Here is an 89,544-nt window from a genome sequence, read left to right as displayed (position 1 = left end):
GGCGCGCGTGGCTTCGGATGGGACGGTGCTCGACCCCACGGGCATTGCCGTCTCCACGGCGGCCAGCGAGCAGTACAACCCTTCGGTGGCTTCGAACGGGACGGATTATTTCGTCGCGTGGGAGGACCACCGAAGCGGCACAGGATTCTCGGACATCTACGGGGCGCGCGTGGCCTCGGATGGTACGGTGCTCGATGCAGCGGGCATCCTCATCCAACAAAGTCCTTATAACAATGATTATCCCGCCGTCGCCTATTCGTCCTGCGGAAAATATCTCGTGGCCTACGAACGTTTCCACGACGACCCGAACTTTCAATCCCAGCGCGTTATGGCACGCATGTTCTATGACGAAATTAGCGTGGCTTACGACAGCAGTACGTTTACCGACTGCGGAAACGCCGACGGCGCTGTGGACCCAGGTGAGACGATCGACCTCAACGTCACGGTGCAAAATACCGGCGGCGCGGACGCTTTTAACGTAAGCGGAGTGCTTTCCACCACGACGCCGGGTATCACGATACCTATAAATAGCGCTTCCTTCCCCGACATTCCCACAGGGCTGACCGGAGTGTCGCTCACGCCGCTCCAATTCGTCGTCGGCGCCGGCGTGCCGTGTGGAACGCTTATTGATTTCACGCTCGATCTCTCGTACGAAGACAGTTTCGGGGGTTGTTTCTTTGGTTCCACGTCGTCATTTCAGGTGCTGGTGAGCGGTATGGGAACACCCTCTACACTGCTTTCAGAGAACTTCAACTTGGGACTCCCGGGAACGTGGACGGTGGTGGACGGCCCTGTACCCCCCGACGGAAATACCTGGAACGATGCGGATCCGTGCGCACGAGGGCTTTTCCCGGACACGTACATGATCGTGGACAGCGACTGCGCGGGCTCGGTTGCCATGGACGAGGAGCTCATCACACCGCTCATTGACGCCTCGGCAGAGGCCACCGTTACCCTCACCTTTGAACACGATTTCCTAGGCTATGATTTTGATGGCGCAAACGACGATTTTGCCACCGTCTGGGCGAAAAGCGTCAAGACGAGCGGCGCATGGACCTCCTTGATTCAATGGAATGAAACGCAGTCGAACGCGGGAATGATTGTGCTTGACGCGACGGCAAAGTGCGCGGGAGCTGCGGACTGCCAGTTTAAATGGCGTTACGAGGGCTTTTACGACTGGTACTGGGGCGTGGACAACGTGGTGGTGGAGGCGATCTCGCTCGTGTGCAACCCGGCGGTGTGCATCGGCGCACCCTCTGAACCTTCCTCCCCAAGCGCGCTCGATCCTTTAATCATCCCGACCACCGCCGCCGACCAAATCATCGTCGAGGACGTGGAAAACGAGACGGGCTACGTCGTCTACGAGAACGCCATCGGCACGTGGTACGGGACGCCTTCGCAGGGGTGCTTGTGGGGAGCGGACGTCGTGGACTTGGGCGCGACGGTGCAGCTTAACTATCTCCTCGGTGCGGGCGACCGGTGGGTGGTGGTTTCGGCGGCGAATGCGGCGGGAGAGTCGAGCTGCGGCATGGACAGCGCCGGAGCGGAGCGCAACGCCCAACCCGGCTGGCCGCCTTCCGTGACGTGCCCCTAAGAAGGGGCCAGGAATCAGGGACCAGTCAATCTTTCACGTAGTGGTTTGTAGGCGGGCAAGCCCGACGCACGCATACGCACCACCGCGCGTCATCCCGACTCCTTCGGCAAGCTCAGGATAAACTCCGCTAGGGATCGTTTTTTTGCAGCGTGAGAAGACGATTCCTCGACAGGGCTCGGAATGACACGAGAGAGGCGGGATCGGGCAATCCCGACGGTAGTCGGGATAAAAAGCGGCAAATCCCGACTAAAGTCGGGACAAGTTTTACCCCGATGGCGGAGCGTCGGGGCCGGCAACCCAGACTAAGAGTCTGGGCAAGCTCCGGCAAAAGCGGCAAAAGCGGCAAAATGCTTGACAAATCGCGAAAGCGGCATACATGGAGAAGTATGAATAATGCCCAATGTCTAATGTCTAATGACAAATGCAGAATGCGCCGGAGCCATGGTTTATTTGGAAGGACGTAGGACGCTCGCCTTTGCGAAGCCCGTCCTCCGAAGTTCTACGGAGGGTGGACGCTTCGGCGGAGCGAGGCAGACCGCGCCCTACAAGCGCCGAAACCGTGGAGAGAAACACCAGGAAAGGGACACCCCCCACCCCCCTCAATTTACAAAACGAACCTACGAAGTGCGCGAAAACAAAGGATTTTTTAATTTGAGCCTAGGAACGAACCTAAGAATCGGGGCAAGCCCCGACATCGTCGGGACGGAAAAGTTTCGCCCTGCCGGATCGACGTGCGCCGGGGGCGAGGGCAGGGGAGTGGAAGCAAAGAGTCCGGCTAGATTTTCACAGCTTCCCTTGCGCCGCCGAAGGCTGGTCCGTAATTTGACAAATGGAAAATTTCCGTATATGCTATAAACTTATGGCACGCCTGAGGAAGCTCGGCGTCGGCATTCTGCTCGTAGCGGGAGGATGCTGGGGATGGTACCTGAGTGCGGAGACACCCGGGACGGAGGGCATTTTTCAGCCCCTTCCGGCGGAGGAGAATTGCCCTATTTCGGTCGGCGAGGTGCGGGCCTTTCTGGCCCCCTATGTCGCCGCGGCGCAGCAGGGAGGGCTTCCTTCTCCCGGGTGGAGCGGCCAGAGCGGCTTCTTCGAGCTCGCCTTGAGCCGTTTTGCGGGGGAGCTTCCGGGAGAAACGCTGAATGCCCTGCTTTATGCCGCGCAGGCGCACTGGCCGCTTCTTTCCACGGAGGAGAAGGCGCTTCTCCACCCGCTTTTCCATCCGCCGCTTCCCGACGCGCACTACGCGGCGGAGCATTACGAAATGTTCTTTCCGCAGGGGATGGGCGCCGACGTTGCGGAATTTTCACTCGCCCTCGACCGGGGGCTCGAGGCGGTCGAGGCATGGCTTCCCCCGGAGGACGCGCCGGGGGCTCGCCTGGCGTCGGCCAAGGTTCGCATTATTTTTACGTCCTTCCCGCCTGATGCCGCCCGTGTCCTCACGGGCTACACCATTCCCGCGGCGGGCGGGCCCGCCGTGGTCGTGGTGGACACCGAGCTTCCCCGCTGGCTCCTGGTGAGCGAGCTTTTGTACCAGACGCTCTACGCGCGCTTCGAGGCCCGGGCGCCGGAAGCCGGCCCCTGGTTCTACGAGGCCGCGGCGCTTTGGCTTCTCCATAAGGCGGGCCACGAGGATTACGTGGAGCGCCTGGTGCCGCCGACGGTGGAGACGTTTTCCCGGGGCCTGGCTTCCTATTCGCTCTTCCACCCTTCGGACGCCTCGTTTTTGTTCTACCTCGACGAAGGCATGAGGCGCCCCGACCTTGTCGAGGCGGTATTGTGGCTCGTTGCCGAAGGCGAGGCGGTTCTTGAGGTCGTCGAGTATGCTCTCGCGGAGCACGCCGGCCTCACTCTCGATGAAGTGCTTCCGCGCTTCAGCCTCTGGACGCTTCACCGGGGGGGGCGCAGCACGGAGGAAACCTTTCCGGAAGGGTTTCGCTGGCCGGACGTCGCCTTCGCGGAGGAGGAAAAAACTCCTCTTCCCGTCCTGATGACGGAAGGCGGGCGCGACCTCGCGCCGCTGGGCATGCATTTCCTGCGCCTCGACGCGGGCGCCCTGACCCGCGGGGGAATCGAGGCCGCGTTCGAGGCGAGCCGGACCGGCCGGTGGGCGGTGCAGGCTCTTGTTAATGGCGGCGGTCGTCCCGACGAATGGCTCTCGCTCGGCGTCGCGGAGGGAGAGGGGCGCCTGCTCGTTCCCATGCGCGGAGGGCAGGAGGTCCTGTTCGCCGTGGTGCTTCTCGATGCGCCGGAGGGAGGGGTTTTCCCGGCCTACAGCCTTTCCATCGAGCGCCGCCCTCATTACCCCGTGGAGATGGAGGAGGCTACGGTCGTTCACCAAAACCGGTCCGGCGTGGAGGTGGCCTGGAGCACGGCAAGCGAGGAGAACATGTTCGGCTGGCACCTGTGGCTGAGGACCCCTTCGGGGGAGCGCAGGCGCGTCACTTCCTTCATCATACCGAGTCCCGGCACCACGGAGGAGGGGATGCATTACCGCTACGTGAGCCGCCTGCCCCGTAAATGGGGGACGTACGTGTACACGCTCGAAGCCGTTACCCGGAACGGACTGTCCCAGGAATTTCTCGCGGGCTCCGTCAGCGTTTACCCGTCGACGGCTCCTCCGCGGAGGCGCTCTCACCGCTGACGCCGCATAGAAGGAAGATTCCATCCTCCCCCACGAGCAGATCGAGCAGGCGTTTTGCCAGGGCTTCGCTCGGCTTGGCCAGGAGACACTGCCCGCGGGGAACGCGCACCTCGAGGGCGGCTTCTTTCCCCTGAACGTCGCCGTCGTACGTTCCCGTGCCGTAGTGCAGGCGCGGCACGAGGCGCACGCGCGGCCCTTCCGCGCCCGCTGTGATGCTCACCTCGAACGAGGTCGCCAATTGCGCGAACACGGCCGTGGGTTGGATGTAGGCGTGCTCGAGCGCGTAGGCGTGATACCAGTTGCGGCCGCGCACCCGGCGCTCGACGACCACCTGCGCCGGCTCGTCCGCTTGGGCCGGCTCGATTGGAATGAGGCGCCGGTTCCCGGACGGCGTTTCTTCCTCGCCTCCGCTCGGGACGAGTCCCGCGGGAGCGGGCGCCACGCTCCAGCCGTTTTTGGCATCTTGCCAGGAGAGTTTTTCCTCGATGTCTGTGATGTCACTGCTCGCCAGGGCGTAAAGGGACACGGGCTGGCTCTCCTGTGGAAAAATTCGGCCCGGCAAGATGAGGCCGAGCAGTGCCGCGATCGCGCACCATACGGCGCCCCGCCCGAGGGCCCGGAGCAGCCGAAGCAGTGGCCTCGCTGCGCGGCGCTTCGTCACGGCATGCGTTGTTGACATCGTGTTCCCCGTGGGATTCAAGAATACGCTTCTTATGATACCACCCGGCATTCACTTTCGCAAAGAATTTCCGCATCCGGCGGCAATGTGCCGTTTGCGCTTTTCCCCCCACTTGTGTTACGCTGTAGAAAATCCTTGAAAGGAGCGATGCAATGAAAATCACGCCCATTGACATCCGTAAGCATTCTTTCAAAAAGCGTCTGCGCGGTTGCGACCCGAAGGCCGTCGAGTCTTTTCTTTTCCTCGTGGCCGAGGAATTCGAGCGGCTCGTGAACGAGCGCGAGAACCTGAGAGAAAAATGCACGCACCTCGAGTCGCAATTGAGCGGCTTCGACGAGCGCGAGAAAATTCTCAAGCGCACGCTCTACACGGCCCAGAAGGCCTCGGACGACCAGAAGGAGAACGCCCGCAAGGAGGCCGAGCTCATACGCAAGGAGGCGGAGCTTCGCGCCGAGCAGATTGTGGAGGCCGCGCATGCGCGCGCCCTAGAAGTGCAGAAAGACATCCAGGAGCTACAGATGGCGCGCCAGCGGGCCCTCGCGGCCATCGAGGCGACGCTCGAAGAGCACCGCCGGCTGCTCGACGCAAAGCGCGTCAAGGCCAAGCAGGACGGCAAAGTCAAAACGTTCGTAAAATAGGGCGTGCCTTGGAAGCCGCGTTGCCCGTGGCCAGCCTTGACTGAGGCGGTGTGTGGAATCGGCTGCAGAGAGCTTGCTGGCCAGGAAGCAACGCTTTCCGGAAAGCTTAAAAACCCCTTCTTTGCACTACTTAGCTTCCGCTTTGCAGAATCTCCTTTAATATAACAGGTAAGCCCCGGCGTATCGGGGAAAATTTTACAGGAACTCGTTGGGAGTATACTAAATCCCCATGCGGATTCGCTTTGCCTGGGTCGGGCATACGCGCAACAAGCATCTGCGCGCTTTGCAGGAGGAATACCTGCGCCGCCTGCGTCGCTTCGTGCGCGTCGAGGTGAATGAGGTACGTTCCGCGTCGGGCCGCCGGAGCGCCGCCGAGACGCGGCGCAAGGAGGGCAAGGAATTGCTTGCAACGCTCGGGCAAAAAGAGTATGGTGTTGTGCTCGATTCGAAAGGACGTGCGATGACAACCCAAGATTTGACACGGTGGTTTCGCAAACGCCGCGACGGCGGCGTGGATGCGGTGTGCTTCCTCGTGGGCGGAGAAGAGGGCCTTGCGGACGAGGTTCTGGGGCGCGCTTCCCTGCGGCTGTCGCTTGGCCCGATGACGCTCCCGCACGAGCTCGCGCGCGTGGTCTTGGTTGAGCAGGTGTACCGTGCCTTCACGCTCCTCGCAGGGCATCCCTATTCGCGGTAAGGCGGAATCGTTATGAAGAAGAAGGTAAAAGCCAAGAAGAAGAAAACGGCGCCCAAGGCGGGTGCCGGGAAGAAGACCCAGGCAAGGACGAAAACCAAGAACAAGAAGAAAACCCCGGCCAAGGCCGCGAAGTCTCGCCCCAAGCGCTTGTCGAAGCCGAAACCTCTCCGCAGCTCGAGCAGGAGGACCTCGGCGGCGGGGAGGAAAAAACCGCTCGTTGCGGCGACCTCGCCCCGCCGACGCGCTCCGAAAAGGCGAGAGCATGCCGCAGCCGGACAGGTGCCCGAGAAGCTAGATCGAAAGATGCGCAAGGACCTGCGGAACGTTCTTGAGGCGAAGCGCCGGGAGATTGTGGAAGCCTACCAGCACGCCAAGCAGTCGTCATTTGAGGAGGACGAAATCTACGGCACTCATGACATCGGCGACATGGCCGCAAGCTCCTATGCGCGCGAATTTTTTCTAACGCTCAGCGGCTCGGAGCGCGCGCTGCTGCTTCAGATTGAAGCGGCTATTCAGCGCATGGACAAGCACAAGTACGGCGTGTGTGAAATCTGTAGAAAACGCATCGACCCTGCGCGCCTCCTGGCCATTCCCTGGGCCACCCATTGTGTGCCATGCCAGGTGGAGGCCGAGGGGAATTGAGAGAGCCTATCGCCCGCTTCGATACATCAGCCGCTTGAGGCGCCGAAAAAGAAGCAGAAGCCCAACGTCAGGAATCCCCGAAAGGCCTCGCACGGCGAAGTTGAGCACTCGCCGGATCGTCCACCTGCGCAACCGTTTCACCATAGCGGCAATCTTCTAAATGCGTTCCGGCTAGGCCTCGCCCTGGAGCATCGCGTCGAGCTTCCCCTCGCGATCGAGCGCATGTAGCTCGTCGCTTCCGCCGACGAAGGTGTCGCCGATGAAAACCAAGGGAGCCGTGAGACAGCCTGTCTTCTCGACCATCTCTTGGCGTAGCTCGGCGTCCTCGCTCAGGTCCACCTCACGGAACGCGGCGTCCTTCGACTCAAGCAGCCGCTTCGCCCGCAGACAATGCGGGCAAGACGGTGTGGTGTATACGGTGACTTCAGGCGGGGGCATGTTTAATGCCGGATGACAGATGTCATTTTTTTGGAATTTCTTCCGGATGCTCCGCCTCTTCTCCGAGCTCCGCCTCGTAGCGTGACGGGCACTTGGCAAGAAGGACATCGCCTTGAAAGGCGTCGCCGTGCTGGGTGCCTTCGACCGCGACCTCGCTTCCTTCCTTGAACGTGTCGGGGATGGCGCCGCGGTAGGACACCGGGATGCCCGCGGGAAACTCTTCGGATGGACCGATGGCGAAGCGCACCGAAAGGCCGTCCGCCGAGCGCTCAATGCTGCCGGCGGTGACGTAGCCCGTAAGACGGATGCGGTGTGTGGGCTTTCCGGCTTCGGTGAATTCCGGCACCGTCATGTAGGGGACCACGCTTTTGCCGAGACCTACGGTAATCAGGTAGCCGAGCGAGAGCGCTATGGCGCCGAAGGCGATGACGAATTTCCAGAGACGTCTTCTTGAGCGGGGAACGCCTGGCTCGACCGCGGCGGATGGTTCATGGTTCTGTGGCATGGGTTTCGTCCTCGTTCAGAATTAAACGCTTGAGTCGGTAAATCGGGATAGGTTTTTCGACGCCGGCGAACGTTTTTTTGCCTTCTTCCTTGGCTTCCACGCGACCGCGAACGGCCTCGTAGGTGGCCGGGCCTGCCCAGATGACGTTGGGGGGAGACTTCGCCTGGATGCGGGCGGCAAGGTTCACGGTATTTCCAAGAACCGTGTATTCCATGCGCTTCGGGGAGCCGATGTCACCCGCCACCACGGGGCCCGAGTTGAGGCCGATGTGGAACGCAAGCTGCGCGTCCTTGGGCCGCTTCTTGTTGAGCTCCCGGATGGCAGTGAGCATGTCGAAGGCGGCTTTGGCTGCCTGCAGGGCGTGGTCTTCCTGATCCATCGGCGCACCGAAGACGGCCATGACGGCGTCACCGAGGTACTTGTCCAGCGTGCCCTGGTGGCGAAAGATGGCGTCCGTGAAGCGGGCGAAAACTTCGTTGAGCATCAGGGCGATTTCCGTGGGCGAGAGCTTCGCGCTGAGCGGCGTGAAGCCTACCAGGTCGGCGAAGAGCACGGTGACGTTTTTCTCCGCGGCTTGCATCGTGAAGCCGCTCGTGTCGTCGCGCGCCGCCATGATGCGCTCCGCGACCTGCGGCGAATGGTAGCGCTGGAGGCGGCTTTTCAGCTCCCGCTCGTGTTCGAGGTGCTCGTTGAGGCGTGCCCGCTCGATGGCCACGGCCGCGTAGTTTCCGAGCGCCGTGAGCAAATCCAGGTCTCGCTCGACGTAGACGGTCTCCTTGAGCGGCGAGTCGACCTGAATGAGGCCGATGACGTTCTCCTTGTTCCAAAGCGGCACGCACATGGCCGACTGGATTCCCATGATGCGAATCGAGTCGCCGTCTCGGAAGCGCGGGTCGGCCTGCACGTCGCTCGAGAGGATGGCGACTTTCTCTTCGAGCACCCGCTGCGCGATGGTGCGACTCATGCGAATCTCGCTCGGCTCGTCCGCGCCTGTTTCTTCCCCGCCGTTTCCGCTGTCGACGCGGACCACGGTGGGAACGAGCTCGTCCTCGTCGCCCTCCCGGAGCATCAGGAAGGCGCGCGAGGCTTTGATGTGCTTGAGCACCAGGTCCATGACCTTGTTCAGGGTGTCCTTGAGGGGTTCGACGGCGATAAGGGCTCGCGCGACCTGCGTGAGCACCATGAGGATGCGGTTCTCGGATTCCAAAAGCGCCGCTTCTGAAGCCGGTGCTTTCTCGCCCGCAAGGAATTTTTCCATCTCCTCGACCGAGCGCACGATAGTGCCCTCACCCTCCCACTTGCTGTTGTCAAGGATGACGCGGCTCTGCGTAGCGCTCTTCTCCTCGGCTTCGTCGGTAGGCTCGGGTTGCAAGTCGACAATCTCGACGCCGAGGGGAACCTGCCCGACGGCCAGTTCGTCGCCGTGGCGTAAGGCGGCGTGCTCGACGGGCGTCCCGTTCAGGCGGATGCCGTTCTTGCTGTCGAGATCCTGGACGGCAAAGAGATTGCGCTCGCGCAAAATCTGTGCGTGTCGGCGCGATACCGTTGTATCGGCGATGACCAGGTCGCACGAGGGGTCGCGCCCCATAACGAAGATATCCTGGGAAACGTCCACCGAGACCGGCCCTCCGGCGGTATGGTAACGGAGACGTAAAACGGTTGTGCTCATGCGTCGCGTCGAAAGAGCTGGAACAAGGAGGAGCGGGGCCGCGACTCTTCCGGAGAGGCCTCGTCCACGTCGAGAGGGGGCACCTCGATGGCCTCGCCAGAGAGGACGGCGGCGGGATTTCGCCGGTAAAGGTCTTCGAAGAGTTTCTCTTCGACTTCGTCGCGCAGCACCTCGAACGCCTCGCGAAGGAGCGGCTTGCGCTGCTCGGCGTTGTGCGCGTCGGAGGCCAGGAAGTGCACGGCGTGTCGGCGAATCCACCGAAGCGAGAGCTCGCGCGTTTCCCGGTCCTTGCGGTCCACGAGCCCCATGGCCGTGACCTGCGCGAGCGCACCGTGCTGAACCAGAAGGGGCAACATGTCGGGCGCTTTGCGAAGCATGAAGTTTCGCTCGGGATGGGCCACAATGGGAGTAATGCCTTTGAGCGTCACGCGAAAAATCATCTCCTTGAGAGCGTTGAGCGAAATTTCCTGGTTTGGAAGCTCAAGCAGAAGGTAGCTACCCGCGTCACCGTACGTCGCCGCCTCCCCCGATTCGACAAACGTGTCCATGCGCGGGTGCGCTTGAATTTCGTTTCCGGGAAAAATTTCTAACGACAGATTTTCCTTCACTAGGCGCACCCGAAGTTCTTCGACGAGCCGGATGACCTCGTCGCGGGACGCCCGCATAGCGGGGTTGCTTTCCTGGAAGTGGGGCGTGGCCACGATGGTGCGGATGCCGTCCTCGTGGGCTATGCGGCACATGGCAAGGGTCTCATCCCATGTGCGGGCGCCGTCGTCCACCCCGGGCAGCAAGTGGTTGTGGAGGTCGATCATGAGAACACGTTTCTTGAAAGCACGTTACGGAATCCGCAAGCCTTCTTCCTTCGGCTCGCGCGCAAGCAACGTCTCGAGCGCATCCTGCGCGGTCACCCCTTCGTAGAGAACCCGAAAGACTTCCTTCGTAATGGGCATTTCGATTCCGTGCTGCTCGGCCAATTGGTGGGCGGCTTTTGCCGTTTGGACGCCCTCGGCCACCATGCGCATGGAGGCGAGGATTTCCTTGAGGGATTCGCCACGTCCCAGGCGCTCGCCCACTTGGCGGTTGCGGCTCAAGGGGCCGGTGCACGTCAGAAAAAGATCTCCCATACCCGCTGCTCCCATCAGGGTTTCCATGCGCGCGCCCCGCGCCACGGCCAGCCGCGTGATTTCCACGAGGCCCCGCGTGACAAGCGCCGCCTGTGTATTATAGCCCAGCCCCAGACCTTGGACAATGCCCGTAGCGAGTGCGATGACGTTTTTGAGCGCGCCTCCCAGCTCCACACCGACTATGTCCGTCGTTGAGTAGATGCGAAAGGTGCGCGAGGACAGAGCCGTTCGAAGCCCGGAGGCGAGCGCTTCGTTCTCCGAGGCCACGGCGACCACCGTGGGCTCGTTGCTTGCCACTTCGGCCGCAAAGCTCGGCCCCGAAAGTGTTGCGAAGCGGCTGCGAATCTCCTCGCCCAGCACCTCGTACGCCACCTCGCTCATGCGCAGGAGGGTGTCCGACTCGATGCCCTTCGCGGCGTTCAAAAGTGTGCAGGCGTCGTCCAGGTGAGGTTTCACGTCGCGGAGAATCCCGCGCATGACGTGCGAAGGGGCGGCGAGAATGAGTATCTTGGGCCCGGAAACCGCATCCGCCAGAACGGAGGTAAACCGCACATCTTCGGGCAGGGTAAAGCCGGGCAGATAATTTTGGTTTTCGCGCGTCCGCTTTAGCGCCTCGCACAGATCCGCCTCCCACATCCAGACCTGTACGTCGAACCCGAGGCGCGCCGTGTGGAGTGCAAGGGCCGTGCCCCAGCCTCCGGCTCCGATAATGCCGAGCTTTCTCCTCTGGACGTCCATTCGATTCACGGCGCGCGTCCCACCGTGATTTTCGTTTCGCCGCCCTGGAAGAGGCGGCGAATGTTCTCGTGGTGGCGCATAAAGATCAAGACGCAGGCGAAAAGGGCGACGTGGAGCACCGAGGGAGAGGAGGCCGGCCTCCAGATATACGTGGCCGCCACAAGCGCGCAGGCAGCGCTCAGAGAACCTACGGAGACGTAGCGCGTGAGCGCTACGGCCAGTGCGAACACGGCTAGGGCCACGGCAAGGGCGGCGGGATGAAGCAGCGCAAACGCCCCGGCACCCGTGGCGACGCTTTTTCCACCCCGGAAACCCAGGAACACGGGGTAGGCGTGCCCCAGCATGGCCGCCGCTGCAGCAAGCGCGGGCCAGGGAGAATCCCCCATGAGGCGCTGCGCCAGGTAGACGGCCGCTGCACCCTTGCCTCCGTCGACGACGAAGGTCAGGATGCCCAGCGCCTTGCCTTGGGTGCGGAGGACGTTCGTTGCGCCGATGTTGCCGCTTCCCTCCATTCGGACATCGCCGCCTTTACTAAGGCGCACGAAGAGGTAGCCGAAGGGGATGGCTCCCAAAAGATAGGCCGCCGCCAGAATCAAGACTCCCATAGGGTCGTCAAGGGTCGATAGTCGACGGTCGATAATCCTGCCAATGGGCGGGATAGTCTATTGTGACCATTGATCGTTGATCATTGACCGTCGGCTGTTGACTCTTCTATCTGTATTTCCAGTGCAGCACCGCGGCGGCCACGAGGCCGAGCATGGAGAAAATCGTCAGTCGAAACGTCACTCCGACCGTCAGAGAGAAGACTCTCAGATCGAGCGTCGCCGGGGAGGTGCCGATGGAAAAGCCGCGCGTGAGCAGATCCTTGAGCGTTCCGTCAGGCAGGAAAAGAGAAAGAATCTCGCCCACGAGGCCGCCGAGAAGCGCCGCCAGGAGTAGCACCAGGACAAGGCCAAGGATTTTTTTCATTGCGAGCGATTCCTATGGACGCCGTTTCGCCCTTAGAATCCTACCTTCTTCTGCAGCTCCTCGCCCGCCTTGATTTCGCCGTGCTGCTTTTCGTACTGGGCAACGACATTTTTAAGAACCTCCAGGAGGCGTTTCGTGTGTGCGGGCGATGTGATGATGCGCGAGGCGACGCGCGCGGCCGCCTTTCCGGGCATAAGGCGGCCGAAATCGATGACGAATTCCGCCGGGCTGAAGACGATGTTTGCCCAGTTGGCGTATTCGCCGTCTGCAATCTTGTCGTCAATCTGCACCTGAATCTGCTGCGGTTTCTTCTGTGGCTCGGCCATAGTGGTGTGGCTCCTTTCTTTGGAAGAGTGTAGCATGAAATCCCGTCCTGCGAAAGCGCGCGAGTTGGCGTCCTTCCAGAGAACCCCTTGAGCATGTCATGGAGTCGCCCGTGGCACAACGGCGATTTCTTGCGTGCAAAGCACCCGGGTTTCAGGAAGGCCGGCCGTATTGGAGGAATAGTTGCGTCGAGAATCACGTTATGTCATTATGGAAGCGCAACTTTTACCACAAAAGGGTTCTGTCTTTTAATGAAACGCGCACTTTTCATCGCAGCTCTGGTTGTCCTGGTGGTGTCGTTCGCCGCGCTGTTCTATCTTCAGAAGGATTTCCCCGCTCGAAACCGCGAGGGGCAGGCCCTGGCCGCGCTGGAGGTGATTTTGAGCATCGAGGGGAATGATCCCGAACTTCTTCGACGCCTTGACGCGTTCGTGGAAGAATACGGGGACCTTGATGAGTCGGTTGCCGCGGGCGCGCACTACTATCGTTTTTCTACGTACGCGGAGATGGACTCGCCCGATGAGGCGCGTCTTCTGCGCTACGCCGAGGCACTCGACCGCGCCTCGGCGGAACACGAGTGGCGGGCACACTTTCTTAACATGGTCGCGTTCGATCTGGCCGACGCCGGCGTGCACCTTGACCGCGCCGAGGCGTGGGCCCGCGAAGCCCTCGAGCTGGCCCGCGGGGAAGAGGAGAACGAGGCGGAAATCGCAGACACCAAAGACACGCTCGGCTGGGTGCTCTACCTGGCGGGGCGGCCCGAGGATGCGATGCCGCTTTTCGAGGAAGCCGTCGAGGCTATGCCCGATGACTCGGATGTGCTCCGGCGCGCCGGTCTCTGCGCCGAGAGCCTTGAGCGAGGCGAGGACGCCGTCGAGTACTACATCCGCTCGCTCGCCGTTTTTGGAAACGAGGACGACTCGCTCTACGAAGAGCATTTGCGGCCTCTCTACGTTTCTCTTTATGGGAGCGAGAGGGGCTTGGCGGCGCGGTTGGAGTCCGCCCGTGAGGCGGCGCGCCGTCGCGCCATTTTTGAAACCCCCCGCGTTGATGGCGCGCCGCAGGCGCCCGACTGGACGCTTCCGGGCTTCGAGGGCGAAGGCGCCTTGGCCGCGTTCGCCGGCAAGGCCGTGGTGCTCAAAATCTGGGGCTACTGGTGCGTGGCATGCCGTGAGGAGTTTCCTCACATTCAGCGCGTGTACGAGAAATTCATGGAGGACGGCATGAACGCGGCCGTGTTGAGCGTTAATTGGGAGCAGGGAAAGACGCTCGGGGAATCCCGCGAGATCGTGCGCCGGTTCTTCGACGAAAAGGGCATTTCCGTGCCGACGTTCTTTGACGTCGAGGGCGAGGTCGTCGAGGCCTACGGGATTCACGGCTTTCCCACGACGCTGGTCCTTGACGGGGAGGGCGTCATCCGCTACCGCAACGAGGGCTTTCACCCCCGCATCGAGGAGATTCTGGAGGCCCAGGTGGAGGACCTGCTTTCGCAGGCATAACCCCATGCGCGCCACGGTCGAGCAGATGGAACTTGTGGCATCCGAGGTCGTCGAGCGCCTGCTCGCGGCCGGGTGTCTCTCGAAGGCGCATGCCGAGGAGGCGTATACGCTCGTGCGCAGGGTGCTTGAGAGCGAGAAGGCCCTCGACGACGCCCTCGACCAGGAGGCGCGCGACCTCATGAGGCAGCATTCCGCGGGAGTGTGGCAGGACGGCATGGACTCGCAGGCGCTTCACAGGAAGATTAAACGAAAGCTCGCCGAGGAGAAGGGAGTGGTCGTGTGAAGGGGTATGCCGGAGCGCGGGCCATGGTTGAGAAGGTGCGGCAAGTGCGGAAGGCGCCGCGTCACAGGGGGGCCCTGAAGAGGGAGGCGAACTCGGGGCGCTTCAGGGCGTAGGCGAGGTTGGCCCGCAGGTAGCCCACGGGGTTGCCCGTGTCGTAGCGCCTGCCCTGGAAGAGGTAGCCGAAAACCTTCTCCTCCTTGAGAAGCTCGCGGAGGGCGTCGGTGAGCTGGATCTCGCCCAAGGCGCCGCGCTTCGAGCTGCTGAGCTTCTGGAAAATCCTTCGCGAGAGGATGTAGCGTCCGACGATGGCGTAGCGGGAGGGCGCCGCGTCCTCGTCGGGCTTTTCGACCAGGTCGTCCAGCTGGAGCACTCTGTCCCCCACGCGCCGCCCCGAGACGATGCCGTAGCGGGAGACCTCCGACTCGGGCACCTCGATGAGCGCGACCAGGGAGGCGCGGAGGCTGCGGTGGAGCGCGAGCATCTGCTTGAGGCACGGCGTGGGCGAGTCTATTAAATCATCGGGAAGGACCACGGCGAAGAACGGGTCGCGTCCCACCTGGCGCCGGGCGCAGGCCACGGCGTGGCCCAGGCCCAGCGCCTCCTTCTGGACGGTGGTGCGGACCTGCATCTTTCCCGCGAGGCGGTAGGTGGCGTCGAGGAGGTAGCTCCGCTTGGCCCGGCGCAGGAAGGCGTCAAGGGAGCGGTCGCGCCGGAAATAATCCGCGAGCGCCGTCTTCCTGGGCGCGCAGACGAGTATCATCTCGCGGAGGCCCGACTGGACGCACTCGTCGGCGACGTAGTGGATGAGGGGGCGGTCGACGATGGGAAGGAGCTCCTTCGGCACGCCTTTCGAGGCGGGGAGCATCCGCGTGCCCACGCCCGCCACGGGCACCACGACCTTACGCACCCTACTTGTGGAAGCTCTCACGGCCGAAGCCTTTTTCCGCGCCCTCCTTGCGGAAGCTCTCGCGGCCGGGGCCTTTTTCCGCGCCCTCCTTGCGGAAGCTCTCACGGCCGGGGCCTTTTTCCGCGCCCTTCTTGCGGAGGCTCTCGCGGCCGGGGCCTTTTTCCGCGCCCTCCTTGCGGAAGCTCTCGCGGCCGGGGCCTTTTTCCGCGCCCTCCTTGCGGCGGCGCTCACGGCCGGAGCCTTACCCCGGCGAGCGGCGTGAACTCGCCCGCCGGCCATAGCTCCAGGCCCTCGACCCGGTGCGACGCCACCGCGACGTTCGTGGAGTACCAGAGCGGGACGTAGGGCAGTTCGGCGGCGACGATTTTCTGCACCTCCTCATAATAAGTTTTTCGTATTCTATTGTCAAGTGCCGAGCGCGCCGCGTCGAGAAGCTCGTCCACGCGGGCGTTCCGGTAGCGGCCGCGGTTCGCGCCGCGGGGGGGCACGCTGGAGCCGTGGAAGATGTAGTGCAGGAGGTCGGGGTCGTTCATCCCGACCCAGGTGAGGGAATAGAGCTGGAAGTTGCCCCGCCGGATGTCCTCGTAGAACGTCGCGAACTCATAGCTCCGGATGTCGAGGGCGATCCCGACGGCGCGCAGGAACTCCTGGAGAAGGACCGCCTTCCTCCGGGCGAGGCTTTCCGTCGAGGTCTTGTAGAGGAGCCGGAAGCGCACCCCGTCCGCGCCGGGCCGAAAGCCCGCCTCGTCGAGGAGGGCCTTTGCACGCTCCGGGTCGTAGGGGTGGCGGGGCACGTCGTCGGCGTGTGCCCAGAGGTGGGGCGGGAGGACGCTGTCGGCCTCGCGGCCCAGGCCCTCGAGAAGCCCCTCAATCATCCGCTCGCGGTCGACGGCGTGCGCTATGGCCCGCCGCACCTCGGGCCGCGAGAGTTGCGGGTCCTCGAGGTTGAAGCCGAGGTAGGTAAAGTTTCCGCCCGGGGCCCTGACGACGCGGAGCGACGGGTCGCTCTCGAGGCGCTCAAGCGCCGTGGGCAGTATGTTGTTCACCGCGAGGTGCGCCGAGCCCTTCTGGAGCGCCATCTCCCGCGCCGTGGCGTCGGGGACGACCCGGAGCTCGATTTCCCGCACCGAGGGGGGCGCGGGGTGCGCCGCGTGGGCGCGGAGCAGAAGGTGGGAGTCCCTGACCGCCTCGGCCAGGGCGAACGGCCCTGTTCCTACCGGGCGCTCCGCCGTGTGCGCCCCGTCCGAGGGCACGACGCCGAGCGCCGCCGCGTTCAGAAAAGACGCGAAGGGTTTCCTCAACCGGAAGCGCACGGTGTGCGCGTCGAGCGCTTCCACCGCCTCGATCGCCTCGTAAGGCTCCTTCTTGGCGGAGATAAAATCCTCCTTCAGAAATTGCTCGTACGTGAACGCGATGTCCTCCGAGCTGAAAGTCTTGCCGTGGTGGAACGCGGCGTCACGCCGCAGGTGGAACGTGTACGTCGTGCCCGACTCGTCCACCTCCCAGCGCTCGGCGAGGAGGGGCAAAATTTCTCCCTTGGGGCCCACGCGGGTGAGCCCCTCGAAGGCGAGGTGGAAGAACCGCGCCGACGCCTGGTCGGTTCCTATGCGGGGGTCGAGGTTTGCGGGGTAGGACTCGACGAGGACCACGAGGCGGTCAGGGGGAATTTTTTCCTCAACACACGCGCCCGCGGCCATCATGAGGCCGAGGGAAGCGGCCGCCAGGGCCGCGCGGCGGATGAAAAATGACCATATGACCGAATGACCGAATGACCACATATGTTCTATCGTCCTACGTCCTTATATGACATACTACATACTCTATACTCGATACTCCATACTCAATAATTCCTTTATCCACGCGACTTAGTGGCTTCGTTCCTAGCACCTCAAAAAACCCTTTATTCATACCACTTAGCGGCTTTTTCGAGCTTTAAAAAAATCCTTTGTTTACGCGACTTAGTGGCTTTGTTTCTAGAGCCAATTTAAAAACCCTTTATTTACACCACCTATAGGCTTCGTTTCGTAGAATCGCCCTTTTTCCGGAAACGCTTGCTCTCCCCGTGTCATTCTGATGACTCCCCATAACGGGCTCCCCGCGAAGAATCTGGCCCCTGGCTACTGGCTACTTGTTTCCGGTCTCATCTTCTGAACACTATGCCGTTTCCGCGATTTGTCAAGCATTTTGCCGCTTTTGCCGGATTTGCCGACCTCACTCCCAACCCCCGGCCCCTCCCCCTCTCCCTCAAGGGAGAGGGGGCTGGGGGGTGAGGTTCTGGCCCCCGGCCGCCGCTTCCTGAACTCCCACGGCGGCGTGGGCCACAGCCCCCGCCCCGCCTCCCGCGCCTCCCTTTCCAGCCTCTCGTAGGAGGAGTTGTCCGGCGCGCACTTTCTGTACCACCACGCGAGCCCCGTCTTGAGGAGCTCCTCGTTGAGAATCTTTCCGCCGGGCACGGTTACCTCGCCGAGGACTCTCCCGTAGCGATCCGTCCCTTTCACGGCGACCGTCACCTTCTTCCCAAGGGAAAATTCTTCCGTGAATTCCTTCGCCCGCTCCCCGAAGGCTTGCGCCTTCTCGCCTGCACGAGCAAGCTCCGGGCAGTCGATCCCGGCGAGGCGAATTTTTTCTTTTTTCCCGTCTTCTCTGAGCACCGTGAGGGTGTCGCCGTCCGTTACGGACACGACCTTGCCCGAAAAATTCCGTGCTTCGTCCGCGAGAGGGGAGAGGGCGAGCAGAAGGGCGAGGAACGGCCCTATCGCGTAGTGGTTTGGTGTGTAGTGGCTTGCTGCGTAGTGGTTTGAAACGTAGTGGTTTTGTGTGTAGTGGTTTGACATGTTTTTTCCTTTCCCATCCCATAAAGAAGGGCTGGCCGCCTCAAACCACTACGTAAAAGACGAACCAGCCCCGCGACCGCCGAAGCAACCGCAAGACGTGTAGTGGTTTGAGATGAAGGCGCTTCCGGCTACGGTAAAGTCTACGCCGTGACGAGTCCGCGCCGTAAGGGAGATTATAGCACGGGAAAAGGGGGGGGTTGGTTCCTGGCTGGCAGCTTCTTCGAGGAAGCCTGGAAAACTCAATCGGCGATTACGAAAATAAAATATATACCAGTAGAAGCAGCCCTATGGCTACAACATAAAGCAACCACCTAAAGAGAGCCCTGGCCCAGGCGGAAGCCCATTGAAGGTTCGACCGCCCGCGACGCCGGGCCAGCTCGGTCAGGTCGAACAGCCCGAAATCAGCCTCAACCACACCCCTTTTGCATTCGTGCAATCGGAATCTTTTGTATTCTTCCTTGCAATTCTTACAGATTGGCATCTTTCGAGGAAGCCTGGATACCTCAACCGGAGAACACGGCGAGCACCGAACGCAGAGCCGCGGCCGCCGCGCCGGACGCCAGGCCTAACGCCATGGGTATGGCGATAAGCAGCACCCATAGAAGGGCCCTGGCCCAGTCGGAAGCCCATTGAGCGTTCGACCGCCCGCGGCGCTGGAACAGCTCAATAAAGTCGAACAGCCCGGCCTCGACCAGAACCCCTTTGCACTGGTGCAGACTGAAACTTTTGTATTCTTCCTTGCAATATCTGCAGATTGGCATCGGTTTTTCTGGATTATAGCACGGGAAGGGGGGGTGGCAGATTAGCCGTTAGGGGTTAGCGAAGGGAATTCTTTCTAATCCCTAAACCCTTGGCCCCTAATCTCTGCCAACTGGCTACTGCGCGGAGCTCTCCATCTCCGCGCCAACCGTCCGCTCTCGCCTTCGCTAGCAGCTACGGCGGAGCAAGTCCTCAGGCGGGAGGCAGCGCCCCTAAAAATACAGCGAAAATGCTGGGAAATTAACTTGACTTGTGCGTTTTAGCGTGATATTATTTGTATCTTAGGTATATCCACCCCAGGGAATACAGCACAGATGCCGCCCGATGGATCCAAGAGGGAGTGATGCGCGAGCAATGCGCCTGCCGAAGGCCGGGTTGCAAGGGCGGATTTCTTCCCGCTTCTTGGCTCGTCGGTCGAAGGAAGTACTGCTCGGAAGCCTGCAGGAGGGCCGCAAAAAGGTTCCAGGACAAGAGCGCGAGGGCCCGCTACCTCAAAACGGAAAAAGGCAGGCGCGCCAAGAGGCGGGAGAACAGGAGATACAGGAAGAGGGTCGGCTGGAACGAGTACATGCGGGCGTATCGCCTGAGGAAAAAATCGCCGGCATAAATTCGCCGAAAAAATGACGCCGCTATCGAGGTAAAGGGGCAGAAAATGCTGTAAAGTGGTAGAAAAGTTAGCGTAAAGGGTCAGAAAAATATTGACTCTCGCGCGCGCACTTGCCAAACTGAGACCTTCTCTTTAGGAGTCGGGGCCCGTGCCCCGGTGCCTTCCGAGGGAAGCTCGGGTGATCAGAGTGGTGACGGGTTGCCCGAGTGACGTGGGAACAACAATAAAGAGAAAGGAGAACGAAGACAATGAAGACTAACAAAGCCATAGGGTTGGCAAGCACGCTGTGCCTGTGCCTGGCCCTAATCAGTCCGACCGTAGCCGCCCAGGATCTCTACGGCATCGACCGCGGTGGGGATCAACTCCTCAAGATCGATCCCGTTACCGGGAACGTCGTGGAGGTCGGCTATCTGGGGTTTAACGTCGGCGAATCGGGTGCGGCTTTTTCCGGTGACGGAACGCTCTATGTGTTTTCCGTGCACGAAAGTCTGCCGGACACGAGCTACCTGTATACCGTGGATCTGGACACGGCAAAACCGAGGTGGATTCAATCCTTCAGAAGGGTGGTTGGAGTCGGCCTCTCATTCGGTCCCGACGGGGAAACCCTCTTCTTGCGCGAGGGAGACATGCTGTATACCTTGGATGTCAAAAAGGGCCGGCTCAAGAGGTTCGCCTCATTGCCGGATGGAGCCTTCAATCTGGCGCTATCGACTGACTGCGAGTCCTTCTATTCGCGTAGCATAAAGCCTGGGCAGCGTGGGCAATACCTGACTCGAATCGAGGCTAATCGGAAAGCTACGGTTACGGAGATAGGGTTTATCGCAGGCAGGGTGGTCGGAATAAGCAATTTGGCGTCGGCTCCAGACGGAACGTTGTACTCAATCTTCGGTATAGGGCCGGGACATCCGTGGCTCTGGGAGATAGACCCGGATACGGGTGCCGGTACCCCGATCGCACCCACGGATGGATATAGACCCAATGCGTTGGTGTTCGGACCCGATGAGGTGGTGAGCTGTCCTCCTGTCCCACCGCAGCCAGGTCCGTGTCCGGATACGGTGGTCATTGACGGGTGTGATACGGGCGTCTTTGCCCTGCTCGCGGACGGGACGTGTCTCCAGCACGTGGTGGACTATTGCGCCGCAGGCGCTAAGAATCACGGCGATTACGTGTCCTGTGTCGCACGGGCAACGGCGGAGCTCATGCAGGAAGGGCTGCTTACGGGCCGGGAGAAGGGCTTAATCGATTCCTGTGCCGGGCAGTCAAGCATCGGGAAGCCGTAAGACGACGCTCTGAATCGGAACATCGGAAAAACGAAGGGAAGCCTTGCTCTTGGAGCAAGGCTTCCTTATTTAACCCCGGCGACGCCTACGGTAGGCGCGGTTCACACTTCGCCGCCCCGGACCGCGCGTCCCCCCCCTCCCAAAAAACCAATCCTGACTTCGTCAGGACAAGCCCGCCTAGGCCGGACAATCCCGACTAGAATCGGGACAAGCCCCTGCCCTCACGATATCCAGCGCATCACGTCCTTCGTTACGACCCAGTGGCAGTCCTCTTTCACGACGTGGTAGGTGTTCCCCGAGGAGCTCAGGTCCCCCTCGTAGTAGCCGCCTTCGACCTCGACCTCCGTGTCGGTGATCCACCGGAGCTCGCCCACGCCGAAGAGGAGCCCCCTCTCGCCGGCCTTTTTGTCCCCGGCTCCCGCGACGGCGTCCTCCATGCACCGGGATGCTTTCTTCACGGGCGGCCAATTGTCCTCGAACCTTTTCATGAAAGCGTCCGCGGGGTCCTTGCCGTCTATGCTCAGGCAGTAGACGTCGGCTGTTTGCTGGATGCCGGACGCGTTGTGCTCGAACTGGTAGCCGAATACCGCCTCGCGTATGTCGTCCTCCACCCTGGCGCGGAGTCCCTCGTCTTTGGAACCCGCGTAAAGTTCTTTCCCTTCCTCGCAGTCGCTGGACGGCACTCTTCTCTCGTACGAGGGAAGCGGCCCCCGGTAGAGCTTGAGCATGTCCTTATGCACGCGAACGAGTTGCCAGCCTCCGTCGCGGTAGTGGTAGACGGCCTCGAGCCCGGGCTCTATCGTTATCGGTTCATCTATTTGAGTTTCTATAACCTTTCCGCCTTTCTGGATGCACTCCTGGAAATCGAGGCCCTTGCACGGTCCTTTCACCCGGAGCTCCCGCCAGCGGGCGCTTACGGGCACGATGAGGGTCGCCTCGTACCCGACGCCGGGGATCTCGGACGGCTTCACCTCGTGGCGGAAAGTCGTCGGCTCCCCGTAGAAGCCAACGTCGTACCAATGTTTCCGCCCGGCGCCCGGAGGGTAGCTCAGGGTGGCCTTGTTGTCCTCGCCGAAGAGAAGGTGCTTCTTGAATTCGAGGAAATACGCCTCCGCATTTTCGGCAAAGATTTTTTCGGGGGATTCAGAAATTTTTGGGGTTGTTTCCTGGGATAGGAAGAAGGGGACCGCTAATGCAAGCAAAATTCCCAGGACGAGAATTCGCCTCTTCCACCGCGCTCCGCAGACAGGCTCAATCACCATCAGGTCATCCGGTCATCTGGTCATTCGGTCATCTTTTATCTGCCATCCGCTATCTCAAGCGTCGCGCTCACCGTCCGCTCCTCCGGCGGGAGGCAGCGGCTGTCGTCGCAGGCCTGGAAGCGCACCTTCGCGGTGAGCGTGCGCGGGCCGGGTTGGGCGTCCTTTGCGACCGTGAGCGGAACAGAAATTTCCGTCCGCCCGTCGTAGACCGCGAGCGGGGCGTCGCTGAAGCCGAGCTTTACGAGCTTCTCCTTCGGATAATCTACCTCTCCGGCTTTGAGGCCTTCCGGAAGGTTCTCGACGCGCACCTCAGTGGGGATGAGATACTCCTCCCTCGGCTTGCGGGCGTTGACGTGCCATTTCTCCGCTATGTCGAGGCGGACGACGAGTTCCACCTTCTGCCCCGGCCGGGCCTCGCCCGGCGAGACGGAAGCGCTCGCCTCGACCGGTGATTCTTCCTCCGCGGGCTCGGCCTTTGCGGGGAGTTTCCCTTCCGGCAGAAGCGGCAAGGCCATCACGAGCGTCGTGAGCGCCTGGGGCATTTGCGAGAGGGTGCCGGCGAACGCCGCCAGCGTGCCTCGGCCGTGCTCGAGGTAGCGCGCGTCGTTCGTGGCGCGGTGGAGTCTAAGGAACGCCTGCGCCGCGACGCCGTTCGGGCTCGGCACGGCGCTGTCGTAAGGGTCCTTCAGGCGGACAAGGAGAGATTCCTGGTCGTCAGCCGTGAAGAAGAAGCCCCCCGACTTTTCGTCGAGGAAATGCTGGACCATCTGGTCGGCGAGCGCTTTGGCCTCCCCGAGCCACGCGTCCTTGCCCGTGGCCTCGTGCAGCGTAACGAAGGCGTCCGCCAGGTAGGCGTAGTCCTCGAGGAAGGCCGGAATTTTTCCTTCGCCCTCGCGGAAGCTGTGGAGGAGGCGCCCCTCCTTCGTCCGCATGCGCTTGAGGACGAACCGCGCGGCGCGCTCGGCGCGCTCGACGTAGCCCGGCTCGTCGAAGGTCTTCCCGGCGTGGGCGAGCGCGCCTATCATGAGGGCGTTCCACGAGGCGAGCACCTTGTCGTCCAGGGCGGGCCTCACCCGCGTCGCGCGGCGCTCAAGTAGTTTCTCTCTCGCCTCCGCCAGGCGCGCCTCGAGCTCTTTCGGCTCCGTCCCGAGGCGGGCCGCTGCCTCGTCCGGCCCCTCGGTCAGGTGCAGGATGTTCCTGCCGGTGTCTTCTCCCGCGGCCTCCTCGCGGAAGTTGCCCGCGGGCTCGGCGTTGTAGATTTTCGCAAAAAATTTCCCCTCCTCCTCGCCGAGAATTTTCAAGATTTCGTCGTAGTCCCAGACGTAGTACTTGCCCTCCTCGCCCTCGCTGTCCGCGTCGAGCGTCGAGTAGAAGCCTCCCTCCTCGTGCGTCATCTCGCGGTCGAGCCACGCCACGATGCCCCGCGCCGCGCCGCGGTAGCGCCCGTTCTTCGTGACGCTCCAGCCCTCGGCGTAGGCGCGCAGGAGCTGCGCGTTGTCGTAAAGCATTTTTTCGAAGTGCGGAACGAGCCAGTGCGAGTCGGTGGAGTAGCGGTGGAAGCCGCCGCCCAGGTGGTCGTGGATGCCGCCCAGGGCCATGGCGTCGAGCGTGAGCGTGGCCATTTCGAGCGTTTCCTTCTCGCGCGTGCGGCGGTATTCCGAAAAGAGCACCGGGAAGAAGTTGTGCGGGGGGAACTTGGGGCGGGAGCCGAAGCCGCCGTTCCGGGGGTCGAACCGCCGCGCGAGGCCGTCCACGATGTCCCCGACGAGCGTCGAGTCCAGGACGGCCTCGCCGCGCATCTCGCCGCCTTCATCAGCGCCCGACTCGTCGGGGGTGAGCCGCTGCTTGAGCGCCGCCGCCGTGCGCTCGGCGACCGCCGCCACCTCGTCGCGGTTGTTCCGCCAGGCCTCGGCGAGCTCGAGCATGATGGACTTGAAGCCCCGGCGGCCCGCGCGGTCGTCGGGCGGGAAATATGTGCCCCCGAAGAACGGCTTTCCGTCGGGCGTCATGACGACCGTCATCGGCCATCCGCCCGAGCGCGTCATCATCTGGACGGCCGCCATGTAGAGGTTGTCCACGTCGGGGCGCTCCTCGCGGTCCACCTTGACCGAGACGAAATGCTCGTTCAGAATTTTCGCGACCTCCTCGTTCTCGAACGACTCGCGCTCCATCACGTGGCACCAGTGGCACGCGGAGTAGCCGACGGAGAGGAAGACGGGCTTGTCCTCCTTCCGTGCCTTCTCGAAGGCCTCCTCTCCCCACGGGTGCCAGTCCACGGGGTTGTAGGCGTGCTGCAGGAGGTAGGGGCTTTTCTCGTGGATGAGGTGGTTCGGTTTTCGGCCTTTCATCTCGGCCTCTTTCAGGGGCGCGGAATTCGTGCCCGAGCCGCAGCTGAGGAAAACGGCTAGGGCGATAAGGGAAAGAATCCGGGAAGGGGAAGCGGCCGCCCCGCGCCGCGTCGTCGCTTTCATCCCGTAGTATATCGGCGGACGGCGGGGGGCGCAACCTTTCGCCCGATTATGAAATTTTCGGAGTCTCTGATAAAGTAGGAAGCGATGACTGCCCGCTTTTCGAGCGCCAGCCACCGTGTCGAGATTATCTCCATGCGCGGAAGCGCGCGGGGGTGCCGCATGGTTTTCGCGGGCCGGGGAGGGCGGCCTTGAGCGGGCCCAAGCAGGCCAAGCTCGCGCTCGAGGACGGGCGCGTTTTTCCGGGCCTCTCCGCTGGCGCGGAGGGCGAGCGCGCGGGCGAGGTCGTCTTCAACACGGCCATCACCGGCTACCAGGAGGTCTTCACCGACCCCTCCTACAAGGGGCAGATCGTCGCGATGACGTACCCGCACATCGGAAACACCGGCCTGAACGACGACGACTGTGAGTCGCAGGCGTTCCACCTCGAGGGCATCGTGGTGCGGGAGATGGAAAAGGTGCCGAGCAACTGGCGCTCGAAGAGAACGCTCCCCGAGCTGCTGCGCGGGCGCGGCCTGGTGGCCGCCGAGGGCGTGGACACGCGGGCGCTCACGCGCCACATCCGCTCGAAGGGCGCGATGCGCGCCGTCCTCTCCACCGAGGACCTCGACGACGCCTCGCTCGTCGCAAAAGCCAGGGCCGCCCCCGGCCTCTCGGAGCAGAACCTGGTGGAGCGGGTCTCGTGCGAGAAGCCCTACGCATGGGAGAAGGGCTACGACGCGCCCTGGCGCGAGGGCGGGGAGGTTTCTCCCCGGTTCCGCGTCACGGTCTACGACTTCGGCGTGAAGCTGAACATCCTGCGCTCGCTCCGCGAGGTCGGGGCCGAGGTTACGGTCGTCCCCTACGACGCGCCCGCCGCCGACGTTCTCAGGAAAAAGCCCGACGGCGTGCTTTTCTCGAACGGCCCGGGCGACCCCGAGAACGTCGAGCCCGGCATCCGCGCCGCGAAGAAGCTCATCGGAAAACTTCCGGTCTTCGGCATCTGCCTGGGGCACCAGGTGCTGGGGCTCGCCCTCGGCGGCAGGACCTACAAGCTGCCGTTCGGCCACCACGGGGCGAACCATCCCATCAAGGACCTCCGCACCGGCAAGGTGGACATCACGTCGCAGAACCACGGCTTCTCCGTCGACGCCGACTCGCTCGGCCAGGACGTGGAGGCGACGCACATCAACCTCAACGACCAGACGCTCGAGGGCTTCCGCCACCGCTCGCTTCCCGTGATGGCCGTCCAGTACCACCCCGAGGCCGCGCCCGGCCCCCACGACGCGCAGTGGCTCTTCGGGGAATTCTTGAAGATGATGGGGGAGCGGCGGTAGGGTGGCCATCGTGCAGTTATTACGGGGAGCATAAATAAAATAGTTGACTTCATCGGAGGCTTCGGAGTGCTGCAGGTGCCGCAGGTGCAGACCGCACATTCCGCACTTCCCGCACCTTCAGTACGTTCGTCGAATACAGCAGCCTCAAAACGATTTTGTGCTCCGATATAGGAACACTGGAAACGCATGTGCGCCCGCTTTACACTCGTCACGCCGGCCGGGGAGCTGGCCGAGGCGTTCGACCTCGAAGAGATCCCCTCGCTCGAGCCGCGCTACAACATAGCGCCGACGCAGCCGGTCGCCGCTGTGCGGCGGAGGGAGAGCGGCTCGAAGCGGGAGCTCGCGCTCCTGCGCTGGGGTCTCGTTCCCCCATGGGTAAAGAGCCTGAGAATCGGGGCGCGTATGATCAACGCCCGCGCCGAGACCCTTTCCCAGAGACCCGCCTTCCGCGAGGCCTTCAAACATCGGCGCTGCCTCATCCCCGCGGACGGCTTCTACGAGTGGCGGCGCGAGGGGAAGAGAAAGCAGCCGTTCTATTTCCGCCTGCGCGGCGGGGGGCTCTTCGCCTTCGCCGGGCTCTGGGAGCGCTGGGAAGGGCAGGGCGACGCCGTCGAGTCGTGCACGCTCCTCACCACGGACGCAAACGAGCTGCTGCGCTCCTTCCACGAGCGCATGCCGGTGATTCTCGACCCGAAGGATTACGAGGCGTGGCTCGACCCCGGGATGCAAGGGGAAGAGAAACTCCGGCCTCTCCTGATGAAAGCCTATCCGCAGGATGAGATCGCCTCCCACGCCGTCGGCCTGCGTGTGAACAGCCCCAGGAACGACGACCCCTCCTGCATCGAGCCGTTTGCACCGCCTCCCATGCTGTAATAGAATTGCATAGGGATATCCAAAGATTACCAATGATATAAGAGGCCACCATGAACCAGCCAAACAAACTGCTGTTTTGGATGAGCCTTTTCCTCGTATCGGTCGCATGCGGACGGGGCCCGGAGGATGCTCGTAAGGAACTGGAGCAGATGGATATCCCCTACAGCCAGAAAGGCTTTTTTGAGCGTGTCGTGAACAACGACACAACAGCCGTTAATTTATTCTTGGAGGCGGGCATGGACGTGAACGCCAAGGACAAAAGCGGCGTGACCGCTCTGATGCTTTCGGCGCGCTACGGCCACACCGAGACGGCGAAGGCCCTAGTTGCCGCCGGTGCGGACGTGGACGCGAGGAACAGTTACGGCGACACCGCCCTGATGGTTGCGGCGCGCTTTGGCTACACCGAGGCGGTAACGGCCCTGATTGACGCGGGCGCGGACGTGGACGCGAAGTTCACGGAGGACGGCGCGACCGCCCTGATGGCCGCGGCGCAGGGAGGCCACGGCGGGACTGTGGAGATTTTGCTCGGCAACGGCGCGGACGCGAACGCGGAGACCGATAGCGGCGCGACCGCCCTGATGATGGCGGCGCAGAATGGCAGTCCCGAGGCGGTGAATGCCCTCCTTAGCGCGGGCGCGGACGTGAACGCGCAGGAAGAAGGCGGCTATACCGCCTTGACGCTGGCGGCAAGGAAAGGCCACACCGAGGTTGCGGAGATTCTCAAACAGGCCGGGGCGGAGGAGTGATAAAAAATGAGGCCTACCTTTAAGGCGATCCTGCTCTTGCTCCCGCTGCTTTTCGTGCAGGCGGTCTACCCAGCCGGGCGCGGCGGGGATATCAATTCAGACTTGCTCAAAGCGGCAGCGGCAGGTGATACCGCCGAAATGAAACAATTGCTCAAGCAAGGCGCGGACGTGGACGCGAGGGGCGAAAACGGTTTGACCGTCCTGATGATTGCGGCGAGGGAGGGTAGCATCGAGGCGGTGAAGGCCGTGGTTGACGCGGGCGCGGGCGTGAACGCGAAGGACGAATTCAGCCGGACCGCCCTGATGTGGGCGGCATTCTATGGCCATACCGAGACAATTAAGGCTTTGATTGACGCGGGCGCGGACGTGAACGCGAAGGACGGATTCAGCCGGACCGCTCTGATGACGGCGGCGCGGGAGAGCCGTACGGAGACGGTGAAAGCCCTGATTGAAGCGGGCGCGGATTTAAACGCGAGGGACAGAAGCAGCGCGACTGTCTTTATGAGGGCGGCCGATACGGGCCACGCCGAGACGGTGAAGATTCTGATTGACGCGGGCGTGGACGTAAACGCGATGAAAGAAGATGGTACGACCGCCCTGATGGTTGCGGTGCGCTCCAATCGTATGGAGGCGGTGAAGGTCCTGATTGATGCGGACGTGGACGTAAACGCGAAAACCAATGACGGCGTGACCGCTCTCATACGGGCGGCAGGGGATGGCCGCACCGAGATGGTGAAGACCCTGATTGAGGCGGGTGCCGATGTGTACGCAAAGAGCATTTTCGGAACGACCTCCCTGATGTTGGCGGCACGGAACGGCCACGCCGAGACGGTGAAGGCCCTGATTGACGTGGGCTCGGACGTGAACGCCATGACGGGAATAGGCACGACCGCCCTGATGGGGGCGGCGATTTCGGGCAACGCCGAGATTGCGAAGATGCTGATGGATGTGAACGCGGACGTGAACGTGAAGGACATAGAAGACCGGACGGCCTTGATGCATGCGGCAAAGAGGGGCCAAACCGAAGTCGTGAAGATTCTGATTGATGCGAACGCGGATGTGAACGTGAAGGACATGGAAGACCAGACTGCCATGATGTATGCGGAGGGGAAGGGCCACACCGAGATCGTGGAGCTTCTCAAGCAGGCCGGGGCGGAAGAGTGACGGAAACGGTCGATAGTCGGCGGTCGGTTGTCAATAGTCTTTTTTGACCATTGACCATTGATCATCGACAAAATGTGGTAGCCGCGCCCTACAAGTTGTCCTAGCCCCTACAACACATCCTCCACCTTCATCTTCCTCATTCCCTTGCCGCCGACGAGGGAGAGGGCGAAGCGCTCCTTGGCGAAGAGCGTCCGGGCGGCGCGGAGGACGTCGCTCCGCCTGACGCGCTCTATGCGGTCGAGCGTCTTGTTCAGCGTTTCCTGGCGGCGTCCGAGAATCTCCGTAATGGCGATGCGCGTCATCCGCTGCGCCGAGCTCTCGCTTGCGAGCATGAAGCCCCCCTTGAGCTGCTCCTTGGCGCGCCGGAGCTCCTCCTTCGTGAGGCCGTCCCTGGCCATGCCGCGGATCTCCCGCACGGCCATGGCGAGCGCGCGCTTGAGGTTCCGCGGCGCCACGCCCGCGTAGACGGCGAAGAATCCCGTGTCCGCGTAGCTCTGCAGAAAGGAGTACACGGAATAGGCGAGGCCGGCCTCCTCGCGGATTTTCTGGAAGAGGCGGCTGCTCATGCCGTCCCCGAGGACGGTGTTCATGATGCTCAGGGGATAGCGCAGGGGGCTGCGGGCGTTCACGCCCTCGACGCCGAGGAGGAAATGTGCCTGCTCCAGGGCGGGCTTGCGACGGATGCGCGTCGCGGGCCGGAAGCGCGGCGTCTGGCGGGGCGTGGGCTTTTGCCGAGTGCTCTTGAGGCCTCGGAAAAGTTTTTCGAGCGCGTCCACGGTGCGGCGGTGCCGCACCCTTCCTGCGAGGGCCACCACCATGTTGCGCGGCACGTAAGAGTCCTTGAAGAAATTTCCCAGGATGTGCGGCGTGATGCGGTGGAGCGTCTCGCGCGTGCCGGCGATGGGGCGGCCGAGCGGGTGGCGCGGAAAAACGGCCTTTGCGAAAAGCTCGTGCACGATGTCGGTCGGGTCGTCCTCCGACATCCGGATCTCTTCCTCGATCACCTGCCGCTCCTTCTGCATGTCCTCGAGCTTGAAGAGGGGATTGAGGACGATGTCGGCCACCAGGTCGAGCGCGAGCGTAAGGTGCTCGTCGAGGACGCGGAAATAGAACGCCGTGTGCTCCTTCGCAGTGAAGGCGTCGAAGGAGCCGCCGATGGAATCGATGGCCACGGCGATGTCCCTGGCCGAGCGGTTCTTCGTGCCCTTGAAGACCATGTGCTCGACGAAGTGGGAAATGCCGGCGTGGCGGGAAAGCTCGTGGCGCGAGCCTTTCCGGAGCCAGACGGCCACGGAGACCGAGCGAAGGTGGGGCATGGGCTCGGTGAGGACCGAGATGCCGTTCGAGAGCCTGCTCTTGCGAATCACGCGTCTTCCGCGCCCCGCAGGCGCTCCACCTCCTGCTCGAGCTCGCGCAGCTTCTTTTCAAGCCGGCGCGTCTTGCGTTCCGCGCCGACGCGCTCGAGGACCTGCGCCACGAGCGCGTACACGAGCCCCAGCACCAACGGCACGAGCACCACGACCCGCAAGGGCACGTCCCACTCGCTCCAAAAGTAGGTGAGCGGGACGCGGTGCGTGTTCTGCGCAATGAATATGCCGAGAGCGAAGAAGAGGACCAGGATAAAAAGCGTGCTGATAATCCGCATGGTTAATTTCCTTTCGTGGCTTCGGGGTCGGCGCGCAGGTATCGTCCCAGGATGCGCTCCCAGCGTCCCTGCGCCTTGAAAATTTCTTCGAGAAGCTCCCGCACGGCGCCGCCTCCCCCCGGAAAGCGGCTCACGAAGTGGCAGCGCGATTTTACCTCTTCGTGTGCGTCCGCGGGGCAGGCGGCGAGCCCCGCCCGCGTGAGGATGGGCAAGTCTAGGATGTCGTCACCCATGTAGGCGATGCGCCCGGGCTCTTCCTTCGTTTCCGAAAGAACGCGCTCGAAGCCGGCCGCCTTGTCCACGACGCCTTGCCAGAGCAGGGAAATGTCCAGGTCCTCGGCGCGGCACTCCACGACGCGCGAGGTGCGGCCGGTGATTAGCCCTATTTTGAGGCCCTCGCGCAGCGCCCAGCGCATGGCCGAGCCGTCGCGCACGGAGAACATCTTCAGCTCCAGTCCCTCGGCGGCGCCGTCGGCGTTCGACTCGGCGTAGACGATGTCGCCGCGCGTCAGCACCCCGTCCACGTCGAGGAGGACGAGGGAGATGTTTCGGGCGCGCGAGGAAATATCTTGGCTAGGCGGCATGACGCTCTCCGATCATGGGTCGTGAACGGAATTTGTTTCTCTCGCACATTGTAACGACTACCACGGCAATAAGATATACGATTGAGGAACCTACGACCACCAGGGCCGCATGTTCGGGAAGGAAAGGCGAGCTCTCCAGATTTCCGGCTGATTTGTTGACCAGCGCTTCTTCCGCGATTTCTACGGCACGCGGGAAGCTCCACACGTTATTGGCGGTATATAAGGCTTGGTAGATCAATAGGGAAATCCCTCCCCATATTTTCAGCCGGAGCACGCTATACACGATGAAGCAAGCAAGAAACAGATGAAAAAACAGCAATCCCACTCCCATGGTACCAGTATAAACCTCATTGGCAAGAATGTATCGGGGAGTCTCGTTGCGGATTAGAGAAACGACAATTCGACTGGCGTCCCAGCTTTCTATTGTTCCCAGTATGATTAGAGGGACGCTTCTTTTCATGATGAATTGCGGCTCCACGAGTTTTGTGCGCTTCGGCCCTCTTGGGGTCTCGATAATTTCCGTTTGTATGCCCAATAAACGCTCGCCCGGCGTGAGGCGACCGAAGTGCGCCAGAGCGGCATATTCGATCAGCGTGAAAGCTATCGCGACAGGCCACGTTCCGAATTGTACTTTCAAAAGCCAAAACGCTATTAGGATGGCGCATTGGGCGATCAGAAGGTCTATGTAAAAAGCGGCGGCACGACGCCAAAGGGAAGGTTTCCTATTGATGGCGTCTTCCGATGAGTTTTGAAGTGCTTCTGCCACTGGTTCTCAAAAGCCGTCGTCGCGATCCATCTTATTAGAACAACTGCGTTCTCCACAGGTCATGGAGATGAAGAAGTCCTTCGAGCTTCCCGTGCTCGTCCACGACGGGGAGCGCCGTGATCTTTTTCTCCTCCATGAGCTTCAGGGCTTCGCCGGCGTGGTCCGAGGGCCGCACCGTCGTCGGGTTTCGTACCATGGCGCGCGACATGGGGGCGTCGGTGCCGCCCTTCCGCTGAAGGAAGCGCCGCAGGTCGCCGTCCGTGAAAATTCCCGCGAGCTTTTTCCCCGCCTTGTCGGTCACGAGGAGCGCGCCGAAACCCTTCTCGCTCATGACCGGCAGGCTTTCCTTCAGCGTGTCGTCGGGGCGCGCGACGGGAAGCACCTCGCCGGTGTGCATCAGGTCGGCCACTTTCATGAGGCGCTTTCCGATCTGGCCGCCCGGGTGGTATTTTGCGAACTTGTCCTCGTCGAGGCCGCGCCGCTCGAAGACCGCCACGGAGAGGGCGTCGCCCATGGCCATCGCCGCGGCGGTGGAGGCCATCGGCACGAGTGAGAGCGACGAGGCCTCCCGCTCGACGCCGGCGTCGAGCGCCGCGTCGCTTGCGCGGGCGAGCGAAGTGTCGGGCTTCGTGATGGATACGAGCTTTACGCCCAGGCGCTTCAGGACGCCGAGAAGCTCCAGAATCTCGCGCGTCTCGCCGCTCGCCGAGAGCGCCACGACGACGTCGCCCTCGGCCACCATGCCGGCGTCGCCGTGGAGCGCCTCCGCGGGATGGAGGTAGAGCGCGGGCGTTCCGGTCGAGGAGAGCGTCGCGGCGACCTTGCGCGCCACGAGGCCGCTCTTTCCCATGCCCGTCAGCACGACGCGGCCGCGGCAGGCGAGAATAATCTCGACGGCCTCGTCGAAGCGCGCGTCGAGCCGGGAGGCGAGCGCCTTGACGGCGCGCGCCTCGGCCTCGAGGACGGAGCGTGCGGTCTTCTGACTCAAGACTCCGCCTCCGCCGCAACGCGCGCGATGTGGGCGACCGCCTTCAGGAGGGCGGGAAGCTCGTCGAGAGCTATGGAGTTGGGGCCGTCCGAGAGCGCCTCCGCGGGGTTGTCGTGCACCTCCATGAAGAGGCCGTCCACGCCCACTGCGGCGCCCGCGCGCACGAGGTGCTTCGCGTACTGCACCATGCCGCCCGAGCAGCTCCCCGCGCCGCCCGGAAGCTGCAGGCTGTGCGTGACGTCGAACACGACGGGCACCTCCGCCTCCTCGCGTATGACTGGAAACGAGCGGAAGTCCACGACGAGGTTGTTGTAGCCGAAGGACGTGCCGCGCTCGGTAACCATAATCTTTTCGCTCCCCGCGGCGCGCGCCTTCGCCACGGCCTCCTTCACGTCCCAGGGGGAGAGGAATTGCCCCTTCTTGATGTTCACGGCTTTCCCGGTCTTGGCGGCCGCCACGATCATGTCCGTCTGGCGTGAAAGGAACGCGGGGATTTGCAGAACGTCGGCGACCTTCGCCACCGGCTCGGCCTCCTGCGGCGTGTGGAAGTCCGTAAGAATGCCGACGTCCACGACCTCTTTCACCTCGCCCAGGATTTCGACGCCGCCCTTGAGGCCGGGGCCCCGGAACGACGTGATGGACGTGCGGTTGGCCTTGTCGTAGGAGGACTTGAAGACGTAGGGGAGATTCAGGTCCTGGGCGATGCTCTGGATGGCGCGGGCCATCTTGAGCGCGTGCTCGCGGCGCTCGATCACACAGGGGCCCGCAAAGAGCACGGGGCGGGAGAGGTCGCTTCCGATGCGAACGGTGTCGGTGATGGAGAAGGAGTTTTTCATCGTCATGGCCGGGCGTGCCGTGGACACTCAGTATAGCACGCGCCGAGGGGGCGGCCAAGCGGGGTCGGGGCGTCACCGAATACGATTTCGGAAGAGTAGCCCTACCGCGCCTTCCTGTTCAGCGGCGTCCGAAGCCGCGCTCGATTTCCGCGAGCGGGTACCGGAGCAGCGTGGGGCGGCCGTGGGGGCAGGTGGCGGGGTTCTTGGTCTGATAGAGCCCGGCCAGGATCTCGCGCATCTTCGGCATGGAAAGCGTCATGTTCTTGGTCACGGCGGCGCGGCAGGCCATGGTGGCGATAAGGCGGTCGGTGTTCGGCTCCTTTCCGCCCTCTGAAGCGGAGCTGCTGCGGAGGGCGGGGTCGTCGGCGAGCGCGAAGACGACGTCGCGCACCAGGGCGTCGGCGTTGGCCTCGCCGAGAAGCGAGGGGACGGCGCGGATGCGGACCGTCGCCGCCCCGAAGGCCTCGGCCTCGAAGCCGAGCGCGGCGAGCGTCGCGAGCGCGCTGTCTTCGAGGGAAGCGGCCTGTTCAGCGGAGAGCTCGAGCACCAGCGGGAAAAGAAGCGCCTGACGCTCCATGCGCCGCGCCTCGAAGGAGGCGTGCAGGCTTTCGTAGAGCACGCGCTCGTGCGCCGCGTGCTGGTCGAAGAGGAGAAGTCCCTCGTCGTCCTGCGCCACGATGTAGGTGCCCGCGTACTGCGCGAGCGGCTCTGGAAATTCCGTCCCGCCGACGAGGCGGGGCGGCGCTTCCGCCAAGAATTTTTCGGGCGCGGCGGCCAGCTCGACCGGGTCCTGGGGGCGGGAGGTCATGGAATCGGGCGCGGCGCGCTCGCGGATGGAGGAGCTCGCGGGCCGCTGCACCGGGCTCGCCGTGGAGGCGGTGCGATCCGGCGCCTGTACCGGCGCGTGCGTCGGGCTCTTTCTGGAAAACACGGCCCGCGGGCCGAGCGCTTCGCCTACGGCGAGCTCGATCAGGCGGAAGACGGCGCTTGAGTCGCGGAAGCGCACCTCGGCCTTCGTCGGGTGGACGTTTACGTCCACGGCCTCGGTCGGGGCTTCGAGGAAGAGGACCGCGCCCGGGTAGCTTCGCGCGGGGAGATTGGGGTAGGCGCGGAGAAGGGCGCCCGTGAGCAGCCGGTCCTGGACGGGGCGGCGGTTGACGAAGAAGTGGAGCGTGTCGCGGTTCGGCAGCGGCGACTGGGGCGGGGTGGCGAACCCTTCGACCGCGAGGAGTCCCTCCCGCGCCTTGAGGGGCACGAGGCCGGCGGCGAGGTCGCGCCCGAGCACCTGCACCATGCGCTCCTTGAGCGTTTCGACGGGAGGGCAGTCGAGCATGGTTTTGCGCTCGCTCCGGAGCGTCACGTGCACCCCGGGGTGCGCGAGGGCGAGGCGCGAGACCGCGGCCGCGATGCGGCGCGCCTCGGTCTGGGGCGTGCGAAGGAATTTCTTGCGGGCGGGGGTGTTGAAGAAGAGGTCGCGCACCTCGACCTCGGTGCCCGGCCGCGCCGCCGCCGGGCGGACGGCCGGCGCGGTGCCTCCTTCGAGGACGGCCTCGACGCCCTCGCTCTCTCCCCGGGGCGTCGAGAGGAGCCGCACGCGCGCGACCGAGGCTATGGAGGGAAGCGCCTCGCCGCGGAAGCCGAGCGAGCGGATCTTTTGCAAATCCTCCGGCGAGGAAATCTTGCTAGTCGCGTGGCGCTCGAAGGCGAGCGCGGCGTCCTCGCTTCCTATGCCGCAGCCGTCGTCGCGAACCGAGACGAGCCGCGCGCCGCCCCCCTCGATGCGCACGTCGATGCGCCGCGCCCCGGCGTCGAGGGCGTTTTCGATAAGCTCCTTGACGACCGAGGCCGGCCGCTCCACGACCTCGCCCGCGGCAATCTGCCGCACGAGCGCCTCGGGAAGTTTTTGGATGCGCGGCAACGGCTGCTTGTCCGGTATAAAAACGTTATCCCGAAAGAAGCGTCGGTGTAATCGCGTCCCGGAAACCGATGAGGCCCGGGAACATCAGGCCCGAGTATAGCGCGTACGGAGAGATTGCGTCAAACGCCCGTCCGCGCCTTTTCGGGTTTGATGAGGTTCCCCTGCGGGCGAGTCCCTACGAGGGGGCGGCCGCTCCGTCTTCGAAAAGTTTTTGCGCCTTCCGGAATTTCTCGACGTTGCGGCTCAGCGAGCCGCGCATCAGGGCTGAGATCACCGCGGCGCTGTCCGCCCCCGCTTCCCAGATCTCGGAAACGTTTCGAGGCGTTATGCCGCTGATGGCCACGAGGGGCAAGTCGATGCGCCGCTTGATGTGGCGAATCACGTCCGGCCCCAGGAGGCGCCGGCTGCTCGGCTTGGTTTTAGTCTCGAAGATGGGGCCGATGGCTATGTAATCCATCCCGCCGCTCCGCACGGCCTGCAGGGCTTCCTTGAGCGAGTGAGTCGAATACCCGATGATGGATTTTTTCCCCAGGATTCTTCGCGCCTCCTTCGGTGGGATGTCGCTGTCGCCCAGGTGAACGCCGTCGGCGCCCACCGCGAGCGCGACGTCCACGCGGTCGTTTATCAAAAGCGTGACGCCGAGCCGCCGCGCCGCGGACGCCGCGCCCAGGGCCTGCTCGTAGAAGCCGCGCCCCGCGAGCGCGTGGTCGCGCATCTGGACGAGCGGGAATCCCTCGCGCGCGAGCGCCCGCACGAGTGCGGCGTGGCTTCGGGCGCGCGCCAGCTTGAGGTCGGTGATGGGATAGAGACGCGGCAGCCTGAGCCGCCGCCCCATGGACCGGGCCTTGCGGGAAAAGCTGCGGCACATCGTCGCTCAGGCTCTCGGGCCTGTCCCGGGGGGCGTGCCCGGGGCTTGCCCCGGCGCCGCCCGTGCGAGCAGGGAGAGCGCGAACTTTTCCAGGGCGACGCGGTTGGGCAGGGCGCTCGTCTTGAGCGCGCGGTCGGTTTGAAAACATGCCTCGAGCGCCCGGTTCAGCTCGGAAGAGGAGAAAGTCTTCACCTGCCGCAGGAATTTGTCCCCGTAGAATCGGACGCCCAGGTCCTGCAAGATCGCGCGCTCGTCATGCCCCTGGTCAAGAAGCACGCGTCCCTTGAGAAGCTTCCGCACGTGGCTCGCCATGAGGACGACGAGGCCGACTGGGCTCTCACCCCGCTCGAGCAGCCGCTTGAGGACGCGCAGCGCGGCGTCGCCGTCGCGCGCGCCCAGGGCGTCCGTGAGGTCGTACCATGCGAAGTCCCGCGACGCGACGGCGACCCGTCGGAGCGTTTCGGCGGCAAGCGTCTTTTCCTCCGGGGCGTAGAGCAGCGCTTTCTCGACCTCCTCCACCAAAAGCGCCGTCTTCGTGCCGACCGTGTCGAGGAGCATGTCGAGCGCTCCGGGGGCGAAGCGCGCGCCGCGCTTGCGGGCGTAGCTCTCGAGCCACGTGCGGAGCGCCGGCTCGCGCAGCGGCTCGCACTTGACCCACGCCACGGGGCCGGCGGCCTTCCGGGCGTGTTTTTTGCAAACAAGCGCGAACTTGAGGCGCTCGTCGGGCGCCTTCCACTCCAGGACCAGCAGCGAGGAAGGAGAGGGAGAGGCGAGGTACGCTTCGACCGGTTCGGCGTCGGAGCGGGCCAGCCTCTTGTCCATGTCCATCACGAGCATCTGGGCGGGAGTCCACATCGGAGCCGCCCGCGCCTCCGCGCAGAGCGCTGCCAAATTCTTGATCTCGCTTCGGTCGAGGAAGCGCACATCCGCGTCGCCGTGCGCTTCGCGCAGGCGCTCGGCGAGCGTCCGGCGCACCTGGCGCCGAAAGTAGTCGTCTTCGCCCGCGAGCACGTAGACGGAGGCGAACGCTTCCTTTGCCGCGCGCGCACCACGGGCTCCTCCCAGGAAATCCAGGCATGAAAGCGTCGGCATGCTCAGAAACCCTGCGTGATGGTGGCGACGAGGGTCTCGGCGAAGTTCGCGGCGATATCCTCGATGGCGTCAATCTCCTGGTTGTAGTAGTCGGTGATGCTTTCCGGGGACTCGTACTCGCTCCGGAAAGTGAAGCTCTGGCTTTCCCACAGCGCATTGTGCGTTTTGTTGTCCAGCAGCGAGGCCCGCATCTGGATCGTTACCTGATAGCGGTTGGCCTGGGTCTGGTCGTTGAAGCCGACGGGAATGACCGTGAAACCGATAATGGTGCCTTCAAGCACCGCGTCGGCCTCGCTCCAGGAATTTTCGATCTCTAGCTTGGCCCGGACGGTGAACTCGCGCTGGACGTGCTCCGTGAGGCGCTGCTCGAGCTCGAAGCGCGGGGTCTCGTTCTCGAAGTAGGGAATGTGAACCGTTTTCACATGCGGGGGAAGAAGCGAGCCCGTGCCGGCAAGCCGGTAGCCGCAGCCGGGGGCGAGAAGGAGCGCCAGGGCCGCAAGCGCGGCCGCGGGGGAGCGCAGGCGCCTCATCGCCCGGCCCTACGCTTGATGTAAAGCTTGCGCGCCCGGTCGCGCAGGGGGCGGGGCACCTGGAAATTCGAGGCGAGCTCCCGCAGCTCTTTCTGGGGCATCGATGCGAGAAGCCGAAGTGCCGTGGGTTGCGGCGTGCGGGGGTGGCGGATGAGCCCGTAGCACACGGCCGGGCGGGGTCGCCACTTGGGGGAACGGGCGACGGCGTCGAGCACCTGGCCCGAAAGGTTCGGGTAGTGCAGGATGAAGAGCACGTCTTCCTCGACCAGCGCGGGGTTGCGCAGGAGCGCCTTCAGCACATCGACCGAGTCCATCCTTCGTACGGCCTTGACGATGCCGCGCTGGGGAATTTTGGCGAGGGCGATTTTTTCGCCGAGCGACATGTCGCCGAACTTTTCCTCCAGGAGATTCTCTGCGGCGTGGCGCACCGCCGGCTCCACGCGAAGGTTCGACATCACGCCCACCAGCTCCCGCCAGTAGAGATGGTAGACGTACTTTTGCGCCACCATCTTCGGCGTGGCCGGGTTGTTGACGACGCCGACCTGCACCTTGTGGAGCGAAATCCACGGGTGGTGGTCGACGATGGAGGTGACAATTTCTTCTGTCAGGTCCTGGCGGCGCAGCAGGCGCACCACGTCGTCGGGCGAAAGGTCGTGCCGCTGCACCCAGGCGTGGACTTCTCCGCACGGTGCGGAGGCGATGTCAGGGGCGGCTTCGTTCCTCGCGGCTTCCGGCATTCCTTAAAAATCTAGATTTTTGAGAATGTCCAGGATCACGATGACGCCCATGAGGCTTATCAAGAACACAAAGCCCACCTGCGTGAGGCGCTCCTTGAGCGCGAGGCTGAGGTCGCGCCGCCTGAGGCCCTCGATGAGCAGGAAGAAAAGGTGGCCGCCGTCGAGCAGGGGAATGGGCAGGAGATTGATAATCCCGAGGTTGAGGCTCAGGAAGGCGAGGAAATAGATATAGTGCGCGGACGACGCGCGGGCGGCGGCGCCGGAGAATTTCGCAATGTCCACGGGGCCCGACATGGTGCGGAGCGACAGGCGGCCCGTCACGAGTTTTCGGACGGCCTCAAAGAAAAAAACCGTCGTCTCGCCCATCCACCGCCCGCCCGCCGCAAGCGCGGCGGGAAAAGCGTAGCGCCGAAGCGTCGTGGGCGGGTTTTCGAGGACAACGCCGAGGTAGCCCTTCCCCTCGCGTTCGGAGAGCGCCACGTCCACCTCGAAGCGCTTCCCCTGCCGCTCGATGGTAAGGGCGACCGGCTCGCCCGGTGCGTGCGCCGAGATGAGTTCTTTTCCGCGCTCGTAGTGGAACACGGGGGTTCCGTCCACGGCGGAAAGAAGGTCGCCCGGTTGAAGGCCCGCGTCTTGGGCGGCGTATCCTTCCTGCGTTTCGAGAACGCGGAAGGGAAGAGCCGGCTCCAGGCCGACCTCGCCGATGCGGTAGCGGTCGGTCTCGTCGATGTGGATCGTCTCTTCGTATCGCGCCCCCTCCCGCTCCCACACAATGGGAAATGCCCGCCCCGGATTGAGCAGTATCTTTTTCTTGAGCGCATCCCAGTCGGCGACGGCTTCGCCGTCCAGGGAAAGAACGAGGTCGCCTTCCTGGAGGCCGGCCTCAAGCGCCGGAGAGTATTCGTGGAGGTAGCCGACGACCGGCGGCTCTTGAAGGTAGGCGGGCTCCTCGACGCCGAGCGTGTAGACGACCACGATTAAGACGTAGGCGAGGAGGAGGTTGGTGCCGGGGCCGGCCAAGTAAATCTTCGCGCGCTCCCATCGCGTGCGCGAGCCGAACTCGCGCGGCGAGCCGCGAAGCTCCTCATCCGGCTCCTCGCCGAGAAGCTTCACGTAGCCGCCGAGGGGAATGAGGCTTACGCGGTAATCGGTCTCGCCGATGCGCTTTCCAAAAAGGCGCGGACCGAATCCGAAAGAGAACGTCTCGACGCCCACGCCCGTGCGCCTCGCCACGAGGAAGTGGCCCGCCTCGTGGAGAAAGATCAAGACGCCGAGCGCCACCGCGGCCCAGAAGATGTTCCAGAGGATGTTTATTACTTGGGGGTTGAGCATTACCATGTATTTTCCCGCATCCTCTCCCCGCATGCAACCGCGTCTGGACCCGCGGCCGGGGCAGGATTTTTTCAGGAATCTCCCTTTATGATAAAATAACACTCACTGCTCTTTTTAACAATGTTATCCCATGGACCGCAACTGCCGGGAAATTTCCTCTGAGGAGCGCCCGTTTTATGCCGAACCGTGACGACCGTCGCCGCACGATCTGGGTGAAGGAAGGGGATTCGCGCGTCGTCCAGGTCATCGACCAGCGAAAGCTTCCGCACGCCTACGAGGTCCTGGACCTGACGACGGCGGACCAGGCGGCGGCCGCCATCAAGGAAATGGCCGTCCGGGGCGCGGGGCTCATCGGGGTCACGGCGGGCTACGGCATGTACCTGGCCGCGCTGGAGGCCCCACGCGACGGCTCGTTCGACGAGTACTTCCTCCAGGCCGGAGAGCGGCTCAAGGCGACCCGGCCGACCGCCGTCAACCTTGCGCGGGCCGTGGAGCGCCAGATCGAGGCCGTCCGAGCCGCCCGCTCCGCCGAGGAGAAGGTGAGCGCGACCTTCGAGACGGCCCAGGAAATTGTGCGGGAGGACGTGGACTGCTGCCGCCGGATCGGCGAGCATGGATTGGAAATCGTCGAGAAGATGAGCCGCGAGAAGAAAGGCGAGCCCGTTAACATATTGACGCACTGCAACGCGGGCTGGCTGGCCTTCGTGGACCGCGGCACGGCCACGGCCCCGGTCTACGCCGCCGTGGAAAAAGGAATCAAGGTTCACGTGTGGGTGGAGGAGACGAGGCCCCGCAACCAGGGCGCCGGCTTGACCGCCTGGGAGTTGAAAGAATTCGGCGTGCCCCACGACATCATCGTGGACAACGCCGGCGGCCACGTCATGCAGCTTGGCCTGGTGGACCTGGTCATCACCGGCACCGACCGCACCACCGTCACGGGCGACGTCTGCAACAAGATCGGAACCTACAAGACGGCGCTGGCCGCCCGCGACAACGGCGTTCCGTTTTACGTCGCGCTCCCTTCCTCGAGCATCGACTGGCGGGCGAGGAACGGAATCAAGGAAATTCCCATCGAGGAGCGCGACCCGGACGAGGTCACCCACGTCGAGGGGACTCTCGACGGAAAGATAGTAAAAATTCGCACGGCGCCGGAGGGCAGTCCGGCGAGGAATTACGCCTTCGACGTGACTCCGGCGAGACTGGTCACGGGCCTGATTACGGAAAGAGGCGTCTGCCCGGCGAGCGAGGACGGCATCTTGAGCCTGTTCCCCGAGCACCGGCAACGCCCTAATTGAAAGGAGAAAATTAGTATGGCCGACGTGGACGCGAGAAAGGAAGCCAAGAACTTTTACACGGACGTTCCAATGAAGAGCGAGCCCTTCTTCCTTCGGGGGTCCAATTCCCTCGACTGGGGGATGAAGAACCGGCTCTCCCGGATCTTCCGCCCGGATACCGGAAGGACCGTTATGCTGGCCGTCGACCACGGCTATTTCCAGGGCCCCACGACGGGCCTTGAGCGCGTCGACGTCACGATCGTCCCACTGCTTCGCTACGCCGACACGCTCATGCTGACCCGCGGCATCCTGCGCTCCGTGATCCCCCCGACGTTCACCAAGGGGATCGTCCTGAGGGCGAGCGGCGGCCCGAGCATCCTGAAGGAGCTCTCGAACGAGCGGCTCGCCCTGGACATCGAGGACGCCGTCCGGCTCAACGCCGCCGCGCTCGCGGTCCAGGTGTTCGTCGGGGGCGAGTACGAGACCCAGTCGATTCGCAACATGACGCGCCTCGTGGACATGGGGAACCGCAACGGGATTCCCGTTCTGGCGGTCACGGCCGTCGGCAAGGACATGACGCGGGACGCGAAGTACCTGCGCCTGGCGTGCCGGATGTGCGCCGAGCTGGGGGCCTCCTACGTCAAGACGTACTACGTGTACGAGGGGTTCGAGACCGTCGCGGCGTCCTGTCCCGTTCCCATCGTCGTCGCGGGCGGAAAGAAGGTGCCGGAGCTCGACGCCCTGAAGTTCGCCTCCGCCGCGGTGCAGGAAGGGGCGCTGGGTGTGGACATGGGCCGGAACATTTTCCAGTCCGAGGCCCCCGCCGCCATGATCCAGGCGGTGCGGAAGGTCGTCCACAAAGGGGAAAAACCCGACAAGGCACACGATTTCTACCTTACCGTGAAGCGGAAGACGGCGGGGAAGAAGAAGGGGCGGTAAACCCGAAGGGACAGATGGAAAACAAGTGGTCGGAACGCGAGGCGTCCGAATTCACCGAGCGCTACGGCGCCCGGTGGGGGACGGACCTCGCGCTGAGAACTTACTCCAGCCGCCTGCTCGGCGGTGAGGAAGGCCTCGTGCTCCACGGCGGGGGAAACACCTCGGTCAAAAGCACGCACACCGACCTCCTGGGCGAGAGCGTTCCCGCCGTCTTCGTCAAGGCTTCCGGTTGCGACATGTCGCGGGCCGAGCCCGAGGATCATCCGGGAATGGCTCTCGAGCCGCTTCGGAAGCTGCGCGCCCTGCCGGAGCTGTCGGACGACGCCATGCTCGGCGAGCTCCGCTCCCGCCTTCTCCATTTCCAGTCCCCCACGCCGTCCATCGAGGCGCTGGTGCATGCCTTCCTGCCTCCCAAGTACATCGACCACGCCCACCCCGACGCGATTCTTGCTCTGACGAATCAGTCCGGCGGCGAGAAAATTCTCCGGGACGCGCTGGGGAAAGAGGTGATCGTGCTGGGCTACGTCCGGGCCGGCTTCGAGCTCGCCAAAAAGGCCGCGGCCGCCTTCGAGAAAAACCCGAAGGCCGCGGGCATGGTCTGGATGCACCACGGCATCGTGACCTGGGGGGAGACGGCGCGGGAGTCTTACGACAAGATGATTTCCCTTGTGACTCGGGCCGAGAAATATCTTGCGAAGCACGCCGCGCCTTCTTTCAAGACTTCTACGTCCCTCGAAGCGGCGCAGGAGCGGCTGGGCGAGACGGCCCCCGTCCTTCGGGGACTTCTGGCCCGGCCGTTGAAGAATCCCGACAGGCCCTACCGCCGCGTTATCCTCCGGCCGCTCCTCGACCGCGAGGTTCTGAGCCTCGTGGACTCGGAGCGCGGCAAGGAGATCGTGCTCTCTCCGCCGCTCACGCCCGACCACCTGATTTTCACGAAGGCCTTTCCCCTTTGGATCGACGCGCCCGCCTACGGCGATCCCGGGGCGCTTAAGAAACAACTCTCCGAGGCGGTCGCCGGCTACGCGAAAGAATACGACGCGTACGTTGCCCGGAACGCCAAGCGGACGAAGAAGGAAATTTCTCGCTCCGATTCCATGCCCCGCGTGGTACTGCTTCCGGGACTCGGGGCGCTGTGCGCGGGCGGGGATTCTTCCGAAGCCGCCATCGCTTCGGACATCACGGCCCGCACCCTCGCGGCCAAAAGCCGCATCGCGGCGATGGGTTCTTACCGGGGACTGCCGGAAGAGCATCTTTTCGACATGGAGTACAACCTGTTCCAGCGCGCGAAGCTCGCTTCCCGGGAGAAAGAGCTTCCCCTTAGCGGCCACGTCGCACTCGTCACCGGTGCGGCTGGGGCCATCGGCTCCGGCATATGCCGCGGGCTTCTCAAGGAGGGGTGCCACGTGGCCGCAACTGACTTGCCCGGCTCCGCCCTCGACGGCCTGGTGGACGAGCTGAGGGCGGGGTTCGCAGACCGCGTTATCGGCGTTCCCCTCGACGTGACGGACCCGGCCTCGGTTTCCCGGGGCGTGGAGGCCGTCGTCCGGACGTGGGGCGGCGTGGACATCGCCGTGGTGAACGCCGGGGCAGCCGCGGTGGCTTCCCTCGCGGAGATGGACGTGGAAAAGTTTCGCAAGCTGGAGCGGGTTAACGTGGAAGGAGCACTTCTAGTGCTCCGCGAGGTGGCGCGCCATTTCGAGCTTCAGGGTACCGGCGGGGACGTTATTTTGGTTTCCACGAAGAACGTGTTTGCGCCCGGCGCGAAATTCGGGGCCTACAGCGCGACCAAGGCCGCCGCCCACCAGCTGGGCCGCATCGCGAGCCTCGAGCTGGCTCCCATAGGGGTGCGCGTGAACATGGTGGCCCCGGACGCGGTCTTCGCGGACGGCGACCGCAAGTCCGGCCTGTGGCAGGAGGTGGGGCCCGACCGCATGCGCGCGAGAGGCCTCGACGAAAAGGACCTTGAGGAGCACTACCGCAACCGCAATCTTCTCAAGGCGCGAATCACGGCCGACCACGTTGCGAACGCCGTGCTGTTCTTTGCGACGCGGCAGACCCCTACGACCGGCGCCACGCTTCCCGTGGACGGCGGGCTTCCCGACGCCACGCCCCGCTGAGCCTCGATTCATGCAGACCGGCGACACCATTGCGGCGCTCTCGACGCCCCGCGGCGTGGGCGCGCTGGCCGTCCTGCGGGTGAGCGGCGCGGAGGCGCGCTCCCTAGTCGAGCGGCTCATGGCTCCGGGCGGGACGGCCGATTTCCCCGTTCAGAGACCTTTCCTCGCCGAGCTTCGGTGGAAGGGAAAATCTCTCGACCGGGCGCTGGTCACGTACTTCCGGGCACCGCGCTCGTTCACGGGCGAGGACGTCGTGGAAATCTCGTGCCACGGAAGCCCTTACGTTGCGGAGCGGATTCTCGAGGCCCTCTACGAGGCCGGCGGCCGCCCCGCCGAGCCGGGGGAATTCTCTTTTCGCGCGTTCCTCCACGGCAAGCTGGACCTCGCGCAGGCGGAGGCTCTGAACGATTTGATCCGCGCCCGCACCGAGTTTGCCGCGCAGGCGGCGCGCGCGCAGATGGAGGGAAAACTTTCCGGAGAGATCGGCGCGGTGCGGAACCTTCTTGTCAGCGTTTTCGGGCGCCTGAGCGCCGCCGTGGACTTCGTGGAGGAGGACGTGGACTTCGGCTCGGTGGAGGAGGAGATGGAAGAGCTCGCCGGGCGCCTCGCGCGCCTTCACGCGAGCTACGAGCGGGGCCGCCTTCTGCGCGAGGGGGCCTGCGTCGCGCTGGTGGGCGCTCCGAACGTCGGAAAGTCCACGCTTTTCAACCGCCTCGTGGGGCGCGACCGCGCCATCGTCACGGACGTGCCGGGAACGACGCGCGACGCGGTGAGCGAGACGGTGGACGTGGGCGGACTCGCCGTGACGTTTTTCGACACGGCCGGCATGCGAAAGGCGCGCGGCCGCGTGGAGCGGGAGGGCGTCCGCCGGAGCGAGCAGGCCGTTCGGGAGACCGACCTGCTCCTGGTCCTCCTCGATTCCTCGCGCGGGCTCACGGCGCGGGACACGGCTGTTTTGGAAGAGACCCGAAACCGCTCCCATGTAACCGTCTGGAACAAGTGCGACTTGAAGCCCGCCTCCCCGTCCAAGTCGAAAAAAGGCGCCGCGTTCGAGGAGTTCCGGCTCGCGGACGCGCCGCGGATATCCGCGAAAACCGGCGAGGGCCTCGATGCCCTCGAACGGCTGCTCGAGGAGAAACTTGTGGGAGAGCCGCCGCGCGGCGACGAGCTCCTGCTGACCAACGCCCGCCACCGCGATCTTGTGGGGCGGGCCCGGGAGGCCGTCGAGCGGGCGGGCGCCTCGCTCAAAGCCCGCATGTCCGAAGAGCTCGTCGCCTCCGACGTGCGCCTCGCCATCCAGTCGCTGGGAGAGCTCACGGGCGTCATCACGACCGAGGACGTGCTCGACTACGTGTTCGGAAACTTCTGCATCGGGAAGTAAGAGGGAGCGCCCGCCGGAAGGAGGGGGCAGGGCGTTTTTCTTTTAATGCTAAGACCGCTCGATGCGGATGAGGCGCTCGCGGGCGATGTTTTTGAGCGAGCGCGCGTCGCCGAGAACGCGGCCCACCACGTTCACCTCGCTCGCCGGAACGGGATCGTCGCCCGTGCTCGCGGGCGTGGGACCGAAGAAAATGGCCAGCGCCTCGCCCGGCGGCCAGTAACCGATGTCGCCGACCTTGACCTCGAGCGTCGCCGTGTCGTCGGCGGACTGGCGGACGGGGACGCTAAAATAGAATTCATCGCCCCACGTGCTGATTGAGGCTTCGATGGGAAGCGCCTCGGCGACGGCCCTGGCGCATGGGGTGTCGGAAAGCTCGGCGTCCAACGTTACCGATCCCACGACGACGCGGATTGGTGTCGGCATTGTTTTTTTCAGTGCTTTCTACTTGTTGGTAGGCGCGGCGGCGCTTGGCGTGGAGGCGGGCTTGGCGGCGCCGGACCCGCCTTCACCCTCGCTCTGCTCGAAAACGGAATCGCGCATTCCCTCCTTGATGTCACCCGCGCGATAGGCTTTCACCAGGGCCTCCACCACTTTGGGATCATACTTCGAGCCGCGCAGCTCGTAAATTTTGGCCGTCGCGTAATCGAGCGTAAACGCTTTCTGGTAGGGGCGCTCCGTCGTCATGGCGTCGAACGTGTCGGCCACGGCGATGATGCGGGCGATGAGGGGAATGTTATCGCCGCTTACCCCAGTGGGATAGCCGCCTCCGCTGTAGCGCTCATGGTGGTAGCGGATGGCGCCCACAACGTCCCGGAGGGGCTCGATTTGCGCCATGATGCGCGCCCCTTTTTCCGGGTGCTGCTTCATGATTTCGAACTCTTCGTCGTCGAGCTGGGAAGTCTTTCCCAGAATGGCGTCCTCGATGCCGATTTTTCCCACGTCATGAAGAAGGGCCCCGATGCGCACGCGCTTCAGTTGCTCGGCATCGAAGCCCAGGTGCTTAGCGATGGCCATGGAGTAGCGGGTGACGCGCTCGGAGTGGCCGCTCGTATAGGGGTCCTTTGCGTCGATGGCCGCCGTGAGCACGCGGATGGTTCCCATGAACATCTTTTGGTTTTCTTCGGACATGCGTGTTAAGCGCTCGATGGAAGCCTCCATGTCCGACGCCATTTTATTGAAGGTGTCGGCCAGGACGCCGATTTCGTTTCGGGCGCGCACGGAGACGCGCGTGGAGAAATCCCCCGACGCAATCCGCCGCGCGCTTTCCGTGAGGCTTCGAAGCGGGTTCGTCAGATAGCGCGCCAAAAGCGCCGAGGCCACGACGGCAATCCCGAGCACGGCGAGGCTGATGTGGAGGGCGGCTCGGCGCATGTCGCGAATGGCGGCGTAGGCTCTTGCCTGCTCGATTTCGACCAGAATGCCCCAGCCCAGCGCCGGAATCGTGGTGAACGTGCCGACCATCGGCTCCTTGGAGATGTCGGGTTGATCCGGACCCTCGCGGCGAACCGCGCGCTCAAAGGGGATCGTGGTCGATGCGCGTGTATTGGGGGAGCGCCGCATGGCTTCAAGGAACGACTCCAGCAGGGGATGGCCGGGCGGCAACTCGGACGCGCCGCTCCGCAGCGCGGTGGTCACGAGGGCGCGCCCCTCGTGATCCACGATGTGGAGGGTGAAGCCCGACGTCAGCGCGCGCTGTTTGGCGGCTTGGACGATGCTTTCGAGGCTTACCACGGTGGCGAGCGCTCCGACCTTTCGCTCACGGATATGAAGCGGGAAGCCCATAATGAGAATGGGCGTCAGGTCTTGTTCCAGGAAAAACGGCTTACTCACGAAGGTGCGGTCCTGTTGCGCCTCCCGGCTGGCTTGAAGGATCTCCTTCTCAAGAGGCGGGCTGAGCGTTTCAAAGAGCGTGGCGTCCCAGGACCTTTCCTCAAGATTGGAGAGACGAATGTAAAGCATATCGCGTCCCAGATACCTCTGGAGGAACTTGGTCTGGGCCGCTTTGTCGAACATGCTGCGTGCGCCGACCACCTCGCCGCCCCACTCAAAGGCCGTGTTGATTTGCTCCACCTGGGCCTCTATGCGGTCGAAAAAAAGCTCGATCTCGCTTGACAGGGAGGACGCCGCAAGCATCTGGTACTCCTTCAAGTTGAGTTGCAGGGAATCTTTATTGATCGTGACCAGTCGCCATGTCGCGTACGCCAGCGGCACCATGGCCACCAGCACCATCATGCCGAGCAGCGAATAGACGAGTTTGCTCCAGCGAGAAACTTTTATCGGCTCTTCCTGTAACACGCCACTTTCCTTGCTTTATGTTATTTTTTTATGGTAGTCATAAAGGGCGAAAAAAGCAACTCCGACCCGGTGCGCGGAGCCGCTTTTCGGGGGAGACGGGACCGCTCGCATTTACTTTTTCGATGCAAAGGATTATCATGGGTTCGCCATGGTTGAAGATACCCGACTGCTGAAGCAGATGAATCTCTTTAAGGATTTTTCCGCACTGGAAATGGTGCAGATCTCGCGCGTCGTGACGTACCAGAAAGTCAAGCGCGGGGATGAGGTCGTGGTGGAGGACACGCAGGCCGGCGCGCTCTACATCATCAAGTCGGGAACCTTTGCGGTGACGAAGGAGATCAACGGCGACCGGAAGCTTTTGGGCACCCTCGGCCGCGGCGATCACTTCGGAGAGGTTTCTCTTATCGACCACAAGCCCCGCTCCGCCACCGTCACGGCCACCGAGGACGGTGGTCTTCTTAAGATCAGCAAAAAGGATTTTGAGGAACTTCTCAAGCAGGACGCCAAATTGGAGAAAAAGCTCTACGGCGCGTTCCTCCTGGACCTTTGCCAGAAGCTGCGCCGTACGAACGACTACTACATTCTGGCGCTTTAATCGGGCGCGGCATCTTTTGACGAGGAATGCTGTTCTGCTGACTTGTCCCGCAGAGCGAGGATCCTTGACCCCGCCATGGCGGGATGGGGATTTGCGCAGGCAAGTAACGGCGGAGCCGTTCCTTTCTCGCCTTCTATCATGAACTTCCGCCTCCATGCGCCCTATGGTCCCTGCGGGGACCAGCCGCAGGCCATTCAGGACCTTGCGGAAGGCATCCGTGAAGGGCGGCGCGACCAGGTTCTCCTCGGCGTCACCGGCTCCGGAAAAACCTACACCATAGCCAAGATTGTGGAGGCGGTGAACCGCTCCACCCTCGTGATCGCCCACAACAAGACGCTCGCGGCGCAGCTCTTTCAGGAATTCAAGGAATTCTTTCCCGAAAACGCCGTCGAGTATTTCGTCTCCTACTACGACTACTACCAGCCTGAGGCCTATCTTCCCGTGACGGACACCTACATCGAGAAAGACGCGCGCATCAACGAGGACATCGACCGCCTTCGCCACTCGGCTACCCGCTCGGTGTACGAGCGCCGCGACGTGCTCATCGTCGCGAGCGTTTCCTGCATCTACGGACTGGGCTCTCCGGAGTCTTACTACGCCCAGCGCCACCTCGTGCAGGTCGGACAGAAGATGGGGCGCGAGGAGTTTTTGAATCTTCTCGTCTCGCTCCAGTACAGCCGCCAGGACGCCTTCCTCGAGCGCGGCTCCTTCCGGGCGCGCGGGGATACGGTGGAGGTGCTTCCCTCCTACGGAGACGCGGCGTATCGGCTTGAGTTTTTCGGGAGCGAGCTGGACGCCATTGCCCGCGTGGATCCCCTGAGCGGTCGGCGCATGGAAAACGTGGAAAGAATTTCCATTTATCCGAAAACGCATTACGTCACGGGGCCCCATGGGCTGGACGACGCCCTGGCTTCCATCCGCCTCGAGCTCGGCCTGCGCCTCGAGGAGCTGCGCCGTCAGGAGAAAGCGCTCGAAGCGGAGCGCCTCGAACGGCGCACCCTCTACGACCTCGAAATGCTGCAGGAGCTCCAATACTGCCACGGCATCGAGAACTATTCGAGGCATTTCGACGGACGTGCGCCCGGAGAGCCGCCGTATACGCTTCTCGATTATCTCCCCGAAGACTTTCTTCTCATCGTGGACGAGAGCCACCAGAGCCTGCCCCAGCTGCGGGGCATGTTCGAGGGCGACCGCTCCCGCAAAAGCGTCCTGGTCGAGCACGGGTTCCGCCTGCCTTCGGCGCTTGACAACCGCCCCCTTCGCTTCAAGGAGTTCGAGCGCAAGCGCGGCCAGACCGTCTTCGTCTCCGCCACGCCCGGGCCATACGAATTGAAGCTGACGAAGGGTGAATTTGCCGAGCAGGTCATACGCCCGACGGGCCTGATGGATCCCGAGATCGAGGTGCGCCCCGTCGAGCGCCAGGTGGACGACCTTCTCCACGAGGTGCGCGAGCGCGTGAGACGGAAAGAGCGCGTTCTCGTCACCACGCTCACGAAGAGGATGGCCGAGGAGCTCAAGCGCTACTACGAGAACGTGGGGGTCAGGGTGAAATACCTGCATTCGGAAGTGGACACGCTGGAGAGGGTGGAGATTCTGCGGGGCCTGCGAAAGGGGGACTTTGACGTGCTCGTCGGCGTGAATCTTCTTCGCGAGGGACTGGATCTGCCCGAGGTTTCCCTCGTGGCCGTCTTCGACGCCGACAAGGAGGGTTTTCTCCGCTCCACGACGGCGCTCATCCAGACGGCGGGGCGCGCGGCGCGCAACGTGCGCGGCAAGGTTCTTCTGTACGCCTCGACCGTGACGCGCTCCATGCGGGACGCGATGGAGGAAACCACGCGCCGCCGCCGCAAGCAGCTGGCGTACAACCGGGAGCACGGCATCACGCCGCGCTCGATCGAGAAGCCCGTCTCGGAGGTGCTGGGGAGCGCCGCCGCCACGGATTATTACAAGCTCCCGCCGCCCCTGGAACGCCCGGCGCGGAAACGGAGGGGGCGCGCCGCCGCGTCCGTTCGGGAAAAGCCTGCCCCGAGCCCTGAAGAGGGGGCGGCCGCCTACGGGGACACGCAGGGCGCCGAGAAAGAGCTCGGCCGCCTGGAGCGCGAGATGCGCGCCTGCGCGGAGCGCCTGGAGTTCGAAAAGGCCGCCGCCATCCGCGACCAGATCAAGGCTCTGAAGGCGCAGGTCATGTTTGCCTAGCGCCGCGCCGGCGGTTGACCCCCGTTCGACCGCGGCGTTATGATGACGCGATGCCGCCCAGGGTTCCCGTACTTCACCGTGCCGTCGGCTGGTTGAGTCGCTGCCTTCCCGAGGCGTGGCGGCTCGGCGTTTATCGCGTCCCGTGGCTGGCGGGTGCTTTGCGTGTCTTGCTCACGCGCTTCGCACCCGCCGGGGAAGTGCTCGTGACCGTCCAGGGAGGAACTCTGAAGGGGTGCACACTTTGGGTGGATCTTCGCCGCGAGAAACACTATTGGCTGGGAACGTATGAGGCCCCGATGCAAAACGTCCTTTGCGAATATGTGAGATCGGGAATGGTGGCTTACGATGTCGGCGCCCACGTGGGCTTTTTCTCCCTTCTGCTCGGAAGATTGACTGGACCCGGGGGCAAGGTGTTTTCCTTTGAGCCCCTTGCGGAAAATTACGACCGCCTGTGCAAGCAACTGCAGGCCAATCCCTCGATGAGCCACGTGACGGCCGTGCCTTGCGCCGTGTCCGACTCCGAGGGCGATGCGGCCTTCGCGCGCCATGCGAGCACGGCCATGGGGCGGCTGGGCGACAAGGACGAGCGTTTCCTCGATGCGGTGACGGTGTCAACCATCACGCTGGACCGGTTCGTCTACGAGCAGGGGCATCCCGCTCCGGACTTCCTCAAGATGGATATCGAGGGAGGGGAAGGCAAGGCGCTTAAAGGAATGAAGCGTCTGCTGAAAAAGTCCTCGCCCACGATGGTCATCGAGATCCATGGCCCGGCTGCGGGACAAGAGGTTTGGCCCGTCTTGAGATCGGAAAACTATCGAGTCTTTCGCCTCGGGGACGTTCGAACGGAGATAGATTCCGCCGCGGATTTTTCGTCGGGTCATTACATGGTGCAACGGAGCCCCCGAACATGAGATTCTCTAACGGAGCCATGTACCTTCAAGAAGCAATGTTTCTCCAGGCGGGGGCGGCGGAGATTTTCTGAGATGCTCGTTCTAGATAACGTCAGCAAGCGCTACGGCAACCTCGAGGCCGTCTCCAATCTTTCGCTTCACATCAAGGAAGGAGAGTTTTTCGGCTTCCTGGGCCCCAACGGGGCGGGCAAGACGACGACGGTGCGCATGCTCGCGGGCCTGGCGCGGCCCACGGCGGGGCGGGTTCTCGTGTGCGGCCACGACATGGCGCGCGAGACCATCGAGGCCAAGCGCCTCATCGGGCTCGTTCCCGACCGGCCGTTTCTTTACACGCGCCTTCGCGGCGAGGAATTTCTGAACTTCGCCGCCGACCTCTACGGCGTGGACGGCGCCGAGCGCAGGGAGCGCATCGAGCATTTTCTGAAATTATTCCGCCTCAGGGACTGGCGGCACGAGCTCATTGAAGCCTATTCACACGGGATGCGGCAGAAGCTGGTCTTCGCCGCGGCGCTTCTTCACCGGCCGAGGGCGCTCGTGGTGGACGAGCCGCTCGTGGGGCTCGACCCGGAGGGCATCACCATCGTGAAGCGACTCATGGGCGAGCACTGCGAGCGGGGCGGCACGGTCTTCATGAGCACGCATTCCCTCGAGGTCGTCGAGGCGCTCTGCTCCCGCATCGGCATCATCCATCACGGAAAACTCATCGCCGAAGGCACCGTCGCCGAGGTGAAGGCCCTCGCTAAAGCGCCCTCGCCCGCACTCGAAAGCGCGTTCCTGACGCTCACGCGGGAAGAGGCCGATTAGTCGAGCTTAATCCCCAGCTTCTCCCACATCGCGTCCACCTTCTTCTTGACCTCGTCGCTCATCTTGATGAGCGGCGGCCAGGGGCGGTCGAAGCCCTCTGAAGAAAGCTTCGTCGTGCAGTCGAGGCCCATCTTGCCGCCGTAGTTGGGCAGAACGGACGCATGGTCGAGGACGTCCACGGGGCCCTCGACGAGCACCAGGTCGCGCTTGGGGTCGAAGGAGCTCGTCGCGCGCCACGTCACCTCCGTCCAGTCCTCGACGTTCACGTCCTCGTCCACGACGACGACGATCTTTTGGAACATCATCTGCCCCAGGCCCCAGAGCGCGTGCATCACCTTCTTCGCGTGCCCCGGGTACTGCTTCCTGATGCTGACGACGGCCAGGTTGTGGAAGGCGCCCTCGCAGGGAAGAGCCATGTCCACGATCTCGGGCAGGAGCATGCGGATGGCCGGAAGTAGAAGCCGCACCGAGGCGTAGCCCATCCACTTGTCCTCCATCGGCGGCGCGCCCACGATGGTCGATGGGTAGATGGGGTCGCGGCGGTGCGTGATGCAGGTGACGTGGAAGGCCGGGTAGTCGTCCTCGAGCGAGTAGAAGCCCCGGTGGTCGCCGAAGGGGCCTTCCTTCACGAGCGGCTCGTTCGGGTCGATGACGCCCTCGACGACGAAGTCCGAGTCGGCGGGCACCTCGACGTCTATGGTTTTGCACTTGACCATCTCGACGGCGCGTTTTCTGAGGAAGCCGGCGAAGATCATCTCGTCGAACGGGTCCGGGAGCGGCGCCGACGCCGAAAACATCTCCGCCGGGTCGCCGCCCATGGCGACGGCCGCCTCGATGCGCTCGCCGCGCTCCTTCGCCCGCCGCCAGTGCCGCGCGCCGCCCTTGTGGAGCTGCCAGTGCATAGCGCACGTCTTCTTGTCGAGCACCTGCACGCGGTACATCCCGACGTTCCGCATGCCAGTGTCCGGGTCCTTGGAGAAGACTTCGGTCATCGCGAGGTAGCGCCCGCCGTCGAGCGGCCAGCACTGGGGGACTGGCATCACGAAGAGGTCCGGCTCGTCGTGGACCACGTCCTGCGAGGCGCCGCGCTTGACGAGCTTCGGCGGGTACGAGCCGAGCTCCGAGAGGAGGGGAAGCATTTTTAATTTTTCCAAGAATCCTTCGGGCGGCTGGAGTTTCATCAGGCCCTCGATGCGTTTCGCCGCCTCCTCGATGTCCTCCACTCCGAGCGCCCACGACATGCGTTTCCTCGAGCCGAACGTGTTGATGAGGAGCGGGAAGGAGGAGCCTTCGACGTTCTCGAAGAGGAGCGCCGGGCCTTCGCGCTTCATCACGCGGTCGGCGATCTCGGTGATTTCGAGGACGGGGCTGACGCGCTCGCGGACGCGGACGAGCTCGCCTTTGGATTCAAGGAATTCGACGAAGGCGCGAAGGCTCTCGTAGGGCATAGAGAACTATCATAGCGGAGAAGGGTGGGGGAGGCAAAGCTCTTTCATTTTCAGCCGCGTCCGCCGCCGTGCCGGGTTTTTGAAGGGGGGGGTTGACATTATTTTGCAATTTGGTAAAATATACAGATATGGGCAACTCGAGAAAGCGTAAGATCACTTCCCGCTACGAAGCGCGCGTCAAGGTGGCGAAGGCCCTTGCCCACCCCTCGCGTCTTCTGATACTGGATACGCTCTCCCGGAGGGAGCGCTGCGTGTACGAGCTGCGTGACCTTGTGGGCGACGATATTTCTACCGTGTCGCGTCACCTTTCGGTTCTCCGGGAAGCCGGCATCGTCGAGAACGAGAAGCGCGGCCTCCAGGTGTACTACAGCCTGCTGACGCCCTGTGTTCTTGACATTTTCCGGTGCATTGACGCGACCCTTCGTGCGAAGAAATAACGCAGGGTAGATGGAGAGCATGAACAGAGAGCTGAAAATCCTGGGCGCTTTCCTCGGCGTGTTTCTCGCCGCTTACTTCATGCCCCTTTCAACCCCGAAGGTCACGGGCGCCATCATCGAGGCGTTCAAGCTCCTTCAGTGGTATGTGCGCAATCACACGCTTACTTGCGTCGTGCCGGCACTCTTCATCGCGGGAGCGGTTGTCACGTTCCTGTCGAAAGAGTCGGTGATGCGTTATTTGGGGCCGACATCGAACAAGGTGCTCGCCTATTCCGTTGCATCGGTTTCCGGGGCGGTTTTGGCGGTCTGTTCGTGCAGCGTTTTGCCGGTTTTTGCGGGGATTTATCGCCTGGGAGCGGGACTCGGTCCGGCATGCGCCTTCCTTTACTCGGGCCCCGCCATAAACGTCTTGGCCATCTTTCTTACCGCGCGCATTTTGGGATTCTCAATCGGGCTGGGAAGGGCGGTAGGCGCCGTCGCCTTCGCTTTCCTCATCGGACTGTTCATGGCCGCGGTGTTCCGCAGGGAGGAACGCCTTCCCTCACAGATCCTAGCGGCGCCGCCCGAAGCTCCTAAGCGCCGCGCTCTCTGGAAAACCGCCCTTTTCTTTTCCGCCATGACGGCTTTTTTGGTCTTTAGCGACTGGTACAACCCGGGCAACGTTATCGTGCACAAGAGCGACGGCGCACGGTTCCGCGCCGTTGTCCTGCAGGAGATGCGCGACGAAATCGTGTTTCAGCTGGAGGAGCCCTTTGGAGGATACGAGGCGGGAGCTCACATCACCGTTCCGAAGCAAGCTCTCGCCGAGGTGGAGGAAGTAGAGGCGTGGGTGATCAGGATATTTCATCTTAAGTGGTACTTGGCGGCGCTTATGGGCCTTGCGGTGCTCGGCATGGCTCACCGGTGGTTTGCCCGGGACGAGGTTAGAGACTGGATGCAAAACACATGGGAGTTTACAAAAATCCTGGTTCCTCTTTTGTTTGGCGGCGTGTTCGTCGTCGGTTTCGTGACGCCGTTCCTCCCGCCCGCTTACGTCGCCGGTTTTGTGGGAGACAACGGCTGGGGCGCCAACCTCGCGGCCTCCGTCATCGGAGCCTTTTGGTATTTTGCGACGCTGACGGAAATTCCCATCACACAGGCGCTCATGAAACTGGGCATGCACTCGGGGCCGGTCATTGCGTTGCTTTTGGCGGGTCCGGCGCTCTCGCTTCCCAACCTGCTGGTCATTACGAAAGTGATGGGATGGAAAAAGACGGCGGTTTTTTGCGCGGCGATCGTCATCGTCGCCGCCGTAAGCGGAAAGCTCTTCGGCGCTTTCCTCGGATAACACCATGGCACGGCCTTGTAAAAACATTTAACAGGAAAGGAGACGCCCCATGAAGAAACTGACGATTTTGGGCCCGGGCTGCCCAAACTGCAAAAAGTTGGCTCAGAACACGGAAGAGGCCGCCAAAGCGCTCGGCATCGAGTATGAAATTGTCAAAGTCAGCGACATCATTGCCATACTCAAATTCGGCGTCATGACAACGCCGGCCCTTGTGGTGGACGGCGAGGTCAAGGTCGTGGGAAGAGTCCCATCACCGGATGAGATTAAGACCATGCTCGGTTGACCGATTGGCGGCCGAATACGGAATTGAAAGCCGTACAACACACTGGAGATCGCATGACATGAACCCGAAAACCATCGCCACTGCCGTCCTTTTACTTTTCGTAGGGGCAAGCGTGGCATACCTTGCAGTCACAGAAATTCGCCAGCGCGCGGTCACCGCTCCGGTCTCACAGCCCGCCGTCCCCCAGGAGGATGCAGCGACGGAGGCGGGCAGTGGTCAAGAGACAGAAGCCCCCCAGCGCACGGCCACCGCTCCAGCCACTCAGCCCGCCGTTCCTGAGGAGGATGCAGCGGCGGAGGCGGGCAGCGGGCAAGAGCCGGAAGCTCCCCGGCGCACGGCCACCGCTCCGGTTTCTCAGTCCGCCGTTTCCCAGGAGGGTGCGGCGACGGAGGCGGACAGCGGCCAAGAGCCGGAAGCTCCCCAGAGCGCAATCACTGCTCCGGCCTCTCAGTCCGCCGTTCCCCTGGAGGGTGCGGCGAAGGAGGCGGGCAGTGACCAAAAGCCGGACGCGAGCGAAACTCCATCCACGGTGATTGCCTACTATTTCCACGGGACCAGGCGCTGCAAGACCTGCCTGACCATCGAAGCGTACGCGGACGAGTCCCTGAAAGCCGGATTCCCTCAGGAGCTCGAAACCGGAAGGCTCACGTGGCGGGCGCTTAATGTGGAGGAGCCCGAGAACGAGCACTTCGTCCGGGATTTCGAGCTGGCAACCCGCTCCGTCGTTCTTGTGGAAGTGAAGAACGGGAAAACGGAAAAATGGAAGAGTCTGGATAAGGTATGGAAGCTTGTTGGCGACAAAGAGGCGTTTGTCGCCTATATCCAGAAAGAGACGGCAGATTACCTGGGACTGTAAAGTGGGCGATTTCTTTCTTGGTGCGGCCCTGGCGTTCTGGCTGGGCATTTTGACGTCAATCAGCCCGTGCCCCCTTGCGACGAACCTGGCGGCGGTTTCATTTATCGGAAGACGGGTCGAAAGTCCCCGCCGCGTTTTGGTGGCCGGTTGTTTGTATACGCTGGGAAGAACCTTCGTTTACGTGATGCTGGCGGCGCTTTTGGTGTTGGCTGTCCTCTCGGTTCCCTCCGTGTCGCATGCGCTTCAAAAACATATGAACAAGCTCTTGGGGCCTCTTCTCATCCTCGTGGGCATGTATTTGCTCGAGCTCTTGCAGATGAATTTGGGAGGCGGGTGGGGCGGGAGGATGGGGGCGAAGCTGCAGAGCCGCTTTGAGCGTGTGGGCACGGGAGGTGCGGCTTTGCTGGGAATGGTGTTCGCGCTTTCCTTTTGCCCGATTTCAGCGGCCCTGTTTTTTGGAAGCCTCGTCCCTCTAGCCGCGAAATTCGGCTCCGTCATCGTTCTGCCTTTCCTCTATGGAGTGGGGACGGCGCTTCCGGCGGCTGTGTTTGCTTTCCTGCTCGCGTTCGGCGTCCATAGGGTCGGAAAGGCTTTTAATAGTCTGGTCCAGTTTGAGCGCTGGGCCCGCCGGATTACGGGCGTGTTGTTTATTGGAATAGGGATTTACTTTTCGCTCGTGTACATTTTTCGCGTCCCGCTGTAAGGGAGCGACGCGGCGGCCCGGCCAGCCGTGCCGGGCGTTTTGTTTCACGCCGGCGCTGGAAATTCGGCTCGGCACGCTCTATGATTTCACCTGGAGCGTAATTTTTTCTTATGACCACGGAACCCGAGAATATTTCCCCTGAGAAGTCCGCCGCGCCTGTGCTCGAAGAGGGCGCGCGCGTTCGCCTGACGATTGAAAAGCTCGTTGAGGGCGGCGCGGGCATAGGCCGCCTGGACGGCCGCGTCGTCTTCGTGGACCGGGCGCTTGCGGGCGAGGAGGTCGAGGTCGAAATTTTTCAAGTGAAGCGCCGCTTCGCGCGCGGCCGCGCGGTGCGCGTCCTGCGCGAGTCTCCCGAGCGCGTCGAGCCGCCATGCCCCCACTTCCTCGAAGGATGCGGCGGCTGCCAGTGGCAGAACCTCTCCTACGAGGCGCAGCTCCGGGCGAAAGTCGAAATGCTCCGGGAGACTCTCGTGCGCATCGGTCAATTCCAAAAATTTCCCATGCGCGACGCCGTTCCCGCCCCGCGCACACTCGACTACCGCAACAAGTTCGGCTTCACGCAGGACCGCGGCGTCTTCGGCATGCATTTTCTCAATTCCCACCGCGTCATCCCAGTGGAGCGGTGCCTGATTCAGGAGCCGCTCTTGCAGGAGATTTTCGTCATCCTCGGAAGCCACTACCCCCTTCTTCTCCGCAGCGTGCAGGGCGAGGGAACGGTTCGTGAAGTGTTCGTGCGGGGAAGCGGCGCCACGCGGGAGTTCCTCGTCGTCCTGCGAACCGACCGGACGGCGAAGCTCACCGCGGAGGGCCTTGCGCCGTGGCTCGAGGCGCTTCCCGCGTCCGTGGTGGGCGTCATCCACGACGCGGGAAAACAAAAGAACGTGCTTCGGGGCCGCGACTTCTACTGGGACGAAGTGGCCGGCATGCGGTTTCGTTTCACGCACGGGAGTTTCGAGCAATCGAACCGCGAGCAATCCGAGGCGTTGCTGAAGACGGTGCTCGACGGGCTCCCCGAGGCAGCGCACCAGCCCGCGGACGTGTATTGCGGCGCCGGGTTTCTCACGCTTCCCCTCGCGAAGCGTTTCGGCCGTGCCGTCGGCATCGAGCGCAGCGCCGCGGCGACCGAGGACGCGCGGGTGAGCGCGAAAGAGAACGCCGTCCCGGGCGCGGCGTTCCTCGAGGGTGACGTGGACGAGCACCTCGACGCGCTCACCGATTCGGACGTCGTCGTGGTCGATCCGCCGCGCGCTGGACTCACGCCCCGCCTCTGCGCACGCCTCCTCAAGCTCCGGCCCCCGCACCTCGCCTACGTCTCCTGCAACCCCGCCACGCTCGCGCGGGACCTTCGCGCGCTCGTGGACGGCGGCTACCGCCTCGCGAGCCTCACGCCCATCGACATGTTCCCGCAGACCTACCACGTGGAGACCGTGGCGCACCTGCGGAGCGGCGGTTCTTGAGGCGCCCCACAGTGGATTCGCCGCTTTTCAAAGCCACCGGTTTTCGGTGGTTTGGGTATTTGATTTCCAGAGGAGAGAGCGTATCTTATAAGAAGGGATTTACCATGAATTGCAAGGGTGTCCTCGTGTTCCTGGCAGCAGCGCTGTGGACTTTTTTCGGTCCCCCGCTTGCGGCACAGTGCACGGCGGACGCGTACGAGGAGGACGACGCGTGCATTCCCTCGAAGACGGTCATCCACGGCGGCGACACCCAATCTCACAATTTCTGTCAAGATGCCGAGGACTGGCTGAAGTTCAACGCCTGCGCGGGGCGCTCTTACACGATTGACGCAGTTCCCATTGGCCCGCTTGCGGACGTTGCCTTAGAGCTTTACGACACGGACTGCGCGTCGCTTCTTGATTCGAATTACGGCGGCGCCCCGGGAGCACCGGCCTCCATCATGTGGACGGCCCCGGCGGGCGGGACGTATCACATCAAGGTGCGGCAGTTCGACGCGACCTTCGGCGACAACCGCAATTACGATTTGACGCTTACGGGGGATACGTCGCCATGTGCTACGTGGATGCGCACCTACGGCGGGGCAAGAGACGACACCGTGTTTTCCATGCAGCAAACTTCGGACGGCGGTTTCATCGCGACGGGGCGGTCAAACTCTTCCGGCACAGGCGATGACGATTGCTGGGTTTTGAAACTGGACGCATCGGGAAACATCGAATGGCAAAAAACCTACGGCGGCGCCGACTTTGATGCTGGATATTCCGTCCAGCAGACCTCGGACGGCGGTTTTGTCGTGGGAGGAGAGACGCAGTCCTTTGGCGCGGGGGGTAGCGAGTTCTGGGTTCTGAAGCTGGACGCCTCTGGCGCCGCGGAGTGGCAGAAGGCGTATGGCGGCGCTTCGGACGATTATTTATGGCTTGTGCAACAGACCTCGGACGACGGCTTCGTCATGGCCGGGGTTACCCATTCCTTCGGCGCGGGCGGCGCGGACGCCTGGGTCCTGAAGCTGTACGACTCGGGAAGCATCGAATGGCAATACACCTACGGCAACACGGATTCCGACTATGCTCTGTCCGTCCAGCAAACCTCGGACGACGGGTATGTCGTGGGGGGGCACACGTGGTCCTTCGGGGAGGGCGATAATGACTTCTGGATTCTCAAATTGTACGACACGGGAGACATCGAGTGGCAAAGAGCCTACGGCGGCCTTTCCGAAGACTGGGGCTACTTCGCCCAGCAAACCTCGGACGACGGTTTTGTCATCACGGGGGAAACGAAGTCCTTCGGCGCAGGGGGTAGCGATTTATGGATTTTAAAGTTGAACGATTCAGGCAATATAATCCAATGGGAGAATAGGTACGGCGATTTGAGCGACGATGCCGGCTGGAGGATTCGACAGACTTCGGACGGCGGTTTTATCGCGGGAGGAGACACGCAGTCCTTTGGCGCGGGGGGCAGGGATTTCTGGACCTTGAAGCTGGACGCCTCGGGCGGCATCCAATGGGAAAGGGCCCACGGCGGTGCAGCGGAGGATATAATCTGGTCTCCGCGTGAGGCCACGGACGGTGGATTCGCGTCGGCGGGCTGGGTCTATTCGTTCGGCGCGGGACTGCAGGACGGTTGGATTCTGAAGCTGGACTCAAACGGGAATACCGACCCCTCCTGCACGTTCGTCGCTGAAACGACGGCCGATGTAACCCCCACCGCGGCTGCCATCGCCATCACCGACGTAACGCCGGTGGAGGACCCCACCGTGACGGTGACGGATACTTCCGTGGGGGGCGCGGATTCCGCCGCAGTGATTAACATGCAGTGCACCAGCACCCCGTACCTGGAATACGACTCGCTTTCGTCCACCGACTGCGGAAATGGAGACAGCGTCGTGGACCCCGGGGAAACCATCACTCTTGACGTCACGGTGCAGAATGTCGGCGTCAATAACGCATCTAAGGTAAGTGGAGCGCTTTCCACCGCAACCCCGGGGATAGCGATACCCGCAAACAGCGCCTCGTTTCCCGATATTTCCGTGGGACTCACTGGAACGTCGCTCACGCCGTTTCAATTTGTCGTGAGCTCGGGCGTATCCTGCGGAACGCCCATTGATTTCACACTGGCCCTTTCCTACGAAGACGGTGGCGGGAGCCCTTTTTCAAACCCCATAGTGTTTCAGGTGCGAGTGGGAAGCGGCACGCCCCTTTCCCTCCTTTCAGAGAACTTCGAAGCGGGCCTTCCGGGAACGTGGACGGTCATAAACGGCGGAACCAATATGTTCTGCGGTGACGAGGTGTGCATGTGGACGGATCTGGACCCCTGCTCCCTCGGCGCGCTTCCCGGTACGCACATGATTGTGAATAGCGACTGCGCCGGCCCCATGGACATGGACGAGCAGCTCATCACGCCGCCCATAGACTGCAGCTCGTCGAAGACGGTGGAGCTTCAGTTCGAGCACGATTTCGTCGATTGGGACTTCGAGGTGGCCGAGGTGAAGGTGCGGAGTGCGAACACGGGGGGCGCCTGGGTTACGAGAGCGAAGTATACCAAAGCGCCCGCGTCGGGCACGGTGGTTCTGGACATCACCGCGGAAGCGGCGGGCGTGCCGGACCTGGAGGTGAACTGGCATTATTACAACGCCAATTGGGAGATGCACTGGGCGGTAGATGAGGTAGACGTAAAGGGCATGATGTTCGATTGCAGCCCGGCGGTGTGCGGATGCGGCGCGCTGCCCGACGAGCCGTCCTCTTCCGGCATGCCGGAGCCGTTGGTCATTCCCGCGCCGACGGAGAATAAAGTCATCGTCGAGAACGTGACGGACGAAACGGGCTACGTCGTCTACGAAGGCGCCATCGGCGCGTGGGACACGCCCGCGCGCTCGTGCCTGTCGGGAGGGGCTGTAGAGGATTTGGGCGCGACGGTGCGGATTAACCACGCGATGGACCCCGGTGACCGCTGGGTGGTGGTATCGGCGGCGAGTGGCTGCGGGGAGTCGAGCTGCGGCGCGGACAGCGATGGAGCGGGGCGCAGCATCCGGCCCGGCTGGCCCGCCACGGGACCGTGCCCGTAAGAAGCCGTTGGTCGTTAGCCTTTGGCCGTTGGCGAGCGGAATCCATTTTTTCTAATTTCCAGTCGCCAACTACCAACTGCCAACGGCTTGTCCCGACGATGTCGGGGCTGGCCCCTGCTTATAGCGTAGTGACGGGGCCGCGAATCGTGTGCACCCCAATCTTGCCGCTCGCCGTATCCACCACCAGCGAGCGCCCCTGGCGGCCTCCCGTATCGTGAGCCACCAGTTCGATGTTGTGGGCCGCCAAGGCTTCATGGGCGGCGTGGATGTTTTGCTCGCCGATGGTCATATGTTCCTCGCGCGAGTCGAAGTGGAACATGCGCGCCCCGCCGGCCATCTTGGCGCGCACGTGACGCCGCTCGCCGCCCCGGCGCTCGATTTCCTCGAGCATGTAGCGCAGGGCGCTTTCGACGTATTTTCCGGGGCGCTCTTTCATTTTTTTCTCCGGGCCCGACGGGAGAAGCACATGGGCGGCGGCCGCAATCTTTTTCCGGTCCTCGTACAAAAAAATTCCAAGGCATGAGCCGAGCCCCTGCATGACGAGGCGCGTCGGCTCGTCCGTTACGACGACCGTGCCGATTTCGACGGTAATCGACTCCATTACCACTTCATCTTCGCCATGGCGCCCAGAATCACCTCGAGCGACTGGGGATCGGGAATGAGGAAAAAGTGCCCCTGCACCTCCTTCGACATCTCGAGGAATTCGGTCTCGACGAGGAGCGCCGTGTCGCCCACTTGTCCGAGCTCGATAAAGAGGGCGTCGAGCACGGCGCCCGCCATGTCGTAGGCAAGACCCGGCACCGAGGGCACGAGATTAATTGTGAGCGCCTGACTCAGCGTGCTCAGGAACGCGCCTGCCAGAATGTTCCCGATCTCCTTGAGGATCGACTCCTGCATTGTCTCAAGGCGAAGCTCCTCGCGGAACACCTTTTCCTCGGGTGCCTTGCCGGTGAGGGAGCCGATGAGGGCCGCTGAGCTTTCCTGGGGAAGCACAAGCAGGACGTTCCCTTTCGTGTCGCCGTAGATGCGCATGAAAAGGCCCACGACGAGCGCCTCCGCGCCGCCTACCGTAACCGGCACGTCTTTGAAAGGAAGCGATCGAACCGAGGGCACCTCAAGCGTAATGGCCCTGCCGAGCATCTGCGATAGGGCCGTGGCGGCGTGGCCCGCGCCGATGTTACTCAGCTCGCGCAGGGCGTCCAGTTCAACGGGAGAAAGTTCGCGATAACTCATGCGGCTCCTTGCGTGTGGGTGAGGAGGTTTTCCACGTCTACAATAAGCGCCAGACGCCCGTCTCCGAACACGGTGCAGCCCGAATACTGACGCAGTTCTTCAAGCGGCGTGTGCAGAGGCTTCACGACGATTTCCGCAGTCCCTTCGATGCTGTCCACGACGAGGGCAACCAAGCGCTTGCCCCGCTGCACCACAAGGCACGGGAACTCCTTCTTGGCCAGTGCGCCGTCTTGGGATATGCCGAGGAGCTGTGCAAAGGCATGCACCTCAACGGGCTGTCTTCGCCACCAAAATACCGTTTGGCTCTGCGCTTTTTGAAGAGCACTGCGCTCCACTCGGATGGTGCGGTGCACCTGATGAAGCGGCACGGCGTAGGCCTCACCCTGCACCTCCACCAGGAAGGCGCTCAGGATGCTCATGGTAGGAGGAAGCACAAAGCGAACCGTCGTTCCCCGGCCCCGCTCGGAGGCAAGATGCAAGTGACCCCCGAGAGTTTCCACCTTGGTGCGCACGGCATCGAGCCCCACGCCGCGGCCCGAAAGGGCCGAGATCTCGGAGCGGATGCTGAAGCCCGGCAACGTGCACAAGAGAAGCGTCTCTTCCACCGAGAGCGCGGCGGCGCGCTTTGCGTCCATGTAGCCGCGCTCGACGGCCGCCGCCTTGATTTTTTCGGGGTCCATCCCCCCGCCGTCGTCTTGGACGGTGATTTCCACGGCGTCGCCCCGGCGCGCAAGCGCAACGCGGATCATGCCCTGGGCGGGCTTTTTCGCCGCCCGGCGCTCCTCCGCCGAATCGATGCCATGGTCCACGGCGTTTCGGAGCACATGGGTCAGGGGCCCGAGAATCTCGTCAAGGACGGAGCGGTCGAGCGCCACGTCCTGGCCCTCGATCTCGAGGCGCACGTCCTTGCTGCACTGCCGCGCGGCGTCGCGCACCACCCGCTCGAGGCGCGGCACGAGCGTCTCAAACGGCATCATGCGAAGCGCCACGATCTCTTCGTAGAATTCGCGAATAAGCGATTTCAAGCGCTCGAGGCGCCCGAGAACACGGGTGGTGGAACCCGCTTCGGCTGCCGCCTCGAGGCGGCCATGGTGGACGATGAACTCGCTCGCGCAATTAAAAAAGTAATCGAGGTGCTTGATGGGAATGCGCACCGTGGCATCTGCCGTCTCCGCCTTGGCCGCGGGCTCGCGCGCGGGAGCCTCTTCGGCTTCCACGTCGGCCACGACGAGTTGTTCGTCCTCGATCCGGTATTCCGCAATGGATGAAAACCCCAAGAAGGCGCTTTCAAAGGCGGCGCGGGAATGCGTGCTTGCGACATGAAGCGTCATCTCCCCGGAAAACTTGCCGGCCATGACGAGGTCAAGCGAAGGGGACGCTTCCAACACGGCGGTGCTGAGCGCTTCGAGCCCCTTGTAGGCGACCATGGCGCGCGCCGCGGGAAGCGGGTCGGTGGGCTCGACTTTAAACGTAATGCGGTAGCGCGAGCCTTCGGCGGCGGTCGGTTCCGAAGCGCCCTCGTCCGGAGCGGAGGCCGCCGGAGGGGAAGGAATCGGTTCTTCGCCCGGCGCTTCCTGCCCGGCCACAGCTTCGGCTTCCGAAACAGAAGGCGCTGCGCCGGAAGCCTCCCTTTCAAGCGCCTCCAGGAGGGCGGCGGCGCCGGTTTGCGGCTGCCCTGTTTGTGAAACTTCGTCGAGGGAATTGGCGATGAAATCCACCGCCTCGTAGGCCGCGCTCAGTATGGTTTCGGAAGGCTGCTGGCGCTCCTCCTTCGCTTTTTGGAAAAGATCCTCCAGCCGGTGCGTGAGCGAGGCCATCTCGTCGAAACCCATGGCGCTCGCCATGCCCTTGAGGGTATGGACGTCTCGGAAGAATTCCTGCACGGCGCTCTCGTCGAACCCTTCCGAGCGGAGGCGCCCGAGCGCCTCGGCCATCTTCGCCGTAAGCTCGCGCGCCTCGTCCACGAAGAGGGCGATGTATTTTTCGTCCATTTCAAAAATCCTCGTCGAGAATCAAAAGATAGAGTGTGCGGGAGTGACGAGTCGCGAAAAAAATCTCACGAACCCCATAACCCTTCAACTCGCCCGACGGTCGCCATTGGCCGTTCCTCCTACTTGCTCAAAACGCCTTGAATTACCTTGAGCACCTTCTCGGCCGAAAACGGTTTCACGACGAAATCCTTGGCACCCGAAGCAAGCGATTCCATAATGAGCGGCTCCTGCCCGAGGGCGCTGCACATGACAATCTTAACCGAGGGGGTCACCTTCATGATTTGCTTCGTGGCCTCGATGCCGTCCATGTTGGGCATGACGATGTCCATGGTGATCAGGTCGGGGCTGAGTTCTTTGGCAAACTTTACGGCCTCCTCGCCGTCTGTCGCCTCGCCCACGACTTCAAAATCGCCTGCATTAAGAAGAACGTCCTTCAGGATGGCGCGCATGAACATTGCGTCGTCCACGATGAGCACTTTCGTCGGCATAAATTTCCGTTTCTCCTGCGGTGGTCAGCGTTTGAAGCTCTCGACGATGCGCAAGCGCGCGTAGGCCGCGACGCGCTCGCCCGAGAGGATGTTGTAAAGCCGGCCCTCGTGTTCCAGCACGCCCCGAATCCACGGCGCCCGCTTGTCTCCGGCGCGCTCCTCGGAGGCAGAAAAGTCTTCGAGAATCTTGGCCTTCGGGTGGCGAAACGTGCCGACCTCGGACGGAAGTCGAAGCCCCAGGTGCAAGTAGGGTTCATGAAACACCAGCACCTGATTCTTCAGGGTGGCGCCGTTTGAGCCGTTCGGTTTCTCTGGGCGCTCCGGCGAGGGGCGGAAGAACAAATCGATCACCGTGACAATACGCCCCCGCAGATCCATGATGCCATTAACAGGAGAAGCGGCTCCGGGAACGGCGCGCAAATTTTCGAGCTCACAGATTTCCGAGGCCTCCGCAACCGGGGCGGCGTAGCGCTCGCCCCCTCCTTCAAACCAGAGGAAGACTCCCTCCGAAGACCCGGAGAGCACGGGGGGCGAGGAATCGAAAGACCGGCTGGAAGCGGGCATGCTTACGAGGCCGCCTGCTCCTTTTCCTTGGCCTGGCGGCGGCTTTCGATGGAAGAAACTTCCGCTTCTCCAGATTTTTCTTCTTTCTCTTCTGCTTTTTCTTCTTCCGCAGGCATGGACACCACCCCGGCTCCCTCGCTCAGATGGAATGTGGAGACAACCTCCTTGAGGCGGTCGGAGAGGCGCGCAAGGCCCTGGGCCGCCCTCGCCATCTCGTCCATGGAGGCGGTAATCTGCTGTCCCGCGGCCGAGGCCTCCTGGGTGCTCGAAGCATTCTCCTCGGCGATGCGCGATATCTCGTCAATGGACTCGACCATCCTGTTCGCGCCCTCGCTCTGCTCATGGGTGAGGGTGGAAATTTCCTCGACCATCTTGACGGTCGTCGCGACGCTTTCGACGATGGCATCGAGCTTATGGCCGACATCGCCCACGGCCTCGCTTCCGCCCGAGGCCGCCTGGGTGCTTTCGGTCATGGCGCCGAGAACGACCTCGCTCTCCTTGTTGATGGACTGGGCGAGTTCGGAAATCTGGGAGGCGAAGTTGCGTGCGTTTTGGGCGAGCTTGCGAATCTCCTCGGCCACCACCGCAAAGCCGCGTCCGTGCTCCCCCGCACGGGCGGCCTCGATCGTGGCGTTGAGCGCGAGGAGGTGCGTCTGCTGGGCGATGGAGGTAATCATCTCGACGGCGCTGTTGATGTCGAGCGCCCGCGCGCGGAACCCCTCCACAAGCGCCGAGGCTTTCTCAATCGCTTCGACGACGCGGAAGATCTCGGCGATGGCGTGCTTGGCCGAATCGCCGCCCTCCGTGGCTTTCTTCGTCGCGCTCTCTCCCGCGCCTGCGGCCGTGGAGGATTTCTCCGCCACGTCCTTCACCGACTGCGCGAGCCCTTTCGTGATGTTGGACGCCTTCACGACCATCTCGGCCTGCGTTTCGGCGCCGCGGGAGATGTTGACGACGTTGGCGGCGATTTCCTCCGTCGAGGCGTTCATCTCCTCGGAGGTCGCCGAAAGGTTCTGCGCCGCTTTAAAGATTTCATCCGACGTGTGCTGGACGCTTCCGACGAGCTGGATCAGATTGTCCACCATGAGATCGAAGCTTTCGGCCAAGTCTCCAATTTCGTCGTTCGCGCGCACCTCGGACTTGCGGGTGAGGTCGCCCTGGCTGATGACGCGCGTCGCGGTCACGAGGCGCTTGATCTTCAGCGTAAAATAGAAAGAAAGGGCTGTACCTGCGACCGTGGCGACGAGAATGTTCACGGAAAACACAAGCGTTAAGCCCTGTCCTACGTCCAACCACTTCGGCAGATACAGCGCAGCCCACGTGGCCATGAGAGCGATGAACAGATAGCTGATGACGAGCTTTAATTTAATGGGCATGACTTTCCTCCTCGCTGAAAGGGTGTTTTTGAAAGATGTTGGCCTCGGCCGAAACGCACTGAAGCTCCTTTCGAGCGGGGCCTATGAGCCGTTCCACCTGCCCCAGCACCAGGAAGCCACCGGGACGCAGGCTCGCCGCCAAGTTCCTTAAAATTTTTTCCTGCAAAGGCACCGTGAAATACATCAGGGTATTGCGGCATAGGATCACGTCGAAATCCTTCTGTTCGAAGGGAGTGAGCACGTTGTGCCGCTCGAAGGAGATGTGGGACTTTAGAGCCGATTTGATGACGAAGCGTCCGCCGCGGCTGTTGGGGGAGCGGAAATACAGCGTTTTCCACGTCTCGGGAATCCCCTGCACCTTCTCTGCCGGATACGCGCCCAGCACCGCCGTCTCCAAGGCGCGGAAATCGACGTCGGTCGCCACGATGCGGTAGTCGGTGACGAAGGAGCAATCACGCAGCACATCCTCGGCGAGCATCGCAAGCGAATAGACCTCCTCGCCCGAGGCGCAGCCGGCGGACCACATCCGCAGGGGACGCTTGGGCGAGGGCAGAATGTTCCGGACGAGGCAGGACAGAAAGCGGCTTTTGAGAATCTCGAAGACATGGGCGTCGCGCAGGAATTCCGTGACGTTGATGGTCAGCTCCTCAAGGCAGCGGGGGAACTCCTCGGCGTGGGTCTGAAGGTACTCGAAATACGCCGCGTGGTCCGGAAGATTCAGCGCGCGCTCCCGCACACCGATGCGGCGCAGGAGATAGCGCTTCTTGTAAGGACCGATGTCAACGCCGCTGTAGGCAAGAATGACATCGTGCATCTTTTCCAGAAAAACTTCATCCTGCGGGGTAACGGACTCGCCGCTCACGTCGTTAGGGATTCGGTCCTCGCCTATGTCCATTTTTTAAGCATAACGGGATAGCTAGGCCTTGTCAACGGCGAGGAGCCCCCAAACCCCGACATGGACAACGTGAAAGAGCAGTTTTTTGGTCTTCGGAGCTTGATTCTCCGTTTCGGCGGAGGGGCTTTCACCTTGACACTGCCCCGCGCGAAAGCTATGCTGAATCCTGGAAAAACACGCCTATGACCGGCAGCTACATCCCCGTCGCGCTGTTTCTGATGGTGGCCGTGGGCTTCGGCATCGTGACGCTTTTCATCGCGCGCTTTTTCCGCGCCTCGAGCCCCGGCCGCGTCAAGCTGCAAGCCTACGAGTGCGGCATCCAGGCGAAGGGCGACGCGCACGGCAGGGTTTCCATTCACTACTACGTCATCGCCGTCCTGTTTCTCATCTTCGACGTGGAGACGATTTTTCTCTTTCCCTGGGCCGTCAAGTTCGACGCCCTCGCCCTCTTCGGCCTCGTCGAGATGGCGCTCTTTATCGCCATCCTGCTTCTAGGTTACGCCTACGCCTGGCGCAAGGGCGCGCTCGAGTGGATTTTCTCGGACGAGGAGTTCGGCAGACTCTGACCCACTAATCACCACCCACTACCCCCGTGAGCATCTTAGAAAGAAAATTCAACGAAACGGTCATCACGACGACGGTGGATTCTCTTTTCAACTGGTCGCGCAAATCGGCGCTCTGGCCGATGACGCTCGGCCTGGCGTGTTGCGCCATCGAGATGATGGCCACCGGGGCCTCGCGCTTCGACATGGACCGCTTCGGCGCGGGCATCTTCCGCGCCACCCCCCGCCAGAGCGACCTCATGATCGTCGCGGGCACCGTGACCTACAAGATGGCGCCCGCCATCAAGCGCCTCTACGACCAGATGCCCTCCCCGAAGTGGGTCATCTCGATGGGCGCGTGCTCCAACACGGGCGGCCCCTACCCCGCATACAGCGTCCTGCAGGGCATCGACAAGATAGTCCCCGTGGACGTCTACATCGCGGGCTGCCCACCCCGGCCCGAGGCGCTTCTCTACGGCGTGATTAAGTTGCAGGAGAAGATCAAGAAGATGAAGGTTTTAAGAAAATAACCGATGACCAATGACCGATTACCGATGAAAGAAGCGTAAAAGTGGCCTTTTATAACCGCTTTGAGGACATGCCGATATGGCAACTTGCAAAGGCCGTAGCGGTGGACATTTACCGGCTGACGTCTAGAGGGGCCTTTTCCAAAGACTTTGCGATCCGCGATCAAGTGCGGCGCGCCTCCCTTTCTATTTCCAGCAACATCGCCGAGGGATTTGAATGCGGCACACGGAAGGAATTTATACGCTATCTTCACATCGCTAGGGCCTCCGCCGGCGAAGTCCGAAGCCAACTCGAAATTGCCAAAGAGCTTGACTACATCACGGAAACTCAACGTAAGGAAATTGCCTCACAGCTGGAGAGCGTGGCACGTCAAATTACGGCATTCATCCAGACCTTGAAGAAAAACGAATTGCCCTCTTCGCAGGTTTTTAAATCGGTCATCGGTCATCGATAATCGGTCATTAAATAATGAGCGACGAAAAACCTCCCGTTCCACCTACAGGGCCCCCAAAGACGGAAGCTGCGCCGCCGCCTCCCAATCCCGCCGACGAGCATGCCTTCACGAAGCGCGTGAAGGAGAAATTTCCAGACGCCGTCGTGGAAGGAAAACTCTGCCGCGACGATTTGTTTCTCACCGTAAAGAAGTATTCGCTTTTGGAAATTTGCCGCTTCCTGAGGGACGATCCCGCGCTCAATTTCAATTACCTGTCCTTCATCGCGGGCGCTCACTACCCCAAGCGCGCGGACGCGCCGCTCGAGTGCGTCTACGGACTCTACAGCGTCGGCAAGTGGCACAGCATCTACCTGCGCGTCCACACGAAGGAGGACGAGCCGATTCCCTCGGTCACGGGCGTCTGGCCCGCCGCGGACTGGAACGAGCGCGAGGCGTACGACCTGTACGGGATCCGCTTCGAGGGCCATCCCGGGCTCAAGCGCATTCTTTTGCCCGAGTGGTGGGACGGCTACCCGCTGAGGAAGGATTACCCCATGGTCGGCCCCGACGAGGACGGCGTCATCGACACCGTCTTGAAAGAATCCGCCGGCGACGAGGACTTCGGCCCGGGGGCCGGAAGCAGGGGGTGGTGAGGGCATGTCTATTAGGCGTTTCACGGGTTCTTGCTGCTTACTAGCCGCTCTCGTCTTATCCGCGGATCACAACCTGCATGCTAAGGCCATATGGCATTCTCTTAAGGAACTTGCTCAGCAGGCTGATGTTATTGTGAAGGCCAAGGTTGAGAGTATTGAAACATCGGAAACTTCTGAAGAGTTGTGGGGATTTATTACGCACATTAAGATTGCCACGGCCAATGTGGAACGCGTTTTTAAAGGAAACGTAAAGCAAAAGGAAAAAGTAAGATTCATCGCTTCTCCCACATGGACTTGTGACAATAGCACGGCAATTGAAGGCGAAACCGTCGTCTTGTTTCTAGAACAAGTTAAGCGCGAACGGAAGAAAGAAGATGGTGATTTTGGCCGTTTTTGGAAAGCCCTTTTTTCTATTTGGGGAGAAGATAGGGAAATACTCTATCAAATCGTAGGATCCGGCCAGGGACGGATGGAGTATGGCCTGGTGGAAGGAAAACCGATGATCCGCCTGCAAACACGGCCCGACTCCTATGAAGATCCTCCCGTCGTTACCGTGAAAGAAAGTCAAGAATTATATGGAAAACAGGCTCCCATAGATGTTATGTATCTCGACGAGAATGAGTTGGCTCGTTCCGTTGGCTCGTTCCGTAAATTTTTTCTGTAACAGGTAATACGCCGTATGCCCGAGCTCTCCGGTGAACTCCTCGAAATAAACATGGGGCCGCAGCACCCGGCCACGCACGGCGTGTTCCGGGTGAAGCTGTGGCTCGACGGCGAGCGCATCGTCGAGTGCGAGCCCGTCATCGGCTACCTCCACCGCGGCACGGAAAAACTCGCCGAGGAGAGGGACTTCCGCCAGGCCACCTACTACACCGACCGCACTGACTACGTGGCCGCCGCCCACGGCAACCTCGTGTGGGTCGAGGCGGCCGAGAGGCTCATGCAGATCAAGGTGCCGCGCCGCGCGCAGTACCTGAGGGTCGTCTACACCGAGCTCTCACGCATCGCCTCGCACCTCCTGTGGCTCGCCACGCACGCCCTCGACATCGGCGCGATGACGATTTTCCTGTACACTTTCCGCGAGCGCGAGGCAATTCTGGACATGTTCACCGATTTCTGCGGCGCGCGCCTTACGCTGAACATCTTCCGCATCGGCGGTTTCTACCACGACATCACGCCTCCCATGGCGCTGCGCATCAAGAAGTTCTGCGACGAATTCCCCGGCTACCTCGCCGAGTACGAGACCATCCTCACGAAGAACCGCATCTGGCTGCGCCGCACGCAGGGTGTCGGCGTCTTGTCGAGGGAGGACGCCATCGCCATCGGCGCCTCCGGGCCCGTTGCGCGCGGCTCCGGAATAGACTGGGACATCCGCAAATCGAACCCTTACGAAGTGTACCCTGAGTTCGATTTCAAGATTCCAGTCGAGCCCGCGGGCGACACCTACGCGCGCTACCTCGTGCGCATGGAGGAGATGCGCCAGAGTACGCGCATCGTCCTGCAGGCGCTCGAGGGACTTCCCGAGGGCGAGCTGATGGCGGAGGAAAACAAGAAGGCGTCGAAGCCCTTGAAGCCGCCGGCGGGGGAGATCTATCAGCGCGTCGAGTCGCCCAAGGGCGAGCTCGGCATCTACGTCGTGACGGACGGCAAGCCGAAACCCTACCGCTGGAAGATGAAGGCGCCGTGCTTCGCCAACCTGCAGGCGCTCCCCCTGATGGTGCGCGGGCACCTGGTGGCGGACGTGGTGGCCGTCATCGGAACGCTCGACCCGGTGTTCGGCGAGGTGGACCGGTAGATGCTTCTTCGAAAGACGGGGCCGCGCCTTTTCGCCCTGCTTCTCGGGACGGCGGTAATGCTGGGCGGCGGGACGGCGGCGGCACAGCCCGGCGAGATTTCCGACTCCGTGCGCGCCGCCGTGGACGAGGCCGTGGCGCGCGTCAAGCCGGCGCTGGTGCGCATCCACGTCGTGCAGTACTACTACGGCGAGGGACGCGAGGTCAAGTACGAGGCGTCGGGGAGCGGCGCCATCATCACGCCCGAGGGCCACGTCGTGACGAACCACCACGTCGCCGGAAACACCAAGCATCTTCTCTGCACGCTCTCCGACAAGCGCGAGGTCGAGGCCGACCTCGTGGGCACCGACCCCCTGTCCGACATCGCGGTGATAAAGCTCCGCGCCGCCGAAGATGAAGAATTTCCCTTCGCCTCGTTCGGCGATTCCTCGCGCCTCCGCGTGGGCGACAGGGTGCTCGCTATGGGGAGCCCCATGGCGCTCTCGCAGAGCGTGACGCTGGGCATCGTGAGCAACACCGAGATGGTGATACCCCGCCGGATGGGATTCTCCAAATTCACGCTCGAAGGCGAGGACGTGGGCTCGCTCGTCCTGTGGGTCGGCCACGACGCGCCAATCTACGGCGGCAACTCGGGCGGCCCGCTCGTGAACCTCGCGGGCGAGATCGTGGGCGTCAACGAAATCAGGGTGGGCCTCGGCGGCGCCATTCCGGGCAACCTGGCCAGGGCCGTGGCCGAAGAGATTATCGAGCGCGGCAAGGTGCGCCGCAGCTGGCTGGGCCTCGACGTGCAGCCCCTTCTTAAGTCCCAAAAAGAGCTGGCCGGAAAAACCGGCGTCCTCGTCAGCGGCACCTTCGAGGGCTCGCCGGCGGAAAAGGCGGAATTTCTTCCCGGCGATATTTTGCAAAAACTGGCCGGCCGGGAGGTGAGCGTCCGCTTCGCGGAAGAAATTCCCCGCTTCAACCAGCTCCGGATGGGCCTAGCCGTCGGCGAGGAGGTCGAGGCCGTCGTGCTTCGCGACGGGAAGGAGAAGACGCTCCGCGTCACGCCCGTCGAGCGCGAGAACGTGCGCGCGGAGGGCGCGGAGCTCAAGGAATGGGGCTTCACGGCGCGCAGCCTTTCCCTTATCGCGTCGAAGGAGCTCAAGCGGAAAACGAAAGACGGCGTCCTGGTCACGAGCGTCCGGCCCGGCGGCCCCTCGGGCGAGGCCAAGCTGGCGCTCCGCCCGGGCGACGTCATCGTGGAAGTGGACGGGGTGCCCGTCAAGAACCTCGACGAGCTTGCGGCGCTCACGGAGCGCGTGCTCGCTTCTGATGAGGAAGAGACTTCCCCGGAGCGGGCGGAGCGCGGCGGCCGGGGCGAGCCGGTGCCCGTCACCGTGGCGTTCGAGAGAAAATCCAGGCGCTTAATGACCGTCGTCAAGGTGGGCCTTAAAGAGCTGCAGGACCCGGGCCTCGAGGTGCGCAAGGCATGGCTCGGCGTCGCGTTTCAGGTCCTCACGAAAGACCTGGCGAAGGCCCTGGACCTGGACGGCAAGAAGGGCGTCCGCGTCACGCAGGTGTATTCCGAAAGCCCGGCGGAAGCGGCCGGACTCGAAGTGGGTGACGTCATCGTCGCCCTGGACGGCGAGGAGATTCCCGCTTCGTATCCCGAGGACACGGAAATTTTCTCCGCCATGATCCGCCAGTACAAGATCGGCTCCAGCGCAGCGCTCGCGGTCATCCGGAAAGGCGGGGAGCGCGCGATGGAGGTGGAGTTCGGCTCGTCGCCGAAGCTTGCACGGGAGCTTCCAAAATACCGCGACGACGTCTTTGATTTCACGGCGCGGGACGTGGCGTTCCTGGATCGCGCGCGAGAGAAGTGGCCCATGGAGCAGCGCGGCGCCCTCGTGGAGGTCGTCGGGGAGGGCGGCTGGGCGGCCCTGGGGCGGCTTGCCGTGGACGACCTTCTCCTCGCCGTAAACGGAGTGCCGGTGGAGGACGCGGCGTCGCTCGAGGCCCGGATGCGGGTGGTGGCACAAGAAAAACCCAAAAGCGTCGTGCTCCGCATCCTGCGGGGCATCCACACGCTGTACCTGGAGCTCGAGCCCGCATGGAGCAAGGCGGCACCCTAGCATATGATAAGAAAGGATAGATTCATGGCACGCAATCGCTTTCGAGAAACTTTCCTCCGTGGCGCGCTGGCAGTGCTCGTCGCGCTCGCCGCCGCGGGCGCTCCCGCATTTGGGGCCAACGAGGCGGCGGCGGGGCGAAAGGTGGTTCGCGCGTGGCAGGACGCCGTCGTGACCGTCCGCCTCGTGCTCAGCACCCGCGTCGTCATACAGGGCCGAGAGGTGAACAAGACCGAGAGCACCTCCGTGGCCGCGGCCACCGTGATTGACCCGTCGGGGCTCGTGGTGCTCTCCTTCTCGGAGACCGACCCCGCGGAGGCGTATCGCAGGATGGATCTCGGCGGCGAGGACGAGTTCAAGTACAGCATAGACTCGGAGATGACCGACTTGAAGATGCGCCTCTCGGACGGGACCGAGGTACCGGCCGAGATCGTGCTCAGGGACAAGGACCTGGACATGGCGTTCGTGCGCCCGAGCGAGCCTCTCGAGGAGCCGATTCCCGCCGTCAACCTCAAGAAAAGCGCCGAGCTCGGCGTCCTCGACGCCGTGGTTCTCCTGGGCCGCCTCGGCAAAGTGGCGAGCTGGGCCCCCTCCGTCACGCTCGACAAGGTGCAGGCCGTCGTGGAAAAACCCCGAACGTTCTACATTCCGGGCGCGGCGGCCGGGAACGGCCAGCTGGGCACGCCGGCCTTCTCGCTCGACGGCAAAGTCGCGGGCGTCCTCCTGCTGCGCCGGCCGCCCATCGGCGGCGGGAGCGGATACTCCGCCTTCCAAGGTCCGCATATGAGAGAGCTTCGAGTGATTCTTCCCAGCGAGGATATTCTCGAAGCGGCCGAGCAGGTGCCCGCGAGGAAGAAAAAGGAAAAAGGAACCGCCGAGTAAAAAAACATGTTTCCTCCCGAAATCGCCGTCTACGTCATCATCCCCCTCGCCCAGATCGCGGCCCTCCTTGGCGTCGTCCTGCTTTGCGTGGCGTACACGACGCTCCTCGAGAGGAAGGTAATCGCCTACATCCAGGCGCGCATCGGTCCGAACCGTGTGGGGCCGCGCGGGATTTTTCAGCCCATCGCCGACGGCCTCAAGCTGTTCATCAAGGAGGACATCGTCCCCTCGGGCGCCGACAAGTGGCTCTACATGGCCGCGCCGCTCATCGTCCTCGCGGTGGCGCTCGTGACGTTTGCGGTCGTGGCCTTCGGCCCGGCGGAGGATAATTTCACGATCGATCTTCCGTGGCTCTTTCAAGAACCCGTCCAGTTTGTTCCCTGGATCATCGCGGACGTCAACCTGGGCCTTCTCTACATCCTCGCCGTCGCCTCGCTCGGCGTCTACGGCATCATCCTCGCCGGCTGGGCCTCGAACTCGAAATATTCCCTCCTTGGAGGCCTGCGCTCGGCGAGCCAGGTCATCTCCTACGAGGTGGCCCTTGCGCTCGCGCTCATCGGCCCACTGCTTCTGGCCGGCTCGCTCCGGCTGCAGGACATCGTCGAGGCGCAGCGCGGCCTGTGGTTCGTCGTGCCCCAAATCGTGGCCTTCTTCATCTACACCGCCGCCGCCTTCGCCGAGACGAACCGCACCCCCTTCGACCTGCCCGAGGCCGAGTCGGAACTCGTCGCGGGCTTCCACACGGAGTACAGCGGCATGAAATTCGCCTTCTTCTTCCTGGCCGAATACGCGAACATGATTTTGATCGCCATCATCGCCGCGACCGTCTTCCTGGGCGGGTGGCTCCCGTGGCTCCCCTTCTGGGGAGACGAGGCGGACGCCTTGCTCCGCTCCGTTCCATACCTGGGCGTGCTCACGCCGCTCCTGTGGTTTCTCCCCAAGGTGCTGGTGTTCCTCTACGGGTACCTCTGGGTTCGCGCCACGTTCCCGCGCTACCGCTACGACCAACTGATGGGTATCGGCTGGAAGATTCTCATCCCCCTGGCCTTTGCGAACATCCTCCTCACGGGGCTTGTGAAGCTGTGGGTTTAACGGTATAAAAAACGTTCCGCAAACACGACCTCGAAACTCTCGAAAGGAGAACGAACCATGCCAAACGGACCTTCTGCGCCAGTATCCGATAAGAAGCGCCTGCCGGCGTTCCTGCTTTGCCTCTTCCTCGGCGGCCTGGGGGCCCATCGTTTCTACGTCGGTAAAATTGGGACTGGGATTCTTACCATCGTGACCTTGTTCGGCTTCGTGGGCATCTGGCCGCTCATTGACTTCATTATGATCATCGTCGGCGCCTTCAAGGACAAAGAGGGACGCAAGGTCGAGGAGTGGACGTAGGCCTTTCTTGCGGCTTGCAAGTTCCGGCGAAACAGGCCAGACTAAGTCTATGGCTGCGGTAAAAGCGTTCTTCATGAAGGTCCTCTTCATCGACCTCTGGAAGGGACTGTTCGTGACGGAAAGGTACCAGTGGAAGAAGAAGTTCACGATGCAGTACCCGGAGGAGTTGCCCGACATTCCCCCGCGCTTCCGGGGGCGCCTCATCGTGGACATGCCGCTCTGCATCTCCTGCAAGCTGTGCGAGATCGCCTGCCCCACGAACGTCATTACCGTCATCAAGAACCCCGACAAGACCAAGAGGGAGCCCCTGGAGTTCACCATCGACCACGGCCGCTGCTCCTTCTGCGGCCTGTGCGTGGACGCCTGCCCCACCGACTGCATCCTGCACCACGAGGAGTACGAGCTGGCGGTCTACAGCTACGACGACCTTTACCACCACAAGGAGCTCGTGGGGCGCAAGTGGAGCGAGGCCGGGCAGTTTCAGCTTGAAGCGCAGGTGGCGGCCTCCGTGCACACCGAGCGCCCGCCGGGCGAGGGCGGCGGCAACGCAACGGCCGCGTAGCCGCTTGTTGCGGGGCCTGAGGAGGGGAGGGTGGAAAGCCGAGCCTTGGGCAAGCCCCGATATCCCAGATATCGGCGTAAACTTAACCCCGCCGTGAGGGTTTATCTGTTAACTGCTTACAAATAAAAGGTTTTTTGTTGTGGGATTTTCTCTCACGGCGGTGGTGTTTTTCAGAAAGGGGCGGAAGGCGCGGCAGATGCCGAAAGGGCGGGGGAGCGGGAGAGAGGGTTTTTCTTAATTTTTCCCCTTGACAAACGGGTTTCATAATGATATACGACTATGTGAATATTCAAATAGAAGGATGAAATTATGAATACCCTCAAGCCGGCCTCACACCTCTTCAAGGCGCTCGCGCGCAAGACGCGGATGCGCATACTGAACCTGTTGCTTGCGCACGACAGGCTCTGCGTGGGCGACATCCAGGACGCTCTGGGGCTGAGCCAGCCCAACGTGTCGCGCCACATGGCATGGCTCAAGCGCTACGATCTCGTCGAGGACAAGAGGGAAAGCCACTGGGTGTTCTACCGCCTGTCCCGGGGCCTGTCCCCGCTTCAAAATGATGTCCTCGACGCCCTCAAGAAGTTTTTCGCAAGCGACGAGACCATGAAGAGCGACCTTCGAAGGGCCGCCTCCCTTCACAGGGACCGTCTGAAGAAGCTCGGCGGGAATGCAACGAGCGGGAAGGCCGTCGGTAAAAAATGAGGTACTGCATGCGCGCCGTTCCGATGCCGACCGCCCGCGGGGCCGTCCTCGCCGCGGCGCTCGTGCACGTTGCAGCCCCGGCTGTCGAAGCCGCGGAAATCTCGCACGAACCCGGCAAGGGCTTCAAGCTCGAGACCGAGGACGGCGATTTCGACATGACCCTGGGCGCGCGCATGCAGCTGCGCTACACGTACGAGGACTTCGACCGCGACCGGGACAAGGAGGACCTGAGCACCTTCGAGGTGAAGCGCATGCGCGTCTACCTGAAGGGGAAGGCCTTCAAGCACTGGAAGTACATGTTCCAGGCCGACTTCGCCAAGAAACAGAAGACGACGCTCAAGGACGCCCAGATCACGTGGGCGAGGCACACGAAGGCGCAAATCACCGTCGGCCAGGGAAAAGTCTTTTTCGACCGCCAGCGGAAGACCTCGTCCGGCAAGCATACGTTCGCGGACGTGTCGCTCGCGGCCAGCGAGTTCGGCATCGACCGCGACGTGGGCGTAATGTTCCACGGCTCGGCGGGCGAGGGAAAAATTTTCCAGTACCACCTCGGCGTCTGGGAGGGCGAGGGCGAGGGCGGAAAAAATTCCGACACGGGGCACCTCGTCGTGGGAAGACTTTCGCTCAATCCGGACGGCGACTTCAAGTACTCCGAGTCGGACATCGAGGCCCCGGATTCGTGGAAGTGGTTCCTCGACTTTGCGGGCGCATGGAACCATGCTCCGGCCGCCCTCGACTCGGACTACGACGGCGACACGGTGATCGACGAGGCGGACGACCGCCGCTACGTGGCGGGCGTCGGCGTCCGGGGACGGGGGCTGTACGCCCAGGGCGAGTACTACCTGCGCACCGTGAAGCCCGACGTGCCGGAGAGCGCGGGTGTTCCGGACGTGGACTCGGACGGCTGGTACGCTCAGGCCGGCTACATGGTCGTGCTCGAGGTCTGGGAAGTGGCCGTCCGCTACTCGCTCGTGGATCCCGACGACGCCGCCGAGGACGACGAGAAAACGGAGGCCATGGTGGGCGTGAACCGGTTTATCAAGAAAGTCGGCCACGGCTTCAAGCTGACGGCCGACGTGGCGCAAATTCGAGAGAAGACGGGCCCCGGAGGAAAGGAGCTCAAGGATGTCCGGGGACGTTTGCAAATCCAGCTTATTTTCTGATGCAGTCTCGCCTATCAAACATTTGCAACGAAGGAAATGACCAGTTACAAGCGACGAGCCCGCCGTAAAGTGGCGAGAAACGGCGACGCGCTCGAAAGAGGCTTGAACCCGCCGCGCCGCGGTGCTACGCTGTGTTGCAACAGGCTCTATACACCACGGCAAAGGAGAAATATCGACGATGGCTTTCGGCTTTTTTCCCAAACACGAAGAGTTCTATGACCTGTTCGACCGCAGCGTCGAGAACCTGCGCGAAGGTGCGCACCTCCTGAAGGCGCTTCTGGATGACTACACGGACGTCGGGGTCAAGATCAAGCGCATCGAGGAGGTGGAGCACAAGGGCGACACGCTCACGCACGAGACGATCGAGCACCTGAACCGCATCTTCGTCACGCCCATCGACCGCGAGGACATCCATGCCATCGCGGAGGAGGTGGACAACGTGCTCGACCGCATCGACAACGCCGCCTACCGCCTGTACCTCTACAGGATTCCGGAGCCCTCCGAGGCCAGCCGCGCCTTCGCGGACGTGCTGGTCCGCTCCGTGGACGAGGTGGCGCTCGCGGTAAAGGCGCTGCGCAACCTACGCAAGCCGCGCGAGATTCTCGACCGCTGCGTCCGCATCAACACCTTCGAGAACGAGGCCGACCGCATCCTCCACAGGGCCCTCGCGGCGCTCTTTCGCGACCACAAGGACCCCATCCTGGTGATCAAGTGGAAGGAAATTTACGAGCGCCTCGAAGAAGCGACCGACAAGTGCGAAGACGTCGCCAACATTCTCGAAGGCGTCGTTCTCAAGAACGCGTAACGCCCGTGCGTTTTCCGCCGCTCCACGTTTGAGCAATGCTGGACACAACCCTGCTCTACGTAGCCTTCATCGTCACGCTGGCGCTCGCGTTTGATTTCCTGAACGGCTGGAACGACGCCGCCAACTCCATCGCCACCATCGTCTCGACGCGCGTCCTCTCGCCGCGGATGGCGGTCGCGTGGGCGGCGCTCTTCAATTTCCTGGCCGCCTTCTTCTTCGGCGTGAAGATAGCCAAAACCATCGGCAAGGGCCTCATCGACCCGGCCATCGTCACGAACGAGGTGATCCTGACGGGACTCGTCGGGGGCATGGTCTGGACCTATCTGGCCACGATGGCCGGCATGCCCATCAGCGTCTCCCATGCCCTCATAGGGGGCTTCGCCGGCGCCGCCGTCATGCGGGGGGGGTTCGACGTGCTCGTACTCGCAAAGTGGTACACGGTCATAGCCTTCATTTTTGTATCCCCCATAGTGGGCTTGATTTTGGGCTTCGTGTTGATGTTTCTCGTGACCCGCATCTTCCACGGCTTTCGCCCCGGCGTCGTCAACCGCTACTTCCGGTTTTTCCAGCTGGTTTCCTCCGCCGCGTTCAGCCTGGGCCACGGCGCAAACGACGCGCAGAAGATCATGGGCATCATCTACATTCTGCTCATCACGAACAGATATCTCCCCCTGGAAAGCAGCGTCCCGTGGTGGGTGATTCTCTCGTGCCACTTCGTCATCGCGATGGGCACGCTCATAGGCGGCTGGCGCGTGATTCGCACGCTGGGGCAGCGCCTGACTAAGCTTCAGCCGAGCGGCGGCTTCTGCGCCGAAACCGCCGCGGCGACCGCGCTCTGGGGCACGGCCTTCCTCGGCATTCCGGTCTCCACGACGCACACCGTCACGGGCGGCATCATGGGCGTCGGCACCATACGGCGGCTTTCGGCGGTGCGCTGGGGCGTGGCGAAAAGCATCGTGTACGCATGGCTCCTGACGATCCCCTTCTCCGCGGGCGTGGCGGCGGTGCTCTACGTAGCGTTGTCGAGGGTGCTCAATTAAAAGAGGGTAGGGGATTTAATGACCGATTGCCGATTATCGATTACCGATTCCTGAATCGGTTATCGGTCATTGGTTATTTTTTCTTGACCTTTTTCCCCGGCTTCTTCTCACTCGCTGTCAGAACGACGCCGGCGGCGGCCACGCGGTCGGTGTGGCTTAGGGAGACCAGGGTTTGCAGCACGCGGGCCCGCTCGGCGAGGGCGCGGGCCTTGCCGCCGAGGCGAAGTGCCGGGGCGCCGCTTGTGTTGCGAAGAATTTCGACGTCTCGGAACGCTACGCCCTTGCCCCGGCCCGTGCCGAGCGCCTTGAAGAAGGCTTCCTTGGCGGCCCAACGGGCGGCGAAGTGCTGGGCGCTGTGGCGGCGGGCGCGGCAGTAGCGAATCTCCCGCTCGGTGAAGACGCGCTTCAGGAAGGCTGTCCCCCGGCGCCGGAGCAACGCCTCGAAGCGCTCCATGTCCACGACGTCCACGCCGAGGCCCTTAAGGACCATAACTTATTTCAGCGGCGTCCCAGTCGACGGGCATAATCGCGTATCCCATCGGCAGGACGGAGAAGGAGTGCTCACCTGCGGCGAGGTTCGCTGGGGGCGAGATGAACGTCACGCGCTTGAGGGGCAGGCGGTTTTGGTGCCGCGCGCAGAACGTGAAGAAGGGTGCGTCCTCGAAGGTAATGCTCCGGTCGGGTACGCCGGGATTCACGGTCGAGGGAGGCTCGCGGTAGAGGCGGAACCTGAGGACGCGGTGGTGTCGCTTCAGCCCCAGGCGGTGCAGCCAGGAAGGGAAGCGCAACTCTTCGCCTTCGACCACAAGGTGGTGCTCGCCCGGAAGGAGGGCGAACGCTCGCGCGCCGTCCGGGGAGTCCCAGACCATGCCTTCGCCCGCGAGACGGAGCGCTCCCAGGGAAACCAGCTCGTCATGGGCCGCCGGATAGGAGTCCCTGAGACCGTAGGCCGTCGTGTAGCCCAGCGCGCCGGCGACAACCAGCAGAGAAAAAAGGACGGCTTGCCCCACGCGCTTCCAGAACGAGGTGATGTGGGCGCTTTCGATGAAGAAAAAGCGCTTGGCGTCGGAAACTTCGTCGAAGAAGGCCGAGAAGGCGGTTCCGGGAAAGTTTTTTATCCGCTGCCCCCAGAGCCGGAAGAGCCGCATGAGGGCGCGCAGCGCCACGGCGGCCTTCCTGAGCGCGGTCATGAAAGCGCGCAGCAGAAACCATGCCATGGCCGCCACCCCGACGACCGCCACTCCCACGGAGACGGCCGCCAGGCGGGAACTCGCGATGAACGAGATGTGTTCGTCCACGGAAATCTCCAAGAAGGTCATTATATCATTTACGAAAAGGGGGAATCCCGACGAGTCCTAGAAGGTCACGCGGGTGGGCTCAGAGGCGGCTTCGGTCTCCTTCGCGACGCGCTCGGCAATCTTGAGAAATATCTTGGTCTCGGGCGACTCCGGCTCGACGGCCACGGTGGGGCGTCCCGTGTCGCTGCCCTCGCGGATGGCGGGATTCAGAGGAATCTCACCGAGGAAAGGAATGCCGAGGCGCTCGGCCTCCCGGTGGCCGCCGCCTTGGCCGAAGATGTGCGATTCCTCGCCGCATCGGGGGCAGACGAAGACGCTCATGTTCTCGACGATGCCCAGGACGGGAACGTCCACCTTGTTGAACATCTGGGCGGCCCTTGCGGCGTCGAGAAGCGCCAGGTCCTGCGGCGTGGTCACCACGACGGCGCCCGAGAGGCGCGTGCTCTGCACCAGTGTGAGCTGCGTGTCGCCCGTGCCGGGCGGAAGGTCGACGACCAGGAAATCCGCCTCGCGCCACTCGACGCCGACCAGAAACTGCTGGATGAGCTTCATCACCATGGGGCCGCGCCAGATGACGGGCGCGTCCTCGTCCACCAGAAAGCCCATGGACATGAGTTGGACTCCGTGGACCTCGAGCGGGACAATCCTGTTCCGGGCGGTGACCTTGGGCCTCTCGCTCGCGCCCATCAGAAGCGGAATGCTCGGCCCGTAAACGTCGGCGTCCATAACGCCGACGCGGCGCCCGAGCTTTTTGAGCGCGAGCGCGAGGTTGACGGCGACGGTGGATTTGCCTACGCCGCCCTTGCCGCTTCCCACGGCCACGATGTGGCGAACGCCCGGAATGGCCTGGGCGTGGGAGTGGGGGGAAGGGGAGCCCTGTGGCGGCGCCTGCTGCGGGTGCGGCGGAGGAGGCGGCGCCACGTGCTCGATGTCCACGGCGAATTTTTCGTACTCGGCCTTGAGGCGGCTGCGAACTTCCTCGGCCACGGCTTGAGAGGCCTCGGGGCTCGGGTCGCGGGCGCCCAGAGCGACATGAATGGTGCAGCCCTGGAGCGAGATTTCCCGGATGATCCCAAGCGATACGATGTCGCGCTCGGTGCCGGGCCACCGAACCGTGCGCAGGATTTTCTCGACGCTTTCGGGCGTCGGCTTGTCCGCCCTTACGACCTTGGCGGGCTTGCTCCGACGACGTCGGGGCTTGTCTTTCGCCATTTAGCAGCCGCTCCTTTCCGTCCCCCGTGCGGCTTCGAAATTATCCGGCTGTGCGAGCCGCCTCAGAAGGTCGAAGCTGTAGAGGCCGGTCGAATGGCCGTCGCTCCACCGGATTTGGATGGCGTAGCGCCCGACGAGCTCGATCCCCAGGGGGCGCACGTCCCCGGGCACGCTCGCGGGGTCGAGCCGCTGGGCGCCAGTCATTTCTTCCACGCAGCCCGCGCAGGGGCAGGCGAGGCGCACGCGGCGGGCCCTGCATACGCTTTCGGTGCCGTTGTTCCAGCGAATTTTAATATCGTGCTCGTCGGCACGGCCGATTTCCACGGGACGGAGCTTCTCTGCGGCTTGCATAACGAACGGGACACACCCTTTTCTTTCTTGACGCTTGGGAAAAACGTATCGCGGTTTCGCTTTTCCCTGATTCTAAAGGTCGTCCTCCATGCCTGTCAAGGAAAGAGGAGGCCTTGCCCGCGGGGCCGTTTCGGGTTAGAATCCCGCCGCCCTATGAAAGGCGTACTTTTTCTGTGCACGGGCAACTCGTGCCGCAGCCAGATGGCCGAAGGCATCGGCCGCCGGTACGCGCCGCGGGGCGTGGAAATCTGGAGCGCCGGCGTGGCCCCGGTCGGGGTGCATCCCCTGGCGGTGCGGGTGATGAAAGAGGCGGGAATGGACATCTCCGGCCAAACGTCCAAATCCGTCGGATCGGTTCCCCTGGAGCGGATCGACACGCTCATCACCCTGTGCGGCTACGCGGCCGCCCGATGCCCCCATTTGGGCGCTTCCCTGACGCGCCTTCACTGGCCGATTGAGGACCCGGTGGGCGCCGCAGGCACGGAAGAGGAAAGGCTCGAGGCCTTTCGCCGCACGCGCGACGAGATCGAGCGCCGCATTCGCGGGTTTTTCCACTCCACGAAAGTAAAGTAGAGCAGAAAAGGGTAGAAAGATAAAAAAAGAAGACCCCAGACGTATCGTCCGGGGCCTTCCCAGGGGAGGAGATGGTTGTAATTACCTATAATCTATCACCATCAAAATGGTTTGTCAAGAGAAAAAATGTGATTTTCAGCACAAAATTTTTTCCCCCAATTTGGGGCCAATCGGCGGTTTTCATGGCCTCCGGGGGTCTTAATCCCTATTCGCGTATTCGTGTCTATAACACTTTTTTTCATCGGCTTTTCCGGCGCCCGATCATGACAAAAAGCCCGCCCTCATGGCCGAGGCTCAGGATCCACCGCAGCTGCTTCAGCCAGTGCTCGAGGCGGCCGCCTTTCGGGCGGGGGAAAAAAAGAGGGGAAAAATAAAACTACTCCCGCGGCCGCTTCTTGTTCTTGCGGCATTCCTCGCCCACCCACCGTAAGTAGGCGGCGTTTCCTTCGGAAACAGGCCAGGCGACGAGCTCGTGCACCTCGTAGGGATGGTTCTTTTCGAGAACGCGCTTGAGGCGGGGAAGCGCCGCCTTGGTCGTCTTGATGATGAGGAGAAATTCCGAGTCCTCGCAGCGTTTCCCTCTCCAGCAGTAGACCGAAACGGTGCCGGGCAGAATATTTACGCATGCCGCGGCGCGCGCGTCGAGCAAAAGGCGCGCCAGCTTCCTCGCGTCGCTTCGTTTCGAAACAGTCGTAAACGCTATGTACACCATAGAGCCTCCCAGAGCGATTTTCGGGGTTTTGTTTCTGTTTGCACGGTCTTAGAAGAACGAAACACGTTTACGGTGCGGCAAAAAAATTCTTTTCACAGTTTCTGTGGAAAAGCCTTGCAAGAATCTCTCGGCGCACATTCTAACTCACGTCGTTTCAAACGTTTCTCCGCTTTGCACCTGGGCAAGTGCTTAATAATCCCGGAACACCGAAACTCTTCATAGAACATTGACCGGATCAACATTAATGCGAACGCTCTCGCGCTTTAGTCGCTTGAGTGAGCCCAGCGCCTTGTCGAGAACGCTGCGCAGGCGGCCGCGGCTGGACGACTTCAAGACCACGTGGTAGCGGTGGACGTCCTTGATTTTCGCAAGGGGCGCCGGCGCCGGCCCGAGCACCGCAACCCGCGGGTCGCCCGCCTCGCGCAGCGCGCGCGCCAGCTTCTTGATGAGCTTGACGGCTTTCTCCTCGTTCCGGTCGCGCGCGAGCACGATGGCCATGGCCGTATACGGCGGGTACTTCATCACGCGCCTAAACCACAGTTCCTTGCGGTAAAACTCCGCGACGCGGCCGCCCACGGCCATCTCGACGGCGTAGTGGCGGGGGTTGACGGTTTGAATAAAAACCTCGCCCGGGCGCTCGGCGCGCCCCGCACGCCCGGCCACTTGGGTCAGGAGCTGGAACGTCCGCTCCGCGGCGCGGAAGTCCGGGAAGGCGAGGCCCGTGTCGGCCGAGACGACGCCCACGAGCGTAACGTTCGGAAAATCGTGGCCCTTGGCGATCATCTGCGTTCCCACGAGCACCTGCGCCTCGCCGCGCCCGAAGGCGCTCAGTATACGGTGGTGCGCGTCCTTGAGCGACGCGGTGTCGCGGTCAAGGCGCAGCGTCCGCGCCCCGCCCGCAAGGAGAGACCGCACGTACGTTTCCACCTGCTCCGTTCCGTGGCCTACCATCTGCAGGAACTCGCCCTCACACTCGGGGCAGCGGCGCGGAATTTTTTCCCGATGGCCGCAGTAGTGGCACATGAGATATGCCGAGGCGGGTATTTTTCCGTCGTTTGCGTCCCGTCTCCCGCCTCGCGTGTGGAGCGTCAGCATGACGCTGCAGTGCTCGCAGTCCGGGGTGTAGCCGCACTCTCGGCAGAGCACGAACGGCGCGTAGCCGCGGCGGTTCAGAAGAAGCATCGCCTGCTCCCCGCGCGCGACGCATTGCATGAGGGCCTCCTCCAGCGCGCGCGAAAGAATTTTCCGCTCGCCCGTCTCCTGGAACTCTTTCGTCATGTCCACGAGGCGCATCCCGGGAAGCGGCCGCTTCTCGATGCGCTCGGGAAGGGCGAGGGAAAGATACCCCGCCTTGCGCGGCTTTCGGGTGCTCGGGAAGGAAGAGGAAGAATCTCCGCACGCGTTGAAGTACGTCTCCGTCGAGGGCGTCGCCGAACCGAGGAACACCACGGCGTTGTCGCGCTGCGCGCGCACAACGGCGAGGTCGCGCCCGTTGTAGTAGGGAGACTCTTCCTGCTTGTAGGACGGGTCGTGCTCCTCGTCCACGACGACGAGGCCCAGGGACTCTATCGGGGCGAACACGGCGGAACGGGTTCCGACCACGAGGTCCACCTCGCCGCGCCGCACCCGCTCCCACTCGTCGTAGCGCTCGCCCTCGTCGAGGCCGCTGTGCAGTATGGCCACGTTCGCCGCGAAGTGGGCGCGAAGGCGAGCCGCGGTGAGGGGCGTAAGGCCGATCTCCGGGACGAGGTAGAGCGCGCGTCGCCCCATGCCGAGCGCCTCGCGGATGAGGCGGATGTACACCTCGGTCTTGCCGCTTCCCGTCACGCCGTGCAGGAGGACGGGCTGGAACCGGCTCTCCCGGAGGGCGGGGAGCGCGGCGCGGAAAACTTTCTCCTGGTGCCCGGTCAGCGTCAGCTCCCGATTCTGTTCTGGGGGTTTATCCCAGAACGGGTCACGCAGAATTCTTTGCTGAAAAACCCTCACCAGGCCCTTGGCCCGGAGGCGCCGCACGACGGCGTGCGGGTCGGAGGCGAAAGGGGAAAGCTCCGCCACCGGTACGGCCTCGCCGCGTTTCTTGAGCTCCCGAAGAATGAGCGTCTCCGCGGGCCCCGCCTCCCCGGCCTCGGCCTCGCGGAGGCATTCCACGGCGAGCCGGTATTTACCTTTACGCGGCTCCACGAACGTGGATTCTTCCCGCACCCACCCGTGGCGCACGAGCGTCTCCATGCGCGAGGCGGATATTTCCTCTCCCAGGGCGCGTGAGAGTCCTCTTAATGTGAGCTCGCGCGCCTCGTCCGCTGCGGCGGAACCGAGCGCGTCCAGCACGCGGCACATGGCTTCAGAAATTCCTTTACCCTTACCCTGCGTGGCGGCGTCCCGGCCCTTGGGCGTGAGCGAGTAGCGCCTGCGCGCCTTTGCGGAGAGGCGCACGGGATGCGCCGCGCGCAGCATCTCGCCCCACGAGGCAACGTAATGCTCCGCCGCCCAGCGCGTGAAATCAAGCATCGCGGGCGAGAACGTGGGGCGCTCGTCCAGGACGGCGCCGAGGGGTTTTATCTTTTCGCGGTCGAGGCTTTTGGGAAGTTTTTCCGCCTCGGCGACGACGTAGCCCATCTTCTCGCCCGAGCGCCCGAACGGCACGCGGCACCGGCAGCCGAGGAGCGCTTTTTCCTCCCACGCGTCGGGCACGCGGTAGGTGAAGAGCTTCCGCACGGGGACGGGGACGGCGACCTGAACGAATCGCATACGCGCCATGCATGATGGTGCCCCCGCCGCGGGGTGTCAATCTCGGACCGAATGACTAATGACAGATGACAGATAGGGGATGGCAGACTTGCTACGCCGAAGCCCAGCGCGAAGACGAGAGTGTTTCACGCACGCTGCGCAAGCGCCTGCGCATTCTGTCTCCCCCGGTACTCACGCAAGTGCGACCGCGACCGCAATACCCACTCCATAGAATAGGTGGTTGGCCAGGCTGGAGAGAGGGCTCCTAATGCCTTCGGGAGACCGCCTGCCAAACACACCCAGCCCCATGGAAGGGAGAACGAAGAAATGAGAGGCTACCGTCGTCGCGACGCCATAGACAAGGGCCCATGCCGGTGATGCAGGCCCTCCAACCAAGAGATCCCAGCCGAGCATGTAGGTGACCGCGAGGCCCACACCGATGGAGTAATGCGTGATATAGCCATAGAGCAACTCATTTGCGACCTGTTCCATTTCGCCTGGATGGCGATAGCGGAAGCGCCCACGTGCCCACCCCGCGGACATTCTCCCGATCATCCTCACGTCGATCTTCAGGAGCATCCCAGTTCGGGAGAAGAGATGGTTCAAGGAATCCATCACCAACGTCCCCAACACTCCGGCTACCACTCCCGTCATGACGAGATCCATCGCTCCTCCAATGCCCGTAGGTGAGATGCCAGACTGTGCTCCCAGTGTCCTGAGCCTGAAATACGCTTACGTCTTCGAGAACCGAACTGCTTTCCATGGGGCAAGAACGGCCAATGATATCCTCGAAGCCGCTCCGGGGATACGCTGCCCTTGCTCACTCGATAACAGGACAAGCGTGTTCGGCCCGGCTCCGCAGGCGGGATGACGCCGAGGGGCCGCCTGCAAAAGGTCGCATGCCCTGCAGGGCCCTTCAAGGCAGGAATCCTAGCGTATGAGTGGATGTCAAGAGGTGAGGCGGTTTCCCAGGGCGGCCGCCATCCGTAGCGGCGGGTTGGGCGGACTCTGCAGTGCGAGGCTTGACCACTCCGGCCGCGCTTCCTTCTGCTGACGGATGGATGCCACGCAGCGTTGGGCGGACCGGAGTGGCGTCCTCTTCTATGACAGAGACACAACAACCTCACTTGCCGCCGTGGCCCTCAGAACCCCCTGGCCCCGGGTCCGTACGCCGAGTGTGCGCAGATCTTCTCTCGAACGCCAGCACGATGATGCCCAGAACAAGCACCGGAAGACCGATCACTGCGGCGCACAAGATACTGGCTCCCCACTGCCCTATCTGGTGTTCCCATTCGGGGTCCTCTGAGTCCCCGTAGAACGTGTACAAGACCAGAAACCCGCAGATTGAAGCGACGGTGAGGACGGCACCCATCCACGCGAACCACTTCCCCAGGGAAGTCTCTCGCCTCCGATTGGCCGGGGTGCGCTCCTGGGGCATCGAGGGTCCCGTTTGGCCACGGCTGGGGCAGATCTGCGCGTGCTCTGCG

The 89,544-nt window shown here is 62.8% G+C and carries 90 protein-coding genes; 45 read left to right on the top strand and 45 right to left on the bottom strand.

Annotated features, from left to right (window positions below; all coding sequences use genetic code 11):
• The coding region (locus JSV08_04595) for a hypothetical protein (protein UCF81697.1) at window positions 1-1,594 on the top strand (1,594 nt) is incomplete at its 5' end.
• A gap of 859 nt (window positions 1,595-2,453) precedes the next feature.
• Window positions 2,454-4,238 carry a hypothetical protein gene (locus tag JSV08_04590; GenBank protein ID UCF81696.1) on the top strand — a complete coding sequence of 595 codons (1,785 nt, stop codon included), beginning with the start codon at window positions 2,454-2,456 and terminating at the stop codon, window positions 4,236-4,238.
• On the opposite strand, the gene JSV08_04585 is transcribed toward JSV08_04590, so the two are convergent.
• Complete coding sequence (locus JSV08_04585; GenBank protein ID UCF81695.1) at window positions 4,189-4,917, bottom strand: hypothetical protein; 729 nt, start codon at window positions 4,915-4,917, stop codon at window positions 4,189-4,191. The two genes, JSV08_04590 and JSV08_04585, sit on opposite strands and share 50 nt — an antisense overlap.
• 152 nt (window positions 4,918-5,069) lie before the next feature.
• Here JSV08_04585 and JSV08_04580 point away from each other — a divergent pair, with 152 nt between their 5' ends.
• The 3 genes from JSV08_04580 to JSV08_04570 all read left to right on the top strand — a co-directional run bounded on the left by JSV08_04580 (window position 5,070) and on the right by JSV08_04570 (window position 6,891).
• Window positions 5,070-5,555: a DivIVA domain-containing protein gene (locus JSV08_04580; protein UCF81694.1), complete on the top strand. Its 486-nt coding sequence runs from the start codon at window positions 5,070-5,072 to the stop codon at window positions 5,553-5,555.
• Between the two features lie 229 nt (window positions 5,556-5,784).
• Window positions 5,785-6,249: a 23S rRNA (pseudouridine(1915)-N(3))-methyltransferase RlmH gene (locus tag JSV08_04575; GenBank protein ID UCF81693.1), complete on the top strand. Its 465-nt coding sequence runs from the start codon at window positions 5,785-5,787 to the stop codon at window positions 6,247-6,249.
• 12 nt (window positions 6,250-6,261) lie between these two features.
• On the top strand, window positions 6,262-6,891 hold the full coding sequence (locus tag JSV08_04570; protein ID UCF81692.1) for a TraR/DksA family transcriptional regulator: 630 nt from the start codon (window positions 6,262-6,264) through the stop codon (window positions 6,889-6,891).
• Window positions 6,892-6,897: 6 nt separating this feature from the next.
• Here the strand turns inward: JSV08_04570 and JSV08_04565 are convergent, their stop codons facing one another.
• The 9 genes from JSV08_04565 to JSV08_04525 form a co-directional block, all read right to left on the bottom strand.
• On the bottom strand, window positions 6,898-7,035 hold the full coding sequence (locus JSV08_04565) for a hypothetical protein (protein UCF81691.1): 138 nt from the start codon (window positions 7,033-7,035) through the stop codon (window positions 6,898-6,900).
• A gap of 27 nt (window positions 7,036-7,062) precedes the next feature.
• Window positions 7,063-7,329: a glutaredoxin 3 gene (grxC, locus tag JSV08_04560; protein ID UCF81690.1), complete on the bottom strand. Its 267-nt coding sequence runs from the start codon at window positions 7,327-7,329 to the stop codon at window positions 7,063-7,065.
• A 22-nt stretch (window positions 7,330-7,351) separates the two neighbouring features.
• The gene (locus tag JSV08_04555) at window positions 7,352-7,834 is read right to left on the bottom strand and encodes a cytochrome c maturation protein CcmE (protein ID UCF81689.1); all 483 of its coding nucleotides are present in this window, start codon (window positions 7,832-7,834) and stop codon (window positions 7,352-7,354) included.
• On the bottom strand, window positions 7,818-9,503 hold the full coding sequence (locus JSV08_04550; protein UCF81688.1) for an FHA domain-containing protein: 1,686 nt from the start codon (window positions 9,501-9,503) through the stop codon (window positions 7,818-7,820). Before JSV08_04550 ends, JSV08_04555 begins: the two co-directional genes overlap by 17 nt.
• Window positions 9,500-10,315, bottom strand: a complete 816-nt coding sequence (locus JSV08_04545; protein UCF81687.1) for a hypothetical protein — start codon at window positions 10,313-10,315, stop codon at window positions 9,500-9,502. The genes JSV08_04550 and JSV08_04545 overlap by 4 nt, the downstream gene beginning before the upstream one ends.
• A 24-nt stretch (window positions 10,316-10,339) precedes the next feature.
• The gene (locus tag JSV08_04540; protein UCF81833.1) at window positions 10,340-11,365 is read right to left on the bottom strand and encodes an NAD(P)-dependent glycerol-3-phosphate dehydrogenase; all 1,026 of its coding nucleotides are present in this window, start codon (window positions 11,363-11,365) and stop codon (window positions 10,340-10,342) included.
• Window positions 11,366-11,370: 5 nt separating this feature from the next.
• The gene (plsY, locus tag JSV08_04535; protein UCF81686.1) at window positions 11,371-11,970 is read right to left on the bottom strand and encodes a glycerol-3-phosphate 1-O-acyltransferase PlsY; all 600 of its coding nucleotides are present in this window, start codon (window positions 11,968-11,970) and stop codon (window positions 11,371-11,373) included.
• Window positions 11,971-12,076: 106 nt separating this feature from the next.
• Window positions 12,077-12,334 (bottom strand): DUF4321 domain-containing protein, encoded by a 258-nt coding sequence (locus tag JSV08_04530; protein UCF81685.1) that lies wholly within the window; start codon window positions 12,332-12,334, stop codon window positions 12,077-12,079.
• Between the two features lie 32 nt (window positions 12,335-12,366).
• Window positions 12,367-12,660, bottom strand: a complete 294-nt coding sequence (locus JSV08_04525; GenBank protein UCF81684.1) for a DUF3467 domain-containing protein — start codon at window positions 12,658-12,660, stop codon at window positions 12,367-12,369.
• A gap of 249 nt (window positions 12,661-12,909) precedes the next feature.
• Here JSV08_04525 and JSV08_04520 point away from each other — a divergent pair, with 249 nt between their 5' ends.
• Both JSV08_04520 and JSV08_04515 read left to right on the top strand, forming a co-directional pair.
• A complete protein-coding gene (locus JSV08_04520) occupies window positions 12,910-14,157 on the top strand; it encodes a redoxin domain-containing protein (protein ID UCF81683.1) in 1,248 nt (415 codons plus the stop codon).
• 4 nt (window positions 14,158-14,161) lie between these two features.
• A complete protein-coding gene (locus tag JSV08_04515) occupies window positions 14,162-14,440 on the top strand; it encodes a DUF507 family protein (GenBank protein ID UCF81682.1) in 279 nt (92 codons plus the stop codon).
• A gap of 61 nt (window positions 14,441-14,501) precedes the next feature.
• Here JSV08_04515 and JSV08_04510 read toward each other — a convergent pair whose 3' ends face one another.
• Window positions 14,502-15,368, bottom strand: coding sequence for a UTP--glucose-1-phosphate uridylyltransferase (locus JSV08_04510; protein ID UCF81681.1), 867 nt, complete (start codon window positions 15,366-15,368; stop codon window positions 14,502-14,504).
• On the opposite strand from JSV08_04510, the gene JSV08_04505 reads away from it, so the two are divergent.
• Window positions 15,355-15,609, top strand: a complete 255-nt coding sequence (locus JSV08_04505) for a hypothetical protein (GenBank protein UCF81680.1) — start codon at window positions 15,355-15,357, stop codon at window positions 15,607-15,609. The genes JSV08_04510 and JSV08_04505 overlap by 14 nt on opposite strands.
• On the opposite strand, the gene JSV08_04500 is transcribed toward JSV08_04505, so the two are convergent.
• The 3 genes from JSV08_04500 to JSV08_04490 form a co-directional block, all read right to left on the bottom strand.
• Window positions 15,575-17,125 (bottom strand): ABC transporter substrate-binding protein, encoded by a 1,551-nt coding sequence (locus tag JSV08_04500; GenBank protein UCF81679.1) that lies wholly within the window; start codon window positions 17,123-17,125, stop codon window positions 15,575-15,577. The genes JSV08_04505 and JSV08_04500 overlap by 35 nt on opposite strands.
• A 339-nt stretch (window positions 17,126-17,464) precedes the next feature.
• Entirely contained in the window at window positions 17,465-18,181 is a 717-nt protein-coding gene (locus JSV08_04495; GenBank protein UCF81678.1) for a thermonuclease family protein, read from the bottom strand.
• 503 nt (window positions 18,182-18,684) lie between these two features.
• Window positions 18,685-18,942 (bottom strand): hypothetical protein, encoded by a 258-nt coding sequence (locus JSV08_04490; protein ID UCF81677.1) that lies wholly within the window; start codon window positions 18,940-18,942, stop codon window positions 18,685-18,687.
• Window positions 18,943-19,294: 352 nt separating this feature from the next.
• Between JSV08_04490 and JSV08_04485 the strand changes: the two genes are divergently transcribed.
• Both JSV08_04485 and JSV08_04480 read left to right on the top strand, forming a co-directional pair.
• A complete protein-coding gene (locus JSV08_04485; protein UCF81676.1) occupies window positions 19,295-19,564 on the top strand; it encodes a hypothetical protein in 270 nt (89 codons plus the stop codon).
• Between the two features lie 231 nt (window positions 19,565-19,795).
• On the top strand, window positions 19,796-20,827 hold the full coding sequence (locus tag JSV08_04480) for a PQQ-like beta-propeller repeat protein (protein UCF81675.1): 1,032 nt from the start codon (window positions 19,796-19,798) through the stop codon (window positions 20,825-20,827).
• A gap of 221 nt (window positions 20,828-21,048) precedes the next feature.
• Here JSV08_04480 and JSV08_04475 read toward each other — a convergent pair whose 3' ends face one another.
• Together JSV08_04475 and JSV08_04470 are read right to left on the bottom strand one after the other, a co-directional pair.
• The gene (locus JSV08_04475) at window positions 21,049-22,089 is read right to left on the bottom strand and encodes a hypothetical protein (protein ID UCF81674.1); all 1,041 of its coding nucleotides are present in this window, start codon (window positions 22,087-22,089) and stop codon (window positions 21,049-21,051) included.
• A 35-nt stretch (window positions 22,090-22,124) separates the two neighbouring features.
• Window positions 22,125-24,560: a DUF255 domain-containing protein gene (locus JSV08_04470; protein ID UCF81673.1), complete on the bottom strand. Its 2,436-nt coding sequence runs from the start codon at window positions 24,558-24,560 to the stop codon at window positions 22,125-22,127.
• Between the two features lie 188 nt (window positions 24,561-24,748).
• On the opposite strand from JSV08_04470, the gene carA reads away from it, so the two are divergent.
• The 4 genes from carA (at window position 24,749) to JSV08_04450 (ending at window position 28,656) form a co-directional block, all read left to right on the top strand.
• Complete coding sequence (gene carA / locus JSV08_04465; GenBank protein UCF81672.1) at window positions 24,749-25,873, top strand: glutamine-hydrolyzing carbamoyl-phosphate synthase small subunit; 1,125 nt, start codon at window positions 24,749-24,751, stop codon at window positions 25,871-25,873.
• A gap of 186 nt (window positions 25,874-26,059) precedes the next feature.
• A complete protein-coding gene (locus JSV08_04460) occupies window positions 26,060-26,746 on the top strand; it encodes an SOS response-associated peptidase (protein ID UCF81671.1) in 687 nt (228 codons plus the stop codon).
• A gap of 50 nt (window positions 26,747-26,796) precedes the next feature.
• On the top strand, window positions 26,797-27,492 hold the full coding sequence (locus tag JSV08_04455) for an ankyrin repeat domain-containing protein (protein ID UCF81670.1): 696 nt from the start codon (window positions 26,797-26,799) through the stop codon (window positions 27,490-27,492).
• Window positions 27,493-27,498: 6 nt separating this feature from the next.
• Window positions 27,499-28,656: an ankyrin repeat domain-containing protein gene (locus tag JSV08_04450; GenBank protein ID UCF81669.1), complete on the top strand. Its 1,158-nt coding sequence runs from the start codon at window positions 27,499-27,501 to the stop codon at window positions 28,654-28,656.
• A 107-nt stretch (window positions 28,657-28,763) separates the two neighbouring features.
• Here JSV08_04450 and JSV08_04445 read toward each other — a convergent pair whose 3' ends face one another.
• The 12 genes from JSV08_04445 to rseP all read right to left on the bottom strand — a co-directional run bounded on the left by JSV08_04445 (window position 28,764) and on the right by rseP (window position 39,958).
• Window positions 28,764-30,023, bottom strand: coding sequence for an insulinase family protein (locus JSV08_04445; protein ID UCF81668.1), 1,260 nt, complete (start codon window positions 30,021-30,023; stop codon window positions 28,764-28,766).
• The gene (locus JSV08_04440) at window positions 30,020-30,301 is read right to left on the bottom strand and encodes a DUF1049 domain-containing protein (GenBank protein UCF81667.1); all 282 of its coding nucleotides are present in this window, start codon (window positions 30,299-30,301) and stop codon (window positions 30,020-30,022) included. The genes JSV08_04445 and JSV08_04440 overlap by 4 nt, the downstream gene beginning before the upstream one ends.
• Window positions 30,302-30,303: 2 nt before the next feature.
• On the bottom strand, window positions 30,304-30,885 hold the full coding sequence (locus JSV08_04435; protein UCF81666.1) for an HAD hydrolase family protein: 582 nt from the start codon (window positions 30,883-30,885) through the stop codon (window positions 30,304-30,306).
• Entirely contained in the window at window positions 30,875-31,651 is a 777-nt protein-coding gene (locus JSV08_04430; GenBank protein UCF81665.1) for a hypothetical protein, read from the bottom strand. The genes JSV08_04435 and JSV08_04430 overlap by 11 nt, the downstream gene beginning before the upstream one ends.
• 34 nt (window positions 31,652-31,685) lie before the next feature.
• A complete protein-coding gene (locus JSV08_04425) occupies window positions 31,686-32,639 on the bottom strand; it encodes a KpsF/GutQ family sugar-phosphate isomerase (protein UCF81664.1) in 954 nt (317 codons plus the stop codon).
• Window positions 32,636-33,475, bottom strand: coding sequence for a 3-deoxy-8-phosphooctulonate synthase (gene kdsA / locus JSV08_04420; protein ID UCF81832.1), 840 nt, complete (start codon window positions 33,473-33,475; stop codon window positions 32,636-32,638). The genes JSV08_04425 and kdsA overlap by 4 nt, the downstream gene beginning before the upstream one ends.
• 118 nt (window positions 33,476-33,593) lie before the next feature.
• A complete protein-coding gene (mutL, locus tag JSV08_04415; protein ID UCF81663.1) occupies window positions 33,594-35,393 on the bottom strand; it encodes a DNA mismatch repair endonuclease MutL in 1,800 nt (599 codons plus the stop codon).
• 175 nt (window positions 35,394-35,568) lie between these two features.
• Entirely contained in the window at window positions 35,569-36,261 is a 693-nt protein-coding gene (gene thiE, locus JSV08_04410; protein UCF81662.1) for a thiamine phosphate synthase, read from the bottom strand.
• Window positions 36,262-36,267: 6 nt separating this feature from the next.
• Complete coding sequence (holA, locus tag JSV08_04405; protein ID UCF81661.1) at window positions 36,268-37,353, bottom strand: DNA polymerase III subunit delta; 1,086 nt, start codon at window positions 37,351-37,353, stop codon at window positions 36,268-36,270.
• A gap of 2 nt (window positions 37,354-37,355) precedes the next feature.
• Window positions 37,356-37,883 carry an LptE family protein gene (locus tag JSV08_04400; protein UCF81660.1) on the bottom strand — a complete coding sequence of 176 codons (528 nt, stop codon included), beginning with the start codon at window positions 37,881-37,883 and terminating at the stop codon, window positions 37,356-37,358.
• Complete coding sequence (locus JSV08_04395) at window positions 37,880-38,620, bottom strand: hypothetical protein (GenBank protein ID UCF81659.1); 741 nt, start codon at window positions 38,618-38,620, stop codon at window positions 37,880-37,882. Before JSV08_04395 ends, JSV08_04400 begins: the two co-directional genes overlap by 4 nt.
• A gap of 3 nt (window positions 38,621-38,623) precedes the next feature.
• On the bottom strand, window positions 38,624-39,958 hold the full coding sequence (gene rseP, locus JSV08_04390) for an RIP metalloprotease RseP (protein ID UCF81658.1): 1,335 nt from the start codon (window positions 39,956-39,958) through the stop codon (window positions 38,624-38,626).
• A gap of 170 nt (window positions 39,959-40,128) precedes the next feature.
• On the opposite strand from rseP, the gene mtnA reads away from it, so the two are divergent.
• Genes mtnA through mnmE form a run of 4 tightly spaced genes read left to right on the top strand, consistent with a single transcriptional unit; the run spans window position 40,129 to window position 45,666 of the window.
• Window positions 40,129-41,247: an S-methyl-5-thioribose-1-phosphate isomerase gene (gene mtnA / locus JSV08_04385; protein ID UCF81657.1), complete on the top strand. Its 1,119-nt coding sequence runs from the start codon at window positions 40,129-40,131 to the stop codon at window positions 41,245-41,247.
• A gap of 15 nt (window positions 41,248-41,262) precedes the next feature.
• Window positions 41,263-42,165: a 3-hydroxy-5-phosphonooxypentane-2,4-dione thiolase gene (lsrF, locus tag JSV08_04380; GenBank protein ID UCF81656.1), complete on the top strand. Its 903-nt coding sequence runs from the start codon at window positions 41,263-41,265 to the stop codon at window positions 42,163-42,165.
• Window positions 42,166-42,179: 14 nt separating this feature from the next.
• A complete protein-coding gene (locus JSV08_04375; GenBank protein UCF81655.1) occupies window positions 42,180-44,285 on the top strand; it encodes a bifunctional aldolase/short-chain dehydrogenase in 2,106 nt (701 codons plus the stop codon).
• A 10-nt stretch (window positions 44,286-44,295) separates the two neighbouring features.
• Complete coding sequence (gene mnmE / locus JSV08_04370) at window positions 44,296-45,666, top strand: tRNA uridine-5-carboxymethylaminomethyl(34) synthesis GTPase MnmE (protein UCF81654.1); 1,371 nt, start codon at window positions 44,296-44,298, stop codon at window positions 45,664-45,666.
• A 48-nt stretch (window positions 45,667-45,714) separates the two neighbouring features.
• On the opposite strand, the gene JSV08_04365 is transcribed toward mnmE, so the two are convergent.
• Both JSV08_04365 and JSV08_04360 read right to left on the bottom strand, forming a co-directional pair.
• Window positions 45,715-46,089, bottom strand: coding sequence for a hypothetical protein (locus JSV08_04365; GenBank protein ID UCF81653.1), 375 nt, complete (start codon window positions 46,087-46,089; stop codon window positions 45,715-45,717).
• A gap of 18 nt (window positions 46,090-46,107) precedes the next feature.
• Window positions 46,108-47,961, bottom strand: a complete 1,854-nt coding sequence (locus tag JSV08_04360) for an HD domain-containing protein (protein ID UCF81652.1) — start codon at window positions 47,959-47,961, stop codon at window positions 46,108-46,110.
• 148 nt (window positions 47,962-48,109) lie between these two features.
• On the opposite strand from JSV08_04360, the gene JSV08_04355 reads away from it, so the two are divergent.
• The 4 genes from JSV08_04355 to JSV08_04340 all read left to right on the top strand — a co-directional run bounded on the left by JSV08_04355 (window position 48,110) and on the right by JSV08_04340 (window position 52,467).
• Window positions 48,110-48,556, top strand: coding sequence for a cyclic nucleotide-binding domain-containing protein (locus tag JSV08_04355; protein UCF81651.1), 447 nt, complete (start codon window positions 48,110-48,112; stop codon window positions 48,554-48,556).
• A 135-nt stretch (window positions 48,557-48,691) separates the two neighbouring features.
• Entirely contained in the window at window positions 48,692-50,752 is a 2,061-nt protein-coding gene (gene uvrB / locus JSV08_04350; GenBank protein UCF81831.1) for an excinuclease ABC subunit UvrB, read from the top strand.
• A 332-nt stretch (window positions 50,753-51,084) separates the two neighbouring features.
• The gene (locus JSV08_04345) at window positions 51,085-51,663 is read left to right on the top strand and encodes an FkbM family methyltransferase (protein UCF81650.1); all 579 of its coding nucleotides are present in this window, start codon (window positions 51,085-51,087) and stop codon (window positions 51,661-51,663) included.
• A 72-nt stretch (window positions 51,664-51,735) separates the two neighbouring features.
• A complete protein-coding gene (locus JSV08_04340) occupies window positions 51,736-52,467 on the top strand; it encodes an ABC transporter ATP-binding protein (GenBank protein ID UCF81649.1) in 732 nt (243 codons plus the stop codon).
• Here the strand turns inward: JSV08_04340 and JSV08_04335 are convergent.
• A complete protein-coding gene (locus JSV08_04335) occupies window positions 52,464-53,915 on the bottom strand; it encodes a menaquinone biosynthesis decarboxylase (protein UCF81648.1) in 1,452 nt (483 codons plus the stop codon). The genes JSV08_04340 and JSV08_04335 overlap by 4 nt on opposite strands.
• Window positions 53,916-54,043: 128 nt before the next feature.
• On the opposite strand from JSV08_04335, the gene JSV08_04330 reads away from it, so the two are divergent.
• From JSV08_04330 to JSV08_04300, 7 genes are all read left to right on the top strand, one after another.
• The gene (locus JSV08_04330; protein UCF81647.1) at window positions 54,044-54,352 is read left to right on the top strand and encodes a winged helix-turn-helix transcriptional regulator; all 309 of its coding nucleotides are present in this window, start codon (window positions 54,044-54,046) and stop codon (window positions 54,350-54,352) included.
• A gap of 19 nt (window positions 54,353-54,371) precedes the next feature.
• Entirely contained in the window at window positions 54,372-55,679 is a 1,308-nt protein-coding gene (locus JSV08_04325; protein ID UCF81646.1) for a permease, read from the top strand.
• Between the two features lie 49 nt (window positions 55,680-55,728).
• Window positions 55,729-55,962 carry a TM0996/MTH895 family glutaredoxin-like protein gene (locus JSV08_04320; GenBank protein UCF81645.1) on the top strand — a complete coding sequence of 78 codons (234 nt, stop codon included), beginning with the start codon at window positions 55,729-55,731 and terminating at the stop codon, window positions 55,960-55,962.
• Window positions 55,963-56,074: 112 nt separating this feature from the next.
• Window positions 56,075-56,818, top strand: coding sequence for a hypothetical protein (locus JSV08_04315; protein UCF81644.1), 744 nt, complete (start codon window positions 56,075-56,077; stop codon window positions 56,816-56,818).
• Between the two features lies 1 nt (window position 56,819).
• On the top strand, window positions 56,820-57,521 hold the full coding sequence (locus JSV08_04310) for a sulfite exporter TauE/SafE family protein (GenBank protein ID UCF81643.1): 702 nt from the start codon (window positions 56,820-56,822) through the stop codon (window positions 57,519-57,521).
• Between the two features lie 110 nt (window positions 57,522-57,631).
• Complete coding sequence (gene rlmD / locus JSV08_04305) at window positions 57,632-58,978, top strand: 23S rRNA (uracil(1939)-C(5))-methyltransferase RlmD (protein ID UCF81642.1); 1,347 nt, start codon at window positions 57,632-57,634, stop codon at window positions 58,976-58,978.
• A 104-nt stretch (window positions 58,979-59,082) separates the two neighbouring features.
• Complete coding sequence (locus JSV08_04300) at window positions 59,083-62,037, top strand: hypothetical protein (protein ID UCF81641.1); 2,955 nt, start codon at window positions 59,083-59,085, stop codon at window positions 62,035-62,037.
• A gap of 118 nt (window positions 62,038-62,155) precedes the next feature.
• On the opposite strand, the gene JSV08_04295 is transcribed toward JSV08_04300, so the two are convergent.
• From JSV08_04295 to JSV08_04265, 7 genes are all read right to left on the bottom strand, one after another.
• Window positions 62,156-62,638 (bottom strand): chemotaxis protein CheD, encoded by a 483-nt coding sequence (locus JSV08_04295; GenBank protein ID UCF81640.1) that lies wholly within the window; start codon window positions 62,636-62,638, stop codon window positions 62,156-62,158.
• Window positions 62,638-63,270, bottom strand: coding sequence for a chemotaxis protein CheC (locus JSV08_04290; GenBank protein UCF81639.1), 633 nt, complete (start codon window positions 63,268-63,270; stop codon window positions 62,638-62,640). Before JSV08_04290 ends, JSV08_04295 begins: the two co-directional genes overlap by 1 nt.
• Window positions 63,267-65,261: a chemotaxis protein CheA gene (locus tag JSV08_04285; GenBank protein ID UCF81638.1), complete on the bottom strand. Its 1,995-nt coding sequence runs from the start codon at window positions 65,259-65,261 to the stop codon at window positions 63,267-63,269. Before JSV08_04285 ends, JSV08_04290 begins: the two co-directional genes overlap by 4 nt.
• A gap of 119 nt (window positions 65,262-65,380) precedes the next feature.
• Window positions 65,381-65,749, bottom strand: a complete 369-nt coding sequence (locus JSV08_04280; GenBank protein ID UCF81637.1) for a response regulator — start codon at window positions 65,747-65,749, stop codon at window positions 65,381-65,383.
• 24 nt (window positions 65,750-65,773) lie between these two features.
• Window positions 65,774-66,313: a chemotaxis protein CheW gene (locus JSV08_04275; protein ID UCF81636.1), complete on the bottom strand. Its 540-nt coding sequence runs from the start codon at window positions 66,311-66,313 to the stop codon at window positions 65,774-65,776.
• Between the two features lie 2 nt (window positions 66,314-66,315).
• Window positions 66,316-67,689 carry a methyl-accepting chemotaxis protein gene (locus JSV08_04270; GenBank protein ID UCF81635.1) on the bottom strand — a complete coding sequence of 458 codons (1,374 nt, stop codon included), beginning with the start codon at window positions 67,687-67,689 and terminating at the stop codon, window positions 66,316-66,318.
• A complete protein-coding gene (locus tag JSV08_04265; protein UCF81634.1) occupies window positions 67,679-68,584 on the bottom strand; it encodes a protein-glutamate O-methyltransferase CheR in 906 nt (301 codons plus the stop codon). Before JSV08_04265 ends, JSV08_04270 begins: the two co-directional genes overlap by 11 nt.
• Window positions 68,585-68,766: 182 nt before the next feature.
• Between JSV08_04265 and ndhC the strand changes: the two genes are divergently transcribed.
• The 15 genes from ndhC to JSV08_04190 all read left to right on the top strand — a co-directional run bounded on the left by ndhC (window position 68,767) and on the right by JSV08_04190 (window position 81,184).
• Window positions 68,767-69,150 carry an NADH-quinone oxidoreductase subunit A gene (gene ndhC, locus JSV08_04260; GenBank protein UCF81633.1) on the top strand — a complete coding sequence of 128 codons (384 nt, stop codon included), beginning with the start codon at window positions 68,767-68,769 and terminating at the stop codon, window positions 69,148-69,150.
• 26 nt (window positions 69,151-69,176) lie between these two features.
• Complete coding sequence (locus JSV08_04255; GenBank protein UCF81632.1) at window positions 69,177-69,656, top strand: NADH-quinone oxidoreductase subunit B; 480 nt, start codon at window positions 69,177-69,179, stop codon at window positions 69,654-69,656.
• Window positions 69,657-69,697: 41 nt separating this feature from the next.
• On the top strand, window positions 69,698-70,108 hold the full coding sequence (locus tag JSV08_04250) for a four helix bundle protein (GenBank protein ID UCF81631.1): 411 nt from the start codon (window positions 69,698-69,700) through the stop codon (window positions 70,106-70,108).
• 14 nt (window positions 70,109-70,122) lie between these two features.
• Window positions 70,123-70,740 (top strand): NADH-quinone oxidoreductase subunit C, encoded by a 618-nt coding sequence (locus JSV08_04245; protein ID UCF81630.1) that lies wholly within the window; start codon window positions 70,123-70,125, stop codon window positions 70,738-70,740.
• A 4-nt stretch (window positions 70,741-70,744) separates the two neighbouring features.
• Window positions 70,745-71,404, top strand: coding sequence for a hypothetical protein (locus tag JSV08_04240; protein UCF81629.1), 660 nt, complete (start codon window positions 70,745-70,747; stop codon window positions 71,402-71,404).
• Window positions 71,405-71,419: 15 nt separating this feature from the next.
• Window positions 71,420-72,535 carry an NADH-quinone oxidoreductase subunit D gene (locus JSV08_04235; protein UCF81628.1) on the top strand — a complete coding sequence of 372 codons (1,116 nt, stop codon included), beginning with the start codon at window positions 71,420-71,422 and terminating at the stop codon, window positions 72,533-72,535.
• The gene (locus JSV08_04230) at window positions 72,536-74,644 is read left to right on the top strand and encodes a PDZ domain-containing protein (GenBank protein ID UCF81627.1); all 2,109 of its coding nucleotides are present in this window, start codon (window positions 72,536-72,538) and stop codon (window positions 74,642-74,644) included.
• 24 nt (window positions 74,645-74,668) lie between these two features.
• Entirely contained in the window at window positions 74,669-75,523 is an 855-nt protein-coding gene (locus JSV08_04225) for a trypsin-like peptidase domain-containing protein (GenBank protein UCF81626.1), read from the top strand.
• Window positions 75,524-75,529: 6 nt separating this feature from the next.
• Entirely contained in the window at window positions 75,530-76,615 is a 1,086-nt protein-coding gene (gene nuoH, locus JSV08_04220) for an NADH-quinone oxidoreductase subunit NuoH (GenBank protein UCF81625.1), read from the top strand.
• A 57-nt stretch (window positions 76,616-76,672) separates the two neighbouring features.
• On the top strand, window positions 76,673-76,912 hold the full coding sequence (locus JSV08_04215) for a TM2 domain-containing protein (GenBank protein UCF81624.1): 240 nt from the start codon (window positions 76,673-76,675) through the stop codon (window positions 76,910-76,912).
• Between the two features lie 49 nt (window positions 76,913-76,961).
• Window positions 76,962-77,474 (top strand): NADH-quinone oxidoreductase subunit I, encoded by a 513-nt coding sequence (locus tag JSV08_04210; GenBank protein ID UCF81623.1) that lies wholly within the window; start codon window positions 76,962-76,964, stop codon window positions 77,472-77,474.
• Between the two features lie 309 nt (window positions 77,475-77,783).
• Window positions 77,784-78,176 carry a metalloregulator ArsR/SmtB family transcription factor gene (locus tag JSV08_04205; protein ID UCF81622.1) on the top strand — a complete coding sequence of 131 codons (393 nt, stop codon included), beginning with the start codon at window positions 77,784-77,786 and terminating at the stop codon, window positions 78,174-78,176.
• A gap of 8 nt (window positions 78,177-78,184) precedes the next feature.
• The gene (locus tag JSV08_04200) at window positions 78,185-79,339 is read left to right on the top strand and encodes a hypothetical protein (GenBank protein UCF81621.1); all 1,155 of its coding nucleotides are present in this window, start codon (window positions 78,185-78,187) and stop codon (window positions 79,337-79,339) included.
• A gap of 178 nt (window positions 79,340-79,517) precedes the next feature.
• Window positions 79,518-80,144 (top strand): DUF47 domain-containing protein, encoded by a 627-nt coding sequence (locus JSV08_04195; GenBank protein ID UCF81620.1) that lies wholly within the window; start codon window positions 79,518-79,520, stop codon window positions 80,142-80,144.
• Between the two features lie 35 nt (window positions 80,145-80,179).
• Window positions 80,180-81,184: an inorganic phosphate transporter gene (locus tag JSV08_04190; GenBank protein ID UCF81619.1), complete on the top strand. Its 1,005-nt coding sequence runs from the start codon at window positions 80,180-80,182 to the stop codon at window positions 81,182-81,184.
• A 73-nt stretch (window positions 81,185-81,257) separates the two neighbouring features.
• On the opposite strand, the gene acpS is transcribed toward JSV08_04190, so the two are convergent.
• From acpS to JSV08_04170, 4 genes are read right to left on the bottom strand one after another with little or no spacing between them, the layout of a single operon-like run.
• Window positions 81,258-81,674 carry a holo-ACP synthase gene (gene acpS, locus JSV08_04185; protein ID UCF81618.1) on the bottom strand — a complete coding sequence of 139 codons (417 nt, stop codon included), beginning with the start codon at window positions 81,672-81,674 and terminating at the stop codon, window positions 81,258-81,260.
• Window positions 81,664-82,503: a hypothetical protein gene (locus tag JSV08_04180; protein UCF81617.1), complete on the bottom strand. Its 840-nt coding sequence runs from the start codon at window positions 82,501-82,503 to the stop codon at window positions 81,664-81,666. The genes acpS and JSV08_04180 overlap by 11 nt, the downstream gene beginning before the upstream one ends.
• Before the next feature lie 36 nt (window positions 82,504-82,539).
• A complete protein-coding gene (locus JSV08_04175) occupies window positions 82,540-83,694 on the bottom strand; it encodes an Mrp/NBP35 family ATP-binding protein (GenBank protein UCF81616.1) in 1,155 nt (384 codons plus the stop codon).
• On the bottom strand, window positions 83,695-84,045 hold the full coding sequence (locus JSV08_04170) for a DUF971 domain-containing protein (protein ID UCF81615.1): 351 nt from the start codon (window positions 84,043-84,045) through the stop codon (window positions 83,695-83,697). It lies immediately after the preceding gene.
• A gap of 153 nt (window positions 84,046-84,198) precedes the next feature.
• Here JSV08_04170 and JSV08_04165 point away from each other — a divergent pair, with 153 nt between their 5' ends.
• Window positions 84,199-84,618, top strand: coding sequence for an arsenate reductase ArsC (locus tag JSV08_04165; protein ID UCF81614.1), 420 nt, complete (start codon window positions 84,199-84,201; stop codon window positions 84,616-84,618).
• Between the two features lie 376 nt (window positions 84,619-84,994).
• Here JSV08_04165 and JSV08_04160 read toward each other — a convergent pair whose 3' ends face one another.
• From JSV08_04160 to JSV08_04150, 3 genes are all read right to left on the bottom strand, one after another.
• Window positions 84,995-85,330: a divalent-cation tolerance protein CutA gene (locus JSV08_04160; GenBank protein ID UCF81613.1), complete on the bottom strand. Its 336-nt coding sequence runs from the start codon at window positions 85,328-85,330 to the stop codon at window positions 84,995-84,997.
• Between the two features lie 216 nt (window positions 85,331-85,546).
• Window positions 85,547-88,078, bottom strand: a complete 2,532-nt coding sequence (gene priA, locus JSV08_04155) for a primosomal protein N' (protein UCF81612.1) — start codon at window positions 88,076-88,078, stop codon at window positions 85,547-85,549.
• A 171-nt stretch (window positions 88,079-88,249) separates the two neighbouring features.
• Window positions 88,250-88,723, bottom strand: coding sequence for a DUF2938 family protein (locus JSV08_04150; protein UCF81611.1), 474 nt, complete (start codon window positions 88,721-88,723; stop codon window positions 88,250-88,252).
• Window positions 88,724-89,544 lie beyond the last annotated feature (821 nt).

The organism is Acidobacteriota bacterium (assembly GCA_020349885.1).
Lineage (GTDB): Bacteria > Acidobacteriota.
This window is presented reverse-complemented; position numbering and strand designations above follow the sequence as displayed.

Excerpts from the sequence above, each read along its gene's own strand:
- JSV08_04590 (UCF81696.1), top strand. The coding sequence starts at position 2,454 with ATGGCACGCCTGAGGAAGCTCGGCGTCGGCATTCTGCTCGTAGCGGGA.
- JSV08_04585 (UCF81695.1), bottom strand. The coding sequence starts at position 4,917 with ATGTCAACAACGCATGCCGTGACGAAGCGCCGCGCAGCGAGGCCACTG.
- JSV08_04580 (UCF81694.1), top strand. The coding sequence starts at position 5,070 with ATGAAAATCACGCCCATTGACATCCGTAAGCATTCTTTCAAAAAGCGT.
- JSV08_04575 (UCF81693.1), top strand. The coding sequence starts at position 5,785 with ATGCGGATTCGCTTTGCCTGGGTCGGGCATACGCGCAACAAGCATCTG.
- JSV08_04570 (UCF81692.1), top strand. The coding sequence starts at position 6,262 with ATGAAGAAGAAGGTAAAAGCCAAGAAGAAGAAAACGGCGCCCAAGGCG.
- JSV08_04565 (UCF81691.1), bottom strand. The coding sequence starts at position 7,035 with ATGGTGAAACGGTTGCGCAGGTGGACGATCCGGCGAGTGCTCAACTTC.
- grxC (UCF81690.1), bottom strand. The coding sequence starts at position 7,329 with ATGCCCCCGCCTGAAGTCACCGTATACACCACACCGTCTTGCCCGCAT.
- JSV08_04555 (UCF81689.1), bottom strand. The coding sequence starts at position 7,834 with ATGCCACAGAACCATGAACCATCCGCCGCGGTCGAGCCAGGCGTTCCC.
- JSV08_04550 (UCF81688.1), bottom strand. The coding sequence starts at position 9,503 with ATGAGCACAACCGTTTTACGTCTCCGTTACCATACCGCCGGAGGGCCG.
- JSV08_04545 (UCF81687.1), bottom strand. The coding sequence starts at position 10,315 with ATGATCGACCTCCACAACCACTTGCTGCCCGGGGTGGACGACGGCGCC.
- JSV08_04540 (UCF81833.1), bottom strand. The coding sequence starts at position 11,365 with ATGGACGTCCAGAGGAGAAAGCTCGGCATTATCGGAGCCGGAGGCTGG.
- plsY (UCF81686.1), bottom strand. The coding sequence starts at position 11,970 with ATGGGAGTCTTGATTCTGGCGGCGGCCTATCTTTTGGGAGCCATCCCC.
- JSV08_04530 (UCF81685.1), bottom strand. The coding sequence starts at position 12,334 with ATGAAAAAAATCCTTGGCCTTGTCCTGGTGCTACTCCTGGCGGCGCTT.
- JSV08_04525 (UCF81684.1), bottom strand. The coding sequence starts at position 12,660 with ATGGCCGAGCCACAGAAGAAACCGCAGCAGATTCAGGTGCAGATTGAC.
- JSV08_04520 (UCF81683.1), top strand. The coding sequence starts at position 12,910 with ATGAAACGCGCACTTTTCATCGCAGCTCTGGTTGTCCTGGTGGTGTCG.
- JSV08_04515 (UCF81682.1), top strand. The coding sequence starts at position 14,162 with ATGCGCGCCACGGTCGAGCAGATGGAACTTGTGGCATCCGAGGTCGTC.
- JSV08_04500 (UCF81679.1), bottom strand. The coding sequence starts at position 17,125 with ATGTGGTCATTCGGTCATTCGGTCATATGGTCATTTTTCATCCGCCGC.
- JSV08_04495 (UCF81678.1), bottom strand. The coding sequence starts at position 18,181 with ATGTCAAACCACTACACACAAAACCACTACGTTTCAAACCACTACGCA.
- JSV08_04490 (UCF81677.1), bottom strand. The coding sequence starts at position 18,942 with ATGCCAATCTGCAGATATTGCAAGGAAGAATACAAAAGTTTCAGTCTG.
- JSV08_04485 (UCF81676.1), top strand. The coding sequence starts at position 19,295 with ATGCGCCTGCCGAAGGCCGGGTTGCAAGGGCGGATTTCTTCCCGCTTC.
- JSV08_04480 (UCF81675.1), top strand. The coding sequence starts at position 19,796 with ATGAAGACTAACAAAGCCATAGGGTTGGCAAGCACGCTGTGCCTGTGC.
- JSV08_04475 (UCF81674.1), bottom strand. The coding sequence starts at position 22,089 with ATGGTGATTGAGCCTGTCTGCGGAGCGCGGTGGAAGAGGCGAATTCTC.
- JSV08_04470 (UCF81673.1), bottom strand. The coding sequence starts at position 24,560 with ATGAAAGCGACGACGCGGCGCGGGGCGGCCGCTTCCCCTTCCCGGATT.
- JSV08_04460 (UCF81671.1), top strand. The coding sequence starts at position 26,060 with ATGTGCGCCCGCTTTACACTCGTCACGCCGGCCGGGGAGCTGGCCGAG.
- JSV08_04455 (UCF81670.1), top strand. The coding sequence starts at position 26,797 with ATGAACCAGCCAAACAAACTGCTGTTTTGGATGAGCCTTTTCCTCGTA.
- JSV08_04450 (UCF81669.1), top strand. The coding sequence starts at position 27,499 with ATGAGGCCTACCTTTAAGGCGATCCTGCTCTTGCTCCCGCTGCTTTTC.
- JSV08_04440 (UCF81667.1), bottom strand. The coding sequence starts at position 30,301 with ATGCGGATTATCAGCACGCTTTTTATCCTGGTCCTCTTCTTCGCTCTC.
- JSV08_04435 (UCF81666.1), bottom strand. The coding sequence starts at position 30,885 with ATGCCGCCTAGCCAAGATATTTCCTCGCGCGCCCGAAACATCTCCCTC.
- kdsA (UCF81832.1), bottom strand. The coding sequence starts at position 33,475 with ATGAAAAACTCCTTCTCCATCACCGACACCGTTCGCATCGGAAGCGAC.
- thiE (UCF81662.1), bottom strand. The coding sequence starts at position 36,261 with ATGTGCCGCAGCTTTTCCCGCAAGGCCCGGTCCATGGGGCGGCGGCTC.
- holA (UCF81661.1), bottom strand. The coding sequence starts at position 37,353 with ATGCCGACGCTTTCATGCCTGGATTTCCTGGGAGGAGCCCGTGGTGCG.
- JSV08_04400 (UCF81660.1), bottom strand. The coding sequence starts at position 37,883 with ATGAGGCGCCTGCGCTCCCCCGCGGCCGCGCTTGCGGCCCTGGCGCTC.
- JSV08_04395 (UCF81659.1), bottom strand. The coding sequence starts at position 38,620 with ATGCCGGAAGCCGCGAGGAACGAAGCCGCCCCTGACATCGCCTCCGCA.
- rseP (UCF81658.1), bottom strand. The coding sequence starts at position 39,958 with ATGGTAATGCTCAACCCCCAAGTAATAAACATCCTCTGGAACATCTTC.
- mtnA (UCF81657.1), top strand. The coding sequence starts at position 40,129 with ATGCCGAACCGTGACGACCGTCGCCGCACGATCTGGGTGAAGGAAGGG.
- lsrF (UCF81656.1), top strand. The coding sequence starts at position 41,263 with ATGGCCGACGTGGACGCGAGAAAGGAAGCCAAGAACTTTTACACGGAC.
- JSV08_04375 (UCF81655.1), top strand. The coding sequence starts at position 42,180 with ATGGAAAACAAGTGGTCGGAACGCGAGGCGTCCGAATTCACCGAGCGC.
- mnmE (UCF81654.1), top strand. The coding sequence starts at position 44,296 with ATGCAGACCGGCGACACCATTGCGGCGCTCTCGACGCCCCGCGGCGTG.
- JSV08_04365 (UCF81653.1), bottom strand. The coding sequence starts at position 46,089 with ATGCCGACACCAATCCGCGTCGTCGTGGGATCGGTAACGTTGGACGCC.
- JSV08_04355 (UCF81651.1), top strand. The coding sequence starts at position 48,110 with ATGGTTGAAGATACCCGACTGCTGAAGCAGATGAATCTCTTTAAGGAT.
- JSV08_04345 (UCF81650.1), top strand. The coding sequence starts at position 51,085 with ATGGTGGCTTACGATGTCGGCGCCCACGTGGGCTTTTTCTCCCTTCTG.
- JSV08_04340 (UCF81649.1), top strand. The coding sequence starts at position 51,736 with ATGCTCGTTCTAGATAACGTCAGCAAGCGCTACGGCAACCTCGAGGCC.
- JSV08_04335 (UCF81648.1), bottom strand. The coding sequence starts at position 53,915 with ATGCCCTACGAGAGCCTTCGCGCCTTCGTCGAATTCCTTGAATCCAAA.
- JSV08_04330 (UCF81647.1), top strand. The coding sequence starts at position 54,044 with ATGGGCAACTCGAGAAAGCGTAAGATCACTTCCCGCTACGAAGCGCGC.
- JSV08_04325 (UCF81646.1), top strand. The coding sequence starts at position 54,372 with ATGAACAGAGAGCTGAAAATCCTGGGCGCTTTCCTCGGCGTGTTTCTC.
- JSV08_04320 (UCF81645.1), top strand. The coding sequence starts at position 55,729 with ATGAAGAAACTGACGATTTTGGGCCCGGGCTGCCCAAACTGCAAAAAG.
- rlmD (UCF81642.1), top strand. The coding sequence starts at position 57,632 with ATGACCACGGAACCCGAGAATATTTCCCCTGAGAAGTCCGCCGCGCCT.
- JSV08_04300 (UCF81641.1), top strand. The coding sequence starts at position 59,083 with ATGAATTGCAAGGGTGTCCTCGTGTTCCTGGCAGCAGCGCTGTGGACT.
- JSV08_04295 (UCF81640.1), bottom strand. The coding sequence starts at position 62,638 with ATGGAGTCGATTACCGTCGAAATCGGCACGGTCGTCGTAACGGACGAG.
- JSV08_04290 (UCF81639.1), bottom strand. The coding sequence starts at position 63,270 with ATGAGTTATCGCGAACTTTCTCCCGTTGAACTGGACGCCCTGCGCGAG.
- JSV08_04285 (UCF81638.1), bottom strand. The coding sequence starts at position 65,261 with ATGGACGAAAAATACATCGCCCTCTTCGTGGACGAGGCGCGCGAGCTT.
- JSV08_04280 (UCF81637.1), bottom strand. The coding sequence starts at position 65,749 with ATGCCGACGAAAGTGCTCATCGTGGACGACGCAATGTTCATGCGCGCC.
- JSV08_04275 (UCF81636.1), bottom strand. The coding sequence starts at position 66,313 with ATGCCCGCTTCCAGCCGGTCTTTCGATTCCTCGCCCCCCGTGCTCTCC.
- JSV08_04270 (UCF81635.1), bottom strand. The coding sequence starts at position 67,689 with ATGCCCATTAAATTAAAGCTCGTCATCAGCTATCTGTTCATCGCTCTC.
- JSV08_04265 (UCF81634.1), bottom strand. The coding sequence starts at position 68,584 with ATGGACATAGGCGAGGACCGAATCCCTAACGACGTGAGCGGCGAGTCC.
- ndhC (UCF81633.1), top strand. The coding sequence starts at position 68,767 with ATGACCGGCAGCTACATCCCCGTCGCGCTGTTTCTGATGGTGGCCGTG.
- JSV08_04245 (UCF81630.1), top strand. The coding sequence starts at position 70,123 with ATGAGCGACGAAAAACCTCCCGTTCCACCTACAGGGCCCCCAAAGACG.
- JSV08_04240 (UCF81629.1), top strand. The coding sequence starts at position 70,745 with ATGTCTATTAGGCGTTTCACGGGTTCTTGCTGCTTACTAGCCGCTCTC.
- JSV08_04235 (UCF81628.1), top strand. The coding sequence starts at position 71,420 with ATGCCCGAGCTCTCCGGTGAACTCCTCGAAATAAACATGGGGCCGCAG.
- JSV08_04230 (UCF81627.1), top strand. The coding sequence starts at position 72,536 with ATGCTTCTTCGAAAGACGGGGCCGCGCCTTTTCGCCCTGCTTCTCGGG.
- JSV08_04225 (UCF81626.1), top strand. The coding sequence starts at position 74,669 with ATGGCACGCAATCGCTTTCGAGAAACTTTCCTCCGTGGCGCGCTGGCA.
- nuoH (UCF81625.1), top strand. The coding sequence starts at position 75,530 with ATGTTTCCTCCCGAAATCGCCGTCTACGTCATCATCCCCCTCGCCCAG.
- JSV08_04215 (UCF81624.1), top strand. The coding sequence starts at position 76,673 with ATGCCAAACGGACCTTCTGCGCCAGTATCCGATAAGAAGCGCCTGCCG.
- JSV08_04210 (UCF81623.1), top strand. The coding sequence starts at position 76,962 with ATGGCTGCGGTAAAAGCGTTCTTCATGAAGGTCCTCTTCATCGACCTC.
- JSV08_04205 (UCF81622.1), top strand. The coding sequence starts at position 77,784 with ATGAATACCCTCAAGCCGGCCTCACACCTCTTCAAGGCGCTCGCGCGC.
- JSV08_04200 (UCF81621.1), top strand. The coding sequence starts at position 78,185 with ATGCGCGCCGTTCCGATGCCGACCGCCCGCGGGGCCGTCCTCGCCGCG.
- JSV08_04195 (UCF81620.1), top strand. The coding sequence starts at position 79,518 with ATGGCTTTCGGCTTTTTTCCCAAACACGAAGAGTTCTATGACCTGTTC.
- JSV08_04190 (UCF81619.1), top strand. The coding sequence starts at position 80,180 with ATGCTGGACACAACCCTGCTCTACGTAGCCTTCATCGTCACGCTGGCG.
- acpS (UCF81618.1), bottom strand. The coding sequence starts at position 81,674 with ATGGTCCTTAAGGGCCTCGGCGTGGACGTCGTGGACATGGAGCGCTTC.
- JSV08_04180 (UCF81617.1), bottom strand. The coding sequence starts at position 82,503 with ATGACCTTCTTGGAGATTTCCGTGGACGAACACATCTCGTTCATCGCG.
- JSV08_04175 (UCF81616.1), bottom strand. The coding sequence starts at position 83,694 with ATGGCGAAAGACAAGCCCCGACGTCGTCGGAGCAAGCCCGCCAAGGTC.
- JSV08_04170 (UCF81615.1), bottom strand. The coding sequence starts at position 84,045 with ATGCAAGCCGCAGAGAAGCTCCGTCCCGTGGAAATCGGCCGTGCCGAC.
- JSV08_04165 (UCF81614.1), top strand. The coding sequence starts at position 84,199 with ATGAAAGGCGTACTTTTTCTGTGCACGGGCAACTCGTGCCGCAGCCAG.
- JSV08_04160 (UCF81613.1), bottom strand. The coding sequence starts at position 85,330 with ATGGTGTACATAGCGTTTACGACTGTTTCGAAACGAAGCGACGCGAGG.
- priA (UCF81612.1), bottom strand. The coding sequence starts at position 88,078 with ATGCGATTCGTTCAGGTCGCCGTCCCCGTCCCCGTGCGGAAGCTCTTC.
- JSV08_04150 (UCF81611.1), bottom strand. The coding sequence starts at position 88,723 with ATGGATCTCGTCATGACGGGAGTGGTAGCCGGAGTGTTGGGGACGTTG.